This is a genomic window from Paenibacillus yanchengensis (assembly GCF_042684845.1).
GTDB classification, from domain to species: Bacteria; Bacillota; Bacilli; order Paenibacillales; family Paenibacillaceae; genus Pristimantibacillus; species Pristimantibacillus yanchengensis.
In genome coordinates this window covers 57,672-167,945 of the sequence record NZ_JBHUMH010000062.1, presented here as the reverse complement: position 1 = coordinate 167,945, position 110,274 = coordinate 57,672, and the positions used below count along the sequence as shown (strand labels likewise).

75 protein-coding genes and 3 pseudogenes are annotated in these 110,274 nt (G+C 38.0%); 53 read left to right on the top strand and 25 right to left on the bottom strand.

The window, feature by feature from the left end:
• Positions 1-181 precede the first annotated feature (181 nt).
• Entirely contained in the window at positions 182-622 is a 441-nt protein-coding gene (locus tag ACFSTH_RS19015) for an RrF2 family transcriptional regulator (RefSeq protein ID WP_377772909.1), read from the bottom strand.
• 271 nt (positions 623-893) lie between these two features.
• Between ACFSTH_RS19015 and hmpA the strand changes: the two genes are divergently transcribed.
• Together hmpA and ACFSTH_RS19005 are read left to right on the top strand one after the other, a co-directional pair.
• Complete coding sequence (gene hmpA / locus ACFSTH_RS19010) at positions 894-2,120, top strand: NO-inducible flavohemoprotein (protein WP_377772911.1); 1,227 nt, start codon at positions 894-896, stop codon at positions 2,118-2,120.
• 78 nt (positions 2,121-2,198) lie between these two features.
• Positions 2,199-2,498: a DUF3243 domain-containing protein gene (locus ACFSTH_RS19005; protein ID WP_377772913.1), complete on the top strand. Its 300-nt coding sequence runs from the start codon at positions 2,199-2,201 to the stop codon at positions 2,496-2,498.
• Positions 2,499-2,585: 87 nt separating this feature from the next.
• On the opposite strand, the gene ACFSTH_RS19000 is transcribed toward ACFSTH_RS19005, so the two are convergent.
• Positions 2,586-3,752 carry a VanZ family protein gene (locus ACFSTH_RS19000; RefSeq protein WP_377772915.1) on the bottom strand — a complete coding sequence of 389 codons (1,167 nt, stop codon included), beginning with the start codon at positions 3,750-3,752 and terminating at the stop codon, positions 2,586-2,588.
• A 313-nt stretch (positions 3,753-4,065) separates the two neighbouring features.
• Here ACFSTH_RS19000 and ACFSTH_RS18995 point away from each other — a divergent pair, with 313 nt between their 5' ends.
• The 5 genes from ACFSTH_RS18995 to ACFSTH_RS18975 all read left to right on the top strand — a co-directional run bounded on the left by ACFSTH_RS18995 (position 4,066) and on the right by ACFSTH_RS18975 (position 10,204).
• On the top strand, positions 4,066-4,905 hold the full coding sequence (locus tag ACFSTH_RS18995) for an aldo/keto reductase (RefSeq protein WP_377772917.1): 840 nt from the start codon (positions 4,066-4,068) through the stop codon (positions 4,903-4,905).
• 276 nt (positions 4,906-5,181) lie between these two features.
• On the top strand, positions 5,182-6,231 hold the full coding sequence (locus ACFSTH_RS18990) for an ABC transporter substrate-binding protein (RefSeq protein ID WP_377772919.1): 1,050 nt from the start codon (positions 5,182-5,184) through the stop codon (positions 6,229-6,231).
• On the top strand, positions 6,231-8,213 hold the full coding sequence (locus tag ACFSTH_RS18985; protein WP_377772921.1) for an iron ABC transporter permease: 1,983 nt from the start codon (positions 6,231-6,233) through the stop codon (positions 8,211-8,213). The genes ACFSTH_RS18990 and ACFSTH_RS18985 overlap by 1 nt, the downstream gene beginning before the upstream one ends.
• Before the next feature lie 70 nt (positions 8,214-8,283).
• On the top strand, positions 8,284-9,390 hold the full coding sequence (locus tag ACFSTH_RS18980) for an NAD(P)/FAD-dependent oxidoreductase (RefSeq protein ID WP_377773136.1): 1,107 nt from the start codon (positions 8,284-8,286) through the stop codon (positions 9,388-9,390).
• Positions 9,391-9,412: 22 nt separating this feature from the next.
• Positions 9,413-10,204 (top strand): ABC transporter ATP-binding protein, encoded by a 792-nt coding sequence (locus ACFSTH_RS18975; RefSeq protein ID WP_377772923.1) that lies wholly within the window; start codon positions 9,413-9,415, stop codon positions 10,202-10,204.
• Positions 10,205-10,342: 138 nt separating this feature from the next.
• On the opposite strand, the gene ACFSTH_RS18970 is transcribed toward ACFSTH_RS18975, so the two are convergent.
• Positions 10,343-11,512: an MFS transporter gene (locus ACFSTH_RS18970; RefSeq protein ID WP_377772925.1), complete on the bottom strand. Its 1,170-nt coding sequence runs from the start codon at positions 11,510-11,512 to the stop codon at positions 10,343-10,345.
• Between the two features lie 189 nt (positions 11,513-11,701).
• Here ACFSTH_RS18970 and ACFSTH_RS18965 point away from each other — a divergent pair, with 189 nt between their 5' ends.
• Positions 11,702-12,349, top strand: coding sequence for a DedA family protein (locus ACFSTH_RS18965; protein WP_377772927.1), 648 nt, complete (start codon positions 11,702-11,704; stop codon positions 12,347-12,349).
• 740 nt (positions 12,350-13,089) lie between these two features.
• Here the strand turns inward: ACFSTH_RS18965 and ACFSTH_RS18960 are convergent.
• On the bottom strand, positions 13,090-13,752 hold the full coding sequence (locus ACFSTH_RS18960) for a DUF5067 domain-containing protein (protein WP_377772929.1): 663 nt from the start codon (positions 13,750-13,752) through the stop codon (positions 13,090-13,092).
• Positions 13,753-14,173: 421 nt separating this feature from the next.
• Here ACFSTH_RS18960 and ACFSTH_RS18955 point away from each other — a divergent pair, with 421 nt between their 5' ends.
• Complete coding sequence (locus ACFSTH_RS18955) at positions 14,174-15,115, top strand: nucleoside hydrolase (protein WP_377772931.1); 942 nt, start codon at positions 14,174-14,176, stop codon at positions 15,113-15,115.
• Complete coding sequence (locus ACFSTH_RS18950; protein WP_377772933.1) at positions 15,112-17,739, top strand: family 78 glycoside hydrolase catalytic domain; 2,628 nt, start codon at positions 15,112-15,114, stop codon at positions 17,737-17,739. The genes ACFSTH_RS18955 and ACFSTH_RS18950 overlap by 4 nt, the downstream gene beginning before the upstream one ends.
• 701 nt (positions 17,740-18,440) lie before the next feature.
• Here ACFSTH_RS18950 and ACFSTH_RS18945 read toward each other — a convergent pair.
• The gene (locus ACFSTH_RS18945; protein ID WP_377772935.1) at positions 18,441-19,370 is read right to left on the bottom strand and encodes a DsbA family protein; all 930 of its coding nucleotides are present in this window, start codon (positions 19,368-19,370) and stop codon (positions 18,441-18,443) included.
• A gap of 3 nt (positions 19,371-19,373) precedes the next feature.
• Positions 19,374-19,697, bottom strand: coding sequence for a winged helix-turn-helix transcriptional regulator (locus tag ACFSTH_RS18940; protein WP_377793755.1), 324 nt, complete (start codon positions 19,695-19,697; stop codon positions 19,374-19,376).
• Between the two features lie 237 nt (positions 19,698-19,934).
• Between ACFSTH_RS18940 and ACFSTH_RS18935 the strand changes: the two genes are divergently transcribed.
• Both ACFSTH_RS18935 and ACFSTH_RS18930 read left to right on the top strand, forming a co-directional pair.
• The gene (locus ACFSTH_RS18935; protein WP_377772939.1) at positions 19,935-28,241 is read left to right on the top strand and encodes a GH36-type glycosyl hydrolase domain-containing protein; all 8,307 of its coding nucleotides are present in this window, start codon (positions 19,935-19,937) and stop codon (positions 28,239-28,241) included.
• 277 nt (positions 28,242-28,518) lie between these two features.
• Positions 28,519-29,112: a 50S ribosomal protein L25 gene (locus ACFSTH_RS18930; protein ID WP_377772941.1), complete on the top strand. Its 594-nt coding sequence runs from the start codon at positions 28,519-28,521 to the stop codon at positions 29,110-29,112.
• A 120-nt stretch (positions 29,113-29,232) separates the two neighbouring features.
• Here the strand turns inward: ACFSTH_RS18930 and ACFSTH_RS18925 are convergent, their stop codons facing one another.
• The 3 genes from ACFSTH_RS18925 to ACFSTH_RS18915 form a co-directional block, all read right to left on the bottom strand.
• Positions 29,233-29,508 (bottom strand): hypothetical protein, encoded by a 276-nt coding sequence (locus ACFSTH_RS18925; RefSeq protein WP_377772943.1) that lies wholly within the window; start codon positions 29,506-29,508, stop codon positions 29,233-29,235.
• A 262-nt stretch (positions 29,509-29,770) separates the two neighbouring features.
• On the bottom strand, positions 29,771-31,012 hold the full coding sequence (fabF, locus tag ACFSTH_RS18920) for a beta-ketoacyl-ACP synthase II (protein WP_377772945.1): 1,242 nt from the start codon (positions 31,010-31,012) through the stop codon (positions 29,771-29,773).
• Position 31,013: 1 nt separating this feature from the next.
• Positions 31,014-31,580 carry a TetR/AcrR family transcriptional regulator gene (locus ACFSTH_RS18915; RefSeq protein ID WP_377772947.1) on the bottom strand — a complete coding sequence of 189 codons (567 nt, stop codon included), beginning with the start codon at positions 31,578-31,580 and terminating at the stop codon, positions 31,014-31,016.
• Positions 31,581-31,941: 361 nt separating this feature from the next.
• On the opposite strand from ACFSTH_RS18915, the gene ACFSTH_RS18910 reads away from it, so the two are divergent.
• Complete coding sequence (locus ACFSTH_RS18910; RefSeq protein ID WP_377772949.1) at positions 31,942-33,210, top strand: carboxylate--amine ligase; 1,269 nt, start codon at positions 31,942-31,944, stop codon at positions 33,208-33,210.
• A 447-nt stretch (positions 33,211-33,657) separates the two neighbouring features.
• Here ACFSTH_RS18910 and ACFSTH_RS18905 read toward each other — a convergent pair whose 3' ends face one another.
• The 7 genes and pseudogenes from ACFSTH_RS18905 to ACFSTH_RS18875 form a co-directional block, all read right to left on the bottom strand.
• Positions 33,658-33,957, bottom strand: coding sequence for a glycoside hydrolase family 95-like protein (locus ACFSTH_RS18905; RefSeq protein WP_377773138.1), 300 nt, complete (start codon positions 33,955-33,957; stop codon positions 33,658-33,660).
• A 54-nt stretch (positions 33,958-34,011) separates the two neighbouring features.
• A pseudogene (locus tag ACFSTH_RS18900) lies at positions 34,012-35,957 on the bottom strand (glycoside hydrolase family 95 protein); the annotation flags it as partial.
• A 120-nt stretch (positions 35,958-36,077) separates the two neighbouring features.
• Positions 36,078-37,778, bottom strand: coding sequence for an extracellular solute-binding protein (locus ACFSTH_RS18895; protein WP_377772951.1), 1,701 nt, complete (start codon positions 37,776-37,778; stop codon positions 36,078-36,080).
• Between the two features lie 33 nt (positions 37,779-37,811).
• The gene (locus tag ACFSTH_RS18890; RefSeq protein WP_377772953.1) at positions 37,812-38,687 is read right to left on the bottom strand and encodes a carbohydrate ABC transporter permease; all 876 of its coding nucleotides are present in this window, start codon (positions 38,685-38,687) and stop codon (positions 37,812-37,814) included.
• A 30-nt stretch (positions 38,688-38,717) separates the two neighbouring features.
• Positions 38,718-39,641 carry an ABC transporter permease gene (locus tag ACFSTH_RS18885; RefSeq protein WP_377772955.1) on the bottom strand — a complete coding sequence of 308 codons (924 nt, stop codon included), beginning with the start codon at positions 39,639-39,641 and terminating at the stop codon, positions 38,718-38,720.
• A gap of 132 nt (positions 39,642-39,773) precedes the next feature.
• A complete protein-coding gene (locus ACFSTH_RS18880) occupies positions 39,774-42,101 on the bottom strand; it encodes a helix-turn-helix domain-containing protein (RefSeq protein WP_377772957.1) in 2,328 nt (775 codons plus the stop codon).
• Between the two features lie 266 nt (positions 42,102-42,367).
• A complete protein-coding gene (locus ACFSTH_RS18875) occupies positions 42,368-44,668 on the bottom strand; it encodes a glycoside hydrolase family 95 protein (RefSeq protein WP_377772959.1) in 2,301 nt (766 codons plus the stop codon).
• A gap of 1,266 nt (positions 44,669-45,934) precedes the next feature.
• On the opposite strand from ACFSTH_RS18875, the gene ltrA reads away from it, so the two are divergent.
• The gene (ltrA, locus tag ACFSTH_RS18870; protein ID WP_377772961.1) at positions 45,935-47,065 is read left to right on the top strand and encodes a group II intron reverse transcriptase/maturase; all 1,131 of its coding nucleotides are present in this window, start codon (positions 45,935-45,937) and stop codon (positions 47,063-47,065) included.
• Between the two features lie 91 nt (positions 47,066-47,156).
• On the opposite strand, the gene ACFSTH_RS18865 is transcribed toward ltrA, so the two are convergent.
• Positions 47,157-47,801, bottom strand: coding sequence for a hypothetical protein (locus ACFSTH_RS18865; protein ID WP_377772963.1), 645 nt, complete (start codon positions 47,799-47,801; stop codon positions 47,157-47,159).
• Between the two features lie 462 nt (positions 47,802-48,263).
• On the opposite strand from ACFSTH_RS18865, the gene htpG reads away from it, so the two are divergent.
• From htpG to ACFSTH_RS18845, 4 genes are all read left to right on the top strand, one after another.
• Positions 48,264-50,147, top strand: a complete 1,884-nt coding sequence (htpG, locus tag ACFSTH_RS18860) for a molecular chaperone HtpG (RefSeq protein WP_377772965.1) — start codon at positions 48,264-48,266, stop codon at positions 50,145-50,147.
• Positions 50,148-50,293: 146 nt separating this feature from the next.
• Positions 50,294-51,976 (top strand): hypothetical protein, encoded by a 1,683-nt coding sequence (locus ACFSTH_RS18855; protein WP_377772967.1) that lies wholly within the window; start codon positions 50,294-50,296, stop codon positions 51,974-51,976.
• A 133-nt stretch (positions 51,977-52,109) separates the two neighbouring features.
• A complete protein-coding gene (locus ACFSTH_RS18850; RefSeq protein WP_377772969.1) occupies positions 52,110-53,117 on the top strand; it encodes a hypothetical protein in 1,008 nt (335 codons plus the stop codon).
• Positions 53,077-53,709, top strand: coding sequence for a hypothetical protein (locus ACFSTH_RS18845; RefSeq protein WP_377772970.1), 633 nt, complete (start codon positions 53,077-53,079; stop codon positions 53,707-53,709). Before ACFSTH_RS18850 ends, ACFSTH_RS18845 begins: the two co-directional genes overlap by 41 nt.
• 63 nt (positions 53,710-53,772) lie before the next feature.
• Here ACFSTH_RS18845 and ACFSTH_RS18840 read toward each other — a convergent pair whose 3' ends face one another.
• The gene (locus tag ACFSTH_RS18840; RefSeq protein ID WP_377772972.1) at positions 53,773-57,198 is read right to left on the bottom strand and encodes a DEAD/DEAH box helicase; all 3,426 of its coding nucleotides are present in this window, start codon (positions 57,196-57,198) and stop codon (positions 53,773-53,775) included.
• A 235-nt stretch (positions 57,199-57,433) separates the two neighbouring features.
• Between ACFSTH_RS18840 and ACFSTH_RS18835 the strand changes: the two genes are divergently transcribed.
• Positions 57,434-58,486 (top strand): LLM class flavin-dependent oxidoreductase, encoded by a 1,053-nt coding sequence (locus ACFSTH_RS18835; RefSeq protein WP_377773140.1) that lies wholly within the window; start codon positions 57,434-57,436, stop codon positions 58,484-58,486.
• An 81-nt stretch (positions 58,487-58,567) separates the two neighbouring features.
• Positions 58,568-59,353: an oxygen-insensitive NADPH nitroreductase gene (gene nfsA, locus ACFSTH_RS18830; protein WP_377772974.1), complete on the top strand. Its 786-nt coding sequence runs from the start codon at positions 58,568-58,570 to the stop codon at positions 59,351-59,353.
• Positions 59,354-59,861: 508 nt separating this feature from the next.
• Here the strand turns inward: nfsA and ACFSTH_RS18825 are convergent.
• Positions 59,862-60,632, bottom strand: coding sequence for an AIM24 family protein (locus ACFSTH_RS18825; protein ID WP_377772976.1), 771 nt, complete (start codon positions 60,630-60,632; stop codon positions 59,862-59,864).
• A gap of 234 nt (positions 60,633-60,866) precedes the next feature.
• Between ACFSTH_RS18825 and ACFSTH_RS18820 the strand changes: the two genes are divergently transcribed.
• The 7 genes from ACFSTH_RS18820 (at position 60,867) to ACFSTH_RS18790 (ending at position 70,130) form a co-directional block, all read left to right on the top strand.
• Entirely contained in the window at positions 60,867-61,190 is a 324-nt protein-coding gene (locus tag ACFSTH_RS18820) for a DUF5713 family protein (protein ID WP_377772978.1), read from the top strand.
• Positions 61,191-61,483: 293 nt separating this feature from the next.
• Positions 61,484-62,413 carry an ABC transporter permease gene (locus ACFSTH_RS18815; protein ID WP_377772980.1) on the top strand — a complete coding sequence of 310 codons (930 nt, stop codon included), beginning with the start codon at positions 61,484-61,486 and terminating at the stop codon, positions 62,411-62,413.
• A 49-nt stretch (positions 62,414-62,462) separates the two neighbouring features.
• Positions 62,463-63,338 (top strand): carbohydrate ABC transporter permease, encoded by an 876-nt coding sequence (locus ACFSTH_RS18810; protein WP_377772982.1) that lies wholly within the window; start codon positions 62,463-62,465, stop codon positions 63,336-63,338.
• A 36-nt stretch (positions 63,339-63,374) separates the two neighbouring features.
• Complete coding sequence (locus ACFSTH_RS18805) at positions 63,375-64,880, top strand: extracellular solute-binding protein (RefSeq protein ID WP_377772984.1); 1,506 nt, start codon at positions 63,375-63,377, stop codon at positions 64,878-64,880.
• A gap of 23 nt (positions 64,881-64,903) precedes the next feature.
• Positions 64,904-66,802, top strand: a complete 1,899-nt coding sequence (locus ACFSTH_RS18800; RefSeq protein ID WP_377772986.1) for a hypothetical protein — start codon at positions 64,904-64,906, stop codon at positions 66,800-66,802.
• A gap of 88 nt (positions 66,803-66,890) precedes the next feature.
• A complete protein-coding gene (locus ACFSTH_RS18795; protein ID WP_377772988.1) occupies positions 66,891-69,134 on the top strand; it encodes a helix-turn-helix domain-containing protein in 2,244 nt (747 codons plus the stop codon).
• Positions 69,135-69,353: 219 nt separating this feature from the next.
• Positions 69,354-70,130, top strand: coding sequence for a zinc-ribbon domain-containing protein (locus tag ACFSTH_RS18790; RefSeq protein WP_377772990.1), 777 nt, complete (start codon positions 69,354-69,356; stop codon positions 70,128-70,130).
• Positions 70,131-70,569: 439 nt separating this feature from the next.
• On the opposite strand, the gene ACFSTH_RS18785 is transcribed toward ACFSTH_RS18790, so the two are convergent.
• A complete protein-coding gene (locus ACFSTH_RS18785; RefSeq protein ID WP_377772992.1) occupies positions 70,570-70,875 on the bottom strand; it encodes a thioredoxin family protein in 306 nt (101 codons plus the stop codon).
• A 389-nt stretch (positions 70,876-71,264) separates the two neighbouring features.
• On the opposite strand from ACFSTH_RS18785, the gene ACFSTH_RS18780 reads away from it, so the two are divergent.
• From ACFSTH_RS18780 to ACFSTH_RS18735, 10 genes are all read left to right on the top strand, one after another.
• A complete protein-coding gene (locus ACFSTH_RS18780) occupies positions 71,265-72,983 on the top strand; it encodes an ABC transporter ATP-binding protein (protein ID WP_377772994.1) in 1,719 nt (572 codons plus the stop codon).
• A gap of 281 nt (positions 72,984-73,264) precedes the next feature.
• Positions 73,265-73,795, top strand: coding sequence for an HAD-IIIA family hydrolase (locus ACFSTH_RS18775; protein ID WP_377772996.1), 531 nt, complete (start codon positions 73,265-73,267; stop codon positions 73,793-73,795).
• A gap of 102 nt (positions 73,796-73,897) precedes the next feature.
• Entirely contained in the window at positions 73,898-74,164 is a 267-nt protein-coding gene (locus ACFSTH_RS18770; protein WP_377772998.1) for a hypothetical protein, read from the top strand.
• Positions 74,161-74,595, top strand: a complete 435-nt coding sequence (locus tag ACFSTH_RS18765; protein ID WP_377773000.1) for a hypothetical protein — start codon at positions 74,161-74,163, stop codon at positions 74,593-74,595. Before ACFSTH_RS18770 ends, ACFSTH_RS18765 begins: the two co-directional genes overlap by 4 nt.
• Positions 74,596-74,898: 303 nt before the next feature.
• Positions 74,899-76,557, top strand: coding sequence for an SWIM zinc finger family protein (locus ACFSTH_RS18760; RefSeq protein WP_377773002.1), 1,659 nt, complete (start codon positions 74,899-74,901; stop codon positions 76,555-76,557).
• A gap of 354 nt (positions 76,558-76,911) precedes the next feature.
• Positions 76,912-77,805, top strand: a complete 894-nt coding sequence (locus ACFSTH_RS18755; protein ID WP_377773004.1) for an ABC transporter permease — start codon at positions 76,912-76,914, stop codon at positions 77,803-77,805.
• A gap of 2 nt (positions 77,806-77,807) precedes the next feature.
• A complete protein-coding gene (locus tag ACFSTH_RS18750; protein WP_377773006.1) occupies positions 77,808-78,686 on the top strand; it encodes a carbohydrate ABC transporter permease in 879 nt (292 codons plus the stop codon).
• Between the two features lie 34 nt (positions 78,687-78,720).
• Positions 78,721-80,313 (top strand): extracellular solute-binding protein, encoded by a 1,593-nt coding sequence (locus tag ACFSTH_RS18745; protein ID WP_377773008.1) that lies wholly within the window; start codon positions 78,721-78,723, stop codon positions 80,311-80,313.
• A gap of 26 nt (positions 80,314-80,339) precedes the next feature.
• Entirely contained in the window at positions 80,340-82,709 is a 2,370-nt protein-coding gene (locus ACFSTH_RS18740) for an AraC family transcriptional regulator (protein ID WP_377773010.1), read from the top strand.
• Between the two features lie 18 nt (positions 82,710-82,727).
• Positions 82,728-84,098 carry a sulfatase-like hydrolase/transferase gene (locus ACFSTH_RS18735; protein ID WP_377773012.1) on the top strand — a complete coding sequence of 457 codons (1,371 nt, stop codon included), beginning with the start codon at positions 82,728-82,730 and terminating at the stop codon, positions 84,096-84,098.
• 776 nt (positions 84,099-84,874) lie between these two features.
• Here the strand turns inward: ACFSTH_RS18735 and ACFSTH_RS18730 are convergent.
• Positions 84,875-85,420: pseudogene (locus ACFSTH_RS18730) on the bottom strand (transposase); the annotation flags it as partial.
• Between the two features lie 456 nt (positions 85,421-85,876).
• On the opposite strand from ACFSTH_RS18730, the gene ACFSTH_RS18725 reads away from it, so the two are divergent.
• The 9 genes from ACFSTH_RS18725 to pabB all read left to right on the top strand — a co-directional run bounded on the left by ACFSTH_RS18725 (position 85,877) and on the right by pabB (position 94,778).
• Positions 85,877-87,037 (top strand): delta-aminolevulinic acid dehydratase, encoded by a 1,161-nt coding sequence (locus ACFSTH_RS18725; RefSeq protein ID WP_377773014.1) that lies wholly within the window; start codon positions 85,877-85,879, stop codon positions 87,035-87,037.
• Between the two features lie 4 nt (positions 87,038-87,041).
• Complete coding sequence (locus tag ACFSTH_RS18720) at positions 87,042-88,259, top strand: phenylacetate--CoA ligase family protein (protein ID WP_377773016.1); 1,218 nt, start codon at positions 87,042-87,044, stop codon at positions 88,257-88,259.
• Between the two features lie 34 nt (positions 88,260-88,293).
• On the top strand, positions 88,294-88,545 hold the full coding sequence (locus ACFSTH_RS18715) for an acyl carrier protein (RefSeq protein ID WP_377773018.1): 252 nt from the start codon (positions 88,294-88,296) through the stop codon (positions 88,543-88,545).
• Positions 88,542-90,038, top strand: coding sequence for a class I adenylate-forming enzyme family protein (locus ACFSTH_RS18710; RefSeq protein WP_377773020.1), 1,497 nt, complete (start codon positions 88,542-88,544; stop codon positions 90,036-90,038). The genes ACFSTH_RS18715 and ACFSTH_RS18710 overlap by 4 nt, the downstream gene beginning before the upstream one ends.
• A 14-nt stretch (positions 90,039-90,052) precedes the next feature.
• A complete protein-coding gene (locus ACFSTH_RS18705; RefSeq protein ID WP_377773022.1) occupies positions 90,053-90,844 on the top strand; it encodes an ABC transporter permease in 792 nt (263 codons plus the stop codon).
• Between the two features lie 106 nt (positions 90,845-90,950).
• Positions 90,951-91,658, top strand: a complete 708-nt coding sequence (locus tag ACFSTH_RS18700; protein WP_377773024.1) for an ABC transporter permease — start codon at positions 90,951-90,953, stop codon at positions 91,656-91,658.
• Between the two features lie 16 nt (positions 91,659-91,674).
• Positions 91,675-92,667, top strand: coding sequence for an ABC transporter ATP-binding protein (locus ACFSTH_RS18695; protein ID WP_377773026.1), 993 nt, complete (start codon positions 91,675-91,677; stop codon positions 92,665-92,667).
• Positions 92,664-93,614 carry a BtrH N-terminal domain-containing protein gene (locus ACFSTH_RS18690; protein WP_377793752.1) on the top strand — a complete coding sequence of 317 codons (951 nt, stop codon included), beginning with the start codon at positions 92,664-92,666 and terminating at the stop codon, positions 93,612-93,614. Before ACFSTH_RS18695 ends, ACFSTH_RS18690 begins: the two co-directional genes overlap by 4 nt.
• Positions 93,615-93,641: 27 nt before the next feature.
• Entirely contained in the window at positions 93,642-94,778 is a 1,137-nt protein-coding gene (pabB, locus tag ACFSTH_RS18685; protein ID WP_377773030.1) for an aminodeoxychorismate synthase component I, read from the top strand.
• A gap of 259 nt (positions 94,779-95,037) precedes the next feature.
• Here the strand turns inward: pabB and ACFSTH_RS18680 are convergent, their stop codons facing one another.
• Complete coding sequence (locus ACFSTH_RS18680; protein ID WP_377773032.1) at positions 95,038-95,346, bottom strand: hypothetical protein; 309 nt, start codon at positions 95,344-95,346, stop codon at positions 95,038-95,040.
• 392 nt (positions 95,347-95,738) lie between these two features.
• Here ACFSTH_RS18680 and ACFSTH_RS18670 point away from each other — a divergent pair.
• Together ACFSTH_RS18670 and ACFSTH_RS18665 are read left to right on the top strand one after the other, a co-directional pair.
• Positions 95,739-95,873, top strand: a pseudogene (locus ACFSTH_RS18670) (IS3 family transposase); the annotation flags it as partial.
• Positions 95,854-96,024 carry an IS3 family transposase gene (locus ACFSTH_RS18665; RefSeq protein WP_377793759.1) on the top strand — a complete coding sequence of 57 codons (171 nt, stop codon included), beginning with the start codon at positions 95,854-95,856 and terminating at the stop codon, positions 96,022-96,024. The pseudogene ACFSTH_RS18670 and the gene ACFSTH_RS18665, both read left to right, overlap by 20 nt.
• 426 nt (positions 96,025-96,450) lie before the next feature.
• Here ACFSTH_RS18665 and ACFSTH_RS18660 read toward each other — a convergent pair whose 3' ends face one another.
• The 3 genes from ACFSTH_RS18660 to pulA form a co-directional block, all read right to left on the bottom strand.
• Complete coding sequence (locus ACFSTH_RS18660; RefSeq protein ID WP_377773034.1) at positions 96,451-98,607, bottom strand: anthranilate synthase component I; 2,157 nt, start codon at positions 98,605-98,607, stop codon at positions 96,451-96,453.
• A gap of 450 nt (positions 98,608-99,057) precedes the next feature.
• Complete coding sequence (locus ACFSTH_RS18655) at positions 99,058-99,726, bottom strand: hypothetical protein (RefSeq protein WP_377773036.1); 669 nt, start codon at positions 99,724-99,726, stop codon at positions 99,058-99,060.
• Between the two features lie 178 nt (positions 99,727-99,904).
• Positions 99,905-102,028, bottom strand: a complete 2,124-nt coding sequence (gene pulA / locus ACFSTH_RS18650; protein WP_377773038.1) for a type I pullulanase — start codon at positions 102,026-102,028, stop codon at positions 99,905-99,907.
• 164 nt (positions 102,029-102,192) lie between these two features.
• Between pulA and glgB the strand changes: the two genes are divergently transcribed.
• The 5 genes from glgB to ACFSTH_RS18625 are packed head-to-tail and all read left to right on the top strand — an operon-like array spanning position 102,193 to position 110,264.
• Complete coding sequence (gene glgB / locus ACFSTH_RS18645) at positions 102,193-104,109, top strand: 1,4-alpha-glucan branching protein GlgB (RefSeq protein ID WP_377773040.1); 1,917 nt, start codon at positions 102,193-102,195, stop codon at positions 104,107-104,109.
• Between the two features lie 12 nt (positions 104,110-104,121).
• Positions 104,122-105,279, top strand: a complete 1,158-nt coding sequence (locus ACFSTH_RS18640) for a glucose-1-phosphate adenylyltransferase (RefSeq protein WP_377773042.1) — start codon at positions 104,122-104,124, stop codon at positions 105,277-105,279.
• 11 nt (positions 105,280-105,290) lie between these two features.
• Positions 105,291-106,388: a glucose-1-phosphate adenylyltransferase subunit GlgD gene (gene glgD / locus ACFSTH_RS18635; protein ID WP_377773144.1), complete on the top strand. Its 1,098-nt coding sequence runs from the start codon at positions 105,291-105,293 to the stop codon at positions 106,386-106,388.
• A gap of 15 nt (positions 106,389-106,403) precedes the next feature.
• Positions 106,404-107,843 carry a glycogen synthase gene (locus ACFSTH_RS18630; protein ID WP_377773146.1) on the top strand — a complete coding sequence of 480 codons (1,440 nt, stop codon included), beginning with the start codon at positions 106,404-106,406 and terminating at the stop codon, positions 107,841-107,843.
• A 6-nt stretch (positions 107,844-107,849) separates the two neighbouring features.
• Positions 107,850-110,264, top strand: coding sequence for a glycogen/starch/alpha-glucan phosphorylase (locus ACFSTH_RS18625; protein ID WP_377773044.1), 2,415 nt, complete (start codon positions 107,850-107,852; stop codon positions 110,262-110,264).
• Positions 110,265-110,274 lie beyond the last annotated feature (10 nt).

Genomic DNA, 110,274 nt, shown 5'->3' with positions numbered 1-110,274 from the left:
TTTTCACCTAACGAATACCGAAGAGCTGCGTAACGAAAAGAACCTCAGCTCTGTTAAAACGAGCCGAGGTATCTAACCTAACTATTTTTGTTTTTTACACTGTCCACTTGACAGGGAGCACTTCATTCTTTAAGGGAGTTGCAGGCTATATTTTTTACGATCCATGATAGTACGAAATAAGTTATCGTTCACCGTGTAATAGCAGGAGTAATGAATCTTTGTTTTGCACCAGATCAGCTAAATTGTACCGGTCGAGTACATGCAGAAAAGCAGCTAAGGCTTCGTGTAAAATAGACTGCAATTGACAATTAGCACTTAATTTACATCTGTTTTTAGTCGGATCAAAGCATTCTACGATAACAAAGCCTTCTTCTGTTCGCCTCACTACTTGCCCGATATTGATTTGTTCAGGCTCTAGAGCTAAACGAATACCACCCGATCTACCACGAATAGTTTCGACTAGCCCAAGCTTGCCTAGCTGATAAATAACTTTCATTAAATGGTTATGCGATATATGGTAATGGTTGGCTATTTCTTTAATGTTAGATAACTGATCCCCTTGTTTTAGAGCGAGATAGATAAGTACACGCAAGGAGTAGTCAGTATACTGAGTCAAATGCATCCAATACACCTACCTTTATCGATGAATATAATTATGGCTCATTCAAATGTTAACTTATATTATACCATGTTGCTTCTTACAGCAAGGTGTGTTCCAGTTAATTTAAATTAACATGTGTGACAAATTTGTACCAAGAAAAAGTCGGTATTGTGAACGAAAAGCTAGGCAAATGTGGCGAAAATGTAAAAGATGTATTTTATATATTGCTTTTTTTCACGCTGTGATAAAAGATGTATATAGAATACTTCTTTTATGAAAGGGTGCTGCATTTATGTTATCTGCACAAACGATCTCCATTATTAAATCAACGGTTCCTGTACTAGAAGTTCATGGTCAAGCGATTACCACTCGTTTTTATGACATGTTATTTCAAAATCATCCAGAATTACTACACATTTTTAATCATGTTAATCAGCGACAAGGTAGACAGCAAGCAGCATTAGCTAACGCTGTCTATGCAGCAGCACAACATATCGATCAGCTAGAAAATATTATGCCTGTAGTGAAGCAAATTGCTCATAAACATCGCAGTTTAGGCGTATTACCAGAACATTATCCCATTGTAGGAAGCCATCTTCTGTTAGCGATCAAAGAGGTGCTGGGCGACGCATGTACGGACGAAATATTACAAGCGTGGACAGAAGCTTATGGTATTATTGCGGACGCTTTTATAGCGGTAGAAGAGCAGATGTATGTGGAAGCAGAACAACAAAGTGGTGGTTTTCGCCATTTTAAACCATTTACAGTTATTAATAAAGTAGTGGAAAGTAGTGTGATTACTTCTTTTTATTTGCAACCATTAGATGGTAGTAGCATACCTCCGTTTACAGCAGGACAATATATAAGTATAAAAGCAGCCATACCTGGTGAACAATATGAACAAATTAGACAATATAGTGTTTCTAACATATCTGGTGAGCCTTATTTGCGAATAAGTGTGAAGCGAGAAGATGGCGGGAATTATCCGGCTGGAAAAGTATCTAATTATTTGCATCAACAGGTGCAAATAGGAGATGTATTGCCAATTAGCGCACCGGCTGGTGACTTTGTACTTCAATCCAATAATAAACCGCTTGTACTTATTAGTGGTGGTGTCGGTCAAACGCCATTGTATAGTATGTTGTCTACTGCGCTTGCAGAGCAAGTGAAACGTCCGATTACGTACGTTCATGCTGCAATTAATAAAGAGGCGCATGCCTTTGTTGAACAACTAAAACAATTACAAACGGAGCATAACCAATTGCAAGCTTATGTTTGTTATGAGCAACCTACAGAAAATGATACGTTACATGTAGATTATAACAAAGCAGGCTATATTGATTTGCCTTGGCTTCGTTCTATTATTCCAACAGATGCCGATTTTTATATATGTGGACCATTACCATTTATGAAAGCAGTTTATCACATGCTAACGGAGCTTGGTATTGATGCAAAGCAAATTAATTATGAAATGTTCGGTCCGGCATTAGATATTAGCACGCCAGCATTATCGGTTTAATTAGCCTGTAATTTCCAAGATTATATTCTAACAAGAGCGGCATACTAAATACATTCTTACGAAAGGATGTGTTTAGAGATGGATATTAATCAAAGTATTAAACAAGAATTGACTAATCTTGATGGTCAAGAAGTAAATGAAATTTTAGGTAATTTCGGTGAATTTAAACAGTATTTGGCTGGTAAAGTGGAGATTGGTGAGAAGATGGGACTGAGTCATGAAAGTTTGACGAAAGCTACGCAGCATGTAGCAAGTTACTTGGCCAATCATGAAGAACCAAGAAACCGCGAAGAGCAAGTATTGATGGAATTATGGAAATCAGCTAGCCCGGAAGAACAAAAAACGCTTGCTAGCGTGCTACTAAAAGTAGTGCAATAATAATCAAAAACCAGCTATTCACTTGTAGGTTCGAACCTGCAAGTGAGAATAGCTGGTTTTTTTTAAAAAGTCACATCTTTTTATTTATTACTCGTCAGTTTTTTTAAGTCGTGTTGGGAACAAATCGGCTGCTTCATCGAAGAAAAAGCGATGTCTGCCTCTGCCAATTAGTACAAAAATAACATGTCCAATTAATACGAGTGACCCAAAAAAATAAGTAGCAGCAATTCCAATGTCTAGCCAGATGGATAATGCGAAATATATAGAATCTTCTGGGATGTGCAAATTACTTAGTAAAGACAAAATAGTTGGTCCGATATATAAAGCATACAACGCTAAACTACGTTTAAATAATCGGATAATATCCGTACTTCGCTTATTTGTTCTACTCGTATAACGGAACCGTAATATGGCGGAACCGATCGTATATCCGTTAAAGACGATAGGCGTAATAAATACAAGTGCGAAAAATAACATGCTATACAGTATTAAACTAAAGATGGTATCCGTAGGAATGATCGCACGTAGCGACGTATCCAAAAATTTGAGTATAATACTGTCTATAAATAATGCTAGTAAAATAGCCATCGGTTTTACACTATCTTGCACAAAAATTTGTTTTGCTTTATCGGCTACTTTTGCTCGCGATGGAAAAAATGCTAGTACAACAGGAGCTGCGAAAAATCCGAAAATACCACCAGCAGTGTTTAACATTAAATCATCGACATCAAAAATGCGATAGGGACAAGCATAATAACCATAGAAAGCTGTTGCTTGTGTTATTTCATAAAATAAAGTCGTACTAAAAACAATTAATAATGCTCGTAACCAATATTTTTTCTGTTGAAAAAAGTACCTTAGATAAATACCAAAGGGCAATAGTAATAAAAAGTTAAAGAATGCTTGTTGAAATGCCGGTTGTTGAATAGCATAAATGTAAGTAGTTGGTTGTGATAATACGATACCGCTATTTTTCAAGGTGTCTTTGATGAATTGAAATGGAACAAGCGAGTAAGGTATGGTTGCGGAAGCGCCACCTATCCCACAATTGTCTCGAGTAGCAGGTAAAGGTAACATCGTTAGGAAAAAAGCTGCCATAAAATAAAACAAAAACGAAAAAATAATAATAGTAGTAGATATCGATAAAAATCCGAATTTTCTATAGGTGTAGATTAGCCAAGGAATGATTAAAATAATTGCTAATACAAAAAAGAAAAGGGCGGCAGTAAGTATTGGTTGTAAATAGCTGCTCATTGCTACAATCTCTCCAAGCTCATGTAATGGAAACAGTTCCTTCATTATTATAGTCAATAACGAGTGGAAGTAGCAATGAAAACTTATTGTTTTTTGCGAACACCTAATAGAGAAATGCCGAATTATCGCTTGAACATAGTGGAAAAGTAGTTATAATCTTCAATTCCAATTTGAGTAGTCGCTTCAATAATTTTGAAATCGGTTCGTTGAAACAAAGACATCGCTAACAGGATTCAGGCAACTTATGGCGAAAGGAAAGAAGAAGCGAAAGATAGCAGCTGAAAATTGAACAGCTAAAGGAAAGGTGATTATAATGAACAAATCTTCTTTATTTGGACAAGAAGAAGCTTTTGTACTACGTAATGGAGTAGCTATGCCCAAGCTAGGATTCGGAGTATGGAAAGTAGCAGATGGGGAAGAAACGATTGCAGCTGTATCACATGCATTAGAAGCTGGTTACCGCAGCATCGATACCGCTTCTGTTTATGGTAATGAACGTGGAGTTGGGCAAGCGATTGCCAGTAGTGGAATAGCACGGGAAGATATTTTTATTACAACGAAAGTATATAATGACCAGCAAGGATACGAGGAAACGTTAGTTGCCTTTGAACAAAGCTGTGAAAAACTGGGTGTCGAGCAGGTTGATTTGTATTTAATCCATTGGGCAGTAACAGGGAAATACAAAGAGACTTGGCGAGCGTTGGAGCATTTGTATAAGGAAGGGAAAGCTAAAGCTATTGGAGTATGTAATTTTCAAATCCACCACTTGGAAGATATACTGCAAGATTGTGAGGTTGTACCGATGGTTAATCAAGTAGAATTACATCCGATGCTGACCCAACAACCGCTGAGAGAGTATTGCGACAAGCATGGTATTCAAATGGAAGCATGGAGCCCGTTGATGCAAGGCAACTTGCAGCTTCCATTATTGCAGCAACTAGCTGACAAGTACAATAAAACAGCTGCTCAAATTGTGTTGCGTTGGGATATACAGCATGGTATTATTACGATTCCTAAATCGACTACGCCAGCGAGAATTCAAGAAAATAGACAAATTTTCGATTTCGAGCTATCAGCTGAAGATATGGCACGTATCGATGCATTGAACGAAAATCATCGATACGGTGGTAGCCCAGATCGAGAAAATTGGTAGTATTGCCATGATAGATATAGTCTAATAATGAATACGAATGAAGCTCCTTCTCTATTGCTAAACGAGAAGGAGTTTTTTTTGTGAAAAAAAACTTGCATAAAATGATAGTGTTGACTATACTGACAATAATGATAATCACTCTCAATTGAATGAGCACAGGAGGATAATGTATGAGCTAAATTAGTACAGTCACCATGTTTAGGAAGAAATATTTATAAAGAATGCTAGTATAGCATATCATTGACATACCAAAATGAAGATAGGGGAAATTAATTCATGTTTAAAAAATATATAGCAATACTTATTGTAGCGATGGTGGTACTTACCGGATGTATGGCAGAGAAAAATACTGCTAATCAAAATAGTAAGACAGGGGAGACAACGCAAGTAGAAACAACAAAAACAACAACCGAAACTAGTACGCCAGCAGAAGAAAGTGTGACAACAAGTGAAAAAATTGAAATTGTTGACGGATTTGGGACACAAACGTTTGATAGTCCACGTACTCGTGTAGTTGCATTAGAGTGGAGCTTAGTTGAAGAGTTGTTAATTACTGGTGTGCAACCGGTTGGAGTAGCTGATATTGAAAACTTTAATAAATGGGTTACTATCGATGCGAAACTAGCGCCTGAAGTAGTTGATGTTGGGGGAAGAATTGAACCGAATATCGAAGCAATCGCTAATTTAAAGCCAGACCTTATATTAGGTGTTAAAGGTCGTCATGAAAAAATTAAAGGTGAGCTAGAAAAAATTGCTCCAGTAGTTATGTATGATAACGCTACGGAAGCAGCTCAAGCCGATCTATTTGCTCACATGTTAACCAATTTACGAAATACAGGAAAGTTAGTTGGTAAAGAAGCAGAAGTAGATACTGCGATTAAACGTTTGGAAGAGCGCTATGCGGAAGCAAAACAAGCGATCGAACAAGCAAATCTACCTACGAACCAGTTTGTCTTTACACAAGCATTTACAGTTAATCAAGCACCAACTTTCCGTATATTTACCAAAAATTCGATGGTAAGTCATGTACTCGAAAATATTGGATTGCAAAACAAAATCAGTGATGACTCAGAATCACCAAGCGGTTTAGTCGAGACGAATGTGGAAGGACTAGCGAAGCATGATCAGGCGATGCTCATTCATACGGTACAAACAGATGATCCATTGTTCGATAACTTGAAAAACAATGCAGCATGGAACGGGTTTTATTTTGTGAAGGAAAATCAAATGTACGACGCTGGTGCAGCTGTATGGACATTTGGAAGCGTATTGTCAATGGAAACATTAATACAAAATGTAGTATCCGTACTAACAAGTAAACAGTAATGAAACGAACGATATTGTTTTTGACAGCTTATGTATTGCTATTTGTAGCTTTAGGGGCTATCCATGTTAGCCAAGGGCAAGCGTCACAAGGATTTTTCGCCTTTTGGCAAGAGGTTTGGCATGATGAGCAGCAGATGAATTTTTTATTGTCGAGCCGCTTACCACGTTTTGTTATTGGATGTTTGTCTGGAGCAGCGCTAGCAGTAGCTGGTATGCTCCTTCAGTCGATGACTAGAAATCCGCTTGCCAGTGGAAGTACGCTAGGTATACATGCAGGAGCTTACTTTTTTGTCGTATTATTCACTATTTTAATGCCTGGAATGATGGGGAAATATCCGATTGTTATTACGATGATGGGGGGAGTTGTAGCAGCACTTCTCGTATCATTACTTGTTGGTAGATCGCTTGATCCTGTACGGATTGCACTAACTGGTTTAATCGTGACAATGCTATTTTCATCATTTACTAGCGCTCTCAAACTATTGTTCGAGAATGAAGCTTCTACATTATTTCTTTGGGGTTCAGGGACGCTATTGCAATTAGATTGGACTGGTGTTCGTTTTGCTTGGCCGTGGATTGTTGGTACGTTGTTGTTCGCATTTTTCGTTAGTCGGCGGTTTGATGTTTTATTGCTGGGCGATGAAGCGGCTGCTGGGCTTGGGCAAAATATTACATTAACAAAAGGACTAGGTTGGTTATTCGCCATTATTCTGGCTGCGGTAACCGTTACGGTAGTAGGTCCAATCGGATTTGTCGGTATTATCGCTCCTCATTTAGTTAGATTAACAGGGCTGCGTATGCATCGGTCGATGCTATTAGCCAACGTAGTTGTTGGAGCCGCATTGTTAATCGCTGCCGATATTATCGTTCGCTACGTTTCGAAAGCTACTGAATTACCGGTAGGAGCGATGACAGCTATTATTGGTGGTCCTTGGCTTGTTTATTTAGCATTTAAAATGGGAGTAACAAGTCGAACGAATACAGGTTCGTTAGATGGCGAAGTAAGAGTGAAGCGAATCGGTAGATTATACGTGGTTATTACTGTAGCTATATTAGCTATGATCGTTGCTAGTTTATCTTTTGGCGGTACTAGTTTCACGTCACTTGCGAAATTACCTTCAGAATTGCTGTATAACAAATTTGTCTGGGATTTCCGCGTGCCGCGTGTGTTTGTTAGTTTTATCATTGGGATGATGATGGCGTTAAGTGGATTAATGATGCAAAATGTGCTGCGCAATCCATTAGCTGACGCTTCGGTTATAGGAATAACAGCTGGTGCGAATGCTGTGGCGATGTTATGTATGCTCGTCTTTCCTCAAGCGGCATATCTGTTTGTACCACTCGGAGCGATTGTCGGTGCATTTGTTACGATGTTTATTATTTTAGCGATTAGTGCGAGAAGTGGTTTTCAACCGATGATTTTATTACTAATGGGAATCGCTTTTTCGGCGGTCGGAGCAGCCGTTGTTCAAATTATACTAGTCAAAGCGAATGTACATGCTACGCAAGCACTTGCTTGGTTAGCTGGTAGTACATACGGGACAAGCTGGCATCATTTGGTCATCGTTATTGTTACACTACTCGTTATATTGCCACTTGCCATCTACTATGCTCCTACGTTAGATGTTTTATCATTCGGCGATGAGGTGGCTACAGGGGTAGGTATACCGACTTCACGAACACGATTTATCATTATTGTTCTCGTCGTTATTTTATCCGCAATAAGTGTTTCGGTTGTTGGAGCAATCGGATTTGTCGGTTTATTAGCACCTCATATTGCGAGACGAATTGTCGGTCCCAAAATGATGCGCTTAATGCCGTTAACGCTTTGTCTCGGTGGTATGTTATTGCTCGCTGCTGATTTTGTTGGAAGAGTGGTGCTTGCACCTAAGGAAATTCCGGCGGGAGTGATTATTTCACTACTGGGCGCACCATATTTATTGTACTTACTGAAAACGACCAATCGAGTGAAAGCAAAATAATGATGTAGCATATTTAGTAATTTAGCATATAAACAGGTGGAAGCTTGTGGAGATAGAAGGGAGAATAGAAATGGTAGAGCAGGAACAAATATTTGATATAACGATTATAGGTGGAGGTCCCGCTGGTTTATTTTCCGCTTTTTATAGTGGACTGCGTGAAATGAAAACGAAAATAATTGAGTTTCAACCACGTTTGGGAGGAAAAGTTCACGTCTACCCTGAGAAAATGATTTGGGATGTTGGTGGAATCGTTCCTGTACCTGCTGCAACATTAATCGAGCAAATGACAGCGCAAGCTTTAACTTTTGAACCAGAAGTAGTGTTAGGGCAAAAAGTAACGTATTTTAAACAGGTACCATCCGAGCTTAATCCAGCAGGAGCGGGAAGTGATCATTCGGTTCCACTTTTTGAAATTCATACCGCATCTGGTGAAAAGCATTATTCACGAACGATTATAATAGCTGTTGGCGGCGGTATTTTGCAGCCTACGAAGTTGAATATTACAGGGGCGGAACGCTTTGAACTTACTAATCTTCATTATACTGTGAAGTCCCTAGAACGATTTAAAGATAAAATAGTATTAATATCCGGTGGAGGTAACGCCGCTATTGATTGGGCGAATGAACTAGAGCCGATTGCCAAACAAATCTATTTAACCTATCGTCAGGATGCATTGAAGGGGCATGAAGCACAGGTGAGTAAGCTGCATCAAAGTTCTGTAGAATGTTTATTGAATACGACGATTGAAAGATTGGATGCTGCTGCTAATCATGAGAAGATTGAGAAAGTTGTTTTGCAGCACCAAGAAACTGGAGAATTTTTTGAACTTGCAGTAGATGAAGTGATTATTAATCACGGTTATGAACGAGATAAAACGTTACTTCAAAACGAGCAATTTCCGTTAGAATTAGCTGAGGAACATTATATAGCTGGTAATCCACTTAGTGAAACATCGATTAAAGGGATTTATGCGGCTGGTGATATATTGCATCATGAAGGAAAACTGCATTTGATCGCTGGAGCATTCCAGGATGCAGCCAATGCTGTTAATCAAGCAAAGCAGTTAATTACACCAGATGCAAGGAAGTATGGCATGGTATCGTCACATAATGATTTGTTTGCCAAAAAGAATAAGGAATTATTAAAACATCTATACCAGCCAGCGGAGGTAAAGTAATCGTATGGGTGCAGAGGCGAGAATGAAACGTTTATACACAGAGGAACTAGCAATTGGATATGCCAATCGACTAGTCGTACAAAACTTAAATTTAACGATAATGGAAGAAAAAATTACTGCTTTAGTAGGCTCGAATGGATCGGGTAAATCGACAATATTAAAAGCAATTGCCAGAATGATTAAACCGGAACAAGGTAAAGTGTTTTTGGATGGCAAGTCGATTCATGAGCAGCCGACGAAACAAGTAGCGAAGCAGCTAGCGATTTTACCACAAAATCCTGTGGCACCTGACGGTTTGACAGTCGCTGAGTTAGTAGGCTATGGTCGTTTCCCGTATCATAAAGGGTTTGGTTCTTTAACTAAAGAAGATAAACAACAAGTAGAATGGGCGATTCACGTCACGGGAATGGAGCAATTCAGTGATCGACCTGTCGATCAATTGTCAGGTGGACAGCGACAGCGAGCTTGGATAGCGATGGCACTTGCACAAGAAACAAAAATTTTGTTTCTAGATGAGCCAACGACATACCTTGATATGGCACATCAATTAGAAGTACTACAACTATTGCAACAATTAAATAGAGAAGAAAAAAGAACCATCGTCATGGTCGTTCATGATCTTAATCATGCAACGAGATATGCGGAGCATATGGTGGCGATCAAACAAGGTGCGATTATTAGTGAAGGAACGCCACAAACAGTAATGAACAAGGAAGTATTACGTGAAGTGTTTGGTATTGAAGCGGATATTATTGCAGATCCCCGGACTGGCGTACCACTTTGTATTCCACATGGATTGACTGCATCACATTAAAGGGTTGTGCAAAGTTTAGCTAACAAACTTTGCACAACCCTTATAACAAATTGTTACCGTTCCATTGTTATAGATAGCATTAAGAGCTCATTTCTATTGACTGTTCCCAGGCAGTTAATAGAAACGGGCTCTTGTTATTTACACGTTAGCTTGTTTTGTTTTACGTTCTTTTCTAGCCCAATATAGAAGTAGACTAGCAAACAGAATCGTACTTATAATCGAAATCCAAGCGTTGTAGAGGAAGACTTGCCGATAGCCAACAGCAGCTGTAGCTGCTCCACCAGCTAAACTACCAATAATACGAGCGACACCAAGATTGAGTAGTCCGTTGAAGGTTTGTCCGCTAGCTTTTAGTTCTTTCGGAACTTCTTTATTAATGTAGGTAGCCATTGTTACGGTTAAGACGATAAACATAGCGCCATGTAATAGTTGGATTGGTAATGCAGCAAGCGGCGTTTCGACCCAATAAAATAGTAACCAGCGCAAACAAGTGGCGACAGCAGATAGTAGTAATATCGTTTGAATTTTAACTCGGCGAAAGATTCGATCCGCATAGAGTAAAAAAGGGACCTCTGATAAGGAGGAGATAACCATGGACCACCCTAGTAGGCTGCTGTCTCCGCCTAGTTCACGGAAGTAAATAGGGAAGAACGAATAGTAGAAGCCAAGTGTAATTTGCAAAATAAAGTTAAATCCGAGAAATATCATTAGCTTTTTATTTTGAAATAAGGTGAGGAACGAAATTTTACTACCTTTTGTACGATGACCAGCAATATTCGGAAATTTGTATACTAAAAATAAACAGACAATCATTAGCAAAGCATAAATTGGAAACATGGCGGTAAGGTTGTTTTTGGCAATAAATCCAAATGTAATGGACATGACGGCAAAACCAAACGTGCCACCCATTCGAATATGACCAAAGCTACCGACGCGCATTTTATCTAATGATTCTAGCGTAATGGTGTCGCTAATAGCAAAAATAGAAGTTTGAAATAAGGTGAATAAGCAAATAGTAAATAATACATAACTATACGACGTTGATAAGGGGAAAATAAGCATAGCGAAACCAGTACCAGCTAATAAAATATAAAGCACTTTGTTTTTGCTAGTAGAACGATCGCTTAGCATACCCCAGAGTGGTTGTGCCAGCATTGCTACGAATGGACCAATACTTAAAATCATCCCAATTTGGATAGTCGAAAAACCAATGTCATCAAAGTATAGTGGCAAAAACGTATTGTAAATAGCTTGACCACCATAAACAAAAATATAGAATAGAAAAAAACGACGAATAGTAGTATTCATAGTATATAACTCTCCACGTCAGCAGCTTTATAAGTCGCTTTAAGTATAACATATTTGTAGAGAATTGGATGGAAGCTGGAGGAGAAGATTTGTATTAGTAGAGTTAGTAGTATTGTAGCTACAAAATGTTATATAATAATGAAGGGGATATACTGGTAAACACAATTACGATTGAATTGAGGTACATGCATGTCGATTATTCAAGATTTGATAAGTTTTATATTGCACATTGATCAGCATTTAATTGAGATTATTGAAATTTTTGGTATATGGAGTTACGCTATCTTATTTTTAATTGTTTTTGTCGAGACAGGTGTCGTTATCTTTCCATTTTTGCCAGGAGATTCTTTATTATTTGCAGGCGGTACGTTTGCGGCACAAGGTGCTTTTAATTTAGGATTATTAATGCTCGTATTGTTCGTGGCAGCAGTGATTGGTGATACTGTCAACTACCATATAGGTAAGAAACTGGGTCTAGCGATTAAACCTAATTCATGGATAGGCAAGTTGATTAATCAAGAGCGTCTACAGAAAGCACAGGATTTTTTCGATAAACACGGTGGAAAGACAATTATTATTGCTCGTTTTATGCCATTCATTCGTACGTTTGCTCCGTTTGTGGCAGGTGCTAGTCGGATGAACTATCGCTACTTTTTTGCTTATAATGTAATCGGTGCTGTCATTTGGGTAATCGTCTGTACGATGCTAGGATATTTCTTCGGAAACATTCCGATCGTAAAGAACAACTTCTCAACCGTCTTGTTATTAATCATCTTCATTTCGGTTCTACCAGCAGTAATCAGCTTCATAAAAGCACGCTTTGGCAAGAAAAAATAACTGTAGCACTAGCTTTATAGGAGCATGGTTTGGTGAGGGAAGTAACTAGTTTGTTAACTTTTTAGAAGTATGGTTTGGTGAGGGGGAAGTAACGATAATAGCTAGTTTCAAAAAAGTATGATTTGATAAGAAAAATAACTATACTAAGAGTTGGATGGAAAAACGTGATGTTTTCTGGTCCAACTTTTTTTATGGATTGCTAAATGTAAGGGATATGATATATGGTGTATGGTAAGTTATGTATGGTAAATATTATATAAAAGATATTGAAAAATACAATTATGTACAATGCTCCATCCAACGACGTTTCTGTTAGAACATCTTTGCCGATTTTTATACGTTTTTTCGTACAAGCCTTCCCTCCAATGGTCTGTCCCAAGCGTGTTTATACGTTTTTTCGTATAAAGCATTCGTCCCAACCGGCTAACTAAGCGCATTTATACGTTTTTTCATACAAAGCATTCTTTCCAACCGTCTCCACGCACCACTTTATACGATTTTTCATACAAAGCTTCCTACTTACTGTTGCAGCATATCATCTGCACAATTTATTGCGTAAGTCATCCCATTCACAATTCATCATCCCAACTTCCATGCGAGATGAAGTGTCGGTTTTGTGCGTCTAGTTGTAGAAATTAACTCAGTAGGGGGCAAAGAGGGTATCCAGGAAAAGTAAGTTTTCACTTACTTTTTCTGGATACCCTCGAAAGAACCTATAGTAGGTTATGTTTGATATTGTGTTATCTTAAAACTATTGTAGCTTTGTTTTTATCATCTTTCAGATGAATGAGTAAGCTCTCCGTACTTTCAGCTACACTATCAGGTACTTCGATAACGACAAAGCCTTTTTTGGTAGATAGGGGCTTGATGCTGCGATAGCCTATATCTCCATCTAACATTGTCCGTGAAGAGTTGTATTCATATTCATCTTTGAATAGAGCTTGTACATCAACTCCTCCAAACGTATTAGTGAAGCTTTCTGCTTCTTTTCCATTATTTGTAACAGAGAAATTTAAAACGATAAATTTGTTGCCTTCGTCAGCACTAGAAGAGAACATATCGGAGCTAACCTTTTGGTTAAATTCGAATGAATCGAGCGTTACTTCCCAATCACCTAACGTAAATTTATCTTTAGGTTTATGTATTTCTTCTTTAGCCGCTTCTTCTTTCGGCTCTTCTTCTTTTGGTTCTTCTTCCTTCTGTTCTGGCTCTACTGCTGGCTCTTCCACTGCAGCTTGTTCCAGTTCAGCATTTCCAGGTTCGGTTGCTGCTGTTTGTTGTACGTTCGTTGCTTCAGTATTAGTACTGTTAGCAGGTGTTTTCTCTCCACTTGAATTTCCCCCGCATGCAGCTAAAACTATCATCATTGCTGCTAATGCTGATACCAAATACGCCCTTTTCATAACAATGATTCCCTCCAATATAATATATATCCCATAAAAGGATAACATAGTATACGATGAAGGTGAACTAAAGTTTCAAAAATACTAATTATTTATAGTTTAATTACCATACAATCTATTAAAAGTAGTAGTTCAATATTAATTTGAATAAAAGAGATAAACATAGTTTTTAGAGATTACTTTCTAAACTTAAAACAAATTGAATTTTGTTTATTAAATATTTACTAGAAAAACAGATAAACTATTGACCGACATACTTAAATTTGTTAGATTTAACTTATGTATATCGTAATTTAATGGATGAAAACGGTTTATTGTATTTATTTTACTTGTTGGTTTATGTTGCTGAACTAAAATAATTGGTTGTTTAGTAATTGTGCGTTGAAAAAGTGAAGTTTAATATATAAGGAGGGTGTTACGGGTGGCTTTTTTGAAAAAAGGTATTATGCCATATGATGTCCCAGAAAATAAAAGATTGCGCTTAATTGTAAATACAGATGCAGCCAATGAAGCAGATGATCAGTTTGCAATTGCTCACGCTTTGTTAACGCCAAGATTTGATAATGTTGGTTTAATAGCCGCTCATTTTGGCACACGTAGTGAAACATCGATGCAAGAATCGTATGATGAGATAATAAATGTTTTGAAACTAATGGAGATGGAAGAAGATTATCAGGTTTATAAAGGTGCAGAAAAAGCAGTAGTAGCAGGTGAAAAGCCACAGCTAACCGAAGGAGCAAAGCTGATTATAGATGAAGCGATGCGTGAAGATACGACCACGCCACTTTTCGTTATTTTTTTGGGACCAATTACAGATTTGGCAGTAGCTTATCTTTTAGAACCACGGATTGAAAATCGTCTAACTGCTGTGTGGATAGGTGGAGGAGCGTATCCGCATGGTGGGGAAGAGTTTAATTTAGCAAATGATATTGAAGCAGCGAATGTAGTGTTTCAATCTCGTATACCGCTATGGCAAGTTCCTCGAAACGTTTATAAAATGGTTCGTGTTACGATTGCAGAATTAGCAGTTCGTGTAAGACCACACGGAGAGATTGGTCGATATTTATATGATCAGTTAGTAGAATTTAATCATTTACCTCGTCATCATTTGCGCTGGCCGCCTGGGGAAAGTTGGCAGTTAGGAGATTCTCCGGCTGTTTCGTTACTATTAGATGATCATGCATTTGAATATGATGACGTACCTGCTCCACATGTGGAGAAAGATATGACTTATACTGCGCGAGATACAGACCGTACTATTCGCGTTTATCGTTCTGTGGATTCCAGATTTACGCTAGAAGATATGTATGCGAAATTAGAACTTTTTCATCAATATCAACTACAAAGTGAGGGAAAAAAATGAGTGTGCAAGTTGTTGATTTGAAAGTAGAATATGCAACTAACCCTTTAGGACTTACGACATTAGAACCAAGGTTTTTTTGGAAAAGTAAATCTAGTAAATCTAACAAACTACAATCAGCGTATCAGATACAAGTAGCTAGTGACCGTCAATTGTTGCTGGATCAAATGGTCGATATTTGGGATACGGCTAAAGTTAATTCAGATGAATCATTACAAATAACTTATCAGGGCAAACAGCTAGAAGCCGAAAAGCATTATTATTGGCGCGTTCGTATTTGGGATGAAGAAGGTATCGTTAGTGAGTGGAGCGAAATTGCTTATTGGTCTATGGGAATATTGGAGCGTAGCCAATGGAAAGCAAAATGGATAGGTAGAAAGCCAGAAGCGCATGTAACGAAAGAAACTACTTCTCTTGAAATACCTCCTGCTTATATGCGAAAGGAATTTGTTGCTACGAAACAAGTAAAACGGGCGATGGTATATGCATCTGCTTTAGGTTTATATGAACTAAGTTTCAATGGCAATGTAATAAGCCCGTTGTTTGCACCGGGTTGGACGGATTATCATAAACGAGTGCAAATTCAAGCGTATGATGTAACGAATGTCATCAAGCAAGGGGCGCAAGTGTTTTCCGTTATTTTAGGAAATGGTTGGTATGCTGGTACGGTAGGTTTTCTTGGAGATAGAGTTTATGGAGCAAGACCATTATTCTCTATGCAAGCGAAAATTGAGTATACGGATGGAACTGTTGAGGAAATTAGAACGGATGAAACATGGAAAGTAACGAAAGGACCATTGTTATATTCAGATATGATTATGGGGGAGACTTACGACGCTACTTTGGAGTTAATTGGCTACCAGGAAGCGGGATATGATGATAAAGAGTGGGAAGTTCCTGATACAAGACCAGGCTATAATGCTTTGTTAACTGGAACAATTGAACCACCAATTATAGTTGCGGAACAATTAAAACCAATTAGTATTCAAAAAACAAAAGACAATACTTACATTTATGATATGGGTCAAAACATGGTAGGTTGGGTGAAGGTCGCTGTTCAAGGTGCAAAAGGTACTAAAATAACAGTTAGTCACGCAGAAATGTTAAACCCAGATGGTAGCTTATACTTGGAAAATTTACGTAAAGCTGTGCAGCAGGATCACTATATTTTAAAAGGAATTGGCACAGAATATTATGAACCAAAGTTTACATTTCACGGCTTTCGATATGTTGAATTAATTGGTTATCCTGGTGAAGCAGATCTCGATACGATTATAGGGCAAGTCATTCATTCTGATATACCTAAAACAGGGAACATTACAACATCGAATGCAATGATTAACCAGTTGTTTTCTAATATTGATTGGGGACAAAGAGGAAACTTTTTATCCGTACCAACGGATTGCCCACAGCGTGATGAGCGGATGGGGTGGACAGGTGATGCACAAATATTTGCTAGAACTGCCACGTACAATCGCGATGTAGCAAAGTTTTTTGATAAGTTTTATATTGATATGCTAGATTGCCAACAGCCATCGGGAGCGTTTACTGACGTTGCACCTGATGCTGGCTGGATTAGACATAAAATGTGGAATACTAGATTGAACTGGCATGCTCCAGATAATCCTGGTTGGGGAGATGCGGGAGTAATTATTCCTTGGACGATGTATTTGATGTATGGTGATAAGCAAGTGTTAGAATCGAATTACGATGCATCTGTACGTTGGATTCAATATTTGCATGATATGTCTGATAACCTGATTAGACCTGACTATGCTAACTATGAAGATTGGTTATCGATTGGCTCGACTACTCCTAAGGAACTTATTGCGACAGCATACTTTGCTTATAGTACACAATTGGTTGCTAAAATTGCAGAAATTATTGGTAAGCCAGATGATGCTGCTTATTATAACCAACTATTTGTGGACATTACGAAAGCATATCAGCAGAAGTTTGTTGACGAGCAAGGTAAAATATATGGTCATACGCAGACAGGTTATGTATTGTCGTTGAGTTTCGGATTGTTGACGCCAGAACAACAGAAGCAAGCAGTACAATATTTGGTAGAAGATATAACGGAAAGAGGAAACAAGCTATCTACTGGATTTATGGGAGTGGCATATGTTCTGCCGGTACTATCGGATTATGCGCAGGATGATCTTGCTTACAAACTGTTAGTGCAAGAACAGTTTCCATCTTGGTTATACTCTGTTAATCACGGTGCAACTACGATCTGGGAACGTTGGGACGGATGGACGGAGCACAATGGCTTCCAAACACCATCGATGAACTCATTTAATCATTATGCTTATGGTTCTGTTGGTGAGTGGATGTACCGCTATATGGCTGGTATGGAAACCGACGAGCAGCAATCTGCTTTTAAACATATTCATATTAAACCACGTTTGGATCGAACATTAGCATTCGTAGAAGCGAGCTATGAATCGTTATATGGACTAATTAGATCTAATTGGAAAATAACTGGGGATCAGTATGAGCTAACAGTAGAAATCCCAGCTAATACAACGGCTACCGTACATTTGCCGATAGATGGCAAGCTTGGCGAATATGAACTACACAACCTTGGTTCAGGAACAGCCACGTTTATAGGTAAATTAGTATAATGAATTGACAAATATAGGGGACATTCAGATAAGTCAGTGTTGACTAACTGCTGGATGTCCTTTTTTTCGTTGTCATAGTTGAATGGTGTGGAGGATGTGAATTATTGGAACGTTGATTTGTGAAAAATGGGAAGATGGGAAGGTGTATTTGTGTATTATGTGAACGTAGATCTGTGTAGAATGGAAGTTTGGATAATGGATAATGGATGATAGATAGTAGATGATAAATGATGACAGAAATGAATAATGGATAGTGAATGGATTATTTATGCAATAGATGGGTATATGATAAGATGCAAAAGGAATGGCGATACAGCTTTGTGTGAAAAAACGTATAAAATGATGCATGGAGACGGAGGTAGGGCGCTTTGTGTGAAAAAACGTATAAAAGTGATGCGTGGAGACAGAGGTAGGGCGCTTTGTGTGAAAAAACGTATAAACGCGCTTGGGACAGTCTCTTGTAGGGAGTGTTTTATACGGAAAATCGTATAAACTCGCTCGAAACAGCCCTTTAGAGGTCAGCTTTGTCTGTTTTTTCATACAAAAATCCGCAAATGTGTCATGTTGTGTTTTGCCGTCTTGTTACCATTCTAGCAGCAACAACAGCAACAACGGAATAGGGACAAGTACAACCAAAAAAAGCTGGGCGGAAAAACATTTCCGTCCAACTTTTTATTCTAGGGGCTTAACCCTACATATTTCTATTCTGTTAATTGATAATATGTTTCACCTAGTACCTGTTGTTTTTGATGTGGTACATTGGTTAAGAGGGCATCTGCATATGATTCTATTCTGTCTTCACTTTGATCATATAGCACTTCGATTTCTTTGGCGAACAAAAGTTTTTCTTGCTGTAATACTGTTGCTAGTGGAGTAGTAGGAGCTGCTTGCAGCTTTTCGCCTAGTATTTGTTCTAGCGCTGATACATAGTGTTCTAGTGATTGAGCACCTACAATGCGAAGTGCTTGTTTTTGCTCGTTCACAAATAATATCGTTGGAAATCCACGTGCACCGAGGGAGCTTGCCAAGGCAAAATCTTCTTCTAGTAGTTGTTGCGCACTAGTTTCGTTGGCTGCTGTTATTATTGCTGCTCCATCTAATCCCATTTGGTTTACGATATCGATAAGTACTTCATCTTTTCCAATATTACGGTTAAATGCAAAAACTGCTTCTCGTGCTCGTCTTAAAAAGACGCTGGCCAGTTCCTCGCTCTGTTGTCTAATCACTTGAAAGACGCGCGACGGTGGGTAAGAAGACATTATAGGATCAGATAGCCATAAGGAACCATCGATCGGCATCCGCGAATGCTCGCCTACTTCTTGCCAGTGTCCGGCAACATCTGCTGGTTTGCCAATCCCGTTTTTCGAATCTGCAAATCCATCCCAATTTGCTAATAGTCCACCTGTCACTGTCCTAATTCGCAAATATTTGCCGTATTGCTGGGTGAATTTACGGAATACTGGTTCTAGTGCCCAGCAGTGTGAACAAATCGGGTCCGTCACATAATACATATCCACTTGTTTGACGGGTGGGTTCAAATCTATCATTTCAAAAACGCTTCCGCTATTATCTCCTGCATCACCACAAATTCCAGTAGTTAAATCGCAAGCCATTGGGTTTTGTTTGTTCATCTCTTATTCCATCCCTTCGTTATTGTATTTCGCTGCCCATTGCTGGATCGGTGCAAGACTATGTGATAGCTCGATTCCTTTTTCCGTTAAGCAATAGGTGATAACTATAGGTGTTCCAGAAGAAACGTGTTTTTCAAGTAAGCCAAATTCAATAAGTTCTTGTAATTTCATCGACAAAGCGCGAGCAGTTATTTCGGATAAATCACGTTTCATCTGCGAAAAGTGTGCCGAGTAGTTAGGTTGGATGGATAAGTAATGCACAAGCATACCATTCCACTTTTTACCTAAAATTTGAAACGCATATTGTAAATGAGGACATACTTGCAATGGATTCACCACCTTGAAAATAGTATATCAAATATAAATAATATAGCAAGTATAATCATTATATTGACTTCGATTAATAATGTTGCAATACAGCTGTAAAAATCGACAAAATAAAGCATTTTAGAAATAAATTAATAAAATGCAGCCGGAATGGCAATAATTTGATTGTTCTGTTTTATTTGTTTACATGACTAAAAGAAAAGCGAACAGCTCATTATAGTTACTTCGGAGGCACACATGACTTATCACTTAGAACAATTACGACATCAAGCACGACAGTTAGCGTTGCAGCAACAAACGAAATCATTTCGTAAACAGCCGCAATATTTGCATACAAATATAAAAAAACATTTGCATTCTTTTCGCGAGGCGATTACTTTATTGGAGCAGCAATCTAATATATGTTCGCAATCGGCAGATGAGTGGTTGTTAGATAGCTCTGAATTTATAGAAGAACAAGCAGAGTCGATGGATGCTGTATTGCTGAAACGCCCGTTAAGTAAATTACCAGTTGTGACATCATCTGTAGAGCAAATGAGTGGAAAATTGCGCATAGATATTCTATGTAATCGATACTTAGATCTCGTTGATGGTGTTTTTGATGAAGCGTCTTTTGAGGCTTTTATGGGTGCATATCAAGAGGTTGCCGTACTTACAATAGCAGAAATTTGGTCATTGCCAGTAATGTTGCGTGCTGTTTTTCTAGAACAAATTGCGAATATATCGACATTAGTAAGTGAACGTCGTCATGTTTGTACACGGGTCGATGAGATGTTAAAGCAATTGGAAACGAAGCAGCCAGATAGTGAATTATTGCAACAAAAATTAGTGGACGCTGGGCAAAGCTTGCCGTTATCTGGACCATGGCTTGTCCATTTGGTTACTCATTTGCGGGAGTGGTCAGGTGATCAACGGGCAGTGCGGGAATGGTTAACATGTCAATATGAACATGGGACGGATGATCTCAATCGTATAATTACGTATGAGCATCATTTGCAAGCGGACTATCAACTACGAGCGAGGCATTTAATCACTAGTATGCGCAAGCTGGAAAGAATGAACTGGCACGCTTTGTTTGAAACGATGACCATTGTCGCACAGACATTGCAAACGACAAAACATGACTATACGATGTTGGATACTGAAAGTAAGCACACACTGTTAAATCAAATTGCGGTGTTAGCTGCTCGGTTTCGCGTACCAGAAAATATAATTGCTGAACAAGCAGTACAATTAGCTGGGCAGCAACAAGGACAACAAGCAGCGCAGCTGGCTAATCAGACAAAAGTATCGCAGGCAGTAGAAGAAGATGAAAAAGAAGCTACTAAAGCTACTCGTCGTGAGCAGTATGTTGCTTACTATTTGTTTGATCCAAAAGGAATTAGAAAACTGTGGCAGGCGCTATGTAAATGTAGTAAACCAGCACCTCACTTACGTGGATTTTTTGCTGAACGGAACAAAGGAACATATATTGCCGCTTCGGTCATCATCTTTGGTTTATTAACTATTGCACTGACTATGTTGCTAGGTAGCTTTGCCCAATTGGAGCCGGTAGGGTATGTCATATTGGCACTGCTTATCAGTTTTCCAATGAGTGAATGGGCGGTAGCGATGGTTAATTACAGCATAAGTAAGCTGTGTAAGCCAAGGCCGTTATTACGTCTTGATCTGTCACAAGAAATACCGGAAGCTGCTGCGACACTTGTTGTCATACCTGCAATTTGGTCTTCGGTAGCAGAAGTAGAGCAATTAGCGGGGCAATTGGAAGTTCATTTTTTGGCAAATCGTAAAAAGAACATTCACTTCGCTTTGCTTGGTGACTTTGTCGATGCGACAGAAGAAGAAATGGTAGAAGATCAACAAATTGTACAGATGGGTCGGCAAATGATACAGGATTTGAATGAACGTTACCACAACAGTGGTAGTGAATTTTACTTTTTGCAGCGGAAACGAGTGTGGAATGATAGTGAAAATGTTTATATGGGCTGGGAGCGTAAGCGGGGGAAGCTAGTAGAGCTTGTTGAACTGATAAAAGGAAATACTACAACGAGCTATACGAATGTCATCGGGCATGCGGCAACACTATCGACTATTCGTTATATTATTACGCTGGATGCAGATACACAGTTACCTATTAGTACAGCTGAACGAATGATTGGTACGATGCATTTGCCATACAATCGACCGAAGCTTAACGAAAAAGGAACACGCGTAGTAGAAGGGTATGGAATATTGCAGCCGCGTATCGGTATTAGCCATCCTTCGGCGTTACGATCAAGACTCGCTTTTTTATCGGCAGAGCCTGGAATCGATCCTTACGTATTTGCCGCATCCGATCCTTACCAAGATGCCTTATCAGAAGCTATCTTTACTGGTAAAGGGATTTTGGATGTCGAAGTTTTTCATCATATATTGTCCGTTCGTATTCCTGATAACCGCGTCTTGAGTCATGATTTATTAGAAGGTGGCTTTTTGCGCGCTGGTTTAATGTCGGATGTGGAACTAATTGATGACCACCCCTCTACCTATGTTGCTTATCAGAAACGACTGCATCGCTGGGTACGTGGAGATTGGCAATTAATTTGTTGGTTGTTACCAGCGTTTCGTAATCGACGGGGAGAAGTAGTACCTATAGACTTGTCCGTTATTACCAAATGGCAAATACTCGATAACTTACGACGTAGCTTACTGTCGATTGTATACTTTGTTTTATTATTGCTATCCATAACATTGTGGCCGGCGATTAAGTGGGGGGCAATAGCACTATTAATAGTGACTTGGTTGCTACCAGTATGTAGACAACTACCGTCAGTTTGGCAGGAAAAACAATGGCGAAGAGTAAATGTTGCTTTTTTTCAAATGATATTACAGATTGTGACGCTACCATTTCACACTGCATTGATCATTCATGCCATAAGTAAGACAGTATTTCGGTTACTTGTTAGCAAAAAACATTTGTTGGAATGGACCAGTTCATCCCATGTGGAAACATGGAGCAAACAAACGAAACAAAGGCTGCCGCTGCAATTTTCGTTTGGAGGATATAGCCTTATCGGCTTGTTTGTAATATTAGCGATCGTTCAACCATCCGTAACGGCGCGTTGGCTAGCTATTTTCCTCGCCATCGTTTGGGCGATTGCGCCGTTATTAGTAAGTAAGCTGGATCAACCGGTCGTTGCTGAACCAGCACCATTGGATGAACCTGTTCGTACCAAATTATCGGAGCTTGCTTCTGATATTTGGAAGTTTTATGAACAGTTTGCAGGAGAAAACGATCACTACCTTCCACCTGATAATGTGCAGCTGGAGCCGTATAATGGCGTGGCACATCGGACATCACCGACGAATATCGGATTTATGCTCACTTCTTTAATTGCTGCTCATGATATGAAGCTGATTAGGTTGGAGCAATTACTAGATCGGATGAAAAAAACGTGGGATACCGTTATGAAACTAGATAAGTGGCATGGTCATTTGTACAATTGGTACGATACAACGGACTTACGTGTATTACCTCCAGCTTACGTTTCGACAGTAGATTCTGGTAATTTTGTTGCTAGTGTGATGACAACGAAACAAGCATTAATTGCTATCTACAAAAAGCAGCAGCAATGGGAAGAGGTAGCAGATCATCATACAGAAAGACAACAAATCTCTTATCGATTAAAACAACTATCAACACTGATTGATCATATGGAAGAACTGATTCAAGCAACTGATTTCCGACAGTTGTATGATGACAATGCCAAACTATTCGTATTGGGCTATAGCGGAGAACGAGGCGAGAAAGATATAATTCTCTACGATTTGTTAGCATCAGAAGCTCGGCAAGCTAGCTTTGTTGCGATAGCACTTGGGCAAATTTCGGTAGCTCATTGGTCGCAATTAGGCAGAAGCGTGAAGCAGGCGGCAGGGCATACCTTTTTGCTATCGTGGACAGGAACGATGTTCGAATATATGATGCCGTGGTTAATTATGCGGACGTATCCTAACACGTTATGGGATAGTACGTATCGAGCGATAGTAGGCAGACAAATAGAATATGGTGAACAACAAGGTGTTCCGTTTGGAATATCAGAATCCGGTTATTATGGGTTTGACTATGCTCTGAATTATCAATATCGAGCATTTGGTGTGCCAGGACTAGGCTTCAAACGAGGATTAGAACAAGATTTAGTTATCGCACCATATGCTACGATTATGGCATTACCTTATGCTTTGCAAAAAGGCTTGCAGCATTTGGAGCAATTAGAAGCTATTGGCGCACGTGGTGAGTATGGTTTTTATGAAGCAGTTGATTATACAGCAAGTCGGATGCCGCGCGGTAGTGAGTTTAAAATTGTTCGTAGCTTTATGGCGCATCATCAAGGGATGGCTTTTATGACGCTTGCTAATTTATTGTTACCAGTGACGATGATCGATTATTTTCATGCGGATAAGCGGGTACAAGCAGCAGAATTATTATTGACGGAACGTATTCCTCCGTTATCTGCTTTGATGAAGCGAGAAATAACGTATAAAAGTGAAAAGCCAGGAGTGAAAAATCGACAGACGGGACCGCTACGCCAAGTAGATGTGCAGCAGTTGCAGCAGCCGTCCTTGCATATTCATTCCAATGGTACATTTACGACGATGATCACAGCAACTGGTAGTGGATATATGCAATATAACGGTATTGATTTGAGCAGGTGGCGAGAAGATGCAGTGCTTGACCCTTGGGGGAGCTATTTGTATATCCGTGACGTAAGTAAAGGAGATGCAGAGCTAGCAGCAGAGCAAGCTTCAACAGAAACGATTTGGTCACCAACTTTAATGCCATGTCGAAATGAGCAACAATCGTATCTTACACAGCAATATCAAGAGAAAACAGTGTTCACAACGGAACATGATGGATTATCGAGTCGATTAGAAGTCTACGTAGCGCCGGAAGCGAATGCGGACATTCGGGAATTGACGATTACGAACAATAGTAAACAGCATAAAGTAGTGGAAATAACCAGTTTTGTAGAAATCGCACTTGCCGAACATGAAGCTGACAAAGCGCATCCTGCTTTTTCACGATTGTTTATTCAGACAGATTATGATGCGGATGCCGAAGCATTAATTGCTAGCAAAAGAGCGAGACAAAAAACGGATCAACCACTATGGGCTTTTCACAAGCTCTATGTAGCTGAACATAGTAAAAATGTAACGACAGAGCAACATGAACTGCAGCAAAGTCAAAAACAGAATCCAATACAAACGGTACAGTTCGAAACATATCGGGCTAGTTTTCTAGGCAGAGGGGTATCGCTAGCTGAGCCAGATGGGCTGCTGCATCCGCTAGAAGGTAAGCTAGGCTCCGTAGCAGATCCTGCTTTTATTATGAGACGGACAATCGAAATACCAGTTGGAAAAACCGTTCAACTTGTTGCTATGACGGGAGCTGCTGCTAGTAAGGGCGAAGCGATTGACATCGTTTATCGTTTAAGCGATCGTCAGCAACTTGCTCGGATGCGCGCACTTGCTTTTACTTTTAGCCAAATTGAATTAGCTCATCTCAACATAACGCCAGAGCAGACAGTAATGTATCAGCAGTTGGCAACCCGTATTCGGATGCGTAGCGCACTAGAACCGGCGCAACAACGTGCTATCGAACAGCTAGAACTTAGCCAGCAACATTTGTGGGCGCACGGCGTGTCTGGCGATCGACCGATTTTACTTGTTCGAGCGAATGATGTTATTCAGTTACAGTTTATGCAACAGGTGATAACAGGCTGTGTTTATCTATGGCGCAATGGGCTAATCTTTGACGTTGTCGTGTGGAATGAAACAGCTAATGGCTATCAGCAAGAACTGCGTGATGGCATTCATCGTTTGTTAGAGCAATACATTGGTGGTTTGGATCATCCACGTGGAAGCTTGCGGTTAATTGATGCGATTACGGCAGGCGAGACGATAAAACATCTCCTATGGTCAGTTGCTCATTATGTATTAGATGCAGCGGGACCTAGCTTGCAAGCACAATTGCTGGTGCAAGAGCCGTTACAATTACTTGATCGTCGGTTAGTACAGCAAAACACGAGCAAATTACAACAATCTTTCGCACCATCTATCGTGAAAGGTTCGCGGGAAACATTACAATTTTATAATGGCTATGGTGGCTTTTCTAAAGACGGTAGGGAATATGTCATTGATGTGAGAGAAGAACATCCTTTGCCAGCACCGTGGATCAATGTACTTAGCAACGAGCAATTTGGCTGCATTGTTTCAGAATTATTTACCGGGTATAGCTGGTTTGATAACAGTCGTGAGTGTAAGCTAACACCGTGGTCGAATGATCCAGCTCTTGATCCAGCGGGTGAAATGCTTTATATCAAAGATGAACAAAGCGGACAAATATGGCAGCCAAGCGGGGAAGGTACTACTGTCGTACATGGTCAAGGGTATTCTCGATTTATCCGCCTAACGGATCATCTCGAACAAACGGCAACGGTGTTTGTACCGCTTAAGGATACTTTAAAAGTCATTCGACTAGAATTGAAAAATAAGGGGAGTGTAGCTGTTGATTTGGCTGTTACTCATTATGCCGAGTGGGTGCTGGGCGTTCATCGAGAAAGTGAAGCAGCGATGCACCATAGTATATATGATGATGCAAGCGGAGCGTTAATTGTTCGAAATATGTACCAAGATACATTCCGTGATGCGCATGCTTTTTTGAAAGTAGTTTCCGACGATCAGCATTCGGATGCAAATACTACCTCTTCATGGACGTGTGATCGAGCGGCATTTCTTGGAGTAGGTGGCTCTGTCGATCAGCCGCTTAGCTTGCAGTCGAAGCAACTATCAGGAGAAACGGGAGTGCTGGCTAATAGTTGTGCAGCATACCAGACGAAAGTGCATATACCGGCGAATGCAACAGCTGTTGTTTATGTACTGTTAGGATGTACGAATGGGCTGGAGTCAACGTCCGAATTGGCAAAGAAATATAGTAGTAGCGAGTTATGTGAACAGCAATATGTTGCTGTTATAGAGCATTGGCAACAGATCAAAAGCAATATCCAAGTTGATACACCGAGTACAGAAATGAATTACTTGTTAAATCACTGGCTGATGTATCAAACGATTGCTTGTCGTCTACAAGCTCGAACTGCTTTTTATCAAGCAGGCGGAGCGTATGGATATCGGGATCAATTACAGGATTCATTGGCGCTTCTACACTTGGAGCCAGAGCGAACAAGGCGCCAAATTATACTGCATGCGGAACATCAATATGAAGAAGGCGATGTGCAGCATTGGTGGCATGAAGAAACGAATCGAGGGATTCGGACTAAATTTTCGGACGACCTATTGTGGCTGCCTTATGCGGTAGTCAGATATTTGGAGCAAACTGGTGACGAAAGTATTTTAGATGAACAAGCCTCCTATTTGCATAGTGCGCCGCTTACGGCAGAAGAGCATGAACGCTATGAGGAAACGGTTCGTTCAGCAGAAGTTAGTTCGATATTAGAGCATTGTTTTCGAGCGTTAGATATTAGTTTGCCAGTAGGTGAACATGGACTACCATTTATCGGGATCGGTGACTGGAATGATGGAATGAGCTTAATTGGTGCGGAAGGTCGTGGCGAAAGTGTGTGGCTGGGCTGGTTTTTAGGTAATTTGCTCCAACCATTTAGTAAGCTTGCAGCAGAACGAGGGGAAGAGAAGCGGGCAGCAGACTACCAACAAGCTTATGATAAACTTGTGTTAGCTATGGAAGCGGATGGCTGGGATGGAAAGTGGTATAGACGAGCATTTACGGACGCTGGCACATGGCTTGGAACTGCCGAAAATACGGAAGGTCGTATCGATTCTATCGCACAGTCTTGGTCTGTCATATCGGGAATGGCAAGTGAGGAGCGGGCAAAACAAGCGATGCAATCATTTGATGAGCATCTTGTGGAACGTCCTTTGCAATTAGCTCGCATATTGACACCACCGTTTAATACAACTGAGCCAAGCCCCGGCTACATCCAAGGTTATCCGCCAGGGATTCGAGAAAATGGTGCACAATATACACATGGTGTCATTTGGAGCATTGTAGCTTGGAGTAAACTTGGTAATGGTAATAAAGCATTTGAGTTATTCGACATGTTAAGTCCGATCAATCATGCTAAAACAGCGGAAGCGGCACGCACTTATGCTGGAGAACCATATGTAATGGCGGCGGATGTATATGCCGAACCACCACATGAAGGGCGAGCGGGCTGGACGTGGTATACCGGTGCATCAGGTTGGATGTATCAAGCAGGAATAGAAGCGATATTAGGCATACGAAGACGAGAAATGCAGCTCCAGATAGATCCGGCTATTCCAACAGATTGGCCGCGATATAGCGTTACGTATCGTTATTTGACAACAACCTATAAGATTGAAGTCATAAATGAACAGGGAAAAATGAGCGGTGTATCGCAAGTTACGTTAAACAATAAGCCAGTGGAATTACTGCAACAAGCCGATCGAAAATTTGCTGTCATTCCTCTTATTAATGATGGGAAACAGCATGAAGTAGTTGTAATAATGTAGCTGAAAAATGTGGGAATATAATCTGAAAAATTCGACAATTTGTTGTTAATATGATAAGGTAAAGTAATCAAGGCATTTCGTTCCATTAGGAATGGGGTGCCTTCTACCTATATGTTGCCTTCTATCGGGGGAGCAACATACTACAAATAATCTAATCATATAGGGCGGTGATCAAATGGTGCTCAACTAATCCCCCGAACCGGGGGCAAAATCAGTAGTCGGTGAAGGCGAGAGGTTTTGGGGCACATAAATTCAAATTCAAAGGAGTTAATGTATAATGAGTATTTCCATTCATGCAGAACAACGACAGCACTTGACTCGTTCAGGACTAAAACAATTGCGCAGTAAAGGACGCGTACCAGGTATAATCTTTGGTTCAGGTGTGGACAATGCTATGATTCATATATCACGTAAAGAATTTCATCAATGGGCTAAGAATAGCGGATCAGGCATCGTTAATCTTCAACTAGGTGAAAAAGATAAAATAGCAGTATTACTAGAAGATATCCAACAAGATCCAGTATCTGGTGAATATTTGCATATGGACTTTTTAAGAGTAAGACAAGACGAAGTAGTTCGTACAAGAATACCTGTTCAATTGAGCGGTACACCGAAAGGTACAAAAGTTGGTGGTATTATCCAAACAGATAATACGTCGATTGAAGTGGAAGCACTACCAGGAAATCTGCCATCATCATTGGAATATGATATTAGCGAGATGGAAATTGGTGATAACTTACAAGCTAGTGATATTGTATTGCCAGCTAATGTGGCGTTAATCTCTTCACCAGATGAGTTTTTAATGTCAATCGTAGCACCGAAACTGGCGGAAGAAGAGGCAACAGAAGAGGCAGCAACGGAAGAAGCATAATTTCATTCTTTTTTATTAAAATGAAGGTATGAAAAAAGTAATAACGGCTTATGTTCATAAATATTATGAGCATAAGCCGTTTTGGTGTAGCTTGACCTTTATGTTTTTAATAGCTAAAAATTAATGGCAAAAACGATTAGTATATTTAGTTGAAGAATGAACTTTATTGTGCATATTGTAGTGACCTTCTAAATCGTTGTAAGGCATATTTGATTGTCTATGCATATGTTGCCTTTGTGGCATGTTTTGATGGTGATTAGTATAGTAACTAGCTTCGCTGTTTGCTGGGAAAAATTTATTTATTACTTGCGAACTAGCATCATAAGCGTATACAGCTGTACCAATGACAACGAACAGAGCTATTGCGCTCAAAACAGCAAATACTTTTGTTTTCATAGTAGTAATTCCTCATTTCTTTAATTAAAATAGAACAAAACTTAGAACATTGATTAAATGCAAACGAAATGGTGTATCGACAAGTGGTGGCTGACTCTAAATATATACTATACCCTGTATAACCATAAAACAGTGTTAAAACTCACAACTAATTTGTGGATTTAAGTATGCATATATTTATTAGTGAATGAAAAAAACACCTTCTAGAGAAAATTCCCGAAAGGTGTCGAATAAAAAATGGCAGCAATAATCGGCTGCATATTCACTTGTTTATTGACTGCCACTTTTTGAAAAGAAGAGAAGCGTTATGACCACCAAAGCCGAAACCGTTTGAGATTGCAAAATTAATAGTCTGTTTGATGGCAACGTTAGGCACATAGTCAAGGTCGCATTCGTCATCTGCATTTGTCAAATTGATTGTTGGTGGTATTACACCATGCTCAAGAGCCTTTAATGTGATAATTGCTTCTATGCCACCAGCGGCTCCAAACAGATGACCTGTCATGGATTTTGTTGCACTAATCTTGAGCTTGGGAGCCTCTTCCTTGAATAGAGCTTTGATTGCTTTTGTTTCCGATTTATCTCCTTCTTTTGTGCCTGTGGCATGGGCGTTGATATAATCCACTTGTGAGGGCAAGATATTTGCCATTTGTAATGCCAGCATCATCGCCCGTTTAGCACCATCATAATCTGGTGTAGTGATGTGGTAGGCATCGGTGGTCGAGCCATATCCAATAATTTCTCCCAAAATGTTTGCTCCACGATTTTGGGCGTGTTCCAGCTCTTCTAAAAATAAAATCGCCGCACCCTCGGACATGACAAAACCATCTCTCCATTTATCAAAGGGTCGACTGGCTTCTGCCGGGGAATCGTTATTTGTGGACATTGCTTTCATGTTCGCAAAGCCCGAAAATGCAAGTGTGTTAATAGGGGCTTCTGCTCCCCCTGCAACAATTGCATCCGTGTAACCATGACGGATATTCAAAAATGCTTCGCCAATCGCCTGATTGGCAGTTGCACATGCTGAAACAGGAGCAAAGCTTGGCCCCCTAAATCCCGTTTTAATTGCAATAAAGCCTGATGCCATATTGCTTATCATCATCGGAATCATAAAAGGCGATACCCGATGTGTGCCTTTGTTTAAATACGATGCGTGATTGTGCAATGTAGTGCCAACTCCACCAATGCCGGAGCCCACATAAACACCAACCCTGTCTTTATCAAAACTTTCGTCGTGTACCTGTGCCATATCAATCGCTTGCCTTGCCGCTGCATATGCGTATTGTGCAAACAAATCGTACTGCCTTGCTTCTTTTTTCTCCAAATATTTTTCTGGAACGAAATCGTCTATATACCCGGCGATACGAGAAGAAATATCCGAAAAGGATGGGTCTTCTATTTTCTTTATTCCAGACCTTCCATTAACAACATTATCCCACAGCGTATCTACCGTGTTGCCAGATGATGAAATAACACCATAACCGGTAATAACTACTCTTCTCATGCTAGCTACCTCCTTCCGAACTTAACGATCTGTAAAATTGCGTTTGAATGGATGACATCATATTTTCAAAGGCACGACCATCCAAAACTCGTCTGTATTGCAGAGCACCCTTAACACTCAAAAGTATCGTTCTTGCGATGTCATCGTTATCCAAGTTGGGGCTATATTGCCTTACTAGAGATGCCCACAGTTCCATTTCATTTTTACTAATTTCTTCCAAGATGTTTTTCATGCTCTCTGGTAAATCTTCATAGTCCCCTTGCAAACTCGATATAGGGCATATTTCGTTTGGCCTTATCGTATCAATTCTACTTTCGATGAAATACCACGGTTCTCCTTGATGATCTGTCATCTGATTTAAAGTACGCTCATAACTTTCTAACAAACCAGCTTCTAACTTTTCACAAACTGCAACACCGAGGTCTTCTTTTCTTTCAAAATAGTAATGTACTGCAGCCTTTGTGATGCCTAATTCTTTAGAAATATCATCGTAGCTCAACGACAAAAATCCCTTTTCTTTAATTAGCCGCATAGCTAAGAAAATTATATTATCCTTTTTGCTAGCCAAAGTTAGTCACATTCCTTTACTTAAAAAACTTACTTACTAGTAAGTAGATGATAAAATATTTTATCACTGTTGTCAATCTTTATGGTGAAAAGGCAAAGAAAAAGCTGTATTAATAATTAAACCTGTAGTTTAAACTACGGGTCTAATTGCTTATTGGAACAACGACTGTGATTGATTATGATTAGAAGGCATTGATTTCATTCCTATTGTTTTTACCAATCATGCTCTTTATGGAGTTCTTTTTGAATTGGATATCCTTTTATTGTATATAAGTTAAAAAATCAACTGCGTCATGATATAACATAAAAAAATTTGCTATAATAAAAGAAATAAAGATAGATTACGCATATGAGGAGATTTTATGAATAGTAATAATTTTTTACCTATTATACTCGGAAGTGATGAAAATGCTTATGGTAATGTCAGACTAATCCATGAAGCTTATCAGATAAAGCCATTGTTGCTTTGTACGAGATTATTAGTTCCGACAATGCATAGTAACTTATTTGACTTGGTTCAGATTGATCGTTTTGACCATGATGCTGTATTTCCACAAGCTTTATTAAAAGTACTAGAGCAATATGCTGCACCTAATCGCAAGCTGGTCGTTATTCCTTGTTCGGATTACTATGCAGCATTGCTGACTCGTCATTATGACAAGTTCAAAGGATTAATAGCTAACCGATTTATCACTGAGGATTTATTAAATACATTGGATACGAAGGACAAGTTTTATCAGCTATGCGAAGCGCACGGATTAGATTATCCGAAGACGATCGTATGCGAAGCGGGGGAGCGAGAGCAGGCGCTCGATCAAATGGACTTCCAATTCCCTATTGTAGTAAAACCGGAAAATAGTAACGCTTATGAATATTTGCACTGTGAATTTGAAGGTAAGAAAAAGGTGTTTTTCTTTGCGAACAAAGCAGAATATTTGACGATGGTAAAGAGTATGAACGGCTCCGATTACGAAGGTAAGCTAATTATTCAAGAGTTTATTCCTGGCGGAGATAGTGCGATGCGGGTTATTAATAGTTACTCTGACAATGTTGGTCAAGTAAAAATGATGTGTCTAGGACAGCCCGTTTTAGAAGAATATGCTCCGAAAACGTTAGGTAACTACGCGGCGATTATTAGTAGGTCGGATATGGTTATTTACAAAAAAATTCAACGTTTTTTAGAAGATATCGGTTACGTAGGCTTTTCGAATATTGATATGAAATATGATAGCCGGACCGGAAAGTATATGTTGTTTGAAATTAATCCTCGACTCGGCAGAAGTAGTTTTTTTGTGCGAGCAGCCGGACTTAATATGTTATCTGCGTTGATTGATCATGCTGTATATAACAAAGATAAGTCGTGTGTGTATAGTGAACAGACGGCACTATGGACAAATGTACCTAAATTAGTATTGCGCAAATATGTGACAGAGCCGGCATTATCCGCTGAAATCAAATCGTTATATAAACAGAAAAAAGCGCTGAAGTCGCTATGGTACAAACAAGATATGAATTGGAAACGGATGATAAAAGTTACTCGTTATTATATCGGACATATTAATAATTATCGCCGTTATTTCTTTGATAAAACAGTGGAGATGCAACCGCAAAAATCAAATGAAACAAGTTAAGCTCATTCGCTTGGATAATAGATGAAATTCGTATTTCATTAGAAAAAACGTATAAACGAGCATCGGAAGTGGCTTGTGACGTAGAGTTTGTATGAAAAAACGTATAAACGGTCATGGAAAGTGGCTTGTGACGTAGAGTTTGTATGAAAAAACGTATAAACGAACATGGAAAGTGGCTTGTAACCTAGGGTTTGTATGAAAAAACGTATAACGAACATGGAAAGTGGCTTATGACGTAGCGTTTGTATGAAAAAACGTATAAACGGCCATGGTGAGGGACTAGTAACGTAAATTTCATTCTTGAAGAATAGGTGCAAGAGACGCTTCAGCATATTCATACGATCAAACTGGATAGAAAAACATTACGTTTTTCCATCCAGTTTCTTTTCGTTTTAGGACTTAGTAGACAACTCCGAGCTATTTTTATGTCACATATTACTATCAAATCTATTGCATTGTAATGATGTAGTTTTTTCCTGCTTCCATATTAAATTGTTGCAAACCATCGTCATACGTAGAGGATATGACTTGATCGTTGCACACGATATGATAAGGACGATCTGTACGTAAGTGGCACATCTGTGTGTGGACCGCCAGTAATTGACCCTCAACTAATGTATGATTATGCCAACGAATAGCTACTTCAACCGCACCTCTTGCTTTTAAACCACGTACTTCTCCATTATTCCAAGCTGCTGGTAGTGCTGGCAGCAGACTAATTTCGTTATTGTGTGATTGTAACAGCATCTCGGCAATGGCAGCAGTACCTCCAAAGTTACCATCGATTTGGAAGGGAGGATGGGAGTCGAATAAATTAGGATACGTGGAATCGGTCAATAAATGATCGAATTGTTTATACGCCAATTCACTTTCTCCTAATCTCGCCCAAAAATGAGTTAACCAGGCACTACTCCAACCCGTATGCCCACCGCCATTAGCAAGTCTTCGTTCTAACGTTACTTTGGCAGCAGCAGCAAGTTCTGGTGTACGGTACAAATCAATTTGTTCTCCCGGCGATAGCGCAAAAAGGTGGGAGACATGACGATGTCCAGGCTCGTCTTCTTCATGATCCTCTAGCCATTCCATAATTTGACCGTGTTTGCCGATAGTAGGTGTCGGAATGGTTCTTAATGCTGCTTGTAATTCGCTTCGGAAAGCTTCATCTATATGCAATACTTCGCTCGCTTCTATGCAAGCTGTCCACAGTGCGTAAGTGATTTGACTATCCATCGAAGGAGCCATACATAATACGCCGCGCTCACCGTTAGGAAGTACAAATGTATTTTCTGGTGAACTAGATGGACCGCTAATCCGTCTTCCTTGTTCATCTATCGTTAAATATTGCAGTAAAAATAAAGCGGCATCTTTTATAATTGGATACGCACGTTCTGCTAAAAAGGTAATATCCAACTGATAACGGTAATGCTCATAGAAGTGGAGAGCGAGCCAAGCTGCTCCCATAGGCCATATAGCTGAATTAACATACATTCCTTCGATATGGGTGGATGCCCATATGCTCGTATTATGATGAGCGACAAATCCGTCACAACCATACACTTCTTGGCTGTTTGCTGTCCATTGGGCTGCATTCGCTCCAAATGATCGAATAGCGGCTCATGACATTCGGATAAATTACATACTTCGGCAGGCCAATAGTTCATTTGTAAGTTAATGTTAATTGTATATTTTGATTCCCAAGGTGGGGTATAGCTGTTATTCCAGATGCCTTGTAAATTAGCCGGAAGGGCACGGTCGCCACTTCGTGAACTAGATATTAATAAATAACGTCCATAATGAAAAAAGAGTGCATCTAAACTCGGATCAGCGTGTCCTTGTTTCCGTCTAGCAAGTCGTTCGTTTGTCATCAGCTTCGGTGCTTGTTTAGACTCCTCTGTATCATCGGATAAATCCAAGCTCACTCGATTAAATAAACGTTGATAATCGACGATATGGTCATTTTTTAATTGTTCGTAAGATTTTGCAATTGCTTGCTCTAGCTGCTGCTCGCATACTGCCAGTGGATTTTCATGACGGAAAGTAGATTGTGCGGCCAAATAAATTGTTGCGCTGTCCGCTTGATGAACGGCTATCGAATCACCGATTGTTTGTACGCTGCCACCAGTTTTTTCGATATGCAGTACAGCGCAAAATTGTACACCGTTCACCCCGCTATTCCCATGCATGACCACTCGATTTTGTTGCAATATTTCGCAACCGCTATCATAAGGACGACGCATCACGTTAGCGTTGAACGTCAAACTACCGGGTTTACTTGCTGTCATTCGAATAACGATGACCTGATCTTCGGCACTTGCCAAATATTCTCGTACATACGAGACACCATTTAATTCATAACTCGTATAGGCAATCGCTTTCCGTAAGTCTAACGACCGAGAGTACTGTTGTACATTTTTAGTGTCGTGATTAGCCATATATATCTGCATATCGCCCAGTGGCAAATAGGGCTGCAAATAACGAGGAGAACTAAGTAGAGCCATATTACTTAAATATTCTGCATCCGCTTGTTTACCATCACGTAGTAATTGACGAATCGTATCCATATGAGTTGCAGCATCAGGATTGTTAGCGTGTACTGGTCCGCCGCCCCAAATAGAATCTTCATTTAAACTAATCTTCTCATGAAACACTTTTCCAAAAACCATAGCTCCTAATCGACCATTGCCAAGAGGTAGTGCTTCTTCCCAAGAGGTCGATTCTGTATTATATAACAATTGAAGACTATTCATCGTAATAACCTACTTTCGTGTAGTATTCATTCCTATGGATATAGCACGTTATAAATAAGAGAGCAACAGAAGAAAGAATAGAGAACGATCTTCTGTTGCTGCACTGTTTACTTACGACAATTATTTTCTTGCATTAAAATCATTATAAGCAGCTTGGTATAGGGAAAGCGCTTCTTCGATTCCCATTTGTTTTAAACGTTTGACGAAATCATCAAATTTATCGATTGGTTCAACACCCATAATAAACTTTAAGATCATTTCTGTTTTGTACGTATTAATGTCAGCCATCATCGGCGTTAGTGTAGCAGAGTCGCTAGATGAAAATTCTAAGCTAACAGGTGTATTTAAAGTCGTATCACCTTTTGCCCAGTTTTCTGCTGACTGTTTTTGTTCAGGTAATACAAGGTTGATTTGGCTATATGGCTCGAATTCCATTGTTTTTGTAAAGCCGTTGATCGGGAATGCATAGTGTGCAATCGCTTGACTTGGAGATTTGCCATCTGGATTGTTTAAAATATTGTCCGTAAACTGTTTTTTGCCATCTACTTTCGTATAGCTTTCGCCTTCAATTCCCCAGTTAAGAATTTCTTGTCCTTCTTCCGAATACAAGTAATCTAAAAATTTCACCGTTTCTACTGGATAAGGATTACTTTTTGTAATAATACCTTGCAAACCAACTTTTTGGACGAGGTCGTTCGTATAGTTGTATGGTTTACCTGCTGGTCCTACCGGTGGTGTAACACCTAATAGGGTGAAGTCTGGGTTGTTCGGACGAGCTGCACTTGTATTGTTACCAATACCGCTGCCAATAAAGCCATAAGTAGAACCTAGCAAATTTCCTTGTATTTTGGTATCTCTACTTTTACCATCCGTTGAAGCATACTCGGAATCAATTAAACCTTCGGCATACCACTGATTCATCGTTGTTAAGAAGTCTTTAAATGCTGGCTCGATTGGTCCATAAGCTAATGTGTTCGTATCTGGGTGGTGGTAAAAACCGTCCAGTACTCCCCAAGCAGCTGCAAATTCTGTAATACCAGACGTTCCTCCACCTAGCACTCCACCGTTTACTTTTGCGATAGAATAAGGAATTTCATCGGGCTGACCATTACCGTTCGGGTCGCCATCTTTAAATGATTTTAGCACAGTGTACCACTCGTCAATGGTAGTTGGTGGCGTTAAGTTCAACTTGTCTAACCAGTCTTTACGTAAGTAATGTCCAGAGTAAGCTAGTCTTTTTGGATCTGGATCAAGCTGATAAAAAGCAGGCATTGTTCCATCGTTCATAATTGCCATTTTTTTAATTTCTGGATATTTATCTAATTGTGCTTTGTAATTGGGAGCATGTTGCTCAATAAGATCGTTAAGTTTAATAGCTACACCATCATCAATTAATCCTTTTAGTCCGCGGTTTACACTACCGAAATTCCAAAAGATCACATCAGGATATTCACCAGAAGCTAGCATTAAATTAATTTGATCATCAGATGGCGGATGCTGCCATTCGATTTTGACACCAGTTCGACGTTCAATTTCTTTGAAGCCTGCTGATTCTCCCATGTTTGTCAGTTCAGCACCGGCATAGTTGACTTGGTACCACTTTAGTGTAATTGGTTTGTCTGTAATTTTCCCTGAAGAGCTTCCAGCACCTGGTTCTACAGTACTGCTATTTCCGGGTTGCTCCGTTGCATTGGTAGCAGTATTCGTTTTACCGCCATTGTTACCGTTACCGCCGCAAGCAGCAATAAGTGAAACTAACATGGTTAAAACAACAAGCTGTACGATGATGGAATTTTTCTTTCTCTGTTTGTTTACTATCATAATTATCGGCCTCCTTTATAGTTGGACAAGCATTTATCCTTTTAAAGCACCTATCATAATCCCTTTAACGAAATGTTTTTGAAGAAAAGGATATAGTGCTAAAATTGGTGCGGTGGTGACGACGATTGCAGCATACTTGACGATTTCTGTCATATCTCGACCTTTTATCGTTCCTAAAGTTGCTAGCAATTCATTGGTATCTCCAGCTATCAAAATGTTACGAAGTACGAGTTGGAGTGGGAATAAATTCGTTTTCGTCAAATAAATAGAAGCGTTAAACCAAGCGTTCCAGTGCCCTACGCCATAATACAAAATCATGACGGCTATGATTGGCATAGACAGTGGCATCATAATTCGTAACATAATGACAAATTCGTTGGCTCCATCGATGCGAGCGGATTCTTCCAATTCTTCAGGAATCGATTTGAAGTAGGTTCTAACGATAATTAAATTATAAGTAATGACTAATCCAGGTACGATCATCGCAAGCCATGTGTTGACAATACCAAGTTGTTTCATGACTAGATAAGTCGGAATTAAACCGCCGCTAAAGAACATCGTAACAACAATCATCATCGTCATGAATGGTAGAAGCATAGGACCACGCCGAGATAATGCATAAGCTAGCATAACTGTAATGAATACATTCAAAGTTGTTCCGACCGTCACATAGAATAAAGTGTTACGATATCCGCTCATAATCATTTTGTTCTGAAAAACTGCTTTATAAGCTTCAAATTGTAGCCCTAGCGGTTTATAAAGAAAGCTACTCGCTTGTGTAAGCTCTGCCGGGTCACTTAAGGAATAAAATACAATTAAGAGAAAAGGATAGAGACAAGCAATCATAAGTAGAATCATAATGCTGTAATTGAAAATATCGAAAATTCGTCCGCCGAGTTTGGTTGACATTTTTATAGCCTCCTTTGTAGGAAATGTTAGTTAGAATAGACCAGAGTTAGTATACTTTTTACTTAATTTATTCGCCGCCAGCAAAATACCTAAGTTAACGAATGAATTAAATAATCCAATTGCTGTAGCATAACTATAGTTCGCCTCTAGAATTCCTTTTCTGTATACAAAGGTGGAGATAACATCGGCTGTTTCATAAGTTGCTGGTGAGTAGAGAAGAATGATTTTTTCGAAGCCAACATTCATCACCGCACCCATTCGCAAAATGAGCAAAATAATAATGGTAGGGATAAGACCAGGTAATGTAATGTGCCATAGTTGACGCCAGCGACTAGCTCCATCCATTCTGGCAGCTTCATATAGACTGTTATCTATACCAGCGAGTGCAGCTAAGTAAATAATGGATCCCCAGCCAAGCTCTTGCCAAATATCGGAACTGACATAGATCGTTCGAAACCAATTACTATTTAGTAACCAATTATCTTTCGTACCTCCGAATAATCCGATAATGTCATTGAATAAACCATCTTTTTGTGTAAAAGCAATTAACATACTGGATACAACTACAATCGAGATAAAGTGGGGCATATAAGTAACCGTTTGCACGATTCGTTTAAAAAATGTTTTATTAATTTCGTTCAATAGTAAGGCTAAAATAATCGGTGCAGGAAACCCAAATACTATCGAGTACAAACTAATGATTATTGTATTCTTTAATATTCTGACAAAATAGTAACTGTCAAAAAAAGCATGGAAATGATCGATACCTACCCAAGGGCTATTCCAAATGCCATCGACAGCATGAAATGATTTGAAAGCAATCGAAATGCCAAGCATCGGCCAGTAGTAATAAAGAATGTAGTAGAGCATACCGGGCAATGCGATTAAATAGATGATATGATGTTTTTTTAGATCCTTCCTCAAACGTGTAAGTAAATTTTCTTGTTTGTACAATCGCTTCACTTCCTTCTTGTTGTAACTTTACGCTAACTATAACAAGGAAAAAGTGGTGCTTCTAGCCGCTAATTGATCAGATAATAGGTTCAAAATTAAGAAAAGTGATAGCTTTTTTTAAAGAGTATTTTTTTAAGAAAGGTCAGAAGTCTTTTGTTTATAGGTGTTTCGGTACTCGCCTGGTGTCATATGGACTAGTTTTTTAAAATTACGACTCATGACGACGTTGTTGGAGTAACCAATTTTTTCAGCAATAATTTGTAATGTTTCGTTACTTTCAGTTAGCAATCGTTTTGCTTCTTGAATACGAAGTTCTTGTAATATGTCGACAAAGTTACGACCAGTTTGCTCCTTCAGCATGTTCGACACATAAGCAGCGTGTAGCTGAAATACATCGGCTAACAAATTGAGACTCATCTCTGAATTGTTAAAGTTTTCTTGCAAGTAAGTGATCATCTTTTCGGCATTATTTAAGCTGCGTCCCTTTTTCTGTTCTTCCATATAGTTGCACAATTGTTCGAATATACGGCGTAGCACTTGTTTCATCTGATCAATTGATTCACATGTTAATAACTGTTCATACGGATTATTGCTTTGTTCAAACACATCTTCCATCGGAACAGATATCGTATTTAATATGTTCAGACCAGTTCCCATTAACTCAAAATAAAAATAACGGATAATACTTAAAGAAAGGTGACGATTGGATTGTTGTTCATTATGAGCAAATATTTCGTCAAGTAGTTCATTCGTCCGTTTGTTATCACCTTTATTTATCGCATGAATAAGCATTAACTCTAATTTGGGTGGATAGTAATAGTTTGTTTGTGAATGATCAGCAGTCGTTTGCTCGAAGGCAGTAACGGTATCTAGACCACGAAATAAACAATACTCCATTGTTTTTACCGCTTCCTGATAAGAAATAGCAGCACCATCGAAGTTTTGCTGTAATCCGCCAATCGTAATCGTTATTTTAGACTTGTATTTGTCAGAGATAAATTCACTGCCTTGTGTACAAGTAGTAATTAAATTAGCCAGCTCTAATGGCTTCGTCGTTGGAACGTTAAGCAAAAAGGCAATTCGATTAATTTGCAAATCGATAAGTGGGCTCGGGTAATAAGGTTGAAGTAAATGTTCTAGTATGTTGCCGATGGCGAATTTGGTTAAATTTCGTTCCCCCCATGTAATCTCCGCAAACTCATCAATATGAATAAGTAAACATTGAAAGGAGTCATGTTCAAAATGAACACCAACGGAATTTAGACTTGCTGCATGGGTATGAACGGCTTTATTTTGCAATAATTGAATGAGCATTTGATTACGGACGACCGGAATTTGTTGTTGCAATAACAGTTCTCTTTCTCGTTTTTGGAGCCAACCTTGTTCCGCTACAGTAGCGATAAAATCCAGTTCGTTTTTTTCGATTTTGGTGTCGCTATTTTCGGCTTGTACGATAGTTTTTAAACGTTGCACCATATTTTTTACAGGCTTATAACTTAGACTTGCTAACAGATAGGCAATAAATAAACTTCCTACAATCATAAAAGTCAATAAAAAAGTAAACGATGTTTTGCCAATCGCCGCTTGTTTTGCAATATATTCAAAGGGAATGACCGCCATCAGTTTTTTATTAAAGGATTCATTTTGGACGTGAAAGATAAGTGTATCGTCTTGTTGCGTATAACTATTAGCCGCTACATTCATTGTTTTTAAGTGGTCGATAGAAAAGTTGGACTCTAGTTGTTTATCCCTACTTGCTAACAATAATTGATCGGTAGTTGCATTGATGAGATAGACGCTGCCAGATCCGTTGGAGAAAGCGTTTTCCATTAATGCCAGTAATTCAGATGTATCCATTAGAAATTCGATATTGGCATAGGATTCTTGATTGGGATATAAGTTAATAGATTGCATGAGCGCAATGGATGAAGTTCGTGTTTCGGTATCATTTAGCGTAGCAGGGACATATTCTAACGTGTGTGGGCTAGCTAATTTTTGTTTCCAGCTTTCGAGACTTTTTTCCTGCCCAAAACCATGCTCCGTATAGAAGCTATCTTTATCAAATCTGGTACTATCGGTGACGACCATATCGGATCGATTGTAGTAAATATAAATCGCTTTAATCGATTTGTTTTGACTTTTTGTTCGATTTAATAGTTCAATTAACCGAGATAGATCATATTTATTATGTTTGTCTAATTGTTTGCCAGCAGTTAAAAATTGTTGTACTAGCGGTTCTTGTGTTAATCTTAGCATCATGTGCTCTATGTTTTTGAAGTTTTCATTCATAATTTGTTGGGTGTGGTTCAAAATATGTACCGTAGATTTCCCTGCCTGTCGCACCGTATTAGCTGTAAAAGAGTGATAACTAATAATCAGGACGATGAGAGGAACGATTAACATAAACAAGTATGAAATTAAAATGGTAATAAAAATACGCCGATTTTTTATCGATTGCATATAATAATAGGCCCCCCTTTAAAATAGTTAGTTCATAGAATTCATTTATAGCATGGATTAGCGTATGGTTGGAACATAAAGTTTTGATAACGGCTACAATCTAGATTAAATACATAAAAATATTAAGAAAATACTACAAAAAGGTTTGTACTGAGTCGAATGGTATATTTTATATTGAAAAAATAGCTTGCTCGACTACGGAATAGTAGTGAGACAAGCTACTTTATGTTTACATATTAGTATTAGAAGAATCGTTATTATCGAGATTACTGTAATGTAATAATGTAGGTTTTTCCTGCTTCGACAGTAAATTGTTGCAACCCATCGTTATAGGTAGATGAAATGACTTGATCGTTGCACACGATATGATAAGGATGAGCGGTACGTAAGTGGCACATCTGCGTGTGGTTCACCAGTAATTGTCCCTCAACTAATGTATGATTATTCCAACGAATAGCTACTTCAACTGCACCTCTTGCTTTTAAACCACGGACTTCTCCATTTTTCCAGGCGACTGGTAGTGCGGGCAGCAAAATAATTTCATTATGATGTGATTGCAGTAACATCTCGGCAACCGCTGCTGTACCTCCGAAATTACCGTCGATTTGAAATGGAGGATGGGAGTCGAATAAGTTAGGATACGTGGAATCGGTCAATAAATGATCGAACTGTTTATAAGCACGTTCCCCTTCGCCTAATCTGGCCCAAAAATGAGTTAACCACGCACCACTCCAACCTGTATGTCCACCGCCACTAGCTAATCTACGCTCCAAAGTTACTTTTGCTGCTGCTGCAAGTTCTGGTGTACGGTACAAATCAATCTGCTCTCCTGGTGATAGAGCGAAAAGATGGGAGACATGACGATGCCCAGGTTCACGTTCTTCGTAGTCTTCTATCCATTCCATAATTTGTCCATACTTTCCGATAGTAGGGGATGGTATAGTCGATAGCGCTGTTTGTAAGTCTTTGCGGAAAGATTCGTCCATGTTTAATATTTCACTTGCCTGTATACAAGCAGTCCATAACGCATACGTAATTTGACTATCCATCGCAGGTCCCATACATAGCACGCCACGTTCCCCATTAGGTAATATAAATGTATTTTCTGGTGAAGTTGAAGGTCCGCTAATCCGTCTCCCTTGCTCATCAATTGTTAAATATTGCAGTAAAAATAAGGCGGCATCTTTCATGATCGGATAAGCACGTTCTGCTAAAAAGGTAGCATCCAAATGATAGCGATAGTGTTCATAAAAGTGGAGGGCGAGCCAAGCTGCACCCATTGGCCATACTGCGGAAGTAACAGACATTCCTTCGATATGGGTGGAAGCCCAGATGCTCGTATTATGATGAGCGACAAACCCCTCACATCCGTATACTTCTTTGGCTGTTTGTCTTCCGTTCGGTTGCATACGTTCTAGATGATCGAACAGTGGCTCATGACATTCGGATAAATGACATACTTCTGCTGGCCAATAGTTCATTTGCAAATTGATATTAATCGTATATTTGGATTCCCATGATGGGGTAAAGCTATTATTCCAGATTCCTTGTAAATTAGCCGGAAGGGCAAGCTTCCCACTACGAGAACTAGCGATAAGTAAGTAGCGTCCGAAATGGAAATATAATGCGTCTAAATGAGGGTCTGCTTTTCCTTCTTTCCGTCTAGTTAACCGTTCGTTTGTCATCAGCTTAGATGCTTGATTAGACTCCTCTGTATCATCGGATAATTCCAAGGTGACTCGATTAAACAAACGTTGGTAATCTGTTATATGATCATTTTTTAATTGCTCGTAAGATTTAGCAATCGCTTGCTGTAGCTGCTGCTCGCATATGGCTAGTGGTTCATCATGACGAAAAGTGGATTGTGCGGTCAAATAGATCGTTGCGCTGTCCGCTTGCTGGACGGCTATCGAATCACCGATTGTTTGTACCGTTCCGCCGGTTTGTTCAATATGTAGTACAGCACAAAAACGAACGCCGTTGACTCCACCATTGCCATGCATCACTACTCGATTTGGCTGTAAAACTTCGCAACCGCTATCATAAGGTCGACGCATCAAATTAGCATTAAACGTCAAACTTCCTGTTTGACTTGCAGTCAAACGGATAACGATGACTTGATCGGCGGCACTAGCCCAATGTTCTCGTCTATACGTCACACCATTTAGCTCATAACGCGTATAGGCAACTGATTGTTGCAAATCGAGGGAACGACTATAGTTTTGCACAGCAGCTCGATCATGGTTAGCAAAATAGAGGTGCAAATCACCGAGTGGCAAATAAGGCTGCAAGTAGCGTGGTGAACTGAGCAATGCCATATTGCTCAAATATTCTGCTTCCGCTTGTTTACCCTCAAGTAGTAGCGTCCGAATTTGTTCCATGTAAGTAGTAGCATCTGGATTATTGTTATAGACTGGTCCACCTGCCCAAATCGAATCTTCATTTAAACTAATTTTTTCGTTTTTTACTTTACCAAACACCATAGCACCAAGTCTGCCATTACCAAGTGGCAAAGCTTCTTCCCAGCGTTTGGCGGCGGCATTATATTGTAATTGGTAACCTGACATATAAGACACCCTCCATTAGATTGTTTTAACACATTATACCATTCATTAACTGCTTTATAGCATAAAAGTAATTTATTAATTTACACTAGGACATGACTGAAAACCACATAATTTTATATACTATTAATGTTATTCCTTGTCACAACTAGAACATGTTCAAGTTCAACGAATGAAGCGGTAAGTTTGTACGTTTTATCGTATAAAGTGACATTCTGGATGGCAAAATTACGAACGTTTGTACGTTTTATCGTATAAAACCATTACGATCAACCTACTAGCGGGGTCACTTTATATGAATTTTCGTATAAACTTGATCTCTTCCGGTACTTATTTAAATGTTTGTACGTTTTATCGTATAAAATCCTACTACACTCGCCTATTACCTTTGAATTATTTAGAAAATTTACTATAATATTATAATGAAAGTAAAAAACGGATGGAGAGTACATTATTAAATAATGTGCTTCTGCTACAAGACCATCCTCATAGGAGGCTTTAGATGAATAAAAGAGCAGCAGGAATTACATTTGTCGGTTGAATTTTCATTACAGTATGTTAGTCAACCGTATACAATCATTCCGGAAGTGATTTGTTTGATTGTTGGGATAGGATATATCGCATGGTCTGTAAAATTAAAAGAGTAGTAATTAATATTAATTAATATCTTCAGAATAAGAGGGTGACCAAGAAAATGGTAACCCTCTTATTATTGTGCGCCCAGCATGGGCTGTATCTCTAGGGTTCAAGTCCCGAATGGTGAAGGCAGTAGTAGCCATAGCTCAAGGCAAGGGTGTTCATCGCGAGGTGGAATCTGAAGGAAGCCGGCGGCAAATCTCCGGTCTGAGGAACACGAACTTCATATAAGGCTAGCGTGCGTTGGATGAGGCTGCAATACAAGTCAAAGTCCATACTGCCGAAGGCGTACGAGAGTAAATGAAGCAGATAGATGGAGAGGAAGATAGCATTCTTACCTGGGGAGATCTGTACATAAGCAACGGTAATGTTGTAAGCAAGGCTGTGAAGCCATGTTGAATGTGCAGAAGTCAGCAGAGGTCATAGTACGCAGGTTGTTGCAACAACCTGCGGAAGGACTGAACATGAAATAGGAATGGATTAACTTAACGTTCGAGGGTAGATGACGACAGTAGACAATCCGAAAGGACTTATCTCAGGAAAGTAGCGGTGAATACGCGAGGGTACTGGGAAGGGCTTAGTCTATCAGCGGCACCAAGAGAAGAAACATTCACGTAAGGAGTGTACCGAGAGATGATCGAGCAAGTATTGTCACGAGCCAATATGCTATCGGCACTAGATCGTGTCGAGACAAACAAAGGAAGCCACGGAGTAGATGGAATGTCGGTAAAAACATTACGCAGACACCTGCAACAAAACTGGCAGATGATCCGAGAAAGCATAGAAAATGGAACTTATGAGCCAAGTCCAGTCCGTCGGGTCGAAATCCCGAAACCGAGTGGCGGAACAAGGTTCTTAGGCATACCTACCGTGACAGACCGTCTCATTCAGCAAGCAATCACGCAAACCTCTGTATTTGACCCGATGTTCTCGGAACATAGTTATGGCTTTCGTCCACAAAGGCGAGGACATGATGCGGTCAGGAAAGCAAGAACATTCCTGCAAGAAGGCTACCGAATCGTGGTAGATCTTGACTTAGAGAAATTCTTCGACCGTGTTCACCATGACCGTTTAATGGCGAGACTAGCGGAAAAAATAACGGATAAACCGTTATTGAAACTTATCCGAAAGTATCTACAATCAGGCGTGATGGTGAATGGACTCGTCGAGCCAACGATGGAGGGAGCTCCGCAAGGAGGTCCACTAAGTCCATTATTATCGAATATCGTCCTAGACGAACTGGATAAGGAACTAGAGAAGCGCAACCTGCGATTCGTTCGCTATGCGGACGACTGTAACATCTACGTGAAAACGTGGAAAGCAGGTAAGCGAGTGAAAGAATCGGTCACGCAGTTTATTGAAAAGAAGCTTAAACTCAAGGTGAACTCAGAAAAAAGTGCGGTTGACCGACCATGGAAGCGAAAGTTTCTAGGGTTTACGTTTAGCTGGGACAAAGCAAATCCAAAGGTGAAAATCTCTAAAGCATCCTTGCAACGAGTGAAAGCGCGGATCAAAGAGATCACGTCGCGGAAAAGTCCCATTCCAATAGAACAGCGGATCAAGAAACTTAACCAGTACCTAACAGGATGGTGTGGATATTACGCGCTAGTAGATACCAAGACGGTATTCAAGGAGTTGGATGAATGGACACGAAGAAGACTACGCATGTGCATATGGAAACAGTGGAAATTACCACGAACAAAGGTGAAGAAGCTAGTCGCACTAGGCGTCTCTAAGAAAAAAGAGTTTAACGGACAGGTATAACGTATTACGGAATAATTCATGAACCGCCGTATACCGAACGGTATGTACGGTGGTGTGAGAGGTCGGGAGCTAGGCGCTCCCTCCTACTAGATTAAGACACTTTAATTTTACTTGCAATATCTAATAAAAGATCAAGATTATGGGTACCTGGCGAAGCTATAGTGAAATAATGACTTTCTGAAATTACATGAACTTGCTTTCTGATAGAGGAATCCTCAATGACAATGGTATATCCCTCATGTTCAATTATCTTAACATCATCAATGTTATAATTTGCTACAGTTGCTTCTACGGCTCTTTTTTGTCCGCCGAATGTATTTTCAGTCTGGGATAGGATAACTTCATGATAACCATCAGTGAGTTGATAGTAAGCAATAACTGAATTGTCTTGCTGCAAACCACGAACCTCGGTTAGTTTGAGAATACCTGTCTCATTTTCCTCATTTGATGATAATAGTTTTTGAATGGTATTTCCAGCAAGATCAAGTGGGATCCTTATGTCAGTTGTTTGTAGATCAACGCTCTTAAAAGGACTGCCATCAATAGTAGGTAATATAAGCTCATCGTTAATTATTTCGTTTTTTTGATCCAATGTAGGGGCATTGAATTCTGATTGAATTTCTTCAATCACTCCGAGATGTTGGCTTTTATCTGCATAACTTTGATTATAGGTTAATATACTGCCTCCAATTACTGCTACCAATGCAATTGTTGGTACTATTAATTTTAGTTTCATTTTTTCTACTCCTTTTCTAATTAGAGAATACTGTTCCAAATTTAACTAAATTACCCGCCGTCTTGTATGTTAAATAATAGAGAAGATTAATTGTGCGCTAAAAAAGGAAAATCAACCCTTTTAAATGCAATATCTACTATAAATGGTTTTTTAAAAAATACTAGGGGCTAATTTACTATTTTAAAGTATCTAAATTCTTTTACTACCAGCTGTATAAATAAATTTTTCTTAAACTTGAGGTCAACCAATGCTCCCTTGTATTTATACTGTTTTCCAAAGTAAACGGAGTAAAACATGTAAACGTATTGACTTTCCTGCGGTTCAATGATATAAAAATAGATATTGGCACTCACTTCATATGAGTGCTAATATGGCTATTGCAGGTAGAACAGTTATTACTACTACATAGTAGACACCACCTATATCAAGGAATATCTTTTATAATTGAAGGGAGAGTTACCGTTGGAAGTAAAACAGTTTCAAGCAGAGTCTAAACGATTGTTAGAAATGATGATTAATTCGATCTACACGCAGCGTGAAATATTTTTGCGTGAACTTATCTCAAACGCAAGTGATGCGATCGACAAAATTTACTACAAAGCGTTAACGGACGATAATCTCGTTTTTGATAAGGATAATTATTTTGTTAAAATTTCAGTGGATAAAGATAACAGAACATTAATTGTTAGTGATACAGGAATTGGTATGACACCAGAAGAGCTAGAAGCGAATTTAGGTGTTATTGCGAAAAGTGGTTCATTAGCGTTCAAAAAAGAAACGGAACTAAAAGACGGTCACGATATTATCGGGCAGTTTGGTGTCGGTTTCTATTCGGCATTTATGGTAGCTGATACTGTTAAAGTAATTAGTAGAGCGCTAGGTAGTGACAAAGCATACGCTTGGGAATCACAAGGAGCAGATGGCTACACGATTACAGAAGCTACGAAAGATTCCGTAGGTACAGACATTTATATGAAGATAAAAGAAAATACAGAAGATGATAACTACGATGAGTTTTTGGAGCAGTATCGTTTGCGCGCTATTATAAAGAAATACTCTGATTTCATCAAATATCCCATTAAAATGGAGATGACGAGTAGCCGACCAAAAGAAGATGCGGAAGGTGAATTTGAAGAATATACAGAAGAGCAAACGCTCAATAGTATGGTTCCAATTTGGCGTCGTAACCGTAATGAATTAACGGATCAGGATTACACGAATTTCTATAATGAAAAACGTTATGGCTTCGATCAGCCGTTGAAGCACATTCATATTAGTGCAGATGGTGCTGTCGTATATCGTTCGATTCTTTATATTCCTGGAAGCATTCCATTTGATTTTTACTCCAAAGAGTATGAAAAAGGGCTAGAGCTATATTCTAATGGCGTATTAATTATGGAAAAAAGCTCGGATTTGCTGCCAGATTACTTTAGTTTCGTCAAAGGTATGGTAGATTCGGAAGATTTATCGCTAAATATTTCCCGAGAAATGTTGCAACACGATCGCCAGTTAAAACTAATAGCGAAAAATATCAAAAACCGTATTAAATCAACACTACAAACGATGCTCAAAGATGAGCGTGATAACTATTTGAAGTTTTATGAATCATTTGGTCGTCAGTTGAAGTTTGGTGTTTACAACGACTATGGTGCTAATAAAGAAGAGCTGCAAGATTTACTAATGTTCTACTCTTCAAAAGAAGAAAAGCTAGTAACACTTGCAGAATATGTAGAACGAATGCCAGAAGAGCAAAAGTATATATATTACGCTACAGGTCCATCTATTGAACGGATTGCTCGTTTGCCACAAACAGAGCTAGTAGCAGATAAAGGTTACGAAATATTGTATTTGACAGAAGATATTGATGAGTTTGCGATCAAAATAATTGCAGCTTACAAAGAAAAAGAATTCCGTTCCGTATCTGGCGGCGATCTTGGGATTGAACAGGAAACACAGGATGAAGCTACAGAACAAGCGAATGAAGAAAATAAAGAGTTGTTCGAGCAAATGAGTAGTTTGTTAGCGAATAAAGTAAAAAGTGTTCGTGTTTCCAAACGTCTTCGTTCACACCCTGTCTGCTTAACTGCGGAAGGCGAAGTAACGATTGAGATGGAAAAAGTACTTAGTCAAATGCCAGATAATCAAAATGTTCAAGCCGAAAAAGTATTGGAAGTTAACGTAAATCATAGTATTTTCCAAGCACTGAAAAAAGTGCATACGGAAGATCAAGAAAAGTTCGAGCTATATACGAACTTACTTTATAACCAAGCGTTATTAATCGAAGGATTGCCAATAGAAGATCCTGTACAATTCACGAATGATATGTGTAAAGTAATGGCGGAATAGTAAAACAGAGTAAACTGGTCTACAAGCCTAGTAACAGGTTTGTTAGACCAGTTTATTTGTTTATGTATATATGTGGATATATTGCTTCTTGCAAATATAAACTATCATGGCTACAATCAACGTGACAGTAACGATGAGGTGAGATAATGAATAAAAGTGAAAAAGGTAGTGTTAGTATGAAAGAGACTGCTGCGACAAGAATGGAAAAAATTATTTATTTTAGTGCGGAGCGAGCGTTAGAGCAGCCTTTGCTTGCAAGTGGTTTATGGCATCATCACGATATACGTAACAATTTTTACGATGCCTCGTATATTATAGCTGCTGCCACTCTCCCGTCCTTGACGACTAGTTGGAACAAAGAAGAAGCGAGAAGATTGGCAGAAAAAGTATTGCTTCAATTGCTGCGATTGCAAGATCGACAAGTGGGCAGTACAACTTATGGGCATTGGCCACTTAACGCACACCCGGAACCTACGGAGGCTCCTAAAAATACGTTGCCAGCAGAATTGATGGGGTTGTTGCTCGCTTATTTTAACAAACAGTATAGACCTTACTTATCTCCAGAACTACAGCTTGAACTGAACGTAACGTTAACAACGTTGCACAAGAGTGACTTTTACAAAGTACCAATGGTCCATTACAACCATCATGAAGCAAAATATACAGCTGCCAAACTGATTTATGGTACACTTTTTCAAGATGAAGCTTTGCTGGAAGAGGGAAACCAATGCTTAACAGAAACGCTGCAACGTATTAAACAAGTAGGTATGACGGAATATGGATGTCTACCGTGGTTTTGGCATTGGGTACAGTCGTTTACAAGTGCATATTATATTGTAGAGCGTGACGATATTGTACAAACAATAAAAGAAATGCTTGATTATTTATGGTATGAACGAGCGCATTATTATTGGCAAGGAGCTTGGGTGGGTCCGCATTCTCGCAGTTTACCACATGATCTGCCAGCCGATGGCAACGTGTTATTTGATTACGTACAATTTGGTGATATTCCATTTCCAACGGTAGTACCTAGAATAGAATATGCTGGCTTACTCTACTCAGCTGCTCCAGCGGAAGCGATGCAACTACTTACAGAAAGACAATATCCTCATACGCTTCAAAGGCTGGTTGCTCCTAAACCACAAGCTTCTAATTATGATGTGCTGCACAGCTACGTCTATATGACCGATTGTTATGCTGTAGGTGGAATGTGGGAGCGGGCAACAGAATTTGATAACGAGCAAATGCGCTGGGCAATTACGCTGCCGGCTACAGGTGATGGAAAAGCTAATCGGGCTTATTTTTTCCATCCTGGTGTACATTTCGCGGGCAAAGATTCCGAAGATTGGCGTCACCAAAGTGATGTCGAACAAGTTGTTTACAACAAAGGTGCAGTACTTGCTGTATATGATGACTGTGGGTCGGAACATCCATACATTGTTGGTTGCCTACCACATGGCACATGGTTACATGAACCATTAGCCCTATATGGCATGTGTGGTGATAACTATATTGCAGTTCATTTGCAGCATCCCTATCAAGCAGAACAACGTGCGAATGCATGGCGGATCATTAGTGAAGGCTCCAATCATGCCGTTGCTATAGAAGTTATGAGTAAGCAAGAAGCTAGGGAAAGAAATATGGAAGATGTGCAACAATTTGCTGCCGTGATGCGCCAACATGCATTAAAAATAGCAGCAGACAGCTTGGAAGTAGTATATGTAACGAGCGCTGGTGAAAAATTACAGTTAGCTGAAAAGCTAGAGCAAGCCACTTGGGAAGCAACTATTAATGAGCAAGTGGTAGATTGGCAAAGCTATACGTACTAGTTTTACAACATTGGTATAATTAACCGCTGGAAATTAGTTCTAAAGTCGGTCTCAATAGGATAGAAAGTTGCGTGGTTTTAAGTTATCATAATTAGTAACGCTTAATAGCCTAGACTTTCTTTGGGAGGTAAATATGAAGCATTATACAAAATATATAACGATGATGATAGCAGCTTTCATTGTTGTTCAGTTATTTTCAGCGACGTCGCTTGCCGCTCGTCTAGATGGTACCGCGTTTGATTTAATAGACCCTGCATCAGGATATCAAGTTATTGTACCAGGCTTTATTAAACATGATGAAGTAACAGTAGAGCATAATGATGGCAAAAAGAAAAAACTGAATGTAGTTGTTGTCGAAGCACCAGAAAAAAATAAAGACGGAACATACTCTTTGTTTGAAGTGGTAACAAAAAGTAAAAAAGCCTATCGCTTGAAGTCACAGCCCAAAGGTTACTATAACGGCGATTTAGGTTTAGTAACAACGAAGATTTCTAATGGTAGTGCAATTTATAGTGTACCGGCACTTAATTCCTCAAACTTGAAAAAAATAGCCGGCGAAGATATTTATATATTTAATTTCCAAGTGTTTGATGAGCAGAACAAATCAGTATTTGCAGTGTATGATCTGTTGTTTATGTTCCAAAATAGTGATGGTATGGCGAAGCCAACATCTAGTCCTGTATTTGTTAACAACGAAGAAGTGATGTTAATGTCGTATTTGATCGGTGATCATAACTATGTCAAGCTACGGGATGTAGCGGCGGCATTAACTGGTACCGAAAAACAGTTTAATATTGCTGTCGATAGTAGTAATCGGACAATTAAATTACTGCCGGGAGAAAACTATACGTCGATTGGTTCGGAATTACAACAAACAGCTGGTAGAGAGCCAAAGGATGCTGTTCCTAGCAAATTTAAAATTGAAACGAATGGTAAATTAAAAGAGCTATCTGTTTATACGATTGATTCTAGTAGCTATTTTAAACTGCAAGATTTGCAAAAATTAATCGGCTTCCAATTAGATTGGGACGCAGCTACGAAAACGATAGAGATCAATGCAGCACCACTTGCTGTTCAAATCGAAGATAGAGGGGATACCTATGGACAACCAACAGCCACCACCATTTGGAAAAAACACTAAGTACTCTGTAGATATGCAGCTGTTATTGAAGTTACTGAAAGATCCATTGTATGCTAGGCAACTAGATAATTACAAGGATACAAAATATGGTTGGATTGGTTTGGCAGTTTCGATAGTTGGCTTCTTTATTAGTGGCTTGTTAATGTCTTGGCAGTTTGGCAAAAATGTTAATATTATTTTATCATTTATGATGAATAGTGGATCGATTTTAAATGGATATAGTGGTGGAATTATGGCGGCAAGAATATTATTGCTAGGAGTTATGTCGAACCTTTCTTTGTTTATTTCCATTTGGCTAATTAGTTTGTGGAAGGGCGGTAGACGCCGTACAATGAAGGCGTTAATTACGAGGCTCGGTGCTATGCAATATATAACAGGAGCAGGGATGATCGTTGCTGGAATATTCGCTATAATATCTATGAAATTTGCCCTTGCTATTATAATTATTATTTTACTGTACACTTTAATTGTAACGATGATTGGAGCTATGGAGCTGTATGAAGTAGCGGAAGAAAACAAGTCTGTTTTTCTGATTTCTGTTTTTGCTGCTTACGGTATACTTTTGGCGACATTTATGCAATTTATTATGTGAAAAGTATGACTATTGTTTGGTGCAGTCGTTCGAATAGCGACTGTGCCAGCCAATAGTCATTTTTTATTCTATTTCTATTGCAAGCAGCTCCAACAAGTCTTCTGTAGCAAGTGCTGATGTTTGATGTAGCTCTGGCTGAATAACTGCGTCGATGATATCTTTTTTGCGCTGTTGCAGTTGTAGCATTTTTTCTTCGAGTGTTCCTTTGGCAATTAGTTTGATGACTTGTACTACTTTTTGTTGCCCTAATCGATGAGCGCGATCTGCTGCTTGTTGTTCAACCGCTGGATTCCACCACGGATCGTATAGGACGACCGTATCTGCGCCAGTTAAATTAAGGCCCGTACCGCCTGCTTTGAGTGAAATTAAAAAAATATCTTTTTCCCCAGCGTTAAATCGTTCGCACAGTGCAACTCTTTCCGCAGCTTCCGTTGCGCCATCCAAATAGAAATAAGGAATAGCCTGATAGCCTAGTTCCTTCGCAATGATTTGCAGCATCGATGTAAATTGTGAAAAAATAAGCATTCGCTTGCCGCTACTTTGACATTCCTCGATAATATCGAATAGCTGTCGTAGCTTCGCTGAACCGCCTTCGTATCCGTCTACGAACAATGCGGGGTGACAGCATAATTGGCGCAATCTAGTTATACCTGCAAGCACTCTTAATTTCTCTTTATTAAACCGATGATCATCCAAATGCTTTAACGTTTCTTTGCGCAATTTAGCCAAGTAAGCAACATATAGCTTTTTTTGTTCTGGTAACAATTCACTGCTATACGTAACTTCGATTTTTGGAGGTAATTCTTTGAGTACATCATTTTTCGTCCGTCGTAAAATAAAGGGAGCGATGCGCCGTGCAACAAGTTGCTCGGGGTAATATTTTAAAATATCACGATTATCAAATAATTCGGGCAATACAATTTGAAAAATCGAAAATAAATCTTGTAGTCGATTTTCAATAGGTGTACCGGTTAAAGCAAAAATATGTTTGGCACGTACAGCCTTAATGGCAACCGAAGTTCTGGTCGCTTCGTTTTTGACAAATTGTGCTTCATCAAGTAGTAGCGTATGGAACTGGTATTTCTCATATACTTTACTATCTTGTCGCATTAATGGGTAAGAAGTAATGAGTACATCCATCTGTTCTTGATTAGCAATTATTTTTTTTCGTTTTGTCAAACTACCGTCCACGACACATGCCTTTATGTGCGGAGCGAACTTTTGTATTTCTTGCCACCAATTATAGGTTAGCGATGCTGGCGCAATAATTAAAGCAGCTTGTTTCGTGCCAGCTTTATCTAGCGTTCGTATTTCATCTAACATCGCTGCCAAAAATGTAATACTTTGAATCGTTTTACCTAGTCCCATATCGTCAGCCAATATGCCGCCCACTCGGTAATACGCTAGTGTGCGCATCCACTGATAACCATATTTTTGATAGTTACGCAGTAGTGGCTCCATCATAGGAGGTATAGGGAAATTAAGCTTATCTGGTTGTTGCAAATGGGCTAGTCGTTTACGCAGTGCAGGATTTAGTTTAAACGATTGCCCAATGTCGTCGGGAAATTGTAATAAAGACAATGCTTTGATCGCAGGTAGATGCCCGTGTACACCATCCCAAGCAACTTGATGCAAACCTACTTCATTCATCAGCGTAATGATTCGTTCGAATTGTTCATCGGATAGTGGGACTAGTGCTCCGCTTTTTATTTTGAAATAGCGCTGCTTTAATCGAATGGCTCGCACGAGCTGCTTAATCTCTTCTTCATCAAATCCTTCAATATCTAGCCGGAATTCCAGCCAATCATGACGTTCGTCGAAATGAATGTGCATAATCGGATGTAGTTGTTCGTGATGCAACTTTATTTTTACGGCTGCTGTAGCCAAAATTTCTGCTAATTGCTCCATCTGAGGAATGACTTCATATAACAAATGGAACTGTGCCTCTTCATCGTCTACGACAAAGCCACTTTCTGTTCGAAAAAAAGAATCGTACGTCATTAAGGCCATTATTTTCTCTTCTTTTATCCGATCCGTTTGCAAAATATGTTCATATCCTCGTTCCATCGTAGGTTCTTGCAGCGGATTAATCGTAATATCACCATATTGAAACTCTAAACTAACTAGAAGGCGATCTTTGACTCGGTCAATATAAAATCTTGCTTGTAATGGGTAAGTTACTACTTTGTCGGTAATGGTTTCATCAATCGTGACCGTAGCTATTTTTTTGAAAATAGGAAAAACGGCATCCAAATAATGACTCATCTGCTCCGCATGAATAATCAGCCGAAAACTATCTAGCTGATCCTGTTGTTTGGCAATCGATTGTAACTGAAATAGCAAGTCTGCTTCTGTCTCATCGATGGCGAGAAGTGTGCGATCAGCGTACGCTAATTGATAGGCAGGTAGTAAAGTTATATTCGATAATCCCGTAATTTGCAGTCCATATTGCTCCGTTATAGCATCATCAAAAAAATGAACAGTTAGCGGTAAAGGTTGTTGAAAGTATGTTAATCGCTCATAACGAATACTTCGGTTAGCTAGCTGGCTCGTTGTGTCAATAATATGGACTTGATGGTGTTTCAAAAGGAATGGTAGTAACTGTTCCCATAATAGCGGTGGAATAAATAATGCTTGTTCGTTTAATTTTAGCGTAGCTTGTTTGTTCCCTCTAGCAGAGTTGATATGGGAAGTATAGAGCTTGTCTTGTTGGATATATTGGATCAGCGGCTGTAATATAGCATAGTCAGCAGTGGAAAAGCGGTGCTTTGCCGGATGATAAATAAACTGACTATGGCATACATAGGTTGCTTTTTTAGTTATTTTAAACAAAAACATACCCGGCTGAGCGACTGGATACAAAGCGTCAGGCGTTGTTCCCACAAATAGTTCTAATAAAATAACCGGTTGTCCATCTGTTTCTGGTGATGCTGCTAGTTTGAGATGGTAAGCAATGCTTAATTCTGTCCGTACATCATGAATATATTGTGTAGCCGCTGGTGGTTGCTGTTGTTGTTTGACTAGCTGTAACAATAAGTTAGCTGTTTCGTACTGGTTAGCAACAGGAAGTTTTTGTGTCTGCTTTGTAGGCGCTAATTGTTTGTCTGCCTGCACCTGTTGCTTGTTGACAGATGGTTCTGCTAGGTCTAATAGATGTTCGACATCCCTATTTTCATTTAGTACTATTTCAGCAATCAAATCGACATGATGCAAAATAGCGTATAGCGATAGAAGAGCTGCGACAATATGTTCACACGCTTCTTCTCGTTGTAGGGAACAAAAACAAGTGGCAGTAATCGTAGCCCGATCCGTTAAATCAATCGTCACAAATTCTTGTCGTTTGCCATATACCGTTGCTTCGAATTGGTGATATTGTTGTTCAAAATAACTCCATTCCACTCGTTCCGCTTCTACATATTCTAATCCACGCTCATATATCGTTTGATTGCAAAGTTGTTGTATCGCTTTTATAGAAAGTGGATAACTCATTCCAACTCACCTTTCTAGAATAAACGTTCGTACTATTAGTATACTTGATTACCATTTCACTTGCATACCTACTTCATCTAGGTTGTTATAGGTAAGAGCTGGGTGCTTTGTCTAGTCTAGTCGTTTGACTTTCCGAACTGTATGAAATAAAATTACAGTATAATCGAAATAGTTGAGGTGACACAATATGACGAACAAAGAGATAAATGATATAACGAATAATCCGATGAGTAAAATGACAAACAATACGATTAACAAAGTGACTGTTCCTGTCTCTATATTAGACGTATCACCGATTGTAGAAGGTGGAACGATAGCACAATCATTACATAATACGATTGATCTAGCGCAACATGCAGAAAAATGGGGTTACCATCGTTTTTGGTTAGCTGAACACCATAGTATGCCGAATATTGCTAGTTCTGCAACGTCTGTTGTTATCGCTCATGTGGCAAGTCAGACGAACAAAATTCGAGTTGGTTCTGGTGGCATTATGCTGCCGAATCATTCTCCGCTTGTTATTGCCGAGCAATTCGGCACGCTTGATGCTTTTCATCCTGGCAGAATAGATCTTGGACTGGGACGAGCGCCAGGAACGGATCAAGTAACCGCAACGGCGCTGCGTGGTGCACGTGGTTCGGGAGGGCACGATTTTCCAGAGCAGCTAGAATTGCTGCGCACTTATTTTGATCCAAGCCGACAAGCTTCCCCACCGAAGGTTAGAGCTTTTCCGGGCGAAGGAACTAACATTCCGATTTGGCTACTAGGCTCCAGCGACTTTAGCGCTATGTTATCAGCCCAGCAAGGGTTGCCATTTTCATTTGCGGGTCATTTTTCGCCTAACTTTACTGTTCCTGCCATGAATTTATACCGTAATAACTTTACAGCTTCGGAAGATTTGCAAGCACCTTATGCGATGGCGGCAGTTAACGTTATTGCAGCAGATACGGATGAACAAGCAGAATATTTGGCTACTTCGATGAAGCAGCTATTTGTAGGAATTTTCCGTAATGCTCGGCAAAAATTACAGCCACCTGTAGATAGTTTGGATCATTTATTGACACCACAAGAAAAAATATTGCTTGATCAACAGCTTGGCTCATCGATAATTGGTAGTAAAGCGACTGTTGCCGAAAAATTGCAGCAATACATCGATGCGACAAAAGCAGATGAAATTATGATAGCTAGCTATATTTATGATCATGATGCGAGACTGCGCTCCTATGAAATTATCGGACAGCTTATCGATGAAGCGAATACGAGTGGTTTAGGACAATTTCCAGCATAAGCATCTTTGGCACTATATTATTTGAGATAAGTCGCTTGTAAAATGGAAGTTAGTTAACGATAAAGGAGGGGAAAGCAGCAGATGGACAAGAATTTGAATGAAGCTAGTATGCACAATAGTAATGACGTTATTTCTTTGTTGACTAATCATCGTTCCATTCGTAAATTTACGGATGAGGCAGTTTCGTCAGAACAACTGGCGACAATTATTGAAGCTGCACAGATGGCGTCTACCTCCAGTAATGTACAAGCATATAGTATTATTAACGTTACCGATCCGCAGCTGCGCCACCAAGTGATGGAGTTATCGGGTAATCAAACGTACGTCGAAGCAGCTCCGACCTTTCTCGTTTGGTGTGCTGACTTGCAGCGTCTTGCCAAAGTGTCGCAGAAAGACAGCGGAAATGTAGAGGAGCAGTCCTATATCGATACAATGGAAAACTTATTAGTTGCAACGATCGATACAGCTTTAGCAGCACAAAATGCCGCCATTGCCGCAGAATCATTACAACTAGGTATTGTCTATATTGGTGGTGTGCGTAATAACAGTGAAGCGCTGTCACAGCTATTACAATTACCTGACCTCGTGTTTCCGCTGTTTGGCATGTGTATAGGTAAACCGGCGCAACAACCAATATTGCGTCCTAGATTACCCAAAGAAGCAATACTATTCGAAAATAAATACTGTGCAGAGCAAATGGACGACTCACTCCTACAATATGATCAAGCGATATCGGCATATATGAACAAACGGAGTGACGGAAAAGTAGACACTAACTGGTCCGAGCAAATGAAAAAACGGCTGCAAGCTCCCGTTCGTTTGCACATGAAGTCATTTTTGGAGCGACGAGGCTTTATGAAGAGATAGAACACAATAAGAAACGAACGTACAGGTTATACAATTATATAAAATAGCGCATAAGGTCTATTATATCCAAAGACCGAATGCGCTTTATTTGTGTTTCATATTTGGGCTGACCAATACGTCTCTAAAATAAAGGTTGGACTAAAAAGGTGATGGAGAGTAATCCTTGCAGGAACTACAACCTAAATTTGTACGATATTTCATACAAAGCCACTCCTTTTAACCACTATTGCGGGCTTTTATACGATTTATCGTATAAAGCAACCGCTTGAAGCTACTACCCTCAGCCCGTTTATACGATTTATCGTATAAAGCTTCCGCTCCGAGTGTCTGTCGTTGACTGTTTGTACGTTTTATCGTATAAAGCTCGTTCCCAAGCGTCATTCCAAGTCCTATTATATATCGTCATCTGAGCAAATTAGTCTTTTATATGGTGTGGTGCAGCAATTAGCATTGTGACATTTATGGAACTTTAAACTAATAATGATGACCAACATATTCACGCACCAACTTAAACAAATCCTTTGGTAACAGGGGCAAGCCATACTTTACCTGTTCCACGGTAGACATTTACAAGCCCTTCGCCAGAAGCAGCCGAGCCAATTAATGATTTCCCTGAACGTTCCACAGTAAAGTCCAAACTACCACTCCAAGCAATTGCAAAGTTACCATCTACTTTGAGTACATCGTTTTGCAGATTAATTTCCACTAATTCTTCCTGCGGGCACGGAGACTCTAAACAAAGCACCCCGCTACCTATCACTCCCAAATTGAAAAGGCCTTCTCCTCCTGCAACTGCTGATGACAAATTAGAGCGCATCACCGCCTTATGTTTCAGTTTAGAATCACAAGCGAGAAACAATCCATCATCCAACACGATAGAGCCATTCCAATTATCAAGTTCTAGTAGAATGATATGTTTATAGGTGGGTTCTAATACTAATGTCCCGCTACCTGTATATTCTGGCTTAATTGCAGATTCACCCGTAACCTTCCCGCGAAGGCTTTTTCCAAGGAAATCTCCAATACCCTTAATGCCAGTTGTTGCATTAACATCTCCGACCGTCCACTGCATAGCACCTGCCTGCAACGTAACATTGGACTGTCCAAGATCGCAAATAACTTGACGCTTACGTACATTCATCGCATTACTATAATAGGCTTGCATCGCATTACTGGGGGTAACGCTTAAATCACGTTGGTACTCAATTACGGTAAAAGCCCCCAAACTAGTCAACGTCTTAATATCATCATTACTTGTAAAGTTTGAAATTTGATACATAAAAATTATTCCTCCCCGATTGTTTAAAATAATATGTAATGAATTGTTTAATGTTGAGAGCCTTAAAAAATATAAATATACTGTTTGGTTCATTATATCTAACGTAATTATGATTGTATATTCTTTTTACAATTCCTATAGATTTCATTGATTTACTGCCTTGAATCTACATTGTTTCAAGTGATAATATAATAATAACGGTTATGAAAATTCGGTAGTAAGGGAGTGAATAATATGGGCAATCCAAAAGATATTGCATATGTAGTAGATATGTACAATGATACCTACTATCCTGTTTTTTTAGTAGATAAAGTGAAAGCAGAGATTGAGAAAGTTGTCCAGTTTTTAGAAAGTGGTTCCCATACGATAACAGCTATTCAAGAAAAATTTGACGTTATGACGAATGCTATAAATGATTTAGCGGAAGAATTTGATGAGCATGACAGTGAAATCGAAACGGTTGCGCGTGAATCTATTGGAGATACAGTGGATAATATATTACGTGTATATGGTATCGCTATAGATGTAGAAACAGCTATTCAAGAAAGAGATTGGTAGATTGAAGTAAACTGAAATAGTAAGGAGTAAGTACACGAAGTTTCATGTCCAACATGATGCTTCGTGTTTTTTTCTGATGCTTCATAAAAAACGCTTCATAAATCGGAGGTGTCACTTGAAAATTCAACCTGATTATCAGGTTGGAAAATGATTATAGACGGCTACAAACGTGATAACGGCGCGGTTTAGTTTCTTTTAGTAGATGATTGAGTAAAGATTATAGACGGAACTAAACTTTAGCCTTTATAGTTTGGGTACAACAAGGAATTCCAAGAGAAGGGAGGGTATGATAAATGAGAAGTAGCGCTAGTCTTACACGTCATCCTCTATGGAAGCGTCTGAGGAGAGACCATTGGCTGTACCTCATGTTATTACCCGGTGTACTTTATTTTGTTTTATTTCGCTATGCACCTATGTATGGATTGTTAATTTCATTTCAAGATTTTCAACCTTTTCTAGGATTTGCGAATAGTAAATGGGTGGGATTTACTCATTTTGAACGGTTCTTCTCTGATCCGGCATTTACGAAGTTATTCCTTAACACCTTTATTTTAGCCATTTATAACATTGTGTTTTTCTTTCCACTTCCTATCGTTTTGGCATTAATGTTGAACGAAGTAAGAGTAAAAGCTTATCAACGATTTGTTCAAACGATCGTATATATTCCACACTTTGTTTCGTGGGTCGTAGTCGTTGGATTGGCTTATATCTTTTTATCAACGGATGGCGGCATAGTAAATGAAATTTTGTTAAAACTTGGTTTTAATGAAATTGATTTTTTGTTGAGCAAATCGTGGTTTCGTTTTCTTGTAACTTCTGAAGTGATTTGGAAAGAAACAGGTTGGGGAACAATTATATTTTTGGCTGCCCTTGCTGGTGTTGATCAAGAGCAATATGAAGCAGCGAAAATTGATGGAGCAAACCGTTGGAGAATGATGTGGCATATTACATTGCCAGCTATTCGTAGTACCATTATTACTTTATTAATATTACGACTAGGTTCCTTTATGGACTCTGGTTTTGAACAAATCTTCCTGATGTTAAATGCGATGAACCGCGAAGTAGGAGAAGTCTTCGATACGTATGTCTATATGGTCGGTATTCAAAATGGACAATTCAGTTACAGTGCAGCAATTGGTTTGTTCAAATCTGTTATTGGATTGGTACTTGTTATGGGAGCGAACAATTTAGCAAAACGTTGGGGAGAAGATGGAATATATTAAAAATTTTAGAGAGAAGCAGTAAGGAACAAGGAGAAAGGAGGAGAGGGAAATGTCTGATCGTTCCAAGAGCTCCCGTATATTTGATTATGTGAATTACAGTTTATTATTTATCATTTCGATGTGCGCTTTACTACCTTTCTTATATATATTAGCTGTTTCATTTGCGACGAACAAAGAAGTGCTAGAAACGAAGCTGTTGCTTTTTCCTACGACTTTTAGTTTAGAGGCATACCGCTACTTATTTTCAAGTGCGACTATTATTCGCAGTATATTTGTTACGATATATATTACGTTAATAGGAACAAGCGTTAATTTACTATTAACGGTTTTAATGGCTTATCCGTTAGCACGCAAAGAACTAATGGGTCGGAAAATTATACTGCTTGGCGTAACATTTACATTATTATTTAGCGGTGGCATGATCCCTACGTTTCTAGTAGTGAAAGAGCTACAGTTGCTAGACTCTATTTGGTCACTTATTTTACCAACAGCTATTAGTGCCTTTATTTTAATTATTGTAAAAAATTTCTTTCAACAACTGCCAGAGAGTTTAGAGGAAGCAGCGAAAATGGACGGTTGTTCGGATTTACGTATTTTGTTTCAAATCGTTTTACCGTTATCAATGCCTGTATTAGCGACATTTGGTTTGTTTTATGCGGTAGGTCACTGGAACTCATTTTTCAACGCGATTTTGTATATCAATGACTACGCCAAATGGCCGATTCAAGTATGGATGCGTCAAATTGTTATTTTGTCACAATCCGGAGTAGGGGATTCTTCTCAAATGGATGCAAGTCAAATTCCACATGCACAGACGATAAAGATGGCGACAATTGTTGTATCAACGTTACCAATTATGTTGGTTTATCCGTTTTTACAAAAACATTTTGCCAAAGGAGCATTGATGGGATCTGTTAAGGGTTAAGTATGATAATGAAACGATAACAAGGGGGAAATAAAAATGAAGAACAAGCGAAAAAGTACTATGATGTTGGTCGTTGTTATCATGGTCGTTAGTTTACTGGCAGGATGCGGTGGAAGTAATAATAGTAAAAACAATACTGCTGGAAATAAAGAAAGTAACGTACAACCAAAAAGTGACATATCGATTATGATGCCATTTTTCTCCAAAGAGCCGCCAGCTAATAATGAAGCAATTGAAAAGATCGAACAATTTACGAATAGTAAAGTTAATGTGACTTGGGTACCCGCTAATGGTTATCCAGAAAAACTAAATGCAACGATCGCTTCAGGAACACTTCCTAAAGTAATGGTCGTTATGGATATGAAAGCACCTATCATTGTCAACTCTGCTCAATCGGGAATGTTTTGGGAGTTAGGATCATATTTAAAAGACTATGAGCATTTGGCAAAATTAAATGAGATAGCTTTAAAGAATTCAGCGGTTGAAGGAAAAATATTTTCTATTCCCAGAGAGCGCGTCGTCGGTCGTAATGGATTAATTATTCGAAAAGATTGGTTAAACAATTTAGGACTAGAAGAGCCGAAAACAGTGGATGATTTGTACGAAGTGATCAAGCAGTTTGCTACGAATGATCCAGATAAAAACGGAACTGCTGATACGTATGGATTAACAGAAAATAAAGATTTGAACGTATTTAATTATGTGCTAGCTGCTTTAGGTGGTGCTAATGAGTGGTTGATCGAAGATGGTAAGTTTAAGTCTGCTTATGAGACAGACACCTATATGGAAGCATTGCAGTTTGTAAAGAAACTGATTGATGAAAAGCTACTGAATCGTGATTTCGCTATATATCCGAATCGTGATGATGATATTAATAATGGACGTGCGGGCATATCGTTTAACCCATTAGATACAACTATTAGTGGAACGTATGCAGAAATGAAGCAATTGAATACAGATGGAGAATTTACTGTGCTCGGTGGTTTGGATCAAGGGGAAGGGAAAAAAGTATTAGGCGGTACTGGTTTTAATGGTACGTTTATGATTCCAAAAAGTTCTGTGAAAACGGAAGAGGAACTAAAAGAAGTACTGACATTTATGAACGATTTGATGGAAGAGCCAATGATAGAGTTGTTTACTTGGGGGATCGAAGGTAAACATTTTACGAAAGAAAATGATACAATTACCGTTACTAATCGAGATGGTTATGTGGCGGAAGTTGATCCATTAACGCAATTAGTTTATTTAAACTATAATTATTTGTATACTGCGCAAAGTCAATCAGAAATAGGGAAAACGATCGAAAAGATTTGGGCAGAAAACGAAGCAAATGCTGTTCATAATCCGGCGCAACCATTTACATCACCTATGCAAGTAGAAAAAGGTACCGAGCTTACGCAGTTAATTTCGGACGCTCGTGTTAAATTTTTGCTAGGAGAGATGGATGAAGCGGGCTGGTCAGCAACAATCGAACAATGGAAAAGCAATGGTGGAACGAAAATAGCTGAGGAATTAACAGCTAGTTACGCAGCATTACAATAGAGGGAATAACAGGGGGAATAACCATGTGGCAGTGGCAAGGAGAAAAATTGTTTTATGATAATGAACTTATTGGTACTGCTTGCAGCAATGTACAACAAGACATCGCATATCGTGACGAGATAAAGTCGATCGAAGATGGTGTTTTTCAAATAACAAGAACACTGATGAATAAGGAAGCGACAGCTATATCGTTAACACAATGTCAGTTTACTTTTACGGCTGTCTACCAAGCAGAGGAAACGATTATACCCGCAGTTATGTACAATGGCAATAATTGGGGAGAGGGAGCAGAACCGAAAGGATACGAAGTAAATGGTGAACCTTATAGATTCGCCTATCATCGTGTAGCTATAGCTGGAGCCACTTATTCTGCTAGTAAAGAATGGGCGGTAGCATTGTTTGGCGGTCATCAAACGACAGCATTTGCTTGTGCGCTACAGCCAACAGATGAGGCAACATTACATCACTTATATTGGCCACTGCAAGAAGGTCCAAAAGTTTATAGTGCTCGTGGCATGTATTCTGAGGAATATAAGGAAAAAGTAGAACTAGCTCCGAATGAAACCGTCGTTTTAACGGCTTATCTAGTCGTTACGCGTCGTTCCGATTCTAAGCAACCTGGCTATGCCAAATTATTAGATATTGCATGGAGGCTAGATCAAGAGCAGCAAGAGGCTCGCAATTCGCCGCGAGTTGCCTATCATCAACCGGAAGCGTTGTGGAATTATGGCGTAACGTACGCTAGAGAGAGTCTATGGGCAGAAGATGGTATCTTTAAAGGGTTTTCTATTGGAATGATCGAACAAGCTGGAGAACTGAAACAACGACCTACGTGGAAATATAAAATAGGCTGGACTGGTCAAAATATTGCGCTTGGTTGTGCATTGTTATATGACTATATTCGTAATGGTAACCAAAGTTCTCTCGAAAAAGGCTTACTTGCATTAGATAGTTGGGCGGAGCACGCCCGACTTCCTAATGGGTTAATTCGTTGTCACTTCGACTATTTGTTAGCTGATCATCCGACAGATATAGAAATTCAAGATGCTTGCCATTTAGGAGCAGCAGCAACGCATTTCTTTGAAGCAGCTCAGTTGGTGGAACAGTGTAAAGTGGAAAAACCATTGTATCGACAAACAGCTCTAGCCATTTGCGACTTCATCGTACAAAGCCAAGCGAAATCTGGTCAGTTAGCAAAAGCATGGTACAACGATGGTACTGTTGCTGATCCAGAAGGTACAATCGGAGCTGCATTAGTAGAACCATTAACGATTGCCTATATAGAAACAAAAGAGGAACAGTATTTACTAGCAGCGAAACGTGCGTATGACTTTTATTATAATGAATTTTTGCTGACCGGTTATACGACAGCAGGTGCATTAGATTCCTCCTGCATTGATAAAGAAGCAGCGATCCCTTTATTAAAAGCAGGAATCGCATTGTATAAGCTAACTAATGAAGCTTCTTACTTGCAAGCAGCCGAAACAGCATCGTGGTATTTAGCGTCATGGCAGTGGCATTATTCAACGAAGTTTCCAACAGGTAGCCCTTTAGCCGAACTGCAATATGATACACATGGTGGTACTTCGGTTTCTACTTTGCATCATCATATGGATTCCTATGCGCTTGATTTCGTTACAGAATGGATAGAATTAAGTGAACTAACAGGAAACAAACAGTGGGCGGAGAGAGCACAAGCCGCTTGGGTTAATGCAACGGTTGGTATATCTGATGGTGATTTAATTGTAAATAATAGTCCGAAACGTCCATATGGTAGTCAAGACGAAGGATTTTACCATACCAATTGGTGCTTTAGTTCAGAAAAAGAACGATCGTTTTCCGTATCCGGTTGGCTCGTTGCATGGCCTACTGCCTTTCGTTTAAATGTATTGCGAAAAAATAGTAAGTGGGATAAACTGTGATAGGTTTGTTACTTCATACAAAAAAGCTGTCTATCAAGATGTACTGATAGTCAGCTTTTTAACATCGAATAATAAAGAAAGGGGAAACATGATGCCACGCTTTTTAAGTCGGATGATTATATTTTCTGTACTTGTTGGAATTATCCCACTGCTTATACTTGGAACGTTTTCCTACTTTAAAGCAACGCAAATGATTGAAAAGAAAGTACAGCAAGGCAATGGACAATTGTTATTACAAATGTTTACACAAGTAGAACAAAAACTACGTAATATTGATCATTTATTAACGCAGTTTGCAAGTTCTTCAGCAGTGACAAGTGCGATGGAATCTCCCATGGAAGCGACTCATTTTCAGCAGGCAAATTTAATTCAAGCAGACTTAAGTTACTTGCAAACGCTAGCAGTCGGTGTGCAGCGTGTTTCCCTGGTCAATTTTAAACAAGGATGGGTATTAACTAGAGATGGTGTGTATCGAGTAGATGCTGATCTATTATCGACAAGTTGGATGGAAGAGTATCGAGGGTTAAAGCAATATAGTTTATGGAAAACTGAAAAAGAGAATGAAAACTACATAGTGAATTTGGTGAAAAGTGTACCTTTACAGTCCAATGCAAAAGATGGCTTAGTCATTGTGCAGATGCCCGCCTACACGTTAAATCAATTTGTTATTGAGAACAGTGAGTTAGGTAATTTTTTTATACTGGATCGTGATCAACGAATTATTGCTCACTCTGATGCAAGTGTAGTTGGACAAGTGTTTGATATAGAGTCAGACGATTTGTTACTGCGGCAAAATGAAATAGTACAATACTATAATGAGAAAGAAGCAACAACTTATATTCATTCGGATTATAATGACTGGACATACGTTTCTACCGTTTCCCTGGCAACACTAAAAAAAGAATCACGTGATATTGGTTGGATGACTGGTATGTTAATTATTATTATAGTTGTAGCGATAGTAACGATTGCATTTATTGGCGCGAGAAGTATATATCGTCCTATCAAACAGTTACGTCAAATGACTACTGCGACGACAAAGCAACAAAGTAAAGATGATATTGCACTCATTGGACAAGCGATACAGCAACTACAACAGTCACAGCAACAAATCAATGATAAATTACAACAGCAAATTCCTCAGCTGACCTATTTGTTTTTAATTCGGTTGTTGCAGGGAGAATGGACGGAAAAGCAAATACAAGAACAGTTAGCTGAACTTAAATCAGCAGTTACATGGCAATCGCTCCGTGTTTTCGTCGTACAAATTGATGCGTTTTCTGAAACTAAATATGATTCCAAAGATCGTGATTTACTGTTATTTGCAGTTAGTAACATTGTGTCCGATTTAACTAGAGAAAACCATCGGTTTCAGCCTCTTTTATTGGAGGAGCGAATTGTAGTTATTTTTGGTGGAAATAGTGATAGAGAGCAGCTACAAGAACAACTGGATACGTTGCTGAAACAAATCCAGAAAGCTGTACTATACTATTTGGAATTACCTATTAGTATAGGAGTAGGTCGAGAGTTTACTCGTTTGATTGATGCAGCGGTAGCTTATCGGGAGGCAACTTATGCGCTTCGACAACGGGTGTTTGTGGAGCAATCAGCCATTATTTACTATACAGATCAGTTAACAGCGGTTGTAGAAGAAAGCTATCTTTATCCTGTTCAGACAGAAAAATTGTTAATCGATTCGATTCAAGCGTTAGATATGGATGGAAGTGAACGAGCATTACAGGAAATATTGACCTCCATTTCGAAAGAGCAATCAGTGAAGCAATATGAAGTGATGATTGTTAGATTGTTAGTTGCCATTATGAACATTGTTCCGGAAGAACAGAAGCATACTACCTTTTCGAAGCTCAGTGAGAAGTCATTGATTCAACAATTGCTCGAATTAAGTAACAAAAAAGATATCGAACAATGGTTTATTACGCATGTCATAAAGCCAATCGTCACCACACTTGAAGCGATGAAAGTGACACAATATGAAGAAATAGTGCTGGCAGTAAAACAAATAATCGACCAAAACCAAGGAGTAGACATTACGTTAGAAAAATGTGCTACGACTCTTAATTACCATCCCTACTATATTAGTAGAATATTTCGCAACCATACGGGGGTGACCTTCAGTGACTATTTAATGGAATATCGGATGAATCTAGCAAAGCGATGGCTACGAGACACCGATTGGAAAGTTTCTGAAGTAGCAACGAAACTAGGCTTTATTAACGCCCAAAACTTTATCCGCGCATTCCGCAAAATGGAAAATATTACTCCCGGTAAATACAGAGAACAGCAGGCGGGTAATAGTAAACAAGGAGATTAGTTTGAGTATGAATATACCCAGAGCTTCTGTTGAAGTTTTGGGTATCTTTGTCGTGTCAATCCATATTTAAAGCTATTACATGACATGAATAGTCATTTTAACTGTTAAATAGACAAAAAGAGAAAACAAAAAGTGGAAATATGACAATGAAAAAGAAGAATTACTGGTATAAACTATAGTTTGCAATAATAATAAAAATATAATACGTATGTAAGAAGGGTGATTAAATTGTTTTGCTCAAGCTGTGGAACGAAGAACAATGAGGGAATAGCGTTTTGTCCTAATTGTGGTATGAAAACGGGACAACAGCAAACTGCTGGTGGAATGGGTACAACAGAAAAAATAAATACTAATAGTGGGTACGGTTATATACCTCCTCCTAAAAAAAAGCGTAAAAGAAACTTACCTCTAGTCATCGCTTTTATTTTTTTACTTATTTTAGTAATTGGTTTGAATAATGCAAATCAGAAAACAGATCCAGATCAACAGACAGAACAAGTAGTAGCTTCTCCTGAAGAGTTAAAGGAGCAAGGATTAGCGTTTGATAAAGAGTCATGGGAAGACTATTTAGTACTTTACAATCATCATAAAGCATTCGTGCACTATATCGATGGTTATGCTGATGGACTGATCGGTAAATTGGATTTTTATAATTTTGCGAAAGAATTTGACAGCGTCATCTCTGCTGCAACTAGATCTTTCAACTATGGGAACACGGAAGATGAGAAGAATTACCTAAAAACATTCCGGACATTTGTTGAAGCAGAGAAATTAGCAGTCAAAGATTTGATTAAATATTTGGATTCTGATTCAGTGAAAAACTTATCAACGGCGCAAGACAATATTAAAATAGCTGGACAAGCAATTACGTTTATTCCAAGTGATAGAGTTGTATTATTAGCGAAATTAGGTCTTTCTGAAGAAAAAATTCAAGAAATAGGTGCGAAAGCATTAAAAGAGATTAAAGAGATAGATGATAAATGGGTGAGAAAATAACTATAGTTTAAAAAGTAGGGGGTGTACAGCAAGTCAGTGAAAACTGACTGCTGAACGCTCCCTTTGTTTAATTGTGAAAAATAGACATAAAATCGTCTTTTCACAAGAGATTGTGCAGATGACATGACGCAACAGGAGAAGTTTATAGGAAAAAACGTATAAACAGTCATGTAAAGTTGGCTGTAATGAAGGCTTTGTAGGAAAAATCGTATAAACGGTCATGTAAAGTCGGCCGTAATGAAGGCTTTGTAGGAAAAAACGTATAAACGGTCATGTAAAGTCGGCTGTAATGAAAGCTTTGTATGAAAAAACGTATAAACGGTCATATGCTGATGGTTGAAGTAAGTTAAGTTCGTATAATTGTGTAAATAGCTAGTATCCAATCTAATATTTCTTGCTGAGATGATGTTGCTTGGTATTTGGAAGTAGCACTACTTGCTTATTGTAGCTTCTCATACAAATAAGAAACAGAATACATGGTCAATAATGTTTCGTGTAAATTTCCTTGTTTAAATATAAGTAGTGCGGGGACGGTAGTAATTTGCCACTGTTCTAATTGTTGTGCGATAAAGTTAGCATTAATTTTATATAGGGAATAAGTAGGTTTCGCAGCTTGAACAACAGTTAACATTTTCTCGGCAACTTGGCATGTGCCACAAAACGGTGAAGTCAGTAATACAGCAATATCGGCATGATCTGCTCTTAACTGTTCTAACGTTTTATTGTCGATCTCTTGTAAATTCATGAACTATATCACATCCATCTATTTTCATCATTCTTATTATAACAGTAGCAAAAATAGATTGACAGTATGTAGGTGGTCATATACATTGATATACGTAGCGAGCTAATTATTCTGGGGTAAGCTTCCAGATAAAGTAATAATCATCGTGTTGGAGGTGACCTTATTTGTTAAGTAGCTACTATTCGAGCGTGCTGCAAGTAAGTAGTTACTATTATAAAAAAAGATAGATACTTTGGGCTACATTTGCGAAGCAACTGGCAGCTCTCCGTCTAAACAATATAAGGAAGAAGACAGTGGTAATCTCATTAGTCAGACAGCTTTTATGCAGGAGACCATGTTTAGTTGTAGACAAATGAAGCCTTCGTTATTAGAAGGGAGATTTTTTGTACATGTTGCGTCGTTTTTTTGCTTACTACAAACCATATAAAGGTTTGTTTTTGTTAGATTTCTGTAGTGCGGTAGTTGCAGGATTGCTCGAGTTAGCATTTCCTATGGCGATCCGTACATTTATTGATGATTTACTACCGAAGGGTAATTGGAACATTATTATTTGTGCAAGTATTGGGCTATTAATTATTTATGCGCTGAATACAGTATTGAATTATGTTGTTACGTATTGGGGACATATGCTTGGTGTTAATATCGAGACGGATATGCGGCGGAAGTTATTCGATCATTATCAAAAATTGTCGTTTCGCTTCTACGATAATAATAAGACGGGTCATTTGGTAGGCCGAGTAACCAATGATTTGAATGAAATTGGGGAATTAGCCCATCATGGTCCAGAAGATGCGTTTATTGCGGTAATGACATTGTTAGGTTCCTTTGCTTTAATGGCACAGATTAACTTAGAACTTGCTTTAATTACATTTATCATAGTACCGATTATGGCGTGGCTCATTATTATATTTGGTGGAAAAATGACCAAAACCTATCGTCGTTTGTTTGGTAATGTAGGTAGCTTTAATGCTCGAATTGAAGAAAACGTTGGTGGTATTCGCGTAGTTCAATCGTTTGCTAACGAAGAACATGAGAAGGAATTATTTGAAGTAGATAATGCGAATTTCCGAGAAACGAAATTGTCTGCTTATAAGACAATGGCAAAAAGTATTTCTATTAACTATATGTTAATGAGACTGATTACCATTTTCGTTATGGTCTGTGGTGCTTGGTTTTTCATTGATGGTAGAATTGAGTTAGGGGAATTTATGGCGTTTATATTGCTATCTAATATCTTCTTCAAACCAATTGAAAAAATTAACGCGGTTATTGAAAGTTATCCGAAAGGATTTGCTGGCTTTAAGCGTTACTTGGAAGTTATTGATACGGAACCAGATATTCAAGATGCCAAAGATGCCAAAGCAGTAGACGAGCTGCGTGGTGACATTCGTTTTAATCATGTACAGTTCGGCTATGAAGCGGATCGTCCGATTTTACGAGATTTGAATTTAACGGTAAAACCAGGGGAAACGATAGCTTTTGTTGGTCCATCCGGTGCAGGGAAAACAACGATCTGTAGTCTGTTACCTCGTTTTTACGATGTGACAGGTGGCAGTATAACGATTGACGGAAACGATATTCGTCAGTTAACTTTAAAATCGCTACGTAAAAATATCGGGATTGTACAGCAGGATGTTTTTTTGTTTGCTGGTACAATTCGGCAAAATATCGCTTATGGTGATTTGAAAGCAACAGATGAACAAATATGGGATGCGGCACGTCGAGCTTCGTTAGAAGAAACGATTCGCCAAATGCCAGAAGGTATGGATACGATTATTGGTGAACGTGGCGTGAAATTGTCCGGTGGTCAAAAACAACGTTTGGCAATTGCTCGAATGTTTTTGAAAAACCCACCGATCTTAATTTTGGACGAAGCTACTTCTGCGCTTGATACAGCAACGGAAGCGGCAATCCAACAATCATTAGCAGAACTATCCACAGGTAGAACAACGTTAGTTATCGCTCACCGTTTGGCGACGATTAAAAATGCAGATCGGATTGTTGTCGTTACAGAAGCTGGTATTGTCGAGGAAGGTAGCCACCAGGAGCTATTAGCCAACGATGGACTATACCGTAAACTTCATGAAGCGCAATATCAAATGGCTTAACAGCTAGTCTTTCATAGGATATCCCCTTCGCTCAGCAAATACAGTACTTTAATTAGTACAGTATGCGGCAGTTGTCTGAATTGCTGCTATTACGCGAAGGGGATATTTTTGTATTTATACAAGTTGATTCCGCCTATAAATCGGCTACCATACCCCTTTTTATAAAACGTGAAAATAAAGTAAAATGAATATTCTTTCTTCTGTTGTACCAGCCTTCGGATATTATAAACTGTCATTCCAATTGGTTCATCTAAAGGAATAGAAACGTTGGAGGGAAATAAATGAAATCTTCAATTGAAGCTGTTTTTATAGATCGAGACGGAACAATAGGGGGAACAGGGCATTTTATTCATCCTAATAATTTTAGTTTGTTCCCATTTACATTGGAAGCAATACAAAAACTTAAATCATTTAGAATGAAGGTTTTTGCTTTTACTAATCAATACCGTATTTCTAGAGGTGATGCTACTTATGAAGAGTTCGAAAAACAGTTTAGAACGTTTGGATTTGACGATTCCTTCATTTGTCCCCATGAAATAAATGAAAACTGCATATGCAGGAAACCTAACATAGGAATGCTTCTTGAAGCTGCTAGAAAATATAATTTAGATTTGAACAAATGCGTGGTAATAGGTGATGTTGGCGACACAGATATGTTAGCTGCTCATAGGGTTAATGCAATGAAAATATTAGTTCGGACAGGGTGGGGGAATGAATCACTAGGTCAATACAGATCAAATTGGTTAGAAACTAGTCCAGATTATATTGCAGAAAATTTACTAGATGCAGTGGAATGGATATCTCGCCAGTGATGCAAAAATAATTCTACTTGATGAGCCAGTTCTTGCTCTTGACCCATTGATGCGTGTTCAATTTTATGAACTACTACAAGAAAGCTATTTTTAGATGAAATTGTGAAAATAGCACAGCACTTCATAATAATCGACGATGGGAAATTACTTTTTCAAGCTGATGTTGAGGAATTTGATGCCATTACGAGAGCAAGTAAAGATGTTAGAGCAGCAGTATCAAGTTTGAATGTTATAAATGAAGTATCGTTTGCTGGGTTTTCTACAGCATATATTTTTGACAAACGTGTAAGAGTACAGGGAAATGTGCAACTGCGTACTGTCAGTTTACATGATTTTTTCGTAAACCTTGTCGGACGTGATCTTGTATGAATAAGGAGTTAAAGAGAGCATGGGTTGTTGCTAAAATTAACTTTAACCAGATGAAAATTGCTTATTTTCTGACGATTTTAGCGTTGATGTTCAGTTTTATTGACTTAGTTGGCGGTTACTACTTTAATTGGAATTATGGAGGATCTGAAAAGATATCGTTTGCGAATTATAGTTATCTTATCGTTATTTTAGCACCAATTTTCATAGCTGGTCATCATTTTGAGCGAATAATGAATTTGAATGGGCAGAAGAAGGATTTCTTTTATGGGAGTTTAATGAATTACAGTATCATTGCTGGAGTTGTCTCTATACTGAATTTGATTACATACTTTACTATAGATGCTTTGCTTAGTTTCAAATATGTGTTTGGAAATTTAATGGATGTTATTGGATGGATGGAGCATGGAATAGCGTTTGCTTTTTTACAATAGTTTGTCTTTTTATTTTTATGTCAGATATTTCTTCATACATTAGTAAGTATACAAAAATCTTGGTATGGCTGGGTAACTAATATTATTCTTGTTATAATCTTTTGTAGTATTATGTTTGTATCTGCATTGAGGGACACAGCATCTGTTTTTGTCCATGCCATGATATTCGATTCCCCTATTGTTCAAATACTCGCTTCATTACTATTGATAATATTACTATGTGTGTTTTATAAAAGAATACTTAATCGAAAAGTAATATAATAAAATTACTTACAAGTAGAAATAGGAAGGAGGTACTGCGCCATGAAATGGAAAGATTTGTTTCCCACGCATATTTTGCAAAGAGGATTTGATTACTTTGATCATGATTTAGTTCATGATGTGCAGATCAATGGAAATAAGCTACAGGCAACGGTGATGGGAAGCGATGATTATGAGGTGTTTATAGAAATAGTAGCAGATGAAATGAAAGATATGAACTGTGATTGTCCCTATGCTGCTGACGGTAATTACTGCAAACATATGGCAGCTACCTTATATTATGTAGAAGAGCATAAAGTAGGGCTGACAACGATGGAAAGAGATTCTATACTTCCGAAAAAAGAGGATATTAGTAGACTCGTTAGAGAAGCGGAGGAGACAAACGTTCGTGACTTTGTTATCCATTTGTTAGAACAAGACGAAAAGCTGATTAATCGCTTCAAAACATTTAGTTCGAGTATAATAACTTCTACCGATTTCAACCGCTATAAACGGCAAATCGATCAAATATTCAACATGCATCGTGATCGACATGGTTTTATTGATTATTATAGCGCTAGTGAATTTATAGATGAACTGCAACAATTTTTAGATGAAGATGTGAATATCATGGTGAAAAGTAAGCTATATAAAGAAGCGTTTGAACTAACGAATTATATATTTATCAAAGTCGATAATCAAGCGATGGATGACTCAGATGGTGGAATTGGAATTATCGCTGAAACGTGTTTGGAATTATGGCAAGCAATAGTAGCTGAGTGTAGTTTGAATGACAAGAGAGCGATATTTCAATGGTTTTATGAGCAGTTGGGTACATTGGAAAATGATTATATGGAAGAATACATCGAACAGATTTTATTTGCAAATTTTATAGAAAAGGAATTTTTGGCTCTAAAACATACATTTACGGTAACTAAATTGGCTATATATCAGCAAAAGAAAGAGGGCTGGTCACGTCAGTATTTGATGGGGAAATGGGCAATGTTACAGATTACCGTGATGGAGCAGTTGAATGAAAAACAAACGACTATCGATCATTTTTGTGAACAAAATATAGCAATAAGCACGGTTAGGAAATACTACATCCAAAGTTGTATAAAGAGGAAACGCTATGATGAGGCTGTTCATCTATTAGAGGAAGGTAAGATAGTTGACAAAGATAAAAGTGGACTTGTGGCAGACTATAGTTTGCAATTAAAAAGTTTGTATCAGAAATTAGGAAGACAAGCAGCCTATGAAAAAGAGCTTTGGTTATTAGTGCTTAGTTATAAAGTGGATGATTTAGAGCTATATAAGGAACTGAAAGCCATTTATAACGATGAACAGTGGGTCGAAAAGAGGGAGCAAGTTTTTGAAAATACTCGATCCTATGCTTATGTTGATAAATTGTACGAGTTAGAAGGACTGTACGATCGGTTGTTGCAAGTGGTATTAGATTCTCCTGGAATTTATAAGCTACAAACATATGAAAAAAAGTTGCGAAAATTATATCCAGAACTTTTGTTGAAAAAATATGAAGAAGTTGTTGAAGAAATGGCAAGCTATACGTCAGATCGGAAAACCTATCAGCAAATCGTAGCTATTTTGAGAAAAATGAAAAAATATCCAGATGGACAAGAAAAAGTAGTACAGCTGGTGAGTCGTTGGAAAACTGCTTATAGTAATCGTCGAGCTATGATGGACGAATTAAAAAAGCTATAGTAATAACGACAGTAAAGAAACGACAGAATAAATTCTAATACTTATCTTTATTGTCGTATCCCATTCGCTCAGCAGATATTGTACTTAAATTAGTACAGTATGCGGCAGTTATCTGAATTGGTGAGCGATGGGGATACGATATTAATGGATGAAAAGGATAGGGGAAAGAAAAAAACGAATGTTTTTTTCTATAATAGTTTGCGCAATTAATACTCGGTGGAATCCAACGAGTATTTTTTACGTGCCATTTGTACGGAAAGATCTAAAGTATAACGATGAAAAAAAGTGATATTGATCAATGTGGAAGGTATGCTATATGATAAAATCCAACAAACAGATGAGGGGTGGGAATAATTGAAAGCGCTATATCGGGATCGAAGGTTGTATTTATTAGCTTTACCGGGCATATTGTTTTTCATCATTTTTAAGTATGTGCCCATGTGGGGGATCACTATTTCTTTTCAAGAATTTTCACCTTATGTAGGATTTTTAGATAGTCCGTGGGTGGGGCTAGAACATTTTAAACGATTTTTTAACAACCCAGATTTTCTTATTATTTTCCGAAATACGTTAGCTATTAATGTATTGAGTTTGGTGCTTTATTTTCCATTGCCTATTATATTATCTTTAATGTTGAATGAAGTACGGAACAAAGCTTACAAACGAACGATTCAAACGATCATTTATATGCCGCACTTTTTATCTTGGGTTATTATCGCTGGTATTACCTTTCTTTTGTTATCTCATTCTGAAGGTATTGTGAACAAGTTGCTAGTGTCGATGGGGTTTAATGGTATTGATTTTTTGACGAATCCGAATTACTTTTGGTTATTACTTACTGTTCAATCGATTTGGAAAGATGCTGGTTGGGGGACTATTTTATTTTTGGCAGCGATGTCCAACGTAGATCCACAATTGTATGAAGCAGCGAAAATGGATGGTGCGGGTAAATTTAGACAGATGTGGCATATTACATTGCCAGGTATACGTAGTGTAATTATTATCTTATTGATTTTACGATTAGGTCACATTATGGATGTGGGCTTTGAACAAGTATATTTGATGATGAATGGAGCAGTATCTGAAGTTGCAGATGTGTTTGATACGTACGTTTTCCGGACAGGAATCAAGCAAGGTCAGTTTAGTTATAGTACTGCAATTGGCTTGTTTAAATCAGTAGTGGGATTAGTTTTGGTTATTGTAGCTAATAAGCTGTCTAAACGGCTAGGTGAGGATGGGGTGTACTAACGATGAGTTACAGGTGGAGACAACACTTATTTCCGATTGTTAATGGAGGAGTATTAGCGATAATAGGATTAGTCACATTATTTCCTTTATATTATGTGTTTATCGTTTCATTTACTCATCCGGATGAATTTATGAGCAAAGGTTTTGTGCTTTTTCCTGAGAAGTGGAGCATATTGTCGTATCGTTATTTGTTATCAACGAAGTCCTTTATTAATGCTACTGGGGTAAGTGTTTTTTTAACGTTAGTAGGAACAGCAATATCCTTACTGATTACATCTAGTTTTGCTTACACGATTTCTCGAAAGCGATTGAAAGGTCGGCGTGTCATAATGTTAGCAGTCCTTTTAACAACGTTGTTCCAGCCAGGTATTATTCCTAATTATTTGTTAGTACGAGAGCTAGGATTAATAAATAGTATTTGGGCACTCATTATTCCAGTAATGACGAGTGGCTGGTATGTTTTGTTAATGAGAGGGTTTTATGAGAGTATTCCAGATAGTTTAGAGGAAGCTGCTGCTATCGATGGTTGTAATGAAATTACGACGTGGACCAAAATAATTATTCCGCTGTCATTGCCAGCTATGGCTGCCTTTGGTTTATTTTATGCAGTAGGGTACTGGAATACTTTTTTTCATGCTGTTCTGTACATTAATGACCATGCAAAATGGCCATTGCAAATGTTATTGCAAAACATGTTAATTGATGCTTCCACATCTGCTGGTGGTAGCGTGGCATTAGAATTAGCAGCAGAGCAGCATATGCCTCCAGAAACGTTGAAAATGGCTGCTGTCGTTATTGCTACTGTACCAATTTTACTTGTATATCCATTTTTACAAAAGCATTTTGCTAAAGGAGCAATGGTTGGTTCTATAAAAGGATAGGTTGTACACTATAATGAATTGGGGGAAATTGGGGATGAAAGCGTTCAAAAAAAATAATATACTTGGTATACTAATATTAGTTTTTGCCATGATTATTTCGGCTTGTGGTAGTACCTCTACTACAGAGAAAGTGAATAAGGAAGAGGAAGCGACTAAGGCAACTGAGACAGCTACTAATACGGGAAAACAACAAGTTGAAGAAAGTAAGCAAGTTGAAAATGAACCAGCAACAGAGATCAATATTATGACCGTATTTTTTACGCCTGAACCGATTGAAGATAACGATCCCATTAAATTGGAAATTGAAAAAAACACCAATACAAAGTTAAACATTACATGGATATCTTCCAATAATTATGTGGATAAAGCCAATGTTACGTTAGCATCGGGAGATATTCCTGATTTGATGCTTGTGTTAGATCCGTTTCATCCGCAGGTGAAAATGATGTCAGCACAAGGGGCATTTTGGGACCTGACAGATTATATAAAAGATTATGATAACTTAAGTAAGTTTCCGACAGAGTCTTGGGAAAATGTAAAATTTAAAGGGAAAAATTATGGTATTCCACGTGTTAGACCTTTGGAAGGTGATTCAGGACTTCCATTAATCCGCAAAGATTGGTTAGATCAATTACAATTGCCAATGCCACAAACGATGGATGAATTTTATGAAGTGTTAAAAGCTTTTACATTTCAAGATCCTGATCAAAATAATAAGCAAGATACGTTAGGTTTTACCGGTTTAGTAAGTCTAGATGGGATGGGTAATTTTGGCTGGGTGGAAGATGTATTTAATGGGGCGAATGGTAGATGGAAATTGGTAAATGATGAATTAATAGATACAACAATGACAGCGGATACAAAACAAGCGTTATTGTGGTTGAAAGATGCTTTTGCTGAAGGTCTTATTTCGCCAGACTTTCCAACATTAAAACAGTCACAAGTAAGAGAAATGATTACGACGAATAAAGCGGGTGCGTTTGCTGCTGCAGTTAAACCTTCCTGGTTGTTAACAGGACAAATGCGTAAGTCTAATCCAGATGCAGATATTATACCATTAATCGCTTTGGAGGGACCACATGGAAAGTATGTAGGAAAAGCACCAGGTTTCTATGGCATGTATTTGATTCCTAAAAAAGTATCAGAACAAAAAATGAAAAAGATTTTGCAGTTTATGGATTATGGAGCGACAGAAGCGGGAGCCAATTTAGCAAGTTTTGGATTTGAAGGAACTCATTACAACATAGAAGAAGGGATAATTGTACCAACAGAACAAGCTATCGCAGATAATGTGGGTGGCTTCGGACATCTATTTTCAAATTTAGATCCGTACGAACGAGCTTATCAAACAGGGATTCCAAAAGACTTTTTAGAACGCAACAAGCAGATCATTGACGAGATGGCAAAAATTAGTATCGCTAGTCCAGCTGTAGGTCTTCATTCCGATACCTATGTAAAAGTCGGCAAAGATTATGATAAAAAAATCCAAGATATGAAAGTGAAAGTTATGATGGGACGTGAACCAATAGAGACATGGGATAAATTTGTAGAAAGTTTGCAAAAAGACGAACAATATTTGCGAATCATTACTGAAATAAACGAGGATTATCAGCAACGTAATAAGTAATGGAACAAAGAAAGGGAGGGAAGAGGATGGTAAATAGCTGGAATAGCTTACGGAAGCAATTCAAACATCACTTTTTTAGAAGAAGCTTGTTCCTTATTTTATCTATCACTTGTCTCCCACTAATGATTGCATCATTAGGTGTCTACTTCATTGGTACAGAGCAAATTGAAAAGACTGTGATGCGTTCACATCAATCAGAGGTGCAATTAACTGTGCAAAGAATGGATGATTTTTTTTCTCACTTAGAGAAAATGATTATACAATGGGCATTTCATACAGAGTTCGGAAGCGATCTTCGCATTTTGGCAGATGAATATAACTACGAGTACATTCGAAAAGTGTTTAATAGTTTATTACTGATTAAAGGTGTTAGTCCTATCGTAAAGCAAGTGTTTTTATATGAACATACAGCTGGTGTTTTATTATCGGAAGATGGTGGTTTGGAAAAGTTATATGGGGGAGAGCAAGAGCAATATGCTAAGTGGTTAAACGGAAATCAATCTGCTGTATGGGCATTAAGTGATCGGTGGGTTTGCCAGCAAAATTGTACTGATATTGCTTTTATTTATAAATTATCTAGCGACACTAACGAACCTCATGCGTTACTAGTCACTGTACTAGATCAAGAACGGGTAGCATCTTTAATAGGAAGTAATTCTATGTCCGGGCTATCTTATATCGTTGATAAACAAGGAGGAGTCATACAATCAGGTGGTAGTTTAGAAGCAAATCAAGACAATGATACATATTGGACGCAGTTAGCGCTGGATAATTGGGTGGGTAAATCAGGATTAATAGCAGAGCCCTCTGTATTAAGAAAAAATGAAGAAAACTATTCTTTTATTAACTTTTCATTTCCCCGTCCAGGTGGCGAGTGGAATTTTGTTTCGGTAGTTCCTATGAAAGATCTATTATCACCGGTAATATTTTTAGCCAAATTTATATTTATCATTAGTTTAATTGCATGGTTGGTGATGGTTATACTTGCAGTTTTGGCATCTAATCGATTGTATCAGCCGATTCATAGTATATGGAAATTGGTAACTACAGATAAAAAAGTAGGAGAACAGAATAGTTCTATCGATGTTATAGCACAAATAAGAGCTAGTTGGAATCAGTTATATGAACATAGTACGTTTCTACAAGAGAGTGTGAATAATAATAGAGCGTTTATGAGAAATTCATTTTTACTGCAGTTATTACAAGGAAATTTCTATATGTTTAATGAAGTTGAATTGAGAGAGAAGATGACCAATTTAGATTGGGAAGTAGATACTCATCAGTATACGATCATCATTATTCAATTAACAGGAATATCTTCACGAGCCAATCAATATAGCGAAAAAGATATTCAGTTATTTACTTTTGCAGCTGCCAATATAGCGGAAGAGTCTTGCAAACAAAAAGTGGATCAGATTGAAGTAGTCAACTTTCAAAATTTATCTTTGGCTATATTAATTGTTGAAAAAATAGAGGATAAACGTCATAACCATGAAGAGATGCAAGCCTATCAGAAAAACAGTAGCAAACAATTAACGTACCAGTTAACTAATGATTTACACCAATTATTGCAGTTGGATGTTACGGCTGTTTTGAGTCGGACAGTAGAAAATATTTCTTTATTACCGCAAGTTTTTGCTGAGGCAAATCGTCGGCTTAACTATCGAGAAGCGAGTGGTGGCAATCAAGTATTAATTGTACAAGAAAGTTTTAATAATCATGATATCGTACTATCGTATCCATTTTCAACAGAAAACAAGTTGTTACAAGCCATTTATGCGATGGATAATATACTGGCAACGCGGCTATTAGAGCAATTTTGTGATGAGTTAATTAGTAGCAATGGCAAACAATTTTTATTTCATCAAGGAATACAGCAATTACTAGGCAATTTACGATATGGCTTTTTGAAAGGCGGTTTCGATCCTTATCGTTTGCATGCAGATGCAGATTTATATGAGCAACTTTCTACTTTAAAGGACACGCCAGACATTGTTAGTTGGTTTACGAAACATATTATTGCACCTTTTATTAAGGAACTGCAAGGAACAAAAAGTCACATAGAGCAATCAGTGAAAGAACAGATAGCGTCTATCATTACTTATGTGGAGTCGAATTATGCAGATACTTCATTGTCACTGGAATTGTGTGCAGATCAAATAATGGTCAGCCCCCTTACGCTCAGTAGATTATTCAAAAAAACGACAGGTTATAATTTTGTAGATTATGTCACGCGTTTTCGATTAGAGAAATCGAAAGAACTGTTGCAAAACTCTAGGCACTCTATTCAAGAAATAGCTGTTCTAAGTGGATATCAAGCGACGTATTTTAATCGAATTTTTAAAAAGTATGAAGGAGTTACACCGGGACAATATAGGCAATTTTCACAACAGTAATGGAAAGGAAAGAGTGAGATGGTAACTAATCTAAAAGGGAAGAAGCCCAATATATTATTTTTAATGAGTGACGAACATCGAGCGGATATCGCTGGTTTTGCAGGAAACAAAATCGTTAGAACTCCAGTGTTAGATAAATTAGCAGCAGAGGCAGTTTTGTTTCAAAATGCTTATACGCCTTCTCCCATTTGTATACCTGCAAGACAGTGTATGATGGCTGGACAGTTTCCTAGACATTGTGGGGTGGAGCGATACGGGCAAGATTTGACCCCTGGCTATATGACATTTGCTCGTCGACTTGCTCAGTATGGCTATCAGACGGTAGTTAGTGGAAAGTTGCATCATATGGGCGTTGATCAAATGCAAGGATGGACGAGAAGAATTAGTGGAGACATGCATGTAGATGAGCGCTTTGTAACAGGACGATTGGATCAGGAGCAGCAAGTACAAGAAAAGCAACCGAAGCGGGGAAACTTGCAAAAATGGAGTGAAGCAAAAGAAATTGCCAGAGCTGGTGTTGGACGAGGACCTTGTATTAGCCATGATGAATATGCTGTTGCTGGGGCAAAACAATTTATCGAAGATTATTTCAATAGTCCCTACTATGATCGAGAAAAAACGAACCCATTGTTGCTAAAAGTAAGTCTACTACAGCCACACTATCCTTATTTGACGAGCGAAGAAAAGTTTAATTACTATTTAAATAGAGTAGAACCGTATATGGACGAACAAGTAAGTAATCATCCCTTTTTGCAACAAAGACAAGTACAACCGGGGGTAGATATTACGAAGCGAGAAGTAAGAAGAGCGACTGCTGCTTATTATGGCATGATTGAAACGATTGATGACTTTTATGGGCAAATCATTACTGCACTAGCTCAGGTTGGTCAAAATATCGATGATTGGATTATTATTTATACAAGTGATCATGGGGAAATGTTGGGACAGCACGGCATATGGGAAAAGCAAAAGTTTTATGAAGCAAGCGTTAGAGTACCTTTATTTATTCGTTATCCGAAGCATTTTAAAGCAAGTAAAGTAGATGAAAATGTAAACCTATGTGATTTATTTGCAACATTATGCGATCTATCTGATTCAGTCGTGCCAGAAGGGCTAGATAGTCGTAGTTTAGTTCCATTAATGGCAAAAGCAGACGAAAAAAGTGCGGTTGATTGGACGAATGAATCGATATCACAATTTGGCGGCACAAACTTGATGATAAAATATGACCATCTAAAGTATCAATATTATGGTGAGCAAATGCCGGAAGTACTGTTTGATTTGGCAGTTGATTCTGGTGAACGCAATAATGTAATTGATGAACCGAAATATAGCGCAGCGTTACAACAGTTTCGTAACAGAGCAAAAGAATTGCAATTTGGACTGTAAGTTAGGTGACTGATGAGCTGTTTATAATATGTAAACTGTAAAATCGTATATAATGATCAGATTATGTACAAGAGTATAGCGAATAAAGTAAAAAGATCATCAGTCACCTGGTTTCATATGCGGCTCGTGATTATGATAAGGTTCATAGTATTAAAATAATGTCTTTATACTTCTAATTACTGCTCTTTTATTTTTTTCCTACTAAAGTGATTAGTAGGCATGCCAAGGTAAAACCAAAGTATGAAAAAGTATACAGAAAAAACTTAAACCATATAAGGACCGAGAAAAATAATTCCAGTGGGAATAAATATAAGAAGCCATTCTATTGTATATGACAATATAATAATAGCGATATGCTAATATATTGTACTACTATTCAAAAATAGTGTGGAGAGATGTCCATAGTAACTCGTATAAAATCCCCCAAAAAACCACATTAATAAAAAAATAGTGTGCAGATGATATTAGACAGAATGGGGATATGGCCCATTAAATAACCTTCAAAATTGATCGTTGTAAAAGGTATTAATAGAATATGGACTATGAAAATATTTTTAATCATAGCACACTCATGAGCACAAAATTAAATTCCATATCTTCAGTGGGATAATGGCTAGAATACGTCCTTCATCTACATTTAAGACACTTGTTGCATAGGAAGCCAATGAAAAAATTACGTTTTTAAATTTGTGAATTGAATTTAAATGGATAAAGACGCTTTTTCATTCAGAGTTGAATGAAAAAGTGCCTCTATTCTATAGATTTCCTATTCCTTCTTACTTCATAAGCGCCAATATTCTTTTGAGGTTAACAGTGAATATGATCACGGCCCCTTGCAACAGCATGCCAACGAGACCTGAGGTAGTCGCTACATCATACCCGTGTCTGTGCTTTAACTCGTTGTTCTTCGCTTCAATTTTATAGCGTTCTTTCGCTTTTTCTTTGAAATAAACACTTTCTTGAAAAGCTTTCTGGTCACTGTGTTCCGTCGATTTAATAGTAATAGAATAGGTTTTGGATTTTGCTCCTTCTTTATAACAACCCTCATTTAACGGACATTGTTTGCATGTATTAATATCAAAGAAATAGGTATCTAGCTGATTTGCTCCTTTATTTTTTGTTCCCGTACGCTCCTTACGAAATGCCATATGCCCAGCTTTACAAACGTAGATAATCGCATCTTTATTAAACTCAAATTCATCTTCTTTTTTACGGATTCCTTGTGAAATTAATAGGTGTAATTTTGACACTAATTGTAATTCGTTTTAATTAGCATACTAAATAATATCTTTTTCAGAATAGGCTGTATCTCCAATGACCGTAACAACTTAGTTAATAAACTGATCGTACAAGGCGAAAAATTCTATCCTGGTTTATCTCATCAACAATTACGATAGATGAGTTTTTGTTTTTTTTCTATATTAAAGTGGTTATTTTTTTAGTATTTATTAAGTAAATTCTAAGTTACGATGATGAACCATAATAGAGAAAAAAATTTTAGAGGTAATACTATTAAAAAATATAATTACCATTTTATGAAAAATAAAACTTTTTTATTTGTATAATACAAGTAATCATGGTATATTAACCTAGTAAATTCCATAAAGACACAATAATATCACCGACATCCAGATCGACTTTACTATTTAGTCTATTTTTTTGTCGGTTTTTTGTCGGTTTTTTATCTGTCCGTAAGAATGAAATAGCTGTGGAATTATTTAATCTCTATTGTCTTAATTACTTAGTTGAATTTTTAAAAAACAGAGGAGTTGAATTTATTGGTACAAATAAAGCAGGGAAAAAAGGAAAACATTATAAAAGATCTATACTCTGAGGAAGAGTTTCTTTTTATGAGTGGACATGGACTTGCTTCCAGACGATTATCAAGTAAATGTGAGGTTGAAATTTTACCTAACACATTTTCTCAACCTATTGATGTGGACATCAATTTACGAGGAAATGTTGCTAAGAATATGATAAATATGCCCGAGTATCCTTATCGGTCTGTAGAAAATACAATCGAATATATTCAAGAATTAAAGAGTTATGGGATTACATCTGTAATTCTACGTCCGGTTGGTAATAGAGGAGATCTGTCCTCAGAACAAGTCTTACTGAATCAGAAAGAAATACTAAAGATGATAAGAACACAATTTCCTAAGGGTGATATCAAAATAACTGTGGATCCCTTTAATGTAGCATTAAACGCTGATGGTACTTGGGGAATTATGAATAAAAATGGTGAAATCAATTATATTGAAACATGCGAATTAATCTCTAAAATAGCAATTGAGTATAGTAGTGTAGGTATAGATGAAATATTGACTTTAGGAAGAATTGAAGGAGAAGTTGAAATCACTAGAAAAACACTAGAGATGATAAACTCTGACATTAAAATTAAATCATTCTCACAAAATACTGAAACATCCAATGCTTATATTTATTTAAATGATATTCCTCAATACACGGAAACAGGACAAAAAATTTTGATTGGGAATTTTGTTGAAATGAATTTACAAACATTGATAGATATATGGGAGGGCACAGACATTGTAGTAGTAAAGCCTATTGAAAACTTGCACTTAATTTTAATGACAAAGCTATTTATTCAAGACAAAAGTAATATTGTGAATTTTTTGAATTCACCTGAGACATACAAAACTTTGATTCATAATTCTAAAGCGCAGGAAAAAATTAATTCAATTCTTTCGGATCTGGAAGGGTTTTATGAAAAGTGTAAAAAAATTAAAGTAGGTTCGTATAGTGTATCGGGAACTTATTATTTACAAAAGAAACTACAGATTGAAAAAAATGAAGATTTTTCGTTTGCAATGATGAATGAGCTTGTTAGAAATGCAGCTTCCGCTGCGAATGGATATCTTGATCATATAATTGATCGAAACGCGTTATGGTTTATCAAAAAATTAAAGAGGAGTTAACATTGTGTGGAATTTACTCAAAGAACAATTAAAATTGCTTATTCATCATGCAAAAGAAAATACATCGTATTACCAAAAGGCATTTAATAGTATATCTTCGATTGATAGCTACGATGAATTTATGAAAGTTCCTTTTTTGCAAAAAGAAAATATTCGAAAAGATTATACTCAACTATTATCAAAAGGGACGAATGAAGAGGATTGTAGTCTGTATTATACTTCGGGCACAACAGGAATTCCAATTTGCTATGTTCGTTCCAAAACTGAGCTTTCTGAAGCTAGCATTATAATATCTAAAAATCGTCGTAAGTGGAGTGAACAAGCCTTTGGTGGAACTATTGTCTATTTTGATCGAATTAAGGAGCCGCTGAAATATCATTTTCATAATGGTCGAGCTATATCACTAGCACTATCCTTGTACAATCATAATCAAGAAAGGTATTCCCTTTATGTTAAAGCTATACAAGAATTCAAACCAGTGATTATACAGGGATATGCATCCTCCCTATTTCAATTTGCTCAATATATTATAGAGCAAAATATAAAAATGCCTAATGTGCAATTAATTGAAAATAGATCAGAGCATTTGTTCGATGGTCAGAGAAATGTGATTGAAGATGCGTTTAAATGCAAGATTGCAAATATATACGGTTTATCAGAGTTATTCCCTATTGCATATGAGTGCCAATTTGGGGAATTGCATATATGTATCGAGAATGCATTTGTGGAGGTAGTCTCAACAGAAACAGGTGAAAAATTACGTGATGGCGAAATCGGAGAGATTATTCTTACTAGTCTAAAATGCTATACAATGCCACTTATTCGATATAAAAGCGGCGATTTAGGTAAAATTATCAAGAAAAGCTGCATGTGTGGTTCCGATAGCCCGATTCTTGAACTTATTAAGGGCAGATCTAATGATGTTATAAAGACTACTCAAGGAAACTTAAATCCGGTAATTCTGCGAAGAATATTTGATCATTTTTATCGGGAACAATTTTTATCTATTGCTCAACTTCAGTTTGTACAAACACAATTGCATGAGATTATGGTAAATGTAATACCTCTTCATGAACCTAATCTGCAAGTTGAAAATGAATTAAAGAAGCTTGTAAGAGATTGTTTGCCATCTATAACTAGTGTCAGCGTGCAATGGGTTCAAAAACTAGATCAAAATTCTATATCTGGTAAAGTAAATACGTTCATTTCTTTAATATCATAATCATTATAACATTATGAAACAAGGGGACCGACACATGGATGAATTTAAAAGTAAAATTGTTAATTTAGTTGTAAGTTGTTCTGAACTAGAAGTTGACGAAAAACAATTAACAGATGACACAAACTTGATCATGGAGTTGGGAATCGATTCACTCAAGTTGGTAGAGTTTATTGTGGAAATCGAAACCACGTTTGGAATCAGTGTGCCAGATGAAATGATGATAGGAGAAAACTTTTCCACAATTAAAAAAACAATGGAAACTATTGGGGTTATAATAAAAAAATGACAATTTATATGATTCAAGATATATTAGCCGAAGCCGCTGAGTCAAATCCAATGAAGATTGGATTCCAAACAGAAAACCATTCTTTTACATATTCACAGATATTACAACAGAGTATTCAGATGGCGGAGTTTCTAAAAAGTAAAGGGGTTCGTAAAGGAACGCATATTGGGCTGCATCTTAATAATGAAGAGTACTTTATCTTTTCTTTGTTTGGAGGGTTCTTGTTAGATTGTGTTATTGTTCCAATTCCTTATTTCTCAACAGACGCTGAAATAGAACAAATGATTATTAATTGTGATGTAAGTTTTTGTATCACTACAAGAATGGAAATCACAAATAACATTTCTATTACTAATATAATTTGGATTTCATATGACAAAATGTCTCATAACCCAACAACCGATTTGTTATTTGATACGATAAATAAATCGAAAGATGGACAGCAACTAGCTATGCTTCTTTCCACTTCTGGAAGTACAGATAAGCCCAAAATTGTAATGCTGTCACATGATAATGTAGTGTCTAGCGCTATAAGTCACGGTGAAAGAATAGCGTATACTCATTCGGATGTTTTTTTGATTACTATGCCAGTTCATTTTAGTTCAACTATTGTAACCCAGATTATTTCTTGTATCTATTTAAATACAAAGTTTTGTTTGGTGATGCTCCCGCTAATGAGTAGAGCTATGATTACCTACATGAGGCGTTTTGAGATTTCTGCCTTTTCTTGCGTGCCTACAATGATAATTTCAATCGTGACCGAAATGGAACGTACTCTTATTAGCCCTTTCGATCAAATAAAAACTATTGTAGTTAGTGGGGCTGCATTGCATAATGAAACCTTAATGAAGGCATCGTATTATTTTCCTAGTGCTCAATTTATTCAAACTTATGGTTTGACAGAGGCTGCTCCTCGTGTGTCGATGATGAATCGGACAGATAACTATCTTTCTTCTGGTAATACAGTGGATGGCGTTGTGCTTCGAATTGTGGAAGAAATAGGAGTTGGACAAGTAGATCAGAAAATTGGTGAGATTTGGGTCAAGGGCAGAAATATCATGCAAGGTTACTATCGTGATCCTCTCACAACCAAGCAGGTCATATCAGATGGTTGGCTAAGAACAGGAGATTTAGGTTATTTAGACGAAAATGATCGGTTGCATATTGTTGGTAGGAAGAAAAATATCATTATTGTTGGAGGTAACAATGTCTATCCCGAGGAAATAGAAGAAGGATTAGGTCGTATTCATCAAATCGAAGAAGTGATTGTTGTTGGAGAAAAAGACGAGATTTTGGGTGAGGTTCCAGTGTCATACATCAAACTTAAGAAAGGAACTTCATTAGTCGCTAGCGAGATTCGAAGATACTGTCAAGTTTATTTTTCAAATTATAAAATTCCTAGAAAATTTTATTTTGTAGATCATATTCCTAAGACAAATACCGGAAAATTAGATCGTACAAAGATAAAACAAATATGTAAGAAAAATGAATAGTAGGTGAGTAGCGCTTGAAGCTTTATATCGGTATCATGAAAACGTCATATCGAAATGAACTCGTATACAAAACATCAGTATTTGCTAATGTGACCAGTGTGCTGATCACCTGCTTCGTACTATATTATCTTTGGGTAACGATTTATGCTGATTTGGATTCTTATTCTAACGTTTCTATTAATTATATGGTTACCTATGCAGTGATTGGGGTTTTAATAGGCAGTTATCAAGGTGAGAATACAGGGCTTTATCTAAATCAGCTTGTAAGGAGTGGAGAAATTACAAATTTTTTTACTAAGCCTATTAATATCTATTTGTTATTGCTTAGTCGAAGTATTGGACAATCGGTTGCAAAGTTCATCACTACTACACTCCTAACAGCTCTTATTTGTATTGTATTTATGGGGATTCAATCCCCTGCCACTTTTGTCCATACTGTTGGGTTTATTATAAGTCTAATATTTGCATATTTAATTAGTTTTAATGTCCTATATCTAATAGGGTTATTTAGTTTTTTTGTTGTTGAAATATGGGGATTTGAATTTGGTCGTATTGCTATCATTTCAATACTGTCAGGTACTATCATTCCATGGTGGTTCTTTCCTTCAGAAATTCAGTTTCTAATCAAATATTCTTTGTTTAATTGTATGGTTGGGGTTCCAACAAGTATATACATTGGAAAAATTTCTAATAATGAATTGTGGCTAGCTTTAGGTATTCAACTTATATGGATAGCCTTATTATTTATTACTTCAGTGGGGGTATATGGGAAAGCGGCTCGTAAGGTTAGTGTGTATGGCGGTTAAATGAGAGGTGTTTAAGACTGTGTTTAAAATATATACCATACTACAATGGGGGAATATCCGCCCGAAATTTCAATTTATATCGAACTCCTTGATGGGGATCCTTGGATTGATTTTATTATCTATAACTAGCGCTCTATCCTTGTTTATTTTGCTTAAAAATGTGTCTGGATTGGATGGATGGACGATTTGGCAACTATTATTTATAAATAGCATATGGCGGTTGGCACATGGACTATTTTTATTGTTCGGGCAAGCTACATGGACGATCAGTAACAAAGTAAGAATGGGCACAATGGATCGCTTTTTGGTTCGACCCATGAATCTTCTCTCACAACTATTTATGTCCGAATTTAATATTAGTGGGTTAGGCTATATTGTGGGTGGCTTTGTTGTTTTTATTATTGCGGCCAACAATATGGGGGATTTTTGGTCGATATATAACATAATATTGTCATTTGTTACTATTTTAGTTGGATTTTTCATAGAAGTTGCTTTATTTCTCATGGTAGGTACTTTATCTTTTTGGGTAACTGAAACAGGAGGAATAAACGCTATTCTTTTAAATTTTCTCACTAATTTTCATCAATACCCGTTATCTATTTTTAGTGTCGCCTTGCAATACATTCTAACGTTTGTTATTCCAATTGCTTTTATTAATTACTATCCAAGTTTTTTAATTTTAGATGTTGATTCTGAGATAACGATTAACTCAAATCTAATTTATTTTGGTCCAGTAATTTCCATTTTATTTGTAGTGCTCGCAATTCTATTTTGGATGTATGGTTTAAAGAGATATAATAGTACTGGATCATAGACATGGGAGGCATGAAGTGAATCCTATAATTAAACTTGAAAATATACATAAAATTTATCCTGCTCAGAAAAGAATGTTCTTCAAATCAAAGCAAGGAACGGATAATACCGCGGTCAGTAATATGTCTTTTGCAATAAGTGAGGGAGAGATGGTTGCCTTTCTTGGTCCAAACGGAGCCGGGAAAACCACAACTATTAAGATGATGTCTGGAATACTAGTACCTACTACGGGTGAAATCAATGTTCTAAATATGAATCCTCACAAGAATCGCAAAGCATACGCACAACACATCGGCGTAGTTTTTGGACAGCGAACTCAATTATGGTGGGATTTACCTTTACATGAATCATTTGAATTTCTTAGTTATATTTATAAAATTCCAAAGAAGATTTACAAAAAAAATTTAGATTATTTTATCGAATTATTAGAACTTGATCAGTTTATATATAGTCGTGTTCGGGAATTATCTTTAGGTCAACGGATGCGTGGAGATATTGCAGCGGCGCTATTACATGAACCTAAGCTTTTGTTTTTAGATGAGCCAACGATTGGTTTAGATGTGCTTGCAAAGAAACGTATTAGAGAATTTTTAATTCAGATTAATAAAGAAAAAAAGACGACATTAATCTTAACTACACATGATATGGACGATGTGATACATATCTGCAACCGTATCATTATTATCGATAATGGGCAAAAAATCTATGATGGTGATATCCATCGGTTTTTAGAGGAAAATCGTACCTACCGTACTCTTGTTGTTGATTTGTTTGAAAAGTCAACTGTCACACATATTCAAGGTGCAGAATTAATCAAGGAAACCGACTATAAATTATGGTTTAAATTTGACCCGAAATATATTAAGATCTCTGATCTAATCGCAAATATATCTGCAATTTACAAAATAAAAGATTTATCAATACAAGACACAACTATCGATGAAATAGTTCGCTCAATTTATGAAGCACCAAAATCTAAAATGAATAGTGAGGAATACTGTAAACAATGATAAAAAAGATAATAAAGTACGAAGGAGCATCCTATTTATTGTGTAGTAAACAACATATTGTTAATTATTTAAATCATCTTGGGTATCCAATTGAATTGCTATTTTATAATACACTGGAGAACACTAGGGATATCTATGATATCATTATTAAACAAAAGAAGAATAGATTCCGGTATCCTACAAATTGTCTACAGAGGGAAGATTTTTCACTAATAGGTGTTAACCACAATTGTATCAGCTTTGAAAGCTTTAAGAAGGTAGAGAATGTTATATGTGAACTCGTACAGTCAGGTAAATTTGTTTTGCTTTGGGGGGATGAATTCTTTCTTCCATATCGTGAGTCATATCTAAAAATGCATACCCCGCATTCATTCCTTCTTTGTGAGTATAATTCAAAGACTGAAAGTTATTTAGTGCATGATCTTCCTGATTTTTATAAATATATCAATTCTCACACGATTAGACAGGCATGTGATCATGTAGATGTTAACCTAAAATACTTAATATATTTTGATAATGGGGAAACTAACAAGCCAAATATAAATTTAATAATGGAGCATTATCAATTATTTATTCAGAAGTACCAAGATGATTATTATCTCTTTGATAATATTAGCGATATATTAAATAATAAGTGTGATCAGAATTTTTCAGACAATGACGAAATATTCGATCTTCTTGATAATGCATTTTCTATTTTAAACGGATCAAGGCTTTTGTTTTCAAAATTTTTGAATTCTATTCAATACGAACAAGATATAGTGAAAAAAGTACTTGATTCATCAGCACTGGCTGGATTAATTAAGAATATTCTGCAAAAAAATAGATTAACAGGAACAATGTCCGTTAAAAGTATTCAAGAGAAATGTACATTACTTAAGGAAATAGAGATGGAAGTAATATATAATTTGAAAAAAAAAATTACTGCAGTTGCGAGTTCAAAATAACTTTGAAGGATTTGAAATGGGGACAATATGTTGAAAAACTTATTAATTTTTGATTTTCCCAACAAAGAGGGGGAGAATGAACCAATCTATTTTATTAATCCCATTAAGGTGATCTCTACATATAATATTGATGAAGTTAATCAAGCCTTATTAGATGTAGAGAATTTTCTGGAATCTGGGTTTTATGTTGCGGGCTACTTGTCTTACGAAGCTGCAACTGCATTTGACGCTGCCATGACTGTAAAGAAAGATTACAAAATGCCTTTATTGTGGTTTGCAGTCTATCAAGAGCCTCACTATGGGAACTATCTTTCAGGAAAAAAAACGAATTATTCTGTATCACCATGGAAATCGAATGTACCAAGAAACACTTATGATAATAATATCTCCAAAATAAAATACGCAATTTCTAACGGGGAAACATATCAAGTGAATTATTCCATTCGATTAACAAGTAAGTTTAGTGGAGATGATATCTCATATTACTATAATCTTGCTAAAGCTCAAAAAGCTCAATACTCAGCTTATTTAAACATTGATCGCTTCCGAATACTATCTTCATCCCCTGAATTGTTTTTCCGATGGGATGGGAATAAGATAATTACACGACCAATGAAAGGAACTTATAAACGTGGTCGATGGCCAGAAGAAGATATGTTGCATGAAAAACAATTGAAACATTCCGAGAAAAATCAAGCTGAAAATCTTATGATTGTTGATCTAGTACGTAATGATTTAGGACGTATTTCAGAAGTTGGATCAGTTGATGTGTCGAGCCTATTCGAAATTGAACGTTATCCGAACGTTTTTCAAATGACATCAACTGTATCAGCAACAACCAAGCCAAATACAACATTAGCTGATGTATTTAAAGCTCTTTTTCCCTGCGGATCTGTTACCGGTGCACCTAAAATTAGTACAATGAAAAAAATTGCTTCCTTGGAGGATTCAGCTAGAGAGGTTTACTGTGGTGCAATAGGTTTTATAAAACCAAATAAAGAATCTGTATTCAACGTACCAATACGCACTGTTTGGATTGATACTGAAACAGGTATAGCTAATTACGGAGTTGGAGGTGGAGTGATTTGGGATTCGGAAGCCGAAGATGAGTATTCTGAACTTCTTGCAAAAGCTTCATTGTTGGAATCCATAATTCACACATGACTCCATGTCCAAGATATCAATTTTCCAAAGAAAATATATTAGATCGTCCTCCTATTCGAATATCCTAGATTCCTGTTATTATATCTCACATTCTACACCCTAGACTTGCAGAAGTGAATACAATTTTTGGAGGGTTACGACTTATAAACGAGCCTTAGCGGTGGCTACACGAGCAAAGCCATCGCTGGGAAATTCGATTTCATTAGCCTAACCTATTCGTCCAAATCAAGATTGGTAAACACCTGCTTCTTGTACTTGCTCAAGAAGCGTGTGAACGTGTGCCATCCTGCATATGGAACACAACGATTTTGTAGTATTTGAACAGTTGTTGGAAGATAGCGACAGCAGGTCGGCTACCATATCCGTGGACAAGGCGTTGCTTGGTGATGTGCTGTCGATGCGTCGCTGAAACACTTGGTAGACCGTTAACGCAAGCAAGAACAGGTTTTTGATCACATTTATGCGACCCTGCTTTATGAGGTGGATCGGATATACTTAAATATACAGAAAAAATAAGTGGTAGTTGAAAAAAGTAATAGATGAAGGAGAGAACTACTACCATGTCCAAACAAAGAAGAACATTCACAGTAGCATCTAATTAAATTTAGTTATATTATCGTCTGATATTTTTCTTTCGCTTCATAATAGAGCGTTTCGATTTGTAGCACGTTACACATTGCTTAAACCTGCTACTTATCACAATTGTTCAGGATGATAACTACTATTATTACATGATCAGCGCTGCTTGCTTTAAAATATCATTCTCCATTTTAAGTTGCTGATTATCTTATCGTAGTACGATGAGTTCATTTTTTCAGCAGAACGATTATCTTTTTCTTTGAAAGAACCTGCGAATTGCGCATGTTTAACCCATCTATCTAGAGCTGGTGGCGTTAGATCGTATTCATTCACAATCCCTGCTCTAGATTTCCCAATTTAGATCAACCTATTGTTTTATAAAATAGAAACGTCTACGGTATTCGAAAAATCAAAGTTAAACTAAAAGAGCTAGGCATGATTGTATCTAGACGGCAAATCAGTAGAATTATGAAAGAGCAAGGACTCGTTTCTACGTATACAATATCTCAGAATAAGTCATAACCTTAAACAACTTCAAATAGAATTATCCGATTACATCCATTGGTTTAATAAACATCGTATTTATGAAAATTCAGGCAATGTAATTATTGCACAGTATCGATTGAAAGCCCTTAAAAAAGTTTTTTTAGTATTGCAGTACCAATAAAAGCAGGAGAAGAAGTAGCATTTCCATATTATTTCATAAAGCTAGAAAACAAAATGAACAAACGACAGATTTTATAGTTCTAAAAGGGTGTAAATCTAATCCTCAGAAGTGTATTTTAGCACAATATCATATGACAAGGACTGGTTTAAAAGAATAGTTAATACGATGGGGAAAATTTCATAAAAATAAATTTATATCCTTTTACAAGGATTTGATTGATAATCCACTTAGTTTGAATTGAAATACGCATGTGTTGAATAGTCTGGTATTCTGTTTTTTTATGAGAAAAATTTAAAAGCATGAGAATTAGCAATAAATCGTAGTGAAAGACCACCTTCCAAATCAAGAAGAATGGTGATCTTTCTTATTCAGAGTCTGCACGACGGAGTTACGTAGATTACGGTTGTTATCGGACAGACTTCTAGATCACACTTGAGAAATAATGTTTTGAATAATTTTTAGTCCAATGGAATTACGTAAAGATAAAATCGATTCAGGATGGAATTGAACAGCAGATATAGGCAGCGCTTTATGTTCAATTGCCATAACAATACCATCGTCAGAAACAGCTGTTGTATCTAAGCAATCCGGTATAATTTCTGCATATAATGAATGATACCTACCTACAGTAAAATTTTCAGAAATGTCATTCCACAAAGCACTTTGTCTTAGTATATTGACTGATGATGACTTGCCATGCTGTGGATAATTTAGTATGTTTAATTTCCCACCAAAATACTCAACAATTCCTTGCATTCCAAGGCAAACTCCAAAAATCGGAATATTTCTTAACAAGCATAAATCAATCGTTTTCTTTAAATTGAACTCTTCGGGTCGTCCAGGTCCAGGAGATAACACCACTAGATCAAAGTTTTCATGAGTCTTTAATAAATTTTGGGCTAATGATGCCCGTAACGTTAATACGTCTGCACCTGTTTGTTTAAAATAGCTCGATAGAGTAAGTACAAATGAATCTTCATGATCAATTATTAGTATTTTCTTCCCTTTTCCTTTAAGCAGAATTTCTTTATTCTCTATTTTTGGTGGTTTAGAGTTTCCCCTAATAGCTTCTACTAATGCGGCAGCTTTGGTGAGGGTCTCTGCTTCTTCATCTTCTGGTATGGAATCAATTAATAGAGTTGCTCCTACTCTTACTTCAGCGATATCATTCTTAATTCTGATTGTTCTCAGTGTCAAACCTGTATTTAAGTCTCCATTAAATGCGTAGTACCCTACAGCTCCGCCATACCATCCTCTTGGAGAGGATTCATGTTCTTCTATCCAACGAATAGCTGCACGCTTAGGTGCTCCAGTTATTGTGACCGCCCACATATGAGTCATAAATGCATCTAGCGAATCGAACTGCGGGCTTAAGCGACCCTCTACATGATCCACAGTATGGATAAGATGAGAGTACATTTCTAGCTGGCGTCTACCAATAACCTCAACCGAACCAGGAATACAAACTCTTGATTTATCATTACGATCAACATCTGTACACATCGTTAATTCTGCTTCATCTTTAGAAGAGTTTAGTAAGCTTTTTATTTGTTCAGCATCCTCTATTGCAGATGCTCCTCTTTTAACCGTTCCTGATATGGGACAAGTTTCTACTCTATTCCCTTCAACTCTTACATACATTTCCGGAGAAGATCCAACTAAGTATTCGTCTCCAAGATTGATAATAAATCCGTATGGACTCGGGTTAATAGCTTTTAAACGCGAAAATATGTTAGATGGAGAGTCTATACATTTTTCATAAATAGTATGCGAAGGAACAACTTCAAATAGGTCTCCTTTTTGAAAAGATTTTATTGCTTCTTCAACCAAATTCGCATATTTACCTAATTGATAAGCTTCTGATGAAAAACTGTTTTCTTTTTGTTTCATTAGTGTAGGATTGGTTCTTTCCAATCCTTTTGTTGAATTTCCATTAACATCAAAATCATATGAAAGTTGATATGCACACGCCAATTGATGATCTACGATAACAAGTTCATCTGGCAAGTAAAGAACTAAATCAGCTTGATCAGAATTACGTGAATGTTTAAGTTCCATAGACTCAAATTGAAAAACTAAATCATAACCAAAAGCTCCATAAAGCCCCAGGTATGAGTCCTCAGATGATGCAAACAAATTTTTAATTAAACGAATTACTGTAAATATAGATGGTTGTAACGTTCTTTCATCTTCACTAAAAATATTATTTTCCGAGTGAATAGTTCCTGAAATAATTTTATTCGTTGTATGAACCGTCACTTCAGAAAAATCAATAAGATAGTTATAAATAAAGCTAAGTAAAATCTCTCCTCTATTATTGAGCGATTTAATCGTGAAATTTTTACCGGATGAACGCATTTCTATTGGTGGATTAACAAAGCCGATATCCCATCTAGAATACCGTCCGGGGTATTCATAACCACTTGTGAATAAGGCACCTCTGTTATTATTAATTTCATTAAGAATGGAGTTTGTTGCGTTTTCAATTTTCAACGGTTCCAAATTGCGGTAAATAAAAACATTCTCTTGGATTTTATATTTTTTTTCTTCGGGGGTTAACTGTAAATGCGACAAAATACTCATAAATTCCTCCTAAAATCAGTTAGGAAGACAGAGAGAAGAGAGATTGAACAAATGTAAACGCTGGGGAGTGAAAATCTCAACTGAACTCAACTGAACTTAACTCATCTCATCTATCTAAACTGTAATCATTATCTTCCATAAAAGTATAACATTTGGTCTAATGAATAGCAAATACTAGTATCCATTCTCCAGAGTAATCGTAGAAGTCCTTATATAAAAAAATGTACAGTCTTGAAATACTTTATGATGCTACGACTAACACAAGTGCAAGCACTCGATAAGCTGTTGCCTTGGCCAGTAACTCTTCCGCTAACTTGCCACGTATTTAAATTATAGTACAGCATATCGTAGTCCTCATCTTATTTAAAAGGTGGGGACTGTTTGACGCTTACGATAAGAAAATATAATGCAGATGGTATAGGGGATGAATGTCAGTTTAGATTAAGGTTATTAATCAAACTTAATATCAAGATAAAGTACCTCATTTGTTTCTGGGTTAACCCATAAATATAAAGATTTAGAATGTGTTGATAGATATCTGATTGCCAAAGAATTCTTTAAATCATCAGTTAAGTACCACTTATTTGGTGTTATTATTAATTCCTTCTCTATTTGGTTACTCATGGTGATAAGGTTCCAAGTGTCAGTGAAATCATCAGAATAATAAGGAACAATTTGCGAGGAGACAATCTTGTATACTTTTTTGTTAGATATATCAGCGACGTTCGTTAAAGATTCTTGAGAAAAAAATAAATCTAGTATGATCGGATGAATTTTACTTTGTTCATAGGCTTCGTTCAATTTTTGGATGGATTGTCTACGTATTTTCTTCAAAATAAGATTATCAGGATTTCCTTTTGTGCGGGAAATTTTCACATTTTCAAAATGACTTCCGAGATGCTCAAGAGATGTTTGATATAAATTTTCATTCGGTATTGAAAAAAACACTGTATTCGATTCTCCATGTAATATAGATAAGGATAAGTAAAATTGAGATAAGGTTGAGAAGATAGATTTTGTTTCACTTAAATCAAGCGTACTGATCTTGGGTGGATAAATACGTTCTAGATTACCTTCGTAAAATAATCCACCAGAGGGAACATTAACAATCCAATCCATAATTAACGTCCTTTCTTAGTAAGGTATAGTCATTGCTTGTCGCGATGAAGTTCGATAATTTCTTGTAATGCTACCGGAGAAATTACTTGTTTATTATATACCAACCAATTTTACCATTATATTCATAAAATATAAATAGCCCCAATCCTAATACACAGTGGATTGGGGCTACTATGCTTTACGTACGTTCTTTTATCCAGATGAGCATTTCATAGGGAGCGATTGTTGCTGTCTGCTCAGCAAGGAAGCTAGGTAGTGAAGTGGGCTGGTTCACATTGCTGAGCAGTTGTTTCCATCTGCCTAGTGCTGGCATGGCAATCTGTCTTTGTTCGTTTAATGGGTTTACATAGATAGCAATATCTGCGGTATCGCCGAGCAGTATATAGCCAAATACGGGGGAAGGAGTGCTGATGATATGCAATCGCTGCTCGATTTCCCGTGCAGTTGTTAAGCGGAAGTGAGCATAGTTTTTGCGTAGTGCAATAAGTTGCTGTACCCAGTAGATATAGTCCGCTTCTTGTTCTCGTAATTTCCAGTTGAGCTGATTAATGGCATCTCCTGCGATGTAGCTGTTTGGGTCTCCTTGTTTGCTTCGCAAAAATTCTTGCCCTGCATGAAGGAAGGGGACTCCTTGACTAAGCAATGTTATCCCCGTAGCTAATTGATGCATTCTCCTTCGCTGCTCGGTCGTGTCTGCTTGATTACTTAGTGACAGTTTATCGGCAAGTGTATGATTGTCGTGACATTCTACGAAGTTGATCGATTGGAGTGGGTGGGTAAATAGTTTTCCTGCAAATCTTGTATCGGATGATCCCGCTACTAGTTGCGGTAATCGTTCGCTAAAATAGCCGTCTCCGTTGACGTAGCCTTTGCCTAGCGACTGGAACAAATCACCCTTTAATGTATCACGAAAATAATCGTTAAAAAAACTATATGCTGGTAGCTGCTTGGCATTGCTTGTCGTTGCTTGTTCATGCTCAGGTAGGGGAGTATTTAATTGCCACCCTTCCCCAAGTAGTAGTATCGGTCTGTTCATTTGGGCAGCGCGCTGCTCAATGAGTTGCATGGTCGTAATGTCCATTGCTCCCATCAGATCAAAGCGAAAGCCATCTATGTGAAATTGTTGTAGCCAATAATCGACCGCATCTAAAATTAGTTTGCGCACCATCTTACGTTCGGTCGCTAGGTCGTTACCTGTTCCGCTGCCATTACTGCGCTGTCCGTTTGCGTTAGTGCGAAAATAATAGCCAGGTACTAATTGTTCGTAGACCGATGATTCATAATAGTAGACATGGTTATAGACAACATCCAAAATGACTGACATACCTGCTTCATGGATGGCATGAATCATTTGTTTACATTCTGTTATACGAGTAAGGGGATCAGCTGCATCAGTAGCATAACTTCCTTCGGGTACAAAATAAAATAAAGGATCATAGCCCCAGTTATAACTATGTTGTGGGTTTAATTCGTCTACTCGGGCAAAGTCTTGCAACGGCAGAAGCTGAATATGGGTAACGCCTAATTGCTGGATATATGATAAACCTGTGGAACTGCCTGCTGGTGTAGTCGTTTGTTGTTCCGTCAACCCTAGAAATTTCCCTTTATGTTGTACACCACTGTCAGCAGAGCTGGTAGCATCCCGCACATGTAATTCGTAAATAATAGCATCTTGTTTTAGAGTCGGAGGGTAGGGCGCTGTATGAAAATGGGGAGGATCAGAGTCTGACAGATCAACAACGACACTATAGGTACTATTAGCTGTTAGCCCTTTGGTATAGGGGTCATTGATTAGCTTTTTTTCTCCGTGTATAGTCACAGCAAATTGGTAAAGCACATTTTTCAAATCGCCAGTTACGGTAGTTTGCCATACCCCATTTGCTTTTCTCATCATTGTTACTCGTTGATCGGTTTGTAATAGTAGCTCGACCTGGATGGCGGTAGGTGTCCATACGGCAAAGGTTGTGCTTGCTGGGGAGTAGTCTGCGCCTAGTCGTTCTTCACTAGCATCATATATCTGATCAAACCACGCTGTTTGAACGACATATCTAGGATAAATAGGGAATACAATGTCATTAAAGTGTAGATAAAGCTGTCGCTCCAACGGAACATTTTGTTCTAATGTGATGGTAGCTGTAGTCGAGTTTGTCCAGTGAACAGACGATAGCAATAACGGTACTGTGGGAGTATTGTTCTCCACAGTTTCATCGGTAGTAACTATTATTTTGTTACGATCGATAGCAGCTATTCCTTCTAACGTAATTAGCTTTTCTCCATCGATCCAAGCATGTAGCTTTGTCATTGCAACATTCCTCGTTTCTTTCCATCGTTGATGAAAGACGTATTACTATCTATATTAATTGATTTCATGAATAGGACAGATAAGGGTCTATTCTACAAACATTCTCATATAATGGTAACAAACCTTTTACGTATTGCTACTTACCGTATTCGAAAGGAGTTACTATGTTGCAACAAATCGTAGATACAGACGCTTATTTATTCCATCAAGGGACGCACTATTACAGTTATACATTTCTTGGTTGTCATAGAAGTGAGGTAGCTGGTCAAACAGGACTCCGCTTTGTCGTTTGGGCTCCCCATGCAGTAGCGGTGGAAGTCGCTGGAGACTTTAACGATTGGACGGGAGCTGGCTATTCACTTGAACGATTAACCGAAGCGGGATTATGGGGGGCTTTTTTTACCACTATTGCTTCTCAACAAGCTTACAAATATCGGATTACACCAACAGAAGGTCACCCCTTTTTGAAGGCAGATCCTTATGCATTTGCCGCAGAGCTTAGACCACTCACAGCCTCTTTAACACCGTCTCCTAAGAAGTATATGTGGAAAGATCAAAAGTGGGAAAAGAAAAAGAAAAAATATGAGTCGCACAAACGACCGATTACTATTTATGAATTGCATCTTGGTTCTTGGCAACAGAAAGCAGACGGTAGTTTTTATAGTTACCGAGAATTGGCAGGGCTAATTGTTCCTTACGTTATAAAGTTAGGTTATACCCACATCGAGTTACTACCGATAGCGGAGCATCCACTAGATATGTCGTGGGGATACCAAATAACGGGCTATTATGCACCGACGAGTCGTTATGGTTCGCCTGATGATTTTAAGTACTTTGTTGATCAATGTCATCAACATCATCTTGGCGTTATATTGGACTGGGTTCCAGGTCATTTTTGCAGAGATGATCACGGTTTACGTCTATTTGACGGCAGTCCGCTATATGAATATAGTGATCCCCTTAAAGCAGATAAGCGGTCTTGGGGAACGTTAACGTTTGATTTTGGCCGACCAGAAGTACAAAGCTTTCTTATTTCGAACGCACTTTATTGGCTAAAAGAGTTTCACATTGACGGATTGCGGGTAGATGCGGTAGCTAGTATGACATCGCTTAATTTTGATAGAGGGGATGAAGAAGAACAGCTGAAAAATAGTTGGGGAACAGCTGAAAATTTAGAAGCGCTAGCTTTTATTAGAAAGTTAAATGAAGTTGTATTTCGCTATTATCCTAGTGCACTCATGATGGCGGAAGATAGCTCGGATTTTGTAGGAGTTAGCAAACCTACTTATACTGGGGGACTTGGCTTTAATTATAAATGGGATATGGGCTGGATGAACGATATTCTTACTTACATGGCATACGATCCTGTCTATCGCAAGTGGCATCATCATTTGCTTACTTTTTCCTTTATGTACACCTATAACGAAAACTTCTTACTACCTCTTTCACATGATGAAGTAGTTCATGGAAAAAAATCATTGCTAAACAAAATGCCTGGTGATCAGTGGCAGCAATTTGCTAATTTAAGATTATTGTATGGCTTTATGATGGTTCATCCAGGTAAAAAGCTGTTATTTATGGGCGGAGAATTTGGTCAGTATATCGAATGGCGGGATCAATATCAGTTGGATTGGCATTTGTTAGAGTACCCGTTACATCATGCACTGTTTCATTATGTGAAAGATTTAAACTTCTTTTATCGGTCGCAGTCGGCTTTGTTTGAGCTAGATCATCAGCCGGACGGCTTACAATTTATCGATGCCGATAATAACGAGCAAGGCGTTTTAATTTTTATAAGAAAAGGTAACGAGCTTGCCAAGCAAGTATTGATCCTGTGCAATTTCACACCCCAAGTTTACTACGATTTTAAAGTAGGCGTACCAATTCCAGGTAGTTACCAGGAAATATTTAACTCGGATCTTGCTTTATATGGCGGATCGGATCAGCGAAATACTTCCCTCCTGTTTAGTGTTCCGGAAGAGTGGCATGGTCAATCACAGCATGTAACATTGAAAATTCCACCATTAGCCATTTCTATTTGGCAATTAGTAGATGTACCGTACAACGAAATATGTTCTTGAGGAGGAGTATTAATGAAAAAAGAGTGTGTAACGATGATTTTGGCAGGTGGTGTTGGGAAGCGCTTAGGAGCATTAACGAAAAATGTTGCTAAACCAGCAGTTCCGTTCGGTTCTCGCTATCGAATTATTGATTTTACTTTAAGTAATTGTTTGAACTCTCACATGCATACAGTTGGTGTGTTGACGCAATATGCGCCACTAGAGCTGCACAAACATATCGGTGTTGGTAAACCGTGGGATTTGGATAGACATGAGGATGGTTTAACGATATTATCACCGTTTACCGAAAATAATGGCGGAAATTGGTATTCGGGCACAGCAGATGCTATTACGACAAATATTCATTTTATTGATCGATATGATCCGGAATATGTTCTTATTTTATCGGGGGACCACATTTATCATATGGATTACAACAAACTCCTTCGGTACCATAAGGAAAAAAAGGCAGATGTAACAATCTCTGTACTGGAAGTGCCATGGCAGGATACGTCGCGTTTCGGCATACTGAATACGACAGAGCGATTGCGTATTTATGATTTTGAAGAAAAACCTACCAATGCTAGTAGCAATCTAGCATCGATGGGTATTTATATATTTAATTGGAAACTATTAAAAAGTTATTTGCAGCAAGATGCCTTATCGTCGACATCTCATCACGACTTCGGGCATGATATTATTCCTGCCATGCTTGCGGATAATCGTCATTTGTATGCTTATGAATTTGCCGGATACTGGAAAGATGTCGGTACGATTCAAAGTTATTGGGAAGCTCATATGGATTTGTTAGAAGAAGATCTATCACTACTATTTAATAACAAAGATTGGCGCACTTATTCTCACGATTCTAATTTTGCACCACAGTTAATATCTTCCACTGCTAAAGTCGCGCATTCGCTAATCAATAATGGCTGCATCATTGACGGTCAAGTAAAACAGTCTGTTTTGTTTGAAAATGTCCACGTAGATATAGGCTCTGTCATGCAACAATCGATCTTGTTACCTGGCGTACATGTCGGTCGTAACGTAGTGCTGGAGCGAGTGATTGTGCAAGAAAATGTAAAAATCCCTGATTACACAACGATTGTCGCTCGTCCAGGCGAGGAGCCGATAGTTGTATCGAATGAGTATTTACAGCAAATTATCGAAAACGAAGATAAGGTGGGATAGTGTTGGAAACGATGATGGGGTTAATCAATTTGGAACATGAGCATGATTTCTTAAATGAATTAACATATTTTCGCTGTGGGGCAGCAGTTCCGTTCGCAGGACGGTATCGTCTCATCGACTTTGCACTATCTAATATGACGAAGTCGAATATGAATGAAATTGCGATCTTTACTCGTAGTAAGTATCGCTCGTTAATGGATCATCTTGGCTCAGGAGCAGATTGGGATCTGGACAAACGGCATGGCGGTTTGTTTATTTTACCACCAGATTGGCACGATCCTACGGATATATCGAAAGGTGACTTGAGTCATTTTCATAATAATAGAGATTATTTTACACGAGGAAAATCAAATTACGTATTAATTAGTGGTAGTCAGTTTATTTGTAATACAACGTATGATTCTTTGTTTGAACACCATCTTTCTAGTGGGGCAGACGTTACGTTATTAACGACGACATATGATCCGCTGCTGCCAGAGCATGATATTTGTATTAAGGTGGGCACTGATGAGAATGGAGTTGTCCATTCATTAACGAACGATCATAAACAACCGCGCGTGTTTTCTGGTATCTATGTGATGCGTAAATCATTGTTACTAGAGTTAGTAGATGAATGCATTGCTAATTATAAAAGTCACTTTTTTTTGGATGGGATTAAAGCTAATTTAGATCGGCTACACATTAATGCTTATGAATATGACGGGTATAGTGGCATTGTTAATTCTATCGATAGCTACTATCGGCAAAATATGGCGTTGCTAGAGTCAACTAACTATCAGCAGCTATTTCCAGATGGGCAACGTATTTTAACGAAGATTGGCAATCAAACGGCTACAAAATATACGAAAACAGCAGAAGTGTCGAATTCTTTAATTGCTACAGGGGGCGTAATGGAAGGGACTGTGGAAAATAGCGTGTTGTTCCGCAATGTGCATGTAGGTAAAGGAGCGTTTGTGAAAAATTGCATCATTATGCAGCACTGTACGATTGCTCCTGGTGCTTATTTAGAAAATGTCATTATGGATAAAGATGTTACGATTTCTATGGATCAAGTATTAATAGGTGCGAAAGAACAGCCCTATATTATAGCCAAGCGAAAAATAGTATAAGGAGCTACGATAGTGATGAAAAAAAAGGTGTTATTTGTAGCATCGGAGTGTACGCCCTTCGTCAAAACAGGTGGTCTCGCCGATGTGATCGGTTCTTTACCACAAGCATTACAGCACTACACCGAAACGGATGTGCGGGTCATTCTCCCACTTCATCAAACTATTATTGCGAATTGGGAGGAACAACTGGAATACGTCACATCTATTGATGTATCGATTGGTTGGCGAAAGCAGGAAGCGAAATTATATCAGTTCTGTTATAAAGGGATACATTACTATTTTGTTGGCAACGATTATTATTTCGCTCGCCAGGACATCTATGGTTACTATGATGATGGTGAGCGATACATTTTTTTCTGTCAAGCAGTGAGTCAACTACTACCACAACTAGCTTTTCAGGCCGATATACTCCATGCTCATGATTGGCAAGCTGGATTAGCGTTAGCTTTTGCCAAAATTAGTAGCCCGCAATCTTCTATGAAGACGGTATTTACTATTCATAATATTAAGTATCAAGGAATTATACCGAAAGACGCTTATGATGATCTATTTAATCTTGCCCCCGAGCATATGGGTGGTTTGGAGTGGAATGGGCTGCTTAATTGTATGAAAAGCGGTCTCTTTCATGCGGACAAAATAACAACGGTAAGCCCAACTTATGCGGCTGAGATTATGACTCCTTATTATGGAGAAGGGTTGTATTCGTTATTGGCGGAACGACAAAGTGATGTGGTCGGCATTATTAATGGGATCGATATCGATGAATATAATCCCGAGACGGATCAGCATCTTATAGCACCCTACGAAGCAGCGGGAACAGCAAAACAGCAAAACAAACTGGCGTTGCAACGAAAGCTTGGTTTGCCGGTCAATAGGGAGAAGCCACTATACGCGATTGTTTCTCGTTTGGTAGAACAAAAAGGACTTTATTTGGTAAAGGAAATTTTGGATGAGTTTTTGCAAGAAGACGTTCAGTTTGTCGTGTTAGGCAGTGGTGATGCGCAGTTTGAACAGTTTTTTGGGCAAGCGGCGGAGCGCAACAAAGAAAAGCTGGCGGTTTTTATTGGCTTCGATGAAGGGCTAGCTAGACAAGTATATGCAGCAAGCGACTTCTTTGTAATGCCGTCTTTGTTTGAGCCATGTGGGTTGGCACAATTGATTGCTTTGCAATATAAGTCTGCACCTATCGTTAGAGAAACGGGTGGATTAAAAGATACGGTTACGCCTTTTAACGAACATACAGGTCTCGGTAATGGATTTAGTTTTACGAACTATAACGCGCATGATTTGTTACATACACTAAAATACGCACTTCATACTTATTACGATACCGACCAATGGTCTATTCTAATGGAAAACATTCAGCAAAGTACATTTAGTTGGAAGGAGTCGGCGGATGAATACGCAAAGCTGTACTTATCGTTTGGTGAAGCATTGCATACTAAAAAGGAGTGACTAACGTTGACGAAATGGACAGTGGAGGAGCTTATTCCAGCGATTAGAAGTACAATGGAACGTACGTATAACAAATCGGTAGAAAGTGCATCCATACAAGAAGTATTTGATGTAGTAAGTACGATTGTGAACCAAACGATTGAAGTAAATTGGAGTAAGACGAACAACCACTATCGAGAGAAAAATCCTAAACAAGTGTATTACTTGTCCATGGAATTTTTAATCGGAAGATTGTTAGATAGTAATTTACTAAATAGCGGTATGTGGGATGTTTGCAATGAGGCACTAACTAGTCTGGGCTTTGATCCGATAGAAGTGTATCGACAGGAACGTGATCCTGGTTTAGGAAATGGGGGGTTGGGTCGGCTGGCAGCTTGCTTTTTAGATTCTTTGGCTTCGCTTAACTATCCGGGGCACGGGTATGGTATTCGCTATCGCTATGGCTTATTTGAGCAGCGTCTAATTAATGGCTACCAAGTGGAACTACCAGACGATTGGTTAATTAAACCTTATCCATGGGAAAAACGTAGAGCAGACGAAGCTATCCAAATTGAGTTTGGCGGAAAAGCTTATTTGCAACAGCGTGCGGACGGGTCACTAGCGTGTATATATGAACAAACCGATAAAGTACTAGCAGTTCCCTATGATATTCCAATTGTAGGATACCATAATGAAGTAGTTAATACGTTACGGTTGTGGAGTGCCGAGCCGATTAGTACGAAGGATAGACCAGATCGAGATGCACACTACAGTCAACTAGATAACAACCATGCGATTGAACAAATTTCCGGTATATTGTATCCCGATGATTCGAGTGAACAAGGAAAAATGTTACGGATTAAGCAACAGTATTTTTTGGTTACAGCTACACTAAAACAAATGATTAAAGATTTTAAAGCGACCAATCAACAATCGTTGGTAGACTTTGCGGACAAAGTAGTCATTCAAATTAATGATACGCATCCTAGTTTAGCTATTCCTGAATTAATGAGAATTTTGCTGGACGAGGAAAGGGTAGACTGGGACGTCGCCTGGGCAATGACAACGAAAGTTTTCGCCTACACGAACCATACGATTATGAGCGAAGCGTTAGAGAAATGGCATGTTAATCAGATAAAGTCGCTTTTGCCGCGTTTGTATATGATTATTGAGGAAATTAATGAACGCTTTTGTCAAACGATTTGGCAGGATTACCCGCATCTGCGTGAGCGCATTCCAGCTATGGCTATTATTGCTGATGAACAAGTGCATATGGCTCGATTGGCGATGGTGGGCAGCTTCAGCGTAAATGGCGTAGCAAAATTGCATACCGAAATTATTAAAACGGAAGAAATGAAAGATTTTTATGCGTTATATCCAGAACGATTTAACAACAAAACGAATGGGATTACACATCGCCGTTGGTTAATGATGGCTAATCCTCGTCTAGCGCAATTAATTACGAATACGATTGGGACACAATGGATCAAACGTCCAAGAGAATTAACCCATTTACTTCGTTATACGAAAGATCAGCCTTTATTAGAAAAACTAGGGGAAATTAAACAACATAACAAACAAAAACTAGCTGATTTTATTCACCATTCTACTGGCATTTTAGTGGATAGTCAGTCTATTTTTGATGTGCAAATTAAAAGGCTGCATGAGTATAAACGGCAATTGCTCAATATCATGCACGTTATTTATTTATACAATGAGTTAAAGGAAAATCGTCAATTAGAAATTACACCACGAACATTTATATTTGCAGCGAAAGCAGCACCAAGTTATTATTTTGCCAAAGAAGTTATTAAACTGATTAATACTGTCGCTGCTGTTGTGAATGCGGATGCCGATATAAAAGGGAAGTTGAAAGTTGTTTTTTTAGAAAATTATAACGTTACTTTAGCCGAAAGAATTATTCCGGCAGCAGATGTTAGTGAACAAATATCAACCGCTAGTAAAGAGGCATCTGGAACGGGAAATATGAAAATGATGATGAACGGTGCGCTTACGCTAGGTACGTTGGATGGAGCCAATATAGAAATAGAACAACTGGTTAAGCCGGCCAATATTTTTATATTCGGACTTCGTGCAGAAGAAGTGTACGATTATTATCGAAATGGTGGATATAGTGCTCATGAAATTTATCAAAACGACGAAAGAATTAATCGGATTTTGCATCAGTTAAGAGATGGTTTGTTCGGTCAACAAAATTTTGAAAATATTTATTATCAACTATTATCTGCGAATGATCCGTATTTCGTTTTAAAAGATTTTGACAGCTACGTGGAGACGCAACAACTGGTAGATCAAGCATATCAGCAGCCTAATAAATGGCTATCCAAAAGCTTAGTGAACATTGCTCATTCCGGCAAGTTTTCTAGTGACCGAACGATTCAAGAATACGCGACAGGTATTTGGAAAATTGAGAAGTTATAGTTGTTTTGGC

Coding starts and splice junctions, on each gene's coding strand:
- ACFSTH_RS19015 (WP_377772909.1), bottom strand. CDS start 622: ATGCATTTGACTCAGTATACTGACTACTCCTTGCGTGTACTTATCTAT.
- hmpA (WP_377772911.1), top strand. CDS start 894: ATGTTATCTGCACAAACGATCTCCATTATTAAATCAACGGTTCCTGTA.
- ACFSTH_RS19005 (WP_377772913.1), top strand. CDS start 2,199: ATGGATATTAATCAAAGTATTAAACAAGAATTGACTAATCTTGATGGT.
- ACFSTH_RS19000 (WP_377772915.1), bottom strand. CDS start 3,752: ATGAGCAGCTATTTACAACCAATACTTACTGCCGCCCTTTTCTTTTTT.
- ACFSTH_RS18995 (WP_377772917.1), top strand. CDS start 4,066: ATGAACAAATCTTCTTTATTTGGACAAGAAGAAGCTTTTGTACTACGT.
- ACFSTH_RS18990 (WP_377772919.1), top strand. CDS start 5,182: ATGTTTAAAAAATATATAGCAATACTTATTGTAGCGATGGTGGTACTT.
- ACFSTH_RS18985 (WP_377772921.1), top strand. CDS start 6,231: ATGAAACGAACGATATTGTTTTTGACAGCTTATGTATTGCTATTTGTA.
- ACFSTH_RS18980 (WP_377773136.1), top strand. CDS start 8,284: ATGGTAGAGCAGGAACAAATATTTGATATAACGATTATAGGTGGAGGT.
- ACFSTH_RS18975 (WP_377772923.1), top strand. CDS start 9,413: ATGAAACGTTTATACACAGAGGAACTAGCAATTGGATATGCCAATCGA.
- ACFSTH_RS18970 (WP_377772925.1), bottom strand. CDS start 11,512: ATGAATACTACTATTCGTCGTTTTTTTCTATTCTATATTTTTGTTTAT.
- ACFSTH_RS18965 (WP_377772927.1), top strand. CDS start 11,702: ATGTCGATTATTCAAGATTTGATAAGTTTTATATTGCACATTGATCAG.
- ACFSTH_RS18960 (WP_377772929.1), bottom strand. CDS start 13,752: ATGAAAAGGGCGTATTTGGTATCAGCATTAGCAGCAATGATGATAGTT.
- ACFSTH_RS18950 (WP_377772933.1), top strand. CDS start 15,112: ATGAGTGTGCAAGTTGTTGATTTGAAAGTAGAATATGCAACTAACCCT.
- ACFSTH_RS18945 (WP_377772935.1), bottom strand. CDS start 19,370: ATGAACAAACAAAACCCAATGGCTTGCGATTTAACTACTGGAATTTGT.
- ACFSTH_RS18935 (WP_377772939.1), top strand. CDS start 19,935: ATGACTTATCACTTAGAACAATTACGACATCAAGCACGACAGTTAGCG.
- ACFSTH_RS18930 (WP_377772941.1), top strand. CDS start 28,519: ATGAGTATTTCCATTCATGCAGAACAACGACAGCACTTGACTCGTTCA.
- ACFSTH_RS18925 (WP_377772943.1), bottom strand. CDS start 29,508: ATGAAAACAAAAGTATTTGCTGTTTTGAGCGCAATAGCTCTGTTCGTT.
- fabF (WP_377772945.1), bottom strand. CDS start 31,012: ATGAGAAGAGTAGTTATTACCGGTTATGGTGTTATTTCATCATCTGGC.
- ACFSTH_RS18910 (WP_377772949.1), top strand. CDS start 31,942: ATGAATAGTAATAATTTTTTACCTATTATACTCGGAAGTGATGAAAAT.
- ACFSTH_RS18905 (WP_377773138.1), bottom strand. CDS start 33,957: ATGCTGTTACAATCACACAATAACGAAATTAGTCTGCTGCCAGCACTA.
- ACFSTH_RS18895 (WP_377772951.1), bottom strand. CDS start 37,778: ATGATAGTAAACAAACAGAGAAAGAAAAATTCCATCATCGTACAGCTT.
- ACFSTH_RS18890 (WP_377772953.1), bottom strand. CDS start 38,687: ATGTCAACCAAACTCGGCGGACGAATTTTCGATATTTTCAATTACAGC.
- ACFSTH_RS18880 (WP_377772957.1), bottom strand. CDS start 42,101: ATGCAATCGATAAAAAATCGGCGTATTTTTATTACCATTTTAATTTCA.
- ACFSTH_RS18875 (WP_377772959.1), bottom strand. CDS start 44,668: ATGTCAGGTTACCAATTACAATATAATGCCGCCGCCAAACGCTGGGAA.
- ltrA (WP_377772961.1), top strand. CDS start 45,935: ATGATCGAGCAAGTATTGTCACGAGCCAATATGCTATCGGCACTAGAT.
- ACFSTH_RS18865 (WP_377772963.1), bottom strand. CDS start 47,801: ATGAAACTAAAATTAATAGTACCAACAATTGCATTGGTAGCAGTAATT.
- ACFSTH_RS18855 (WP_377772967.1), top strand. CDS start 50,294: ATGAATAAAAGTGAAAAAGGTAGTGTTAGTATGAAAGAGACTGCTGCG.
- ACFSTH_RS18850 (WP_377772969.1), top strand. CDS start 52,110: ATGAAGCATTATACAAAATATATAACGATGATGATAGCAGCTTTCATT.
- ACFSTH_RS18845 (WP_377772970.1), top strand. CDS start 53,077: ATGGACAACCAACAGCCACCACCATTTGGAAAAAACACTAAGTACTCT.
- ACFSTH_RS18840 (WP_377772972.1), bottom strand. CDS start 57,198: ATGAGTTATCCACTTTCTATAAAAGCGATACAACAACTTTGCAATCAA.
- ACFSTH_RS18835 (WP_377773140.1), top strand. CDS start 57,434: ATGACAAACAATACGATTAACAAAGTGACTGTTCCTGTCTCTATATTA.
- nfsA (WP_377772974.1), top strand. CDS start 58,568: ATGGACAAGAATTTGAATGAAGCTAGTATGCACAATAGTAATGACGTT.
- ACFSTH_RS18825 (WP_377772976.1), bottom strand. CDS start 60,632: ATGTATCAAATTTCAAACTTTACAAGTAATGATGATATTAAGACGTTG.
- ACFSTH_RS18820 (WP_377772978.1), top strand. CDS start 60,867: ATGGGCAATCCAAAAGATATTGCATATGTAGTAGATATGTACAATGAT.
- ACFSTH_RS18815 (WP_377772980.1), top strand. CDS start 61,484: ATGAGAAGTAGCGCTAGTCTTACACGTCATCCTCTATGGAAGCGTCTG.
- ACFSTH_RS18810 (WP_377772982.1), top strand. CDS start 62,463: ATGTCTGATCGTTCCAAGAGCTCCCGTATATTTGATTATGTGAATTAC.
- ACFSTH_RS18805 (WP_377772984.1), top strand. CDS start 63,375: ATGAAGAACAAGCGAAAAAGTACTATGATGTTGGTCGTTGTTATCATG.
- ACFSTH_RS18800 (WP_377772986.1), top strand. CDS start 64,904: ATGTGGCAGTGGCAAGGAGAAAAATTGTTTTATGATAATGAACTTATT.
- ACFSTH_RS18795 (WP_377772988.1), top strand. CDS start 66,891: ATGATGCCACGCTTTTTAAGTCGGATGATTATATTTTCTGTACTTGTT.
- ACFSTH_RS18785 (WP_377772992.1), bottom strand. CDS start 70,875: ATGAATTTACAAGAGATCGACAATAAAACGTTAGAACAGTTAAGAGCA.
- ACFSTH_RS18780 (WP_377772994.1), top strand. CDS start 71,265: ATGTTGCGTCGTTTTTTTGCTTACTACAAACCATATAAAGGTTTGTTT.
- ACFSTH_RS18775 (WP_377772996.1), top strand. CDS start 73,265: ATGAAATCTTCAATTGAAGCTGTTTTTATAGATCGAGACGGAACAATA.
- ACFSTH_RS18765 (WP_377773000.1), top strand. CDS start 74,161: ATGAATAAGGAGTTAAAGAGAGCATGGGTTGTTGCTAAAATTAACTTT.
- ACFSTH_RS18760 (WP_377773002.1), top strand. CDS start 74,899: ATGAAATGGAAAGATTTGTTTCCCACGCATATTTTGCAAAGAGGATTT.
- ACFSTH_RS18750 (WP_377773006.1), top strand. CDS start 77,808: ATGAGTTACAGGTGGAGACAACACTTATTTCCGATTGTTAATGGAGGA.
- ACFSTH_RS18745 (WP_377773008.1), top strand. CDS start 78,721: ATGAAAGCGTTCAAAAAAAATAATATACTTGGTATACTAATATTAGTT.
- ACFSTH_RS18740 (WP_377773010.1), top strand. CDS start 80,340: ATGGTAAATAGCTGGAATAGCTTACGGAAGCAATTCAAACATCACTTT.
- ACFSTH_RS18735 (WP_377773012.1), top strand. CDS start 82,728: ATGGTAACTAATCTAAAAGGGAAGAAGCCCAATATATTATTTTTAATG.
- ACFSTH_RS18715 (WP_377773018.1), top strand. CDS start 88,294: ATGGATGAATTTAAAAGTAAAATTGTTAATTTAGTTGTAAGTTGTTCT.
- ACFSTH_RS18710 (WP_377773020.1), top strand. CDS start 88,542: ATGACAATTTATATGATTCAAGATATATTAGCCGAAGCCGCTGAGTCA.
- ACFSTH_RS18690 (WP_377793752.1), top strand. CDS start 92,664: ATGATAAAAAAGATAATAAAGTACGAAGGAGCATCCTATTTATTGTGT.
- pabB (WP_377773030.1), top strand. CDS start 93,642: ATGTTGAAAAACTTATTAATTTTTGATTTTCCCAACAAAGAGGGGGAG.
- ACFSTH_RS18660 (WP_377773034.1), bottom strand. CDS start 98,607: ATGAGTATTTTGTCGCATTTACAGTTAACCCCCGAAGAAAAAAAATAT.
- ACFSTH_RS18655 (WP_377773036.1), bottom strand. CDS start 99,726: ATGGATTGGATTGTTAATGTTCCCTCTGGTGGATTATTTTACGAAGGT.
- pulA (WP_377773038.1), bottom strand. CDS start 102,028: ATGACAAAGCTACATGCTTGGATCGATGGAGAAAAGCTAATTACGTTA.
- glgB (WP_377773040.1), top strand. CDS start 102,193: ATGTTGCAACAAATCGTAGATACAGACGCTTATTTATTCCATCAAGGG.
- ACFSTH_RS18640 (WP_377773042.1), top strand. CDS start 104,122: ATGAAAAAAGAGTGTGTAACGATGATTTTGGCAGGTGGTGTTGGGAAG.
- glgD (WP_377773144.1), top strand. CDS start 105,291: ATGATGGGGTTAATCAATTTGGAACATGAGCATGATTTCTTAAATGAA.
- ACFSTH_RS18630 (WP_377773146.1), top strand. CDS start 106,404: ATGAAAAAAAAGGTGTTATTTGTAGCATCGGAGTGTACGCCCTTCGTC.